The sequence below is a fragment of the Salinisphaera sp. T31B1 genome (genome assembly GCF_040361275.1).
Taxonomy (GTDB): Bacteria; Pseudomonadota; Gammaproteobacteria; order Nevskiales; family Salinisphaeraceae; genus Salinisphaera.
Genome location: NZ_APNH01000001.1, coordinates 682641 through 797983, shown reverse-complemented (window position 1 = coordinate 797983; position 115343 = coordinate 682641). Strand labels below are relative to the sequence as shown.

Below are 115343 nucleotides of genomic sequence, written 5' to 3'. Positions count from 1 at the left end.
CAGCGTGGAATCGACGCTATAGAAGCTGTTGCCGAAGATCAGCACGATCACGTTCGTGGCCACGATCAGCAGTCCGAACGAAGCCGCGAAAATAGTCAGGAACGACGCGTCCGTGCGCCGCATCGGCTGGTAGACCAGCCGCTCGACGCCGACCCCGAACACCACGGCGATCGCCAATGCCAGCCCAATGGCCAGGACCGCCGGCCACTGCCAGACGGCGATCGCCTGGTAGAAGCCGTACGCCGCCAGCAGCATGGTCGCACCATGGGCGAAATGGAAGGTACGCGTGGTGGCATAGATCAGCGCAAAACCCACCGCGGCCAGCGCGTACAGACTGCCCGCGGCCAGTCCTTCGATGAACAGCTGCAGCAACACGATCATGGCGTGTCCGTCATCGTTGCGACCGACCCGGCACTCATCAGTCGGCAAGCTCCACGGTCTTGAGCACCGTCGATTCGCCACCCTTGATCTGATTGATCTCGATCGGCATGCGCACGGTTCCGTCGGCGCGGAAAGTCACGTCACCGCCGACCACTTCGAACGTACCGATCTCGTGCAGTGCCGCCTTCAGATTCTCGCCGGTGACCTCGCGGTCCTGGCCCTGCAGGTGATCGATCAGCTGGGCATAGATCAGCACCGCGTTGTAGTAATTGATCTGGTAGTAGTTGGGTTTCTCGCCGTACTTGTCCTTGAAGTCGGTCAAGAATTCACGCGTCCGGTCGTTGGCGTCGTAGTCGATATGTTCGGCCGTGTAGATGGCGCCGTCGGCGGCGCCGAGCTTCTGCGTGGTCGGTATCCCGAACGCAGAGTAGCTGAGCAGTTGGGTACGAATGCCGCCATCGCGCAGCTGCTTGGCGATCACGTTCTGCTGTTGGCCGTAGGAGGCGATATAGATCGCATCCGCGCCCGACACGCGAAGCTTGACCACCTCCGACTGGAAACTCGTCGCCGACGGATCGACCGAAATATCCGAAACCACCGAGCAGCCCAGTTCTTCGCAGCGCTTCTTGATGACCTTGTTCACGCCGTTGCCGAACGGGTCGTTGACATGGATCACGGCGATCTTCTTCGCTCCCATCTCGTTGACGACATAAGGCCAGAGCGCGTTGACCTCGTCGTCGGACAGCGGGATATCGTTGAGAAAGTAATCGCCGATGGCCAGTTCCGGACTTACGCCGCCGCCGTTGACCATCAGCACATGGGCCCGATTGCCGATCGGCGCGATCGCCTGGCTCACCCCCGAGAATGCCGACAGCACGAACTTCACATCGTCCACGTTGACGAGTTTGTTCATGCCCACGACGGCGGGCTGGGGCAGCGCCTGGCTGTCGGCATAGACGATCTTCAGCCGGGCATCGAAGGCGTCGCTGGCGTTGACATGCTCGACCGCCAGATCCGCACCTTCGCTGAACAGCTTGCCGTAGACCGCGTTGGGTCCGGTCAGCGGAAACAGCGCGCCCAGCGCGTAGGTCGGCTCATCGGCCAGGGCCGGCCCGGCCAGGCCGACCAGAGCCACCGCGATGGTGAGCACGGCCACGCGCATCCGGCGGATGCCCAGCCGTCCGAGTCGGTCTTGTCTCATGTTCGATTCCTCTCGTACGCACACAGGTTGTTATCGAAGGGTTCGGGCCGAATCCTTCGTCAAGACGATCCGACCGTGTTCGGAAGCGCGCCCTGTCCTTCAAGCTACGTTTGTATACAGTACCCGGTCAACAAGACTTAGGTCGCAGGCTCGGCGCTTCGCCGGCCACTTCGAGTACCAGACGCCCCTCGGCGGCGTTGGCGTCCATGCGCTCGTGCAGCCTCGCGGCATCGGCCAGGGGAATCGCCTCGCCCACATCCACCGCAAGTTCGCCGGTTCGGATCAACGCCAGCGCGCGCGCGACCTCGTCGGCCGTACAGGATTTCGTGCCGACCAGGCTGATCTCCTTGAGGATGAAATGCGCCGGCCGAATCTCGGCCGGCAGGCCCTCGACGTTGCCGAGCATCACCACGCGCCCGCCGCTGCGCACCGCGTGTATGGAGGCCGAAAGCGTCGCCGCGCCAACGATTTCGATCACCGCATCGGCCCCGCGCCCGCCGGTGAGCGCCTTGACCTGACGGGCGAAGTCGCGCTCGGGCGCGACCACGACCTCGTCCGCCCCGGCGGCCACCAATCCGGCCCGGCGATGCTCGCTGGAGGTGATGGCGATCGTACGTGCACCCAGCAGACGAGCCAGCCGAAGCGCATGAATACCCACGCCGCCGCTGGCGCCGGTGAGTACCACCGTCTCTCCCGGCTGGATGGCGGCGCGGGTCACCAGCGCATGGTAGGCCGTGCCAACGGTACAGATGACCACCGAGGCCGCCTTGAGGCTGACCTCGTCCGGCACCGGCACGATGGTGTCCGCGCGCACCTTGACGTATTCGGCATAGCCGCCGTCGACATCCTCGCCCAGAAAACGCGGCCGCTCGTCCAGACACAGCGCCTGGTTGCCGTCGCCGCAGGCCGGACAGCCGCCGCAGCCGGTATAAATCATGCTCATCACGCGGTCGCCGATCGAACAATCCGCCACCGCCGCGCCCATGGCCACGATATGGCCGCTGACCTGATGGCCCAGGATCACCGGCAGATCGATACGCGGGAATGCGCCGGCCCGGGTGAGCAGGTCGTGCCGACAGACCCCGCAATAGGCCACCCGAATCAGCACATCGTCTTCGCCGACGCTCGGCACGTCGACGGTGGCGCGCTCGAGCACCTCGGGCCCGCCGAATCGGGCCATGGTGATCGCGGTCATGCGCGCAGGTACGGTGGTATTCATGCCGAATCCTCCATGGCATCGACGACCGCCTGGGCCTGTTCACGCAGACGGGTTTTCTGGATCTTCTCGCCGTTGGCGCTGCTGGTGGTCGGAAACGCATCCACACGCAACAGCCGGATCGGCACCTTGAACTTGGCCATGTCTGCCTGGCAGGCATCGATGATCGCGGCCTCGTCGATCACGGCGGCATCTCCGGCGGCGATCACGAACGCCACCGGCCGCGGCCCCCGATCGGTGTCGACCGCGACGACCTGGGCCAGCGCGATCGACTCGAATGCCTCCAGATAGGCTTCGATCTCGCGCGGATTAACCAAGAATCCGCCCAGCCGCAGCGTATCGCCCAGCCGTGCCAGATAGACGAAGCTGTCCGGGCCCTCGATATAACCCAGATCGCCCGTGCGGATATAGCCGTCAGCGGTCACCGTGCGCGCGGTGGCCTCGGGGTTGTTCATGTACTCGACCATGACGTTGGGTCCGGCGATCTCGAGTTCGCCGGCCTCGCCGTCGGGCAGCAGCTTTGCGGTCTCGGTGTCGCGCACCCGCACCCGGGTGGCATCCGAACTCGGCGTGCCGCCACCCAGCGCCCAGCGTGCGGGCCCGGAGCCGGCCGGCGCATGACTCATCAGCGCCTGGACCTCGGACGAGCCGAAGGTCTGGAACAGCTGCATGCCCCGGGCCTGGCCATCGGCCACCAGTGCCGCGGCATCGGCGCTAAAATTGGCGAACGCGCCCGATCGCAGGCTGGCGATACGCTCGGCCGGCGCGGCGGCCAGAATACGGCGGAACATCTCGTCCGAGCCGGAGGTATAGGTGACCCGGTGACGCTCGATCAGTTCGATGGCCCCGTCGGTATCGAACGACGGCTGCAGAACCACCGGTCGACCGGCCGCCAGTGCGCCCATGACCGTGTTGAATCCAAACACCCCGCAGAATGGCAGCATGGCGAGCACCACCGTGTCGGCCGCAGCGACGAAACCGAACCGTGACGCGATCGCCCGCGCCTGATGCGTGATCGCCGACTGGCGATGAACCACGAGCTTGGGCGCCGAGGTGGTACCGGACGACGTGAATACGTTGCACGCCGCATCGCTGCGTGCACCGTCGTCGGCCGGGGCGTGCTGGTATAAATCGTCATAGGCAAGACTCGGCCGGCCGGCGACTTCGCCACTCGCCGTGCGCTCGCCGACGGTGATCACCGTGTCCAGTGTGCGCAGCCGGTCGGGCTCGAACTGCTCGACCAGCGCGAGATAATCCACCCCGTCGGCGCCGCCCGGCAGCACCAGCAACCGTGCCGCGGCGCGCTCGAGAATATCCTCGACCTCGTGCTTGCGGAACTTGGTGTTGATCGCCACCGCGACCGCGCCCAGACGTGCGAGCGCGAACTCCAGCTCGACCCAGGCGAACCGATTGGGCAGCCAGACCGCGACCCGGTCGCCAGGGCCGACCCCGCAGGCGGCCAGCCCGGCGGCCACGCGTGCCGCACGATCGGCCAGCTCGGCAAAACTCAGGCTCGCGTGCGCGTCGATGAGCGCCGTGGCATCCGGCGTCCGCTCGACCTGGCTGGCCAACAGTTGGCTGAGCGTTTCGCCACGCTCGTCGGCTTGTGACATGGACTCCTCCGTCAATGCCGCGTGATCGTGTCGCCCCGCTATGGTTGTATTGATGATCGGGGCAACGGCCGGACCGTCCGGTCCGGCCGTGCGTATGGCCTGCCGCTCAGACCGGGTCCCAGGAAAAGACTTCGCCCGAGACTTCCAGATCGTAGAACTGGCTCTTGAGCGCGGGGATCGCCTCGGCGGCGATGCTGTCCGGGTTCCAGCCTTCACCGCGATGGATGCCGCGCAGCGGCCGGCTCTGGCTCATCAGGAAGATCTCGTTGCCGCGGACGGCGAAGATCTGTCCGGACACACCCTCGGCGCGATCGCTGGCCAGATAGGTCGCCATCACCGCAATCTTGTCGGGCGTCATGGATTTGAGCTTGTCGACACGCGCCTGCTGCTCGGGCGTATCAGTGGGGATCGAGCCGATCATGCGGCTCCAGGCGAACGGGCTGATGCAGTTCGAGCGCACGTTGAAGGCCGCCATGTCGAGCGCGATCGATTTCGACAGCGCCGCAATACCGAGCTTGGCCGCCGAATAATTGGACTGGCCCCGGTTGCCGATCAGCCCCGAGGTCGAGGTCATATGGACATAGGCGCCGTATTCCTGCTGCCGGAAGATCGGCGCGGCCGCACGCGAGACGTTGAAGGTGCCGTGCAGATGCACGTCGATCACCGCCTTCCATTCGTCCGGATCCATCTTGTGGAACATGCGGTCGCGCAGGATGCCGGCGTTGTTGATCACCGCATCCACGCGGCCGTAGGTATCCATGGCCGTGGCGATGATATTGGACGCGCCGGCGTATTCGGCCACGCTGTCGGTGTTGGCCACGGCGTTGCCGCCGGCGGCCTTGATCTCGTCGACCACTGCCTGGGCGGCCGACTGGTCGGTCCCGTCGCCCGACACGCTGGTGCCCAGGTCATTGACTACCACGGCTGCGCCGTCGGCCGCCATTTCCAGGGCGATCGCCTTGCCGATACCGCCGCCGGCGCCGGTGACGATCGCCACCCGCTGTTCGGACGCTTCACTCATGCCTGTCTCCTTGTCGTCGAATGGTTTGCTCTAGGGCGCTCAGCCGGGCAGGCGCAGCACCTGCTTGGCCAGAATGTTGCGCTGGATCTCGTTGGAGCCGCCGTAGATGGTGGTCGGCAGACAGTTGAAATACAGCGTGAGGGTGTCGACATGGTCGTCGCCGGCGTCCTGGCCGTCGACCAACGCCGCCTCGCTGTCGGCGGCCTGCACGGCCAGTTCGGCGATACGACCGAAGGTCTCGGTGCCCCAGATCTTGAGCCAGGAAATATCCGCGCCGAGCGTTTCGCCGCGCCGAACCTGGTCGGCGAAGGCCTCGAAGGCCTCGGACAGATCGGCCACATCCAGCGCCAGTCGCGTATAGGCATCCGAGAAGGCCGGATCGTCGTGCAACCCGCGCGCCCGGGCGAACACGTCGAGCCGGCTCAGCGCGTTGCGCGACTGTTTCGGGCTACCCAGGAAAAGCCGCTCGAAGCCAAGCAGCGCCTTGGCCATGGTCCAGCCGTCGTTGGGCTCGCCGACCAGGCTGTCACGCGGCACGCGCACATCGTCGAAAAAGACTTCGCAGAATTCTTCGTGCCCGGCGATGTTCTCGATCGGCCGGATGGTGATGCCCGGCGTCTCCAGATCGACCAGCAGGAAGCTGATGCCCTGCTGCTTCTTGGGCGCCTCGGGATCGGTGCGCGCCAGCAAGAAGATATGCGTAGCGTCCTGAGCCAACGTGGTCCAGGTCTTCTGGCCGTTGACCACGTATTCCTCGCCGTCGGCGACCGCGGCGGTGCGCAGGCTGGCCAGGTCCGAGCCCGAATTCGGCTCGGAGTAACCCTGACACCAGATATGCTCCCAGCTGAGGATCTTCGGCAGATACTTCTGCTGCTGCTCAGGCGTACCGTAGCGAATCAGCAGCGGGCCAACCATGACCACGCCCTGATCGGGTGCGCGCGCCACACCGATGCGTTCCTGTTCCTCGGTATGGATCAGCTGCTTGGCCGGCGACAGTCCGACGCCGCCGTGCTCGACCGGCCAACCGGTGGCCGTCCAGCCCGCCGCCGCGCGTTTGAGATACCAGTCGCGCACCTCGGCCCAACGCGGTCGGCGCGGCATATGGCGCAGCTCGGCCGGATACTCGGCCTCCAGATACTGCCGAACCTCGGCACGGAATTCATCGTCGGACAGCGCATTCCAGTCGGTCATGTTCGAATCCTCAATCGCGGCACAGGCGCGCGTATTCACGGCGCTGGGCGGTGGCGTTGCCAAGCCAGGCAGACAGGCTCAGGACACGGCGCAGATAGACGCCGACATCGGCCTCCTCGGTATAACCGATCGCACCGTGCAGCTGGACCGCTTCGCGGCCGATACGCAGGGCCGCGTCCGAACAGCGCGATTTCGCGCGCGCGGCGGCCCGCTCGAGCTCGATCAGCGGCACGTCCCGGTCGATCGCCCGTACCGCCTGGGCCAGCGCATGCCCCATGAGCTCGCCCTGGATATACAGATCCACCGCGCGATGGCGCAGTACCTGGAAACTCGACAGCTGCTGGCCGAACTGCTTGCGTGACGCCAGATAGTCGCTGGTGAGCCTGAACAGCCGATCGGCCAGCCCGCGCAGTTCGGCACTGGCCACGATACGGGCGACACACAGCCCGCGTCGCAACGCCTGCTCGCCGCACCGCCCGGCGGCCAGCCGATCGCCATCGCTCAACTCGACACCGTCGAGATCGAGCGTGACCATGGTGCTACCGTCGACTTGCCGGCGTGCGGTCGTCGCTACCCCGGGCATCTTGCGGGGCACCTGATAAAGGGCAATGCCGTCATCATCGCGAACCGCCACTACGAACACATCGGCCTCGGCCGGCTGCACCAGATGCCGGCGGGCGCTCAACCGCCCGTCGACGACACGATCGACGATGGCAGAAAGATCGAGCGTCTCCGCGCCGGGCTGCCAGGCGATCGCGAGTGTCGAGGCGGCTTCCACACTGGGGGCCAGCAGCGCCTCGACCTGCTTCGTGTTGTCACAGGCTGCGATCACCGTCTGGGCGAACACGGCGGCTACGAACGGCTCGGGCGCCGCATCGTCACCCAGCCCGCGAGCCACCACGGCCAGCTCTCCGGCCCCGAGGCCCAGCCCGCCGGCGGCCTCCGGTACGGCGATACCCAGCCAGCCCAATTCGGCCATGGCCTGCCAGGCCGCAGTATCGACATGGCCATCGCCATTTTTCAGTGCACGGGCACGACTGACGCCGTCGCCGTGCGGCGCCTGGCGCGCAAAACCCTGGACCGCGTCGGCCAGCATCCGGCGCTCATCGATATTGGATTCGGACAGCACTGCGCTCATCGCAACCCCTGTTGAAAACCGATCGGCCGGGACGACCGATCGTCATTTTTGAATCGTATACAGTGTACTGACAATTCAGCCTATCCCGGCATGAAACGCTGTGCCTGCTCCAGGGTCATCGATGCTTCGGCCAGCAGATGCGGCAGCAGATCGATATCGACCGATTCGCCTGCGAGCGGATCGCGCGGCAGTACGCGGTGACAGAGCACGAGATAGGCCAGCGCCAATCGCCGCCAATCGTCGCCGATACGGCGGGCCTCCCAGGCCATGAACACCGCCGAGCTCACGCTGTACAACGCGCTGGCCACGGCGCGGGTGTCGATGGTGGCGCGCGAATCCGCCGTGACCGCCGCGACTGCAGATTCGACTCGGCTCAGCGCCGTTTCGAACAGCGCACGCCCGGCCGTCGGCAACGCTGCCTGATCCAGGCATTCCCGCAGATAGGGCATGAGTGTCGCCAGCGTATCCTCACGTTTGATCGAGCGGATAACGTCCAACGCCACGATATTGCTGGTGCCTTCCCAGATCGAACCGAGATGTGCGTCGCGCAGCACGCGCGCATCGGAGAACTCTTCGATATAACCGCAACCGCCACGCACTTCCATGGCGTCGCCGGCGACCTTGCGCGCGTCACGCGTGGTACGGAACTTGATGAGCGGGGTCAGAATACGCAGCAGCTTGGCGGCACGCTCGTCGCCAGCGTCGGCTCGCTTGAGCACGTCGGCGGTATGAAACACCATGCTGCGGCCCTGTTCGGCCGGCGTCATCAGCTTGACCAGCGTCCGCCACATCAATGGCAGGTCGACGAGCTTGTGCCCGAACGCCTCGCGATGGCGCGAAAAGAACAGCGCCTCGTTGACACAGCGACGCATCATCCCGGCCGAGCGCACGCCGTTGGACAGGCGCGACATGTTGATCATGTCGGTCATCTGCTTGAAGCCGCTGCCGGGCTCACCCACGACATAGGCCTCGGCGCCGTCGAGCGTGATCTCGCCGCTAGCCATGGAGCGCGTGCCAAGCTTGTCCTTGAGCCGCACGAGGCGGTAGTCGTTGAGCTCGCCGTCCGCCTTGTGACGCGGCAGTAGAAACAGAGTCAACCCGCGCGTGCCGTCACCGCCGCCGGACGGACGGGCCAGCACCATGGCCAGACCGGCATCGGCGTTGGAACAGAACCACTTGTCGCCATACAGCTTCCAGACGCCGTCTTCCTCGCGTGCCTCGGTCGATATGCGACCCACATCCGAGCCGGCATCTTGCTCTGTCATGAACATTGCGCCCTGGCAGAGCGCGTCGAAATCCTGGGTGGTGAGATCGTCGAAGAAGCGCTCGACCAAGGCTCTGTCGCCGAACTTCGCCAGCGTGCGCGTCAGGGCATCGGTCATGCTCAACGGGCAGCACAGTCCGAACTCGGCCTGCACGAACAGGTAGGTCAGGCCGTACTTGATGATCGGCGGCCATTTCTCCGGCCAATCGAACACGCCCGGCCGGTGGGACATCGCCGCCAGCCCGAAACGGGAAAAGGCATACCGCTCGAGTTCGATATAGGCCGGATGCTTGTCGATGCCGTTGCGCGGCGATGCGTTGCGATGGCGTACGGCCAGCGTCGGCTTGTTCTTGTCCGCGGTCAGGGCGAGCTGCTCGAGTTCGTCGCCGACCAGCGCACCGAGTTCGTCGAAGCGCGGCTCGACGTGGGCGACTTCGGCCTCGGTCGCATACAAGCGCAGCAACTGGGCGAAACCGGGATCGGCGCGATAGGCGTTCTCGCCGGCACTGTCCGGAATATTGCGATAGATCGTGGCGGCCATCGGACCCTCGAAGATGTACCAAAACAACGCTCTGCACCGCTCCGGCCCGAATGCCGGATTCGCCGGGCCATGCGGATGCACGTGCCATTGCCAACGGTTTTGTATACGGTACACTGTGTTCATATTACGGGCAACGGAAACCGGCGTTACGTCCGCTGTTTTGCCCTTTCTCCGGCGCGTACCTCCATAGGTGCGCGTGATCTGTTTATCGACCGACGGTAACCGCGATGGCATCCAACCCGACCGCACAGGACCCGACCGCCTGGCTCGGCAACACCGCCCGCTGCGAAGACCGGCTCGCCCCGGTACTGGTCGACCGGATCGCGGCCACTTTCGGGCAAACCCCGCTACCGGCCGGCGCGGCCCTGCCGCTGCTCTGGCACTGGGCGTTCTTCCAGGAGCCGGTGGTCGCCGAAGGCATCGGCGAGGACGGCCATCCGGCCCGCGGCGGTTTCCTGCCGCCGGCCGACAATCGCAATCGTATGTGGGCCGGCAGCCGTCTGCGCTTCGTCGAGCCGCTGCGGGTGGACACGCCCGCGGTGCGCGAGTCCGAGATTATCGCGATCAAGGAAAAGCAGGGCCGGACCGGCAGCCTGCTGTTCGTGACCGTCGCCCATCGTTATCACCAGGACGGCCGGCTCGCGATCGACGAAGAACAGGACATCGTCTACCGCGAGCCCAGTCCGCCGAAACTGTCGCTGGATCGCGCGGTCTCGCAGAGCCAGTGGCACGAGACGATCACGCCGGATCCGGTGTTTCTGTTCCGATATTCAGCAGTGACGTTCAACGCGCATCGTATCCACTACGACTGGCCGTACGTGACCGAGGCCGAGGGCTACCCCGGCCTGGTCGTCCACGGCCCGCTGGTCGCGACCCTGCTGATCCGCGCCTTCTGCAACGCGCATCCGAACGCGCGCGTCGACACGTTCTCTTTCCGCGGCCTGCGACCCCTGGTCGCGCCCAAGCCATTCGACGTCTGCGGACGTATCGAGTCCACCGGCTCTGCCCGCCTGTGGGCCCATAACGACGACGGCCCGGCCCAGGAGGCCGAGCTGACCTTCACGGAGATCTAGTACCCATGCTCGACAACGAATCGCTCGATGCCATCCGCGACGGCGTGCGCGGCCTGTGTGCCGACTACGACGATGCCTACTGGCGCGGCGTGGACGAACGCCGCGAATTTCCCGAGGCCTTCGTCAAGGCGCTCACCGAGGCCGGCTGGCTGGCCGCGATGATCCCCGAGGAATACGATGGCTCGGGCCTGGGCCTGGCCGAAGCCTCTGTGATCCTTGAGGAGGTCAACCACTGCGGTGGCAACGCCGGCTTCGTGCACGGCCAGATGTACAACATGTTCACCCTGCTGCGCCACGGCTCGGAAGAACAGAAGCGCTATTACCTGCCCAAGATCGCTGCCGGCGAACTACGCCTGCAGGCCATGGGCGTGACCGAACCGACCACCGGCACCGATACCACCAAACTCAAGACCACGGCCGTGAAGAAGGGCGACAAATACGTCGTCAACGGCCAGAAGGTCTGGATCTCGCGGGTACAGCACTCCGACCTGATGATCCTGCTCGCCCGTACCACGCCGATCGATCAGGTGGAGAAGAAGTCGCGCGGCATGTCGATCTTCCTGGTCGATCTGCACGAGGCCATCGGCAACGGGCTGACCGTCAAACCGATCTCCAACATGGTCAACCACGAGACCAACGAGCTGTTCTTCGACGATCTGGAGATACCCGCCGAGAACCTCATCGGCGAAGAAAGTGAAGGCTTCAAGTACATCCTCGATGGGCTCAACGCCGAGCGCACGCTGATCGCGGCCGAGTGTATCGGCGACGGTCGCTGGTTCATCGAACGCGCCACCGCCTATGCCAACGAGCGCAAGGTCTTCGACCGGCCGATCGGTCAGAACCAGGGGGTGTCGTTTCCGATCGCCGAGGCCCATATCGAGGTCGAGGCGGCCGATCTGATGCGCTGGCGCGCCTGCGAGGAATACGACGCCGGCAAGCCGGCCGGTGCCTCGGCGAATATGGCCAAGTATCTGGCGGCCAAGGCGTCCTGGGAGGCCGCCAACGCCTGTCTGCAGACCCACGGCGGCTTCGGCTTCGCCACCGAGTACGACATCGAACGCAAGTTCCGTGAGACACGGCTGTATCAGGTCGCCCCCATCTCGACCAACCTGATTCTGTCGTACGTATCCCAGCATCTGCTGGGCATGCCGCGCTCGTTCTGAGACAGCCGGCCATGCAGATCGACCGGCTCGACCACCTGGTGCTCACCGTCGCCGATATCCCGGCGACCTGCGCATTCTATTGTGGCGTGCTGGGCATGCGGCAGGTGACGTTCGGCTCGGGGCGTACGGCACTGGCGTTCGGCTCGCAGAAGATCAATCTGCATCCGGCCGCGCGGCCGTTCGAGCCGAAGGCCGGCCGCCCTACACCGGGATCGGCCGATCTGTGTTTCATCACCGCGACGCCGCTGGACAGCGTGATCGCGGACCTCGCGGCCGCGGACGTGGCCGTGACCGAAGGGCCGGTCGAGCGCACGGGCGCGACCGGGCCGCTCCTATCCGTCTATATACGCGACCCGGACGGCAATCTGATCGAGATTTCCAATCCGTCGCCCGGCGCCTGTGAGGACACCACCGCATGACCGATTCCCACGACCACGGCCCGACCTGGCAACTGGCCGATTTCTGCGCGACGCTACGCTACGACGATATCCCCGACGCGGTCGTTGCCCGCTGCGAGGATCTGTTCCTGGACTGGCTGGCCTCGGCACTGGGCGGTGCCAGCCAGCATCCGATACCGGTGTTCGAGCGCCATGCCCAGGCCATGGGCCCGGCCAGCGGCCCCAGCGAGATCGTGACCAACGCGACCACCAGCTCGCCCTACTACGCGGCTTTCGTGAACGCGGCGGCCTCGCACGTGATCGAGCAGGACGACCTGCACAACAGTTCCGTGCTGCATCCAGCCACGGTCGTGTTTCCCGCCGCTCTGGCCGCCGCTCAGGACGTCGGCGCGAGCGGGCAAGAGTTGATCGCGGCCAGCGTAGCTGGCTACGAAGCCGGGATTCGGGTCGGTGAGTTCCTCGGCCGGTCGCATTACCGCGTGTTTCATACCACCGGCACGGCCGGCACGCTGGCCGCCGCCGTGGCCACCGCCCGGATACTGAATGTCGATACCCAGACCATGATCCACACGCTCGGCAATGCAGGCACCCAGGCGGCCGGGCTGTGGGCGTTTCTGCGCGATGGCGCAGACTCAAAGCAGCTGCACACGGCCAAGGCGGCGGGCAACGGTCTGCTGGCCGCCTACATGGCCCGAGACGGGCTCACCGGCGCACAGGACATCTTCGGCGGCAGCCAGGGCATGGCGGCCGGCATGTCGAGCGATGCCGATATCCAGCGCCTGGCCGCCAAGCTGGGCAGTCGTTGGGCGCTGGCCGAGACGTCCTTCAAGTTCCATGCCTCCTGTCGGCATACGCACCCGGCCGCCGATGCGCTGGCCGCGGCTATGGCCGAACACGATCTCGCCGCCGACGATATCGAGCGTGTCACCACCCGTGTCCACCAGGGCGCGATCGACGTGCTCGGCGCGGTGGACGTCCCGCGTACCATCCACCAGGCCAAGTTCTCGATGGGCACGGTGCTCGGCCTGATCGCGGTCCACGACGCCGCCGGACTGACCGAGTTCGACACGCTCGCGCTGACCGACGATGCGGTCGCGGCCTTTCGCGACAAGGTCTCCATGCGCCTCGACGACGAAGTCGATACGGCCTATCCGAACCGCTGGCTGGGCCGGGTCGAGATCGAAACCACCGACGGCCGTCATCTCGAAGGGTCGATCGACGAACCCAAGGGCGACCCGGGCAACACGCTCTCGCGCGCCGAGCTGGAAGACAAGTTCATGCGGCTGGCCGCTTTCGGCGGTCGAACGGACGAAAACGCCGCCCGCACGATGATCGACACGGTCTGGGGCCTGCGCGAGCTGTCGCGCGTGCCGACCCTGCGCCCGCACTGACGACGAAAAGGAACGACCGATGAGCACTGAGCAAAGCCGCCCGCTCGACGGCATCACCGTGGTGAGCTTCGAGCATGCAATCGCCGCGCCCTTCTGTACCCGTCAGCTGGCCGATCTCGGCGCCCGGGTGATCAAGATCGAACGCCCCGGCGTCGGCGACTTTGCGCGCGGCTACGACACCCGTGTGCGCGGGTTGTCGTCGCATTTCGTCTGGACCAACCGCTCGAAAGAGAGTCTCACCCTCAATATCAAGCACGAGGAGGCCATGACGATCCTCGACAAGCTGCTGGTCGAGGCCGATGTGCTGGTACAGAACCTGGCACCGGGTGCGGCCGCCCGTCTGGGACTGTCCTTCGACGATCTGCACGAGCGCTTCCCGGGACTGATCGTCTGCAACATCTCCGGCTACGGCGAGACCGGCCCGTATACCGACAAGAAAGCCTACGATCTGCTCATCCAGAGCGAGGGCGGTGTGCTGTCGACCACCGGCGGGCCCGAAGACGAGGACATGGCCAAGGTCGGCTGCTCGATCGCCGACATCTCGGCGGGCATGTATGCCCAGAACAGCATCATGGCCGCACTCATCCAGCGCGGTAAAACCGGTCGCGGCACCTCGATCGATGTGTCCATGCTCGAGACCATCGTCGAGTGGATGGGCTATCCCATGTACTACGCCTTCGACGGCCAGCCCCAGCCGCCACGGGCCGGCGCCTCGCACAGCACGATCTATCCCTACGGCCCGTTCGCTACCGGCGACGGCCAGAGCGTGATGCTGGGTCTTCAGAACGAGCGCGAATGGGGCGCCTTCTGCGAAATCGTTCTGCAGCAACCCGAGCTGGCCACCGATGTCCGTTTTGCCACCAACAGCGACCGCTCAGCCAACCGCGGCGAACTGCGCACGCTCATTCACGAGGCCTTCGCCGCGCTGACCGCCGATCAGGCCATCGAGCGACTGGATCGGGCCAGCATCGCCAATGCTCATGTCAACGACATGGCCGGCGTCTGGGCGCACCCGCAGCTGGCCGCCCGTGATCGCTGGCGGCGTGTGGGCAGTCCGGTCGGAGAACTGCCGGCCCTATTGCCGCCGGCGGCGAATCGCGCATTCGAAGCACGCATGGACTCGATTCCGGACCTGGGCGAACACACCGACGCGATCCTGGCCGAGCTCGACTACGACGCCACCGATATCGCCCGCCTGCATGATGCAGGCGCGGTCTGACCCACCCCTCGACAGAGACGCGCACCATGACCGCTGCGATTCAATGCCCGTTGTTCGTGCCCGCCACGCGCGCGAATCTCATCCCCAAGGCGCTGGCCAGTGGGGCCGATGCCGTGATCGTCGACCTGGAAGACGCCGTCGCCGTCGATCGCAAGGACGAAGCACGCGCCGCACTGGCTAGCTTTCTCGGCGAGCACCCGGACGCCCGTGTCCACGTGCGTATCAACACGCCGACCAGCGGCGAGCTCGATGCCGACCTGGAAGTGTGCCGAGGGCATGCAGGCATCGCCGGAATCGTCGCGCCCAAGGCCGAGTCGCGCGGTGCGCTCGAACGGATCGCCTCACTCGGCAAGCCGGTCTGGCCGCTGCTGGAAACCCCGGCGGGCATCCTGGCGCTGGCCGAGCTGACCCGCGTCCGCGGCGTCGAGCGCTACAGCTTCGGCGCCCTCGACTTCGCCTTTGAAGCCGGCGTGACGCCCGACAGCGACGGCGGCCGGGCCGTGCTCGACCACGCCCGCTACCAGCTGCTGATCCACTCCCATGCCGCCGGGCTGATCCCACCGCTGGAAAGCGTGTTTCCCGACTTCCAGAACGTCGACCGTCTGCACGCCATCGCGCGTCGCGCCAGCGATATGGGCTTCGGCGGCATGCTCTGTATTCATCCGGCCCAGATTGCCACCGTAAAGAAGGCGTTCTCCCCGACCGAGGACGAACTCAGCTGGGCTCAGCGTGTCATGGAAGCCAGCCGTACCAACGAGGCCGCGTTTCAGGTCGACGGACAGATGGTGGATGCGCCGGTACTGGCTCGTGCCCGGCGGATTCTGGCGCTCAACTGAGGCCGTCTGCAGCGCTTGTCATCCGGACTCATAATTGTTATGTTATTTTATAACTAACAATGATGAGGCGGAGCCCGGCGAGCGGCCGGCGCGCCGCTGCGGTTGAACGCCATGGGGGCTCGAAACAAACGCGGGTTGTGGATCGCAGTCATGCTGATCTGCGCACAGTGGCTCGTGTTTGCCCACGGCTTCGACCACCCCGTCGGCCAGCCGCATGCCAACCACGACTGCCCGAGCTGCAGTCATGGCCATCTCGGCGCCGGGCCGGCGCCCGCCACCGTAGCTCAGGTTGCACCGCCGGCGTCGTCGGCTCCGGTACCGGTCTGTCCCGTGTCTCGCCCGGTGGCCGATACCCGGGCTGGCTATCGCGTGCGTGCCCCGCCCGTCCGATTCGTCTGAACCGAATTGCCCTGTGCCGCCGGCGCGCTCGCGCCGGCCGTTTTCGTTACTAGACGAGTCATACCCTCATGTTCATCTCAAGATTTGTTGCCTGGGCTGGTGGCGCCTGCGCGCTCGGACTGGCCCTGACCGCCTTCGGCCAGGACGACACCCTCATGGCCCCGATTTCTGTCGAAGCGCTGGCCTTCGACGACCAGGATCCGAGCCAGGCGATCGAACCGGCCACGGTCGTCACCGGCCCGGCACTCATTCGCAAGCGTGGCCAGACACTGGGCGCCACGCTGGCCGATACGCCCGGCATCAGCTCGGCAGACTTCGGCCAGGGCGTCGGCCGGCCGGTGATCCGTGGCCAGGCCGGCGCGCGTGTACGCGTCCAGGAAAACGGCTTGGCGTCCGCCGACGTCTCGACGCTCAGTCAGGACCACGCGGTGAGTATCGACCCTTATTCGGCGCGCCAGGTGGAGGTTCTCAAGGGCCCCTCGACGCTGCTCTACGGTTCGGGTGCGATCGGCGGCGTGGTGAATGTCGTCACCGACCGCATTCCCCAGAGCGCGCCGGACGGGCTCACCGGCGAAGCCGATCTGGTACGCGGCGACAGCACGCTCGGCGAGCGGCTGCAGCGGCTGGATATCACCGGCGGCATGGGAGATTTCGCGCTCAACGTTCAGGGCATGAAACGCCTGACCGACGACTACCAGGCCAACGACAACCGCCGGATCGACAACAGCTCGACCGATACCGATACCTACAGCGCCGGCACTTCCTATTCGGGCGACTGGGGCTATGTAGGCGGTGCAGTCAGCCATTTCGGCCGCGAATACGGTATCCCCGGCGAACAGTCGCAGATCCGCCTGACCCAGGATCGCTACGATCTTAAGGGCGAGGTCTACGATCCCACACCCGGCTTGAACCGCATCGAGTTCTCTGGCGCGTATACGGATTATCTCCATACCGAAGGCGAGCAGAACAATCCGGAAGCGTTCTTCGACAATCAGGAGACCGAATTCCGTCTGGCCGCCGAACACGCGCCACTGGCCGGTTTTACCGGCATCTTCGGACTGCAGGGCTTCGATCGCGACTTCAAGGCCTACGGCGAGGAAGAGTCGTTCGTGCCGGCCACGCAGACCCGCTCTCTGGCCGCCTTTCTGGTCGAGCAGCGGCCGATCGGCGAGCTGTGGACGATTCAGGGCGGGCTGCGTGTGGAATACCAGGACGAGGACACCAGCGGCGGCCGGCGCGACGTCGACCATACGCCGCTGAGTGTCTCGCTGGGCGCCAAGCGCGCCATTGGCGAGCACTATCTGCTGACCGCCACGGCGGGCCACTATGAACGCGCGCCGGCCACCGAAGAGCTATACAGCTTCGGCCCGCACGAAGCGACACTGACCTACGAGCGCGGCGACAACGGCTTCGACGAGGAAGCCTCCAACAGCTTCGACCTGGGCCTGCGGCGTATCAAGGGCCGCCTTCGCTTCGACACCAGTCTGTTCTATACCCGGTACAGCAAATACATCTACCAGCAGTCGGTAGACGCCGGCCTGAACGCCGACGGCTCGGGCGTCGGCGTGGCCGATGGGATCGCCGACCGGGTGGACGAGGACGGGACGTTCGACCCCGATGGTGAATTCCTGCTCGTCGACTATGCCGCTCGCGATGCCACCTTCTATGGCGGCGAAGGTGAGGTTGGCTACGACCTGCTCCAGGGCGCACATCGGCTGACCGCTCGCGTCCTGGGCGACTATGTCCGTGCCGAACTCGACGACCATACCAACCTGCCCCGGATCACGCCGGGCCGTTACGGCGCCGGCCTCGACTACGACAGCGATACCTGGCTGGGCACGGTGGAAGCGATCCGTTCGACCCGGCAGAACCACGAAGGGCCTCTGGAGGATGAAACCGCGGGCTTCACCGACCTCACGGCCTTCATCGGCTATCGCCTGAGCGGGTTCGATGCCAGTCAGGCATTGGTCTATCTGCGGGGCGACAACCTGCTCGACGAGGAAATCGTACGCAGCACCTCGTTCCTGCGCGTACCCCAACCGGGCCGTAGCCTGACCGCGGGAATCAACGTGAAGTTCTGAGTCATCCGGACACGAGGCCAGGCCCCCGGCGCCTGGTCTCGTACCGGCGTGTCAGTCGCGATACCAGACGGCGAGGCTGATGCCGCATACGACAAGCGCGCCGATGGTGCCGTACAGCCAGATGGTGAGCATTTCGTTGACCCACATGGTTCAGCCCTCCTGGTTGGTCAGATGATGGCGAGTGGCATAGCCGACGACCAGCATGACGGCCAGTCCGATCAGCACGCCCACGGAACCGGCCGCCATGGTGCTCTTGATCGCGCCGGTGAGCAGAATCAGCAGGTAGGCGACGAGGCCGGCCACCAGCGAGCATGAGGCCGCTGTACGCGTGGCCAGCGCCGGGACGAACAGGCTGGCCAGTAGCGGGCCGAGCGTTCCCGAGGCCACCCCGGAGATGCCGATCCAGATGAACATGCCGATCGACTCGGGCGGGTTGAACACGATCAGTGACGCAACCACGCCGACCACGATGACCGACCAGCGCGACAGCCATAGTGCGGTGTGCTCGGCCTCCGCCTGCGTCTTCTTGATATAGCCGCGACGCACCAGGAATTTCAGATAGATATCGTTGGCCACGATCGTGGACATGACCACGAAAATGCCGTCGGTCGTCGACATCGCCGCGGCGATGATCACCAGGCCAAGAAACGCCGAGATGATCGGCGGAAACGCGATGGTGACGTACTGCAGCAGGCTCTGATCGAGATTGTCCACGTTGACGGTGACCGCTGCATACAGACCGCCGAAGATCACCAGCAGAAAACACAGCGCCGAAGCGATATAGACCAGAATCATGCGGCGCATGTCCTTCGGATCCTTGAGCGCCAGCACCTTGTTGAACAGCTGCGGCTGGGCGGCGAAGGCGAACTGGATGATGAACGCACCGATGATGGCCGGGACCGAGTAAAACACGATCGAGTCGGGGTTGATCGCGGCCACCAGGTTGGGGTCGCGTGCGGCCAGGGTCTCGGAGATCTGGGTCAGTGAGCTGGTCAGGCCGCCGTCGAACATCCAGAAGATCGACACGAACACGAGCACACCCATGATCATCATCAGCAGCGCCTGGGCGGCATCGGTATAGATATCGGCATAGGATCCGCCGCCGAACACATAGGCGACCACGATGACGGCGATGAACACCACGCCCACGTCGTAAGGCAAGCCCAGGAGGGTGTTGAAAATCCACGCGCCAGCGGCGAACTGGGCCGCGATATAGAAAATGTTGAACAGACAGATCAGCGCGGCGCCGACCCGCACGAAGTCACTGTCGTAGCGATCGCCCAGCCAATCCGGCAGCGACAGCGAGTTCTGCGTGATGTTCATGGCCCGAGCACGCTTGGCGATCACGATCAGCCCCAGCGGCGAGGCCGCGATCAGCGTCAGGAATATCCAGAGCGAGGAGAATCCCCATTCATAGGCCCATCCGGTATAGCCGACGAACGTGGAGGCGCTGAAGAAGGTCGCGGCATAGGCCAGGCCCAACACGCCCGGGCCAAGCGAAGCCCCAGCAATGGAGAAATCGGCGATGGTGGTCGTCTTCTTCGAGCCGATATAGCCAAGCACGGCGATCAGCGCGAGGAAGATCACCAAGCCCACCCACATCATGATGCGTATTTCTGTCACGTTCTATTCCCCCGAAATGCCCTTGATACGAAAGATTACAGCAGCCGATCGGTCAGGAACCGGTAGCTGGTACGCGCCGCGACCATGTCGTTGACGGCCAACTCGGCGCGGATGATTTCCTCGTCGCAGTCGCCGGCGGCGGCCAGCACCTCACCGGTGGGCGCAACGATCTGGCTCAGCCCCAACCGCTCCCAGGTGCCCGCCTGGTCGCCCATATCCAGACGGCCACAGGCGTTGCAGGCGACCACGAACGCCTGGTTCTGGATCGCGGTGACCATCGGCAGCGCCGACCAGTAGTCGCGTTTGACCCCTTCCAGGCCCACGCCGCCCTTGGCGCCGCCGCGCCAGGTCGACGAACAGAACACGATGATCTCGGCGCCCTGATCGGACAGTGCCCGGAAGTATTCCGGGAACATGACGTCGTAACAGATCGCGATCCCGATACGACCGAACGGGCTGTCGATGACGTCGATGGAATCCGACGGCGTGTAGTACATCTTCTCTAGCCCCGGCAGATGAACCTTGCGGGTCACGCCGAGGATGCCCGCCGGACCGACCAGTGCGGCACTGTTGTAGATAACGCCCGTGCTAGCCGATCGCTCGGCAAAGCCGACCACGGCATGGACGTCGGCCGCCGCCGCTGCCTCGATGATCCGCGCCAGTTCCGGGCCGTCGAGTTCGATGGTGGCCTCGCGCCAATAGCGCTCGTATCCGCCCGGCTCGTGGCGAAAGAAGCTGGTGATTCCCATTTCGGGAAACACCACCAGTCGGCTGCCGCGGGCCGCCTCGGCTGCGAGACTGGCCACGATGTAGTCGATATTGGTCTCGCTCTGGCCCATCTCGCGTGGCGCGTGCTGGACGACCGAGACAGCGGTATCGGATTGCATGGCGGATGATCGGGTGATTCGAAACGTGGCTCGAATCTAGCCGCTGGGCTCGTGCGACGGAATACAAAATATCTTTCAGCGCATGTCATAATTTTTAGAACGCGCGAATCGATACCCTGTCATGTCGGATGAAGCCCAGCTCCTGGCCACCAACTGGAACGATCTCAAGTTCTTCCTGGCGGTGGCTCGCCACGGCCGTCTCAGCCATGCCGCCCGCGTACTGGATACCTCGCATGTCACCGTCGGCAATCGGGTTCGCGCCCTGGAATCGGCGCTGGCGGCACAGCTGTTCGTACAGACCGGCCAGGGCTTCGAACTGACCCATGCCGGCGATCGTCTGTTCCGACACGCCGAAAGTCTCGAACGGAATCTGCGCCTGGGGCTGGAAGTGCTGGGCACGCCGGGGGCGACGCGCTCACGGGTGCGTATCGGCGTGACCGAAGGCCTGGGCGATAACTATTTGTCCCGGCGCATCGCCCAATGGATGCCCGAACAGCGTATCGAGATCGATTTCATTTCACTGCCGAAATCGACCACTGTGGCCAGCCGCGAGGCGGATATCAGCATCACGCTCGAGCAGCCGACCGGCGAATTCGTCATCCGCCGCCTGCTCACCGATTACACGCTCGGTATCTATGCAAGCCAGGAGTATCTGGCCCGGCACGGGCCGATCCGAGAGCGTCGAGAGCTCGTCGAGCATGCCTGGATCGGCTATATCGAGAGCATGATGTTCACCGACGAGCTCAAGTATCACTACGAGATCTCGCCGAGTTTGAACTTCGTGTTCCAGAGCACGACGATCGGCGCCCAGCGGGAAGCCGCTGCGGCCGGCGTGGGGCTGTCCATCCTGCCGGACTACATGGGACGCGACGATCCGCGACTGGTTCGGGTATTGGCCGACGCGCAATTCGTACGCCACTACTGGATATCGACCAACCGCGATCTGCACCGTTTTGCCGCGGTCAATCGCACCTGGCATTTCATCATCGAGCGCTGCCGGGCCGACCGATCGCTGCTATACGCCGGCGCGCAATAAAAAAGCCCGGGCGAACGCATTCACCCGGGCCGGTTCCATCAGCAGGGGCTGAGCTACCCGAGCAGGCGGCGATACTCCTTGAGCATGCAGCGGCCCATGACTACGTCGATCCCCGCATTGGCGGCCTTCTGCGCCGCCTCGGCATGCACGACGCCTTCCTGCAACCAAAGGACATGGACATGGCGCTCGATACAGGCGTCCACGATCTGCGGCACGTGCTCGGGCGCACGGAACACGTCGACCATGTCGATCATGCCGGTGACATGGCGCAGATCAGGGAAGGCGTTTTCACCGAGGACTACATCCTCGTTCGGGTTGACCGGGACGATCTGGTAACCCTCGGCCTGCATGGCCTTGGCCACACCATATGAAGGACGCTCGGACTTGGACGACAGTCCGAGCACGGCGATACGCCGCACCCGCGCCAGGATCTCTCGGACATCGGTGTCGTTCTCGATCATCGGCATGGTCTAGGCGCCCTGGTTGTAGATGGTCGGCACCTGATCGCCGGCGGCGGCCAGTGCGTCGATGATCGCCTTCTCGACGGCCTGATTTGTCCATACCATGTCCGGCTGGCTCTGCAGATCGGCATAATCCTGCAGCGTCGCGTCGTCGACATCGCGGTACACATACAGCAGCATCAACGGCACGCGCTCATCGAGCTTGCCCCGAATACCGTCACGCGTATTCGACAACATCCGCTCGATCTGCGGCTCGTCCACCTGACGGTCGCTGTCGACCACCGCATTGCGGCCCCGGATCATCGCCTCGAGCAGGGTCACGTTGAATGCGGTCTGCAACTGCACGATCTGCATATCGTCGGACAGCGAATCGATGATCCGCAGACGGCGCTTGCGCGCATCGGTGGCCGGCTGTTCGACAAACGCGGAAAAGCCCTGGGCGAAGCCGTCGTCTCCGGTGGCCGATTCCAGGCTGATCATGCGCTGTGCCAGCGGCGAAGCAAGCTCGTCGGCGGCAGACGCCAGGGCCCGCTCGCGGCCGTCCGTCTTGGCCTGTTCACGCAGACGCTGGGTGACATCGGCAGCCAGCGCGTCAGGCGCATAGGCGGCATACACCGCGTCACGCAGACGCTGGCGTTCGGCAGTCGGCACATCGTCGGGCAGGTTCTTGTCCAACGACTGCGACACCGCCGGCGCTGCCTGGGCCAGCAGATCGGGCACGTCGTAGGCTTCCAGCACACGATTGGCGGCGCTGGTCTGTGCCGGTTCGCTGGTCGGCCCGGTCGCGCAGCCGGCGAGCATGAGCGCGCCGAGGCAGGCCACGATCAGATAAGATTTGATTTGCGGTTTCACATTTCACCTGTGCTTTGAGCAATTTGCATACTGTACGTCAATCGGAGACGACCCTGCCCGCCGAGCCGGCCGTCATGACCGTGGCCGACCTGGGCATCGATCGCTTGCGCACCTTGTTGAACCGATTCGAGCTCGGCGTGGAGCGAGTCGCCGACGACCAATCGATTCCCGGCAGCTTCTGGGGCGACGCCGAAGCCGGCTTGCGCGGCCATACACTGTACGTGCGTGCCGATACGCCGGTGCATTCGGCGCTTCACGAGGCCGGCCATTTCGTGTGCATGGACGACGCCCGGCGACGCGGGCTGGACACCAACGCCGGAGGGGACTACGACGAGGAGAACGCAGTCTGCTACTGGCAGATTCTGGCCGCCGATCTGCTCGCCGGACACGATCGTGCGCGCATGTGCGCCGAGATGGACGCCTGGGGATATACCTTCCGGCTGGGCAGCGCGGCCGCCTGGTTTGCCGAGGACGCCGAGGACGCACGGACATGGCTGGCCGAAGCCGGCCTGATCGAGCCGGCCGGCACACGCCTGCGCTACGCGTTGCGTCGCTGACACGCTGGCCCGCGCTGGCGCCTCAGGCGCCGCTCTTGGCCTGGTTGGCCACCGCCTGAGCGGCCGCTTCGGCGGCCTCGGCATCGCCCAGATAGCGCGAGTCGATCACGTTCAATTCGTCGTCGAGCCGATAGAGCTGGGGAATGCCGGTCGGGATATTCACGCCGGTGATCACATCGTCGGCGATATCGTCCAGGTACTTCACCAACGCACGCAGGCTATTGCCGTGCGCGGTCACCAGCACGGTCTTGCCGGCCTTCAGATCGGGCGCGATTGCGTCGTGCCAGAAGGGCAGCACCCGTTCGAGCGTGAGCGCCAGCGATTCGGTGGCCGGCAGCACGCGCGCATCCAGATGACGATAGCGGGCATCGAAGCGCGGATGGCCAGGGTCGTCGTCGGCCATGGGCGGCGGCGGAATATCGTAGCTGCGACGCCAGACATGCACCTGATCCTCACCGTGCTTGGCCGATGTCTCCGCCTTGTCCAGACCCTGCAAGCCCCCGTAGTGGCGTTCATTGAGGCGCCAGTGGCGAGTCACGTCAACCCAGGGCTGGTCCATCTCGTCGAGGGCGAGCCACATCGTCTTGATCGCTCGCTGCAGCAGCGATGTGTAGGCAACATCGAAGCGCAGACCTTCCTCGGCGAGGAGCCGACCGGCGGCACGCCCTTCGGCTCGGCCCTGCTCGGTCAGATCGACATCGACCCAACCTGTGAAGCGATTCTCGAGGTTCCACTGGCTCTGGCCGTGGCGTAGCAATACGAGCTGGCCGGGCATGGCGGCTCCCTGAATGGATTGAACAGCACTGGAACGAGCCGATCGACGGCACGGGCCGGTATTATGCCGCAGCCCGGCACAGCGTTCATCCGCCGGCCGACGACTGGCCGCTTACTCGGCCGGATCGGCCCAGGAAATCTGGATGTCTTTCTGGATGCCCCACTGGCGCGCGGCCGCCACATCCTTACCCATGTAGATGTCGATCTTCTTGCGCCAGCGGCTGTTCATCTTGTCGCGTACGACATACACCCCGGGCAGACCTTCGATCTTGACCCGGGTGCCGTGCGTGAGCCCCTGATCGATCAGATCGCGCGAGACCGCGATTGCCCGCATGCCGGGCTTGAGTTCGTCACCCCAGGCAGCGATCGACGGCTTGTTCTTGGTCGTCTGCCAAGCGACTGAGTTATAAGCAGAAGCCGAGACACTAAGCTCTTTCCATTCGACCAGTTCTGCCTGGGCGGGAAGGGCCATAGCGCACAGTAGTATGAGCACGCTGATCGTCATTGCCAGAAAACGATGCATGTCGGAGATACCGCTTGAACAAGCGCCCGACGATACACGACCAACCTTAACGCTGGCTGTCTGTGCTTACTTGTTTGACGAAATCCGCGAAGTCATCCAGCTCGCTGCCGGTCATCCGAAGCGGTGCAGCAAGGGGCGCGATGAGCCCGATATGGCCGACGCCCGGATAGATTTCCAATATGGCCGATCCGCCCGAATCATTAACCTTTTGGGCCAGATTCCGACTGTTTTTCGGATAGACGGTCTTGTCCGCGGATCCGTGCATCAAAAGCATCGGCGGCTCGTCGCCGTCCACGAAATGGATCGGCTGAGAACTCGGCCAGGCCGATTCCGGGGCGAATATCGGCTTGAGCGCCGGGTCGGTGATCGGCAGGAAATCGTAAGGGCCAGCCATGCCGACGAACCCGGCCAGATCCCGGATCGACAGACCCGTGTCGGCCAGATAATGCCCGTCGGTGGCCAGCAGGGCCGCAATATGCGCGCCGGCCGAATGGCCGGCCACGAACAACTTCGCGGAATCACCGCCGTAGTCGGCCGCATGCCGATAGGCCCAGGCGGTTGCAAGCGCGCCGTCCTCGACAAAGCCCGGAAACGTGGTGGGCGGATAGAGCCGGTAGTCGGGTATGACCGCGATCAGTCCGCGTGAGGCCAGCGCCTGACCGACGAAGCGGTAGCCTTGACGGCTACCCGTCTGCCAGCTGCCGCCGTAGAAGAACACCACGACAGGTGCATCGGCGACCTTGTCGTGGGGGACATAGACATCCAGGCGCTGGCGATCGAGCGGTCCGTAGGCGATATCGGCATGCCGATCATAGCCCCACGGCGGGGTCAGCGTATTGGCCCAGAACTGGCCGGAGCAGGCACTGGCCAGCACCGTCAGTAGACTCACGCCGCCTATGCCAAGCAGACGTTGTACACCACGCCCGATCACGTCATGGTGACGAATTCTTCCGCGCTGGTCGGATGAATCGCAACGGTATCGTCGAAATCGGTCTTGGTCGCGCCCATCTTCACCGCGACCGCAAAACCCTGGAGCATCTCGTCGGCGCCGTCGCCGATGACATGGGCGCCCACAATGCGCTCGTCGTCACCCACGCATACGAGCTTCATATCCGAGCCCACCTTGTGCTCGAGCACGCCGTGGTAAAGGGCTACGTAATGGCTGGTGTAGATCTTCACCGCCGCGTCGCCGTATTGCTCGCGTGCCTGTGCCTCGCTCAGACCGACCGTGCCGATCGGCGGATGGGTGAAGACCACCGTGGGGATGTTGTGGTAATCCAGCCGCCGATCCGGTCGTCCGCCGAACAGTCGGTCCGACAGACGCCGTCCGGCCGCGATCGCCACCGGCGTGAGCTCGACCGCGCCGGTCACGTCGCCCAGCGCATGGACGCCTTCGACCGAGGTGTCCTGCCATTCGTCGACCGGGATCGTGCCGTCGGCCGCCACGCTCAGACCGGTGGCCTCCAGACTCAGCCCATCGGTATTGGGCAGACGGCCGATGGCCCAGATCAGACGATCGACATGCGCCGGTTCACCGCCGCCGACCCAGTCGATGCACACGCCGTCGCCGGCTTCGGACAGTTCGGCGACCGAGCGATTCATCTGTACGTCAATACCCGCATCGCGCATGCGCTCTATGAGCGTATCGCTCAGCATGTCGTCGAACGCCTTGAGCACGTGCTCGCGCCGTAACAGCAGCGACACCCGGGCGCCCAGCCCGTTGAGCACGCCTGCCAGCTCGCAGGCGATATAACCGCTGCCTACAATCGCCACGCGCGCCGGGCGCTCGCGCCACTGGAAGAAGCCGTCGGAGTCGGTGCCCAGCGCCGCGCCCGGCACATCCGGCCAGCTCGGTTTGCCGCCGGTGGCGATGACCACATGATCGGCAACCAGTTCGCGCTCGCCGACGGCCACCGTGCGCACGCCCACGAAACGCGCATCGCCGGCGAGGTACTCGACGTCGTCCTTGTCCAGATTGCGTTCGTAAATGCCGTTGAGACGCTCGATATAGGTCTCGCGATTAGCCACCAGGCGCGCCCAGTCGTGCTCGACAGAGCCCAGATCGAAACCGTAGCCGTGCGCCTGGGCGGCGCGTTCGGCGAAGTCGGCGGCGTGCCACATCACCTTCTTGGGAACACAGCCCACGTTCACGCAGGTCCCGCCCAGACGTCCGCGCTCGATCAGCGCGACCCGCTTGCCGTAAGCCGCGGCACGGCGCGCGGTGGCCATGCCACCGCTGCCGCCGCCGATAACAATCAAATCGAATTGTTCGCTCATGTCCGCTCGCTTGCCACAGGAGGGCAGCATTGTATGGGTCTGCACGGGCGCTGTCAGGCCGAGGCACCGACCGCTTGATTCGTCTGCCCCCGGCCCGCACATACACTGCCTTACGTATCCATTGATCGTTTTCGGGAACACGTCATGAGCCAAGCCGCCACCGGATCCAATCCGCTACTCGAGATGCTGGACACCCGGCAGCTGCCGGATTTCCAGGCTATCGCCCCCGAGCATGCAGAGCCGGCGGTCGATGCCCTGATCGCCGACGCGCGCAAGGCGGTCGATAAGGCCATCGCCCGCAGTGCCGACCGGCCCAGCTGGGGCACGCTGATCGAGCCGATCGATGCGGCCGGCGATCGGCTGGAGCGCGGCTTTTCACCGGTTTCGCACCTGCATTCGGTGATGGATTCACCGGCCTGGCGCAAGGCCTTCCAGGCTTGTCTGCCCAAGCTCACCGCGTTCTCGTCTGAAATGGGCCAGAACACGCGTCTGTATGAGGCCGTACAGCGCCTTCACGACGACAGCGACGCCTACCAACAGCTCGACGCCGCGCAACAGCGCGTCGTGGACGACATGCTGCGCGACTTCAAGCTGTCCGGCGTTGCACTGGACGATGATGCCAAGGTGCGTCATGCCGAGATCCAGCAGCGGCTCTCCGAGCTGTCCACCACCTTCCAGCAGAACCTGCTGGATGCCACTCAGGCATGGAGCAAACACGTCACCGACGAAACCCTGCTCGCCGGGTTGCCCGAATCGGCCCGGGCGTTGCTCGCCCAGAATGCGGCCAATAAGGACATGCAGGGCTGGTTGATCACCCTCGATGCACCCAGCTTCATCGCGGTGCTTACACACGCCGACGATCGCAGCCTGCGGGAAACCGTGTATCACGCCTTTTCCACGCGTGCCTCCGATACCGGGCCCAACGGCGGCGAGTACGACAACAGCGCGCTCATGGACGAAATTCTCGCGCTGCGCCACGAGGCGGCTCAGCTACTCGGTTTTGCCAACTACGCCGACAAGTCGCTGGCCAAGAAGATGGCCGACAGCCCCGCCCAGATCGAGAGCTTCCTACTCGACCTGGCCGAGCGTACGCAGGGCCGGGCAGCCGACGAGCTCGCCGAGATCGCGGCCCTGGCTGCCGAGGACGGCATCGAAGAGATCGCAGCCTGGGACATCGGTTACTACGGCGAAAAACTCAAGCAGGCCCGCTACGATTACTCCGATGAGGATCTGCGGCCCTACTTCCCGGCGCCCGCCGTCATTGATGGCTTGTTCCGCGTGGTCCAGCGCCTGTACGGAGTGCACATCGTAGCGGTCGACAATGTCCCCGTCTGGCACCGGGACGTGACCGTCTACGAAATCCGCGACGACGACGAGAGTGTGCGGGGCGTGTTCTATCTCGATCCGTACGCACGCGAAGGCAAGCGCGGCGGCGCCTGGATGGACGGCTTCCAGAGCCGGCGCGTACACGCCGACGGCGTCCAGCTGCCGGTGGCGTTCCTGACCTGCAACTTCTCGCCGCCCATCGGCGACGCGCCGGCGCTGCTGACCCACGACGAAGTCACTACGCTGTTCCACGAGTTCGGCCACGGGTTGCACCACATGCTCACCCGGGTCGACTATGCCCCCATTGCCGGGATCGCCGGCGTGGAATGGGATGCAGTCGAACTGCCCAGCCAGTTCATGGAAAACTGGTGCTGGGAGCGCGAATCGCTGGACCTGTTCGCTGCGCACTACCAGACCGGCGAGAAGCTGCCGAGCGAGCTGTTCGACAAGCTGGCTGCCTCGCGCAACCACATGGCCGGCTGGCAAATGCTGCGGCAGGTGGAATTCTCACTGTTCGATCTTCGCCTGCACCGCGATTTCGACCCGGCCACCGAGACCGGCGTGCTCGATACGCTGGCCGGCGTACGCGCCGAAGTCGCGGTCATGCAGCCGCCGGCGTTCAACCGCTTCCCGCACAGCTTCGCGCATATTTTCGCCGGCGGTTATGCCGCTGGCTACTACAGTTACAAATGGGCGGAAGTCCTGTCGGCCGATGCCTTCGCTGCGTTCGAGGAAACATCGCTGTTCGACGCGGCCACCGGCCAGCGTTTTCTTACTGAAGTGCTCGAACGCGGCGCCACCCGCGATGCGCTGGACAACTTTGTCGCCTTCCGAGGCCGCGAGCCGTCCATCGACGCCCTGTTGCGCCACAGCGGCCTGAGTGAGGAGCGCGCCGCCTGATCGTCAGCAGGCCGCAGACAACCCTGGATCCGGCGGACGAACGGCCGCCGGGGTCGGTTTCACGGCTGCGCCAGAGCCTGCTTGAACTGGTCGCGCAGTGTCTCCACACGCCGACGGTTCACACCGAAATCGTAATAGCCCACGCGCGACGAGGATTTCACGTCGATGATGTGGTCATGCGGCTGGATCAGAAACGTCGCGTCATCGACAAAACCCAGCGTGGAGCGGAAGGTGGCGTGCACGAAGCGTCGGTCGGCTCGCTCGACGGTTGCATTGTTGTGTTTGTCGATGGCGGTCAGCAGCGCGCGGCGTGCGCCGTCGGCCGTACCGGCAAAGGCATAGGGCTCGACATAGCGGGCGCTGGCCTTGTCGGCCTGGGAGGAGACGCAGTGGGGCGCGTTCGCACAAGGCGTGAAATCGTCTGCGGTACGGGTGAAATGGCTCGGCGGACTGCTCGCACAACCGAGCAGCCCCGTTGCCATTACAATGGCGGCGGTCACCGGCCGCAGCAGTATCCGGATCATCATCGAAACCTTTTGGCGCGAGTGGAAGACCCACTGTAGCGTGCCCTGCGTCCCGACGCCGTCTCGACCTGGAGCCCACTCATGCAGATCGCCACCTGGAACGTCAATTCGCTCAATGTCCGCCTCGAGCATGTGCTGGCCTGGCTGGACAAGAATCCGGTCGATGCGCTCGCGCTGCAGGAAACCAAGCTGGTCGACGACAAGTTCCCGATCGATGCAATCCGCGATGCCGGCTACGAATGCGTTTTTACCGGCCAGAAGACCTATAACGGCGTGGCTCTGCTATCGAAAACGCCGGCCCGGGATGTGGTCACCGCCCTGCCGGACTTCGAGGACGACCACAAGCGCGTGATCGCCGCGACCGTCGACGATGTGCGCGTGATCGGTGTCTACTGCCCGAACGGGCAGGATCTGGATTCACCCAAGTTCGAGTACAAGCTGGCCTGGTTCGACGCCCTGCGCGCTTGGATCGCCGACGAGCTGGCCCGGCACGACAAGCTCGTGCTCACCGGCGACTTCAATATCGCGCCGCGCCCGGAAGACACCTACGACGCCGAAAAATGGGAAGGTCGGATCCTGTGCTCACCGCCTGAGCGTGCCGCCCTGGAGCGCCTGCTGGAGGCCGGGCTCGCCGACTGCTGGCGTCTGTTTGACGAGCGCGAAGGCCGGCATCGCTTCACCTGGTGGGACTATCGCAACGGCGGCTGGGCGCGTAACGCCGGTCTGCGTATCGACCATGTCCTGGCCACGCCGGCGCTGGTCGAGCACTGCCGCGACTGCAAAGCGCATGTCGGCGAGCGGGGGCGCAAGCGACCCTCCGACCACGTGCCGGTGGTGGCAGATTTCGCGATCTGAGCGGCCGACGCGGCCGGCCGCGTCGGCGATTCGATACAGGCGCGTTCGACGGGAGATACCACGGGCCACGCATGGCGACTGGTAAAACGAAACCGGCCCGCGGCCCCGTTCTGTGCAACCGATCAACCGTCTCGCCCGGCGCTGGACCGATGTCATCCGCCGGATTCCGACAGGCTCGCAGACCCGACGGCGGTCGGCCGGAGCGGCCGCGCGTATCGTGCCGAGCGGGTCTGCGCCCGCCTCAATAGGCCGGCTGAAAACGGCTGGATTCGGCGACCGCGGTATTAATGCGTTCGAGCGTCTCCACCACCGCCAACGCGCTGGCGCCGTCGGAGCGGGCCGGCTCGCGGTCGGCGACGCGGTCGAGGAAATGCTGCAGCTCCAGCCGTAGCGGCTGACCGTCGCCACGGTGGACCACCTCACTGCCTTCGTCGTGGTTCTGGAGTTCGTCGTCGATCCATTTGCGATGGTGGGTCACGGTCTGAGCGACCTCGTCGTAGACCAGCATGCCGCGCGATCCCCGTACGATCGTTCGCCGATTGGTTTCGGGCCACAGCCACGACGTGTGCAGATTCCCGCGCACCCCGTTGGCGAACTCCAGATGGACATGCACTTCGTCCTCGACGCTCAGACCGAGCATACGATGACCCGTTCCGCGTACCCGTTCCGGTGCCTGGCCCACCAGATACAGCATGATCGCCATGTCATGCACGCCGATGTCCCAGATCACGTTCTCCGCGCTCCGGGCTCGGCCGAGATTGAGCCGCTCGTGACGAATTGAGAACAGCTCGCCGATCTGGCCGGCCGCGATATAGTCCTTGATCCAAGCGATCGCGGGTTGATACAGCAACAGGTGGCCGACCATGAGCACCGCGCCGCGGTGTTCGGCCGCGTCCACGAGCTGGCGCGCCTGCGCGGAACTGTGTGTCAGCGGCTTTTCGACGAACACGTCTTTACCGGCCTCCAGCGCAGCCATCGCAATCTCGTAGTGCGACGGCGTAGGCGTGGCGATAGCCACCGCGACACAGTCGGACTCCAGTGCCGCACGCCAGTCCTCGAACAGCGATACGCCGGGGTACTGTTCGGCGTATTCGTTCAGACGCTCGCCGTTGCCCTCGACGATGCCGCCGAGCGCATCGAGCTCGTGCAGGTTGCGGATGATGTTCTTGCCCCAGGCGCCGGCGCCGATGGCCACTACTCGCATCGAGAATCGTCCCAGTCACTATTTCGTAACGGACCGTAGTGTAACCGCTGGCAATCGGAAGGCGACTCGACCGCGCTGGCCGGCCGTCGGGCCGCAAGCACCGAGCGAGGCGGCACTCGTCGCTAGCCGGTGCTAGGCGACACCGTCTCGCCGCCCGAAATACTGGCCTGGACCTCTTCGGCGAAATGGCAGGCCGCCGAGTGCCGCGGTGCCATGCTCAACAGGCGCGGTTCGGCCTGCTGGCAGCGGTCGACGCCGCGGGGGCAGCGGCCATAGAAGCGGCACACATTCGGGTTCGGATTGATCGGGCTGCGCGGATCGCCCGGCAGGTGAATCCGTTCGACCGGACTTTCCTCGATCGTGCGCGGGATCGCCGAAATCAGCGCCCGCGTGTAGGGGTGGGCGGCCTGGTCGAAGACCTGCTCGGCGGTGCCGGTTTCCACGATACGGCCCAGATACATCACGATCACGCGGTCGCAGAGCAGCCGCACCACGTTGAGATCGTGGGATACGAACAGATAGCTGATGCCCAGGCGCGTACGCAGGTCGTCCAACAGCTTGAGGATCACCGCCTGTACCGACACATCGAGCGCCGAGGTGGGTTCATCGAGTACCAGCAGGCGCGGTTCGGGCGCCAGTGCCCGGGCGATATTCACGCGCGCTTTCTGGCCGCCGGAGAGCTGGTGCGGCAGCCGATCCAGCAGTTCTTCGGGCAGGCCGACATCACGGGCCAGTTCGGCCACCCGCGCCCGGCATTCGGCGGTCGACATTTTCTGCAAGCGCCGCAGCGGTTCGGCAATCGCATCGAAGGCGCTGTGGCGCGGGTTGAGGCTGTCGTGCGGGTCCTGAAAGACGACCTGAATCGCGCCGCGATGGGGCGAGCGCGCGAACGCGCGGGTATTGATGGCGGCAATATCCTCGCCTTCGAACAGGATGGCGCCGGTGGTGGGTTCGATCAGCCGCGTGATCAGGCTCACCAGCGTCGATTTGCCACAGCCGGACTCGCCCACCAAGCCAACGCTTTCGCCCGCGCCGATGGTGAAACTCACATCATCGACCGCATGCAGCTTCGGCGCCGGGCGCGGCTGATGTCGCGCCCAGCCGCGCAGGGCACGCATGGGCGCCGACTCGCCGTCGGACACCGGATACAGCTTGGACAAGCCCTGGATGTCGAGCAACGGTTTTATAGCGGCCTCCGACAAGCGAAATAATGATCGGGTGCCTGCGCTTCGGCGTCGAAGCGCGGGCCGGGGTCGTCGCACTCGGCCACCCGACGCGGGCAGCGCTCAGCAAAACGACAGACGGGCAGATCGGCATTGAGCGCCGGGATACGCCCGGGCACCGATTCCAGCGCAGCGAGTGCGGTGGTGCGGGTCGGTGTCGCCCCCATCAAGCCGGCGGTATACGGATGGCGCGGCGCGGCGAACAGCGATGCGGTCGGCGCGGTTTCGACAACCTGACCGGCATGCATGACCGCGATACGGTCGGCGTACTGCGAAGCCAGCGCCAGATCGTGGGTGATCAGCAGCGTCGCCAGCCCGGTCTCGCGCCCGAGCTCGGCCAGCAGATCCATGATCGTCGCCTGGGTGGTCACATCCAGGCCGGTGGTCGGCTCGTCCGCGATCAACAGACGCGGCTTGCAACACAGCGCGATGGCGATCATCACGCGCTGGCACAGCCCGCCCGACAGTTCGAACGGATACGCGTCGTAACGGCGTGCAGGATCCGGAATACGCACCTGCTCGAGGGCTTCGATGGCGCGCCGTTTCGCATCCCCCCGGGCGACCGGGCCATGTCGACGCAGCACGTCTTCGATCTGGTGGCCGACCTTGCGAATCGGGTTGAGCGCGGTACGCGGGCTTTGAAAGATCATCGCCATTTCGCGCCCGCGCACTTCGTCCAGGTCGCGGCGCTTGGCCTTGAGCAGGTCCATGCCACCGAACTGCACCTGACCGTTCGGTATCCGCGCGGCCTCGTCGAGAATGCCCATGATGGAAAACGCGGCCACCGACTTGCCGGAGCCGCTTTCGCCCACCACGGCCAGGGTTTCGCCGCGGGCCACCGACAGCGCGATACGATCGAGCACATGCACCGTGCCCGCCCGGCTGCGAAATTCCACGCTCAGATCGGAGACGTCCAGCAACGCGCTCATGTGCGTCGCCTCGGGTCGATGAGATCGCGCAGCCCGTCGCCCATCATGTTGAAGCAGAACACCGCAATCATCAGCGATACGCCGGGGAATACCGCCAGCCACCATTCGCCAGACACGATGAACTGCGCGCCTTCGGCGACCATGATGCCCCACTCCGGCGTGGGCGGGCGCACGCCCAGACCGATGAACGACAGGCCGGCCGCGTTCAATATCGCCCAGCCCATGTTCAACGACAGCTGCACCATCATCGCCGGCAGGATATTCGGATAGAGATGGCGTGCGAGCACGCCGATATTGCCGTTGCCGGCGACCTTGGCAGCGGCCGCGAAACCGGAGTCGCGGCGTACGCCGATTTCGGCCCGGGCCACGCGCGCATAAAACGGCAGGTTGATCACCGCCGTGGCATAAACGATGTTCTCCACGCTGTTACCCAGCACCGCGACGATGCCCATCGCCAGCACGAACAACGGAAAGGCCATGACCGTATCGATGACGCGCCCGATCACACGGTCGGTCCAGCCGCCGTAGTAGCCGGCCAGACTGCCCAGCACGCTGCCGCCGAAAAACGCGAGCGCCACGGCCGAGAGCGCGATCATCAGATCGAGCCGGGTGGCTACGATCACGCGGCTGAGCACATCCCGGCCCAGATGATCGGTGCCGAACCAGTGCTCGGCGGACGGCGCCATGAGCTTGATCGCGGTATCGCTGGCCAACGGGTCGTAGGGCGCAATCCACGGCCCGAAGGCCGCCAGCAGCACCAGCAGGAAAAACAGTGCAAAGGAGACGACCGTGAGCGGATTCTCGCCGAGCACATAGCGGGCATGGGTGAAGGTCGAAGTCGCCGCCATCAGGATGCGGCCCGTATTCTGGGGTCGATCACCGCATACAGCAGATCGATGATCAGATTCAGGGTGACGAACAACAACGCCATCGCCAGCACGAAGCCCTGGACCGCCGCATAGTCCGATGCCACCAGCGCATCGATCGCGAACGAGCCGATCCCCGGCCAGGAAAACACCTTTTCGACCAGCACGTTCGCGCCCAGCAGAAAGGAAAACACCATGCCCAGCGTGGTGAGCACCGACAGCAGCGCGTTACGCAACGCATAGGTGAACAACACGGTGCGCGTGGCCAGACCGCTGGCACGGGCGGTACGGATATAGTCGCTCGACAACACATCCAGCATGGCCGCCCGGGTCATGCGGGCGATCGGGGCGAGCGCAAAGATGCCCAGCGTCAGCGCGGGCAGGAAGATATGCGCAAGGCTGGCCCGAAAAACCTCGAAATCGCCGGCAATGAGGCTATCGACCAGATAGAGCCCGGTGACCCGATCCGGCGCGATATGCATGAAATCCAGTCGGCCGAGCGGTGCGGGCGCCCAGCCGAGCAGGTAATAGAAGACATAGACCAACAGCAGACCGGTAAAGAACACCGGCATCGACACGCCCGTGGTGACGATGATTCGACAGATATGGTCGATGGGTTTGTTCGGTCGCGTCGCAGCAAGTACGCCCAGTGGTATCGCAATCACGATAGCGATCAGCAACCCGAGCAGGGTCAATTCGAGCGACGCCGGCAGGCGCCGGCCCAGCTCTTCGGTGACATCGCGGCCGGTACTGAGCGACACGCCCCAATCGCCCGCCGCCAGGCCCTTAACATAGCTTGCGAACTGCAGCGGCAGACTGCGATCCAGCCCCATGGCATGCCGGACCTGGGCAATGGATTCGGCGTCCGCCGCCGGGCCGGCGTAATACACCGCCGGATCGCCCGGCAGTGCCCGGGTAAGCAGAAACGTCACCAGAATCACGCCGAACAGGGTCGGCAACGCCTCGAGCAGGCGCTTGGCAATCGTCGCCAGGCCGGACATGGATCAGACTTTCTTCAGCGGCCGGCAATCGAGCTGGCGATGGAACCAGTACTGGTAACCCTGCACGTTGTTCTGCATGGCCACATCCAGGTTCGGCTGCCAGAGCGGTATCAACGGCACGTCCTCGAAGGCGATCGCGATCATCTTCTTGATGTTCGGCACATAGGCCGGGTCGTCGACCGGAATATGCAGCGTTTCGTCGACCAGCGTGTCGATGGTCGGATTGCTGTAATTCATCGAGTTGAACAGATGGCCTTTCACATAGGCCCAGAAGAAGTAGTAGTCGGGATAATTGAGCCAGCCGCCGAAGTTCTTCAGGTGCATGGCCAGGCTTTTCTCGACCAGCGCCTGCGTCCGCCAGTTCGCGCCCGGAATCTTGTCGATCGGCGTACGGATGCCGATCTTGCCGAGGCTTTCCTGGATCAGCAGCGCGGTCGGCTCGGTCCATTGCGCCAGACCCAGATTGATCGACAGCGGCACTTCGAAACCGTTGCCGTGGCCGGCTTCTTCGAGCAGCGCGCGGGCCTTGTCGAGATCGGTGTCGTAGGGGAACGGCTGCGGCCAGTCCGCCGAGGCCGGCGTAAACGACTGGCCGCCGTGCATCATGCGTCCACGCTGGTAGGCGGCTGCATCGAAGATCTTTTTGTAGGGCAGCGCATAGGCAATCGCCTGGCGCACGCGTTTGTCGTCGAAGGGCGCCATCTCCACGTTCAGGCCCAGCGCGTTGATGCAGTTCTCGATCGGCACGCCGGCCACGTTGATCTTGTCGCTGGCATGCAGATCGGCGGCTTCCTTGGGCGGCAGATCGAGCGAGATATCGGTATCGCCGCGTTCGATGAGCGCACGGCGTGTGGATGCCGACGGCACTTCGCGGATGATCACCCGCTTGAGCGCCGGCACCTCGCCGTTGCGCCAGTCGTCATAGCGTTCGTAGACGGTCTGTTCGCCCGGGTCCCAACGCAGCAGCTTGTAGGCACCGCCGCCGGCCGGCGTGCGGTGCAGGTAATCCGTTGCCCAGGGGTCGTCATCGGTGGCATGCGCCTTGGCCACTTCCGCGTTGATGATGATCGGCACCGGTACGGCCAGATCCGGCAGCGTCAGCTTGCTCGGGCGCAGGAAATTGATCTTGAAGGTGTGCTCGTCGACCACTTCGAACTGCTCGGGTTTTTCCAGCGAGCCGGCTTTCATCTGCACCGTGGGAAAGCCGCCCACCGTCACCGCGCGGTCGAACGACCATTTCACATCGTTCGCGGTGACCGGCTTGCCGTCCCAGAAGGTGGCCGTCTTGCGCAGGTGGAATACGGCCGACATGTTGTCGTCGGCCACTTCCCAGCTTTCGGCCAGCTCGGGCACGAGCGTTTCGTAGTCGTAGGACACGGTGCCGTCATCCAGCGTCTTGGTACCGTAGCTGAGCAGCCGGTCGTAGAGATTGACCGCGATCGCATAGCTCGGCCGGTTCGTGCCCTCGCGATGGATATCCATGCTGTTCGGGCCGGCGCCGGTGACCACGATCAGCGTCTCGCGGTTGCCGGCCGCATGCGCGGGCATGAACTTGAACAACGGCAGGCTGCCGGCCGCGCCGGCGATCAACGCACTGTTCTTGAGAAAGGTTCTACGATCCATGGCTGCCTCGTGCCGATTGGCCGCTGCGTCCGGTTCGACGCAACGGATTGCAAGTCAGACAGGGGCTATCGCAATTTGTGTACCAGCTTGCATACAAGCTGGACGAGCGCTTATACGGATCGGCCCAACCGTTATTCAGGTAGCCGATACCGCGCCTGCACCGGCATATCGACGCTACGCACCCTTTCGGTGCGAAATACCCATACTGTGTGTCGCTGCCGAGTAGACGGCCGCGGGCATTCGAGCCCGCGACCGGCATGCGCGCCTATGGGCTATCGGTCTTGATCAACGCCTCGACCGGAATATCCCACTTCTTGGCGTTTTCGTCGGCGGTGCCCGAGCTCATGTACCAGGCCATGTCTTCACGGATGGCGTCGGCGAAGTCGCTGTCCTTGCGAATCGCGATGCCCACTTTCGTGGTGTTCGGGTCGCGAAAGGCGATCTCGAACTTGCCCTCGTTCTGGCTCTGGGCATAGGCCAGCGTGGTCAACGTCTCCAGAATTCCCGAAAGACGGCCGTTGGCCAGCTGCGGAATCTCCTGGGCGACCGACGGATAGGACTTCGGCTGGATCGCCGGCTTGCCCTGCGATTCGCAGTGCTTCTCGCTGGCCGCGGTCACCGCATCCATTTCCGGTGCGCTGCCGGTGAGGATGCCGATGTTCTTGCCGCACATCGCGTCATAGCCGGTGAGCGTGTCCGCATCCTCGGCGCGCACCATCACCGCAAAGCCGTTTTCGATGTAGTTGATGAAATCCACGCTCTTGCGCCGTTCAGCGGTGTTGTAGATATCGGATACCACCATATCCACGCGCCCGCTCTTGAGCGATGGCAGCAGGCCATTGAAGGCACTGGTCTTGAGCTCGTAGTCCCAGCCGCCGTGCTCGGACATGGCTTCGATCATGTCCATCTCGAAGCCGATAATCTTCGAGGTGTCTTCGGAATCGCGATAGCTCAGCGGCGGAAAATCGGCGGATGTGGCGATCACGTACGAATCGGCCGCGAATGCCGGGGCCGTGGTCACCGCGGCGGCCAACAGGGCCGACGCAGTCAGCAGTTTCTTGAAGGGTGTGGTCTCGGTCATGGCTTATACCTCTACGGTTTTGGAAGATTTACCTTCGGAACGTTGCTCGATGAGATTCACGAAATTCTTCGTGCGCGGGTTGTCCGGCGAGTTGAAGACCGCTTCCGGCGCGCCGTGCTGGACGATCTCGCCGTCTTCCATGAACACGACCTTGTCGGCCCAGTCGCGGGCGAACACGATCTCGTGGCTGACCACCACCATGGTCATGCCGGATTCGGCGAGCTTGCGCATGAGGTCGAGCACCTCGTTGACCAGCTCGGGGTCGAGCGCCGAGGTGGGTTCGTCGAACAACAGCAGCTTCGGCCGCGTGGCGACCGCACGGATGATGGCGATACGCTGCTGCTGGCCGCCGGACAGCTGATGCGGATAGTGGTTTTCGTATTCCGCCAGCCCGGCCCAGGCGAGCAGCTCGCGGGCTTCGGCACGGGCCTGTTCACGTTTCGCGCCGTGGACGCGTACCGGCGCTTCGATGACGTTTTCGAGCACGGTCAGGTGGTCGAACAGATTGAAATGCTGGAACACCATGCCCACGCCGACCTTGGCGCGAGAGCGCGCCGCGTCACGCATCGGCACCGGCCGGCCGGCGGATGCGCGATAGCCCACGAACTGTCCGCCCACGGTGATCTCGCCGTCGTCGACGGTTTCCAGCCGGTTGATCGTGCGCAGCAGCGTGGTCTTGCCGGAGCCGCTGGGCCCGATCAAAAACACCACCTCGCCCGGAAAGATGTTGAACGAGACATCGCGCAGCACGCGTTTGCCGTGAAAGGACTTGGATACCTTGTTGATCACCACATACGGCCGGCGCGGGCGGTCGGCTCGCCTGCCATCTTTCGTAGCGAGGTCACGGCCGGGATTGAGGAACTTCTGCAGGGCCGGCGCTTCGGCATCGATCGTGGCGGCGCCACCACCCGGGCCGGCACCGGCAGGCTGCGGTGCATCGACCACCGGATTGCCGCCGCGATCACGCCCGGCCTGGGCCGCGATCGCAATCGCATGCCCGCGCCGTTCGAGATCGAGATGGCGCTCGAGATAGTTCTGGGCCAGCGCGATCAGCGTGGTGGCGGCCAGATAGAGCACGCCGGCGGCCATGAAGACCTCGACATACTGGAAGTTGGTCGAGACCACCTGTTCGCTGCTGAGCGTGAGCTCCTGCACGGTGATCACCGAGGCCAGCGAGGTGTGCTTGACGATGACCATGCCTTCGTTGGCCATCGCCGGCGCGATCGAGCGCATTGCCTGCGGCATGATCACGCGATACATGATCTGCCACGAGGTCAGACCGAGCGCACTGGCCGCATCACGCTGGGTTTTCTTGATCGACTGCAGACCGCCGCGGATGATCTCCGACATGAAGGCGATCTCGTTGAGCATCAGCCCGAGTACCGCCGTCCAGAACGCGCTCAGCCCCAGGCCGACCAGCGGCAGCACGTTGTACCAGAACAGCAGCTGCAACAGGATCGGCGTGCCGCGCATGACCCAGATATACGGAATGGGCAACAGCCGCACGATCCTGTAGTGCGACATGCGCATCATCGCCATGCCCAGCGAGAACGGCAGTGCGGCCGCGAACGCGATCACGGCGATGATCATCGCGGTCTTGAGCCCTTCCCATAGCAACGGCAGGGTCAGGTAATGCAGAAATGCGCTGGCGTCCATCGGTCCCTCTTCTCGGTGACGCGACTCGCCGCGGCGCATGGACGCGCCCAGAGCGGATATCGCGACAAACGGTTGTCGTCTATTCGGGCGGACGGCATGTCCCGCCCGTCGGTGTCACTGTCTAAGCGCCGCCCGGTCTGCGGCGCCTCGATTACGATGCTGCGGCGCAACATCACGCGGTCGGACCCGGTGTTGCAGCGTCGGCTTCTAAAAAGCGCGACCACGCCGCCGGCGCGGCGCCGCCCCGCTACCCCCTGAACAACGCCATGGGCGGCGTATAGAATCCGCGGCCGGCCAGCCCACCCTCGGGCGCTGCGCTGACCAGGGCCAGATGCACCAGCGGCGACCGTCCGCTGGCCGCGATGCGATGGCGGCAGACCAGGCCGGTTTCGTCGTCGCTGACCGCATCGGCACGTTCCTGCCAGTCGGCCGGCAGCAGGGCCTCCCAGGCCTCGACCAGGGCCGGCGCAAAGGCGAGCGCCTGGCCGCCCAGGCCGCAGAAATCGATGACCGGGCTGTCGCCGACCGCGCCGAGCACCGGTAGCTGCTCGCCGCCGGCCAGCGCGACGCCGATCGGCGGCCGGGCATCGACCGTGCGCCAGTCCTGTTCGTCGTCGAAACGCACACCGAAGCGCTGGCCGTTGCCGCCGACCGCCGCGATCGAACCGCGGTGTCGACGTATGGCCCAGGCGCTGGCGGCCATGAGTATCGGCAGCACGAAGTTGGCGTTGGCCGCGATCGACTCGGCATAGTCTTCGGGCAGCTCGCCCAGCGCCGAGATCAGCCGGGCGTTGGCTACGCCGGTGCGGGCATGGCATTCGTCGCCTTCGACCAGCGCGGCATCGATCCAGTCGCGTATCGGCAGCGGCGCATCGGCCAACCGCGGCGCGAGCGCGCCGAACGCCCATTCCGCCTGTTGGCGCAGGCGGATTACGCAGGCCTCGTCGGCCGAACCAAAACGCAGCGCGGGCGGCGCGCTCTCGGCAATGGGCGCCGCCACTTCATGGCGCTCGTCCCCGACCCGAAACACCGGCATGGCATTCGATACCACCTGCGCCAGCGGCGTAACCACGCCGTGATCCTGGGCGGGTTCGAAACGGATGGCGTCGGTATCGATCGCGCGCGCCGCGTCGCCGGCCGGCCAGCCGGCATAAACGAGGGCGTGCACCGCGGCATTGCGTACCGGATACGGCAGCGCGTGCGTATCCAGTGGCGGGCCGGCGTGCAGCAGCACGTCGTCGCCCAGCTCGGGACGCATATCGGACAGGCGCGCAACGCCGCGCAAGCAGGCGCCCTCGAAAAGCGCGGCGGCCTGACCCCGCTTGGCATCGAGCCGCTCTGGCGCAACGACGCTCATGCCGGCGATTTACCCAGCAGCCGGCGCCACCAGCTCACGATCATCCGCCAGACCAGGCTCAACGCGTTCACCGAACTGGTATCCACCGACTTCAATCGTGGGCGGGAGCCGGCCGGCGTGCCGCCGCGTTCGGATGCAGGGCGCGTTTCGCCGGCCGGCACCGCGGCGTCGGCTGTCGCCTCGGGCTGCAACGCCTGCTGCAGGTTGTCGGCGAAATCGCGGGTGAGCTGATCGGCCAGGGCCTTGACGATGCCTTCGCGGCTGAACTGGGCCAGCTTGCCGGTGATCGAAAACGACACATTCAACTCGACCGCGGTTACAGCTCCTTCGTCGATGACCGCAAAGGCGGCCTCGCCTTTCACCCGGCTGTTGCTCTTGCGGTCGGTACCGCGGCCCTGCAGGCCGCCGGTATGCGCGGTGTCGTCGAGGCTCAAGTCGCCCTCGCCGGCAAACGCTGCCGAAATCGGGCCGAGCTTGACCTGAAACATGAGCTTGAGGTGGTTGTCGGCGACCGGTTCGGTCAGCGTCGCCCCCGGCAGACACTCGACCAGCAGGGCCGGGTCCTGAAAGGCCTGCCAGACATCGTCGGCCGGGGCGTCAATGGTGAAGCGTTGTTTAACGTCCATCGGAACTCTCGTGGGGATAGGTTTCGAGCACGCGCTGAATCGCCCGCACGATGCCGCGATAGCCCGTGCACCGGCACAGATTGCCGGCCAGTTCTTCGCGGATACGGGCCTCGTCGGCATGGGGCAGGCGCTGCACGATGTCGTGCGCGGTCATGAGCATGCCGGGCGTGCAATAGCCGCATTGCAGGGCATGTTCTTCGCTGAAGGCACGGCGCAGGGCCGCGCCGAGCGGGTCGTCTTCGAAGGCCTCGAGCGTACGAATCTCGCGGCCTTCGAAGCGTGTGGCGGACTGCAGACAGGAGCGCTGCGGCACGCCGTCGATCTCGACCGTGCAGGCTCCGCATACGCCCTGCTCGCAGCCCAGATGGGTCGCGGTCAGACCACAGTGCTCGCGCAGCACATCGGCCAGATGGGTCCGCGGCTCGGCGCTGATTTCACGTTCCTGGCCGTTCACAGTCAGACGAAACGTGACCGTGTTGCTTTGCGGAAATTGGAGAGGAGCGCTCATGCGATACCTCGCAGATCGGCCACCACGTCGGCGAGCAGGCCGGCATGCAGGGCGCGGCGGTGGCCGGTGAGTGACAACAGCTCGTCGTCGAGCAATGCGTCACGCGCGCTTGTCTCGGCGAGCTCTTCGAACAGGCCGGCGCGTTCGATCACGACCGGCGCGCCGTCGAGGGCGGAGAACACCAGCCGTTCGATGCCCGTCCGGGCGTCGGCCACGCCGCTGACGATGGCCAGCGCGAATTCACCGGTCTTGCGACAGAACTTGCGATAGGACCAGCGCGCGTCGTCGCCCAGCGCGGGCACACGGATGGCGCTGAGCACCTCGGCCTCGGCCAGAGCGGTCTCGAACGCCGAGGTCATGAATTCGCGGGCCGCGAGCCGGCGTGTACCGTCCGGGCCCTGGATTTCGAAAACCGCGCCCAGTGCCGCGGTCGCTGCGATCCAGTCGGCGGCCGGGTCGGCATGACAGAGGCTGCCGCCGATGGTGCCGCTGTTGCGCACAGCGCGGTAGGCAATGCCGCCCGCCACATGGGCGAGCATGCCGCCGGTCGCATCCTCGTAGCGCCCATCTTCGAGCGTGGCGTGGGTGACGAGCGGGCCGATGACCATGTCGTCGCCGTCGATATGCATGCCCTTGAGGGTGTCCAGCCCGGCCAGATCGATCACGCATTCGGGCTGGGCCAGACGCAGATTGAGCATGGCACCCAGCGATTGGCCGCCAGCGATGGGCTTGGCGAACGGATCGGCCTGCAGGGCGTCGATGACGCCCGCCAAGTCGGGCGCGCGTTCGATACGGTAATCAATGGCTTTCACGGGCTGCCTCCAGTGCCGCGATGACGCGCTCGGGCGAAATCGGCACGCTGTGAATCTCGGCGCCCAGTGCGGCCAACGCATCGTTGACCGCATTCGCGATCGCCGCGGGCGGCGCAATCGCCCCGCCTTCGCCGATGCCTTTCTGACCGAAGCGGCTGAACGGGCTCGGCGTTTCCATATGCTCGATGGTCAGAGGCGGCATTTCGGCCGCGCCCGGCACCATGTAGTCGGCCAGCGTCGAGGCCAACGGCTGGGCTTCATCGTCGAAGGGCATTTCCTCGTAGAGCGCGGTGCCGATGCCCTGGGCGAGGCCGCCGAGCAGCTGGCCTTCGACCACCATCGGATTGAGCAACACGCCGCCGTCTTCACAGATGGCGTAGTCGAGCAGCTTGACCGCGCCGGTGACGGTATCCACCTCGACCGCACAGGCATGGGTCGCATAGCTGAAGGTGCCCATGTCCGGCTTCATCTTGTAACCGGCGACCAGGCCGAGCCCGGCCGGGTCGACGTCGTCGGGCAACCGCTGCGGCGCGCGATACCAGGTATGCGCAATCTCGGCGAGCGTCATCGAGCGGCTGCGATCGCCGCTGACCACGCCGCCGTTTTCAAAGATCAGATCGTCCGGCGCGACGTCCATCAGATGGCTAGCCAGACGCCGCACGCGATCGGCGAGTTTTTCACAGGCGGCCGCGACTGCGCCGCCGGACATCACGGCATTGCGCGAGCCCCAGGTCCCGGTGGAGTAAGGCGAACCGCCGGTATCGCCGTGCATGATGCGCACCTGTGCCGGGTCGATACCCAGCACCGTGTTTGCCACCTGGGCCATGGTGGTTTCCATGCTCTGGCCGTGCGAATGCGCACCGATCTGCAGCTCGAGAATGCCATCGGTGGTCACGCGGGCATTGCACTGCTCGTAGCCGGGCACCATGGGGATGCCCCAGCCGTGGTACACCGAGGTGCCGTGGGCGCCCTGTTCACAGAACGTCGCCAGACCCAGGCCGATCCGTTTGCGGCCATTGGTTTCGGCCTGACGCGCGCGCCAGCCGGCCCAGTCGAGCGCTTCGACCGCGCGATGCATGCAGGCGATATAGTCGCCGGAGTCGAACAGCTTGTTCGTGATGTTCGTATAGGGCATGTCGTCAGCCCCGACGAGGCTGCGTTCGCGCAGTTCGAACGGCTCGATGCCGAGCTCGCGAGCAGCGATATCCAGCATCACTTCCAGCGCAAAGCACACGCCGGTACGGGCCACGCCTCGATACGGCAGGATCGGCGGCTTGTTGGTCGCCGCCGAGCGCGTATGACAGCTGTAGCTGTCCATCTTGTAAGGGCCCGGCAGGATCGAGCCGATCTGGGCGGCTTCCAGACAGGCCGAGAACGGGTACGAGGAATAGGCGCCGGAATCCACGATCGCATCGCAGTCGATGCCGGCCAGCCGGCCGCTGCGTTCGACGTGCACGCTGATGTCGTAGGCGTGTTCACGACAGTTGGCGTTGGCCGACAGATGCTCGCCCCGATCCTCGATCCACCGGATGGGGCGGTCGAGTTTCATCGCCAGCCACGCACAACAGATTTCTTCGGGCAGCAGGATGCCCTTGTAGCCGAAGCCGCCCCCCACGTCGGGCGAGACGACACGCACCTGGCCTTCATCCAGGCCCAGGCACTCGGCCAGGCCGGTACGGTTGATATGCGGCATCTGTGCCGCGCTGGTCATCTCCAGCCGGTTGAGCCGATGGTCCCACCAGCAGACAACGCCACGGCCTTCCAGCGGGACCTGACACTGGCGCGAGGTCGACAATTGCCGGCGCACGCTCACGACGTCGTCGGCCATGCCGACCTTGTTATCCACCTGGGTTTCCAGGAAGACGTTGGAATCCCAGTGTTCATGCAGCTTGCCTTCGGCGTTGCCGTTGGCAGCGGCATGCATGTCGGAGACGACCGGCAGGTCTTCGTAGTCGACGAACACCTGCTCGGCCAGATCCTCGGCGCGGGCGCGGCTGGGTGCCACACACATGGCCACCATCTCGCCAACGAAACGGACCTTGTCGCGGGCCAGCGGATACTGTTCGGATTTCTGAAAACCCGGCAGCTTGGAGGCCGCCACGATCGGCTTCACACCGGCCATGTCGGCCATGGTGTAGACCAGCGATTCCCAGCCTTCCGGTTTTTCGATCTCGACGATGCGGGCGTGGGCCACCGGCGCACGCACGAACGCCACGTCCAGCATGTCCGGGCGGCGGATGTCGGCCACGAACTCGCCGCGACCGCTCAGAAAACGGGCGTCTTCCTTGCGCGCGAGCCGGGCGCCGATGCCCTTGGCCTGCGTGTCGGGCACAGCGCCGGTCATGCCGAGGCTTGGGCCGGCGCGAACTGCGGCAGCGTGGGCGCATCGGCATCGAAGCGCTCGCCGGCGCGCAGACAGAATCGCGGCGTGAGCATGCGCTCGGCACTCACGCGATGGCCTTCGTTATCGCGCAGCGTCCACTGGCCGCGGTCGTCGTTGAGTACCGATACGTCCGCGACCGCGCCCGGCTTGAGATGGCCGATCTCGGCTTGCATGCCGAGCATTGCGGCCGCGTTGGACGTGACCATCGGCACGACCTGATCGAGCGTGAGCCCCAGCGCGAGCATGCTGGTCATCGTCGAGGTGAGCGAAAAGCGCACCGCGCCGGCAAACATGTGGTCGCCTTCTTCCGGGTCGGAATGGATATCCGGCGTGCCCGGCGGCGGCGCGATACGCGTGTTGTAGCCGTGCATGTCCGCGCCGAGCGTATTCGGCACGATGCCGGCATCCAGCACCTTGCGGGCGACATCGAAGCTGAAATGCGAGCCGTGGCCGACGTCGATCTTCACGCCCTTGTCGATCACGTCGCGAATGAGTCCATGCACCTGGCCATGCTTGTCCACGAACCCGCCGGGATGACGGGTGAATGGATGCGCGAGCACGTCGCCCGGCTTCACCAGTTCGAGCACGCTCGGAAAGATGGTGTCCGGATCGATATCCATCGGGTCTTCCGGCGACGGCCAGAGCTGGCCGAAGTGCAGATAGACCGGCATGCGCGACTGGCGCCCGATCTGGGCCGCCAGCTTGATCACATCCATGCCCCAGCGCTGGAAACCGCCCAGCTCGGCATGTGCCTTGATGCCCTTGACCAGATCGAGGTTGGCATCGACGGCCTTGGCGGTCGCATCAACGTTCAGACATTCCGGCTGGTAGAGCTGCGGGTAGTAATGCCCTTCCAGCCCGCCCACCAGATAGGCCGATATGAAGGCCAGCACCCGAGTCTTGGCCGGCTCGGCGATGAAATGGCGAAAGCCGGGCAGGGTCATGCAGCTCGGCCCGCCCTGGTCGACCAGCGTGGTCACGCCCGAACGCACGCCGCACATGTCCGGATCGAGGCCGAAACGCCCGGTCACATAGCGATAGACATGGGCATGGGTATCGATCATGCCGGGCAACACCAAATTGCCCGTGCAGTCGATGACCTCGGCGTCCGAGGCGTAGGGGGCATTCAAGCCGGTGACGATGCCGTTCTGTATGACCAGATCGGCCTGTTCATCGGTTCCCGTCGCCGGGTCCACGACCCGACCGCCTTTCAACACCGTTGTCGACATTCTGGCTCCTGCATGTCCTGTCTGCGATGACACGGATAGCGCAAGGGCTGTGCCAGGGCGACGTTAGGAAGCAGGCGCTTTATATTTAAAATACTGTTTATGAAAGGATAATTTATTTACTAATTGAGTGGTATACCCCATATCGCACTCGGCGAATGCGGCGGCGCGACTGCACACAGCCCTAGGCGATGCGCGAAAACAACGCGCCTGCACCAGGCTGGGGGAACTATGTGGTGCACCCCATATTTTTAGCAGATGATTGCTGTCAGCGAATCGACGCCCGCTACGCGAGCACGAGAATCTGCGACGAGCTGTCGGCACAGGCCACCCACGGGACGGGCCGCCCGGAGCGGCGACGACGGCGCGCGATCTAGCGCAGACGGAAAGGCACGGTGCCCATATCGTTGTTCGCCTCGACCAGGCGGCCGAGATACCAGATGAACAGGTCGCGATCGGGGCCGGCGAGTGCTTCGATCGTGCGCTCGTGGGCGCGCTGCACGGCGTCGGTCATCCGGCGCACGTGGTTGCGCCCCTTGCGGGTGACCCGGGTCAGGCGCACCCGGCCGTCTTCGCTGCTCGCGCGGCGCTCGACCAGCTCGCGCTGTTCGAGGCGGCGCAGCACATCGCCCACGCTGGTGCGCTCGAGTCCGATCTCGTGGGCCAGGGTCATCTGATCCATTTCGCCGTGCTCGGCCAGCGCGGTAAGCACGCTGTATTGCACCGGCGTGATATTGAATCCTTCGGTTTCCTTGGTGAACAGCGCGCTATGAATCTGGTGCAGCCGTCGGATGAGGAAACCCGGCCGCACCAACAGCGGCGAGCGGGCTTCGATACGGGCGAGTTCTTCAGCGACGTCGAAAGTATCGGGCATGAGAAATAGAGCACGCGTGGAGCACAGGGTCGTCGACACCGCGACGAACCAGACGCCTTGAATCGGGCCGACTGGTCGCGAGTGCGCAGGCGATCTGTCGGTTTCGCGTCCGCGACAGACTCGTCTTCCGGTTTTACACAGCCGTCAATTGTTTGGCAACGCGGATACGTGCGCCGACACAACCCGCCAACCCGTATCGAAGCGAACCCAGCACTGGCTCTGCCTGCCGATCGTCAGCCCGTCTTCGCCTTCGCGCTCGAATTCGATGCTGGCGGTGGCGAAATCCTCGCCGAAGGTCGTGATCGCAATCCGTCGTATGCGGCGGTCGAGATGGGCGGGACTGCGCGCCTTGCGAAAGGCGCGGATCTCGTCGTGGCCGTAGAGCATTTCGGTGGCGCCGTAGCGCACCGTATGTTCGCTGTTCCAGAACAACTCATCGAGCGTGGCGACATCGTTGCCGGTGAGCGCGGCCTCGTAGCGCATGAGTGCATCGGTGACTTCGGCGACGACGTCGCGCCGGTTGATGCCATCGGGCGACTGGCTCATGGGCGCACCGCATCGGGCGGTACCGGCGCCTGCGGGCAGACCTGCCCGGCCAGTTCGATCAGCCGCATGTCGCCGTTGCGGCGTGTCATGATCGACAGGCCCAGCGGCAGGCCATCCTTCATCGCCAGCGGCAGGTTCATCTGCGGCAGGCCCGCCAGACCCGCGCTGCACAGCAACGACATCGCCTGGAAGCGATACGTGGTTTCCAGCGCGTCATCGCCGCCCCCGCGCGGCGGCGCGGGGCGGGGCGTGGTGGGTAGGACCACCACATCGTCTTCGCCGATCAGCGTATCCAGCCGGGCCACGATTTCAGCCCGATGGGCCTGGGCGGCGCGCAGCTCGGCGGCGCCGATCTGCCCGGCCTGCTCGATCCGCTCGCGCACGCCGGGGCCGAGCGTGGGCCGGGTCCGGGTCACCCAGTCACCGAGCGCCGACCACACATCGGCCGCCTGAATGATGCGAAAGGTCTCGAAACAGCGATCCAGCCCGTCTTCCGACAGACGCACGTCATGCGTGGCACCGATCTGCGCGGAAAGCGTCTCCAGCGCTGGCGCGAATGCGTCGGCGATCGCTGTGTCCACGGCGGCGAAGGCATCGGTGGCGATCAACAATCGCCTGAATGCGCCCTGCTCGCGCGCTTCGGGCAACAGCACGCGGGCGACCCGTTCGAAGATCCCCGCATCACGTGCGAACCAGCCGATACAGTCGAACTCGCTGGCAAAGCGCAGCAGGCCGCGCGTGGGCACGCGCCCATGCGTCGTACGCAGGCCGAGCAGGCCGCAATAGCTCGACGGCACACGCACGGAGCCGCCGCAGTCGGTGCCGAGGGCAAAATCCACCAACCCCGCGCAGACCGCCGCGGCCGAACCGCTGGACGAACCGCCGCTGAGCCGATCAGCCCCCCAGCTGTTCCTGGGCGCGCCGTAGTGCGCGTTATCGCCTGTCAGCGAGTAGCACAACTCGTCGGATACGGTACGGCCGGCCAGCGCGGCCCCAGCAGCCAGCAGTCGCTCGATACAGTCGGCGTTGATCGACGCCGGCGGATGCGAGGCCAACCAATCAGGCTGGCCGAAGCCGGTACGGGTATCGGCGACCTCGAAAACATCCTTGGCTGCGAATCGCAGCCCCGACAGGACGCCGTGGCCGGTCGGCGCCTGTATGGCCGGATTGTCCAGACAGAAGGCGTGAACGGTATCCTCGATGACTGACATATCGACATCCCATGGGTAATCACGGTTTTCGAACCCATGTCGCTGCGACCGAGCGATCGCCCGTCGGCACGGGTATTGCAGGCTCGAACCAACGGCCGTCGGCGCGCCTGTTTATGCACGCGTCGTTGTATGCAACCGACGTGCCAGCTAGAGTCGTCGGCGAATGGGCCCAGCCCGGTGATCCAGGGGCGTGCCAGCCGATGGCGTTTGCCAGAACCGAAGAGGACATTCCATGCTGCAAAGCGCCAAGGGCCGTTACGGCTGTGTCACCGCACCCCATCTGTCGGCCGCCCTGGCGGGCCGGGACGTGCTTGCGGCCGGCGGTAGCGCGATCGAGGCCATGGTGGCCGCGGCGGCCACGATCGCCGTGGTCTACCCACATATGAATTCGATCGGCGGAGACGGTTTCTGGCTGATCCGAAAGCCCGGACAGGCCCCGATCGGCATTTCGGCCTGCGGTCGCGCCGCGGCGCTGGCCACACCGGACTGGTATGCCGGACATGGTCATCACCAACAGATTCCGGCCCGCGGCGCCCAGGCCGCGCTGACCACGCCGGCCACGATCGCCGGCTGGCAAACGGCCCTGAACCAGCTCGAACGCGAACCGATGGCGTTGGGCACCCTGCTCGCACCCGCGATCGCTCATGCCCGCGACGGTTTCGTGACCACCGGCAACCAAGCCGCCTGTACGGCCGCCAAAGCCGAGGAACTACGCCACGTCCCCGGCTTTGCGGATATCTTCCTGCCCGGCGGCAACGCGCCGCGCGAAGGCGATATCTTCTATCAGAACGCGCTCGCCCATACCCTGGAAACACTCGCGCGCGAAGGGCTGGACAGCTATTACAACGGCTCGCTGGCACAAACGCATGCTGCCTATCTGGAAGCGATGGGCTCGCCGCTGCGCGCCCGGGATCTCGCCCAGTGCGCGGCCGATATCGTCGCCCCGCTGTCCACGAAACTCTCGGTAGGCACGATCTACAACATGCCGCCGCCCACCCAGGGCGTGTCGTCGTTGATGATTCTGGCGTTGTTCGACCGTCTGAAGGTCGCCGACGCCGAAGGCTTCGACCATCTGCACGGCCTGATCGAGGCCACCAAGCAAGCCTTCATCCTCCGTAACGCGGAGCTGGGCGATCCCGATCACATGGCCCGCCCGGCCGAATCCTGGCTCGAGCCCGACCATCTGGACCGGCTGCGGGCCGCGATCGATCCGCGCCAGGCGCTCGCCTGGCCCTACGAGCCCAAGCAGGGCGATACCATCTGGATGGGCGCGACGGACCGCGACGGCACCATGGTGAGCTTCATCCAGAGCGTGTTCTGGGAGTTTGGCTCGGGGCTGACCTGCCCGGATACCGGCGTAGCCTTCCAGAACCGCGGCGCCGGGTTTTCGCTGGCCCCGGGGGCCAACCAGCTGGCCCCCGGCAAGCGCCCGTTCCATACGCTCAACCCGGCCATGGCCGAACTCGGCGACGGCCGCGTGATGGCTTACGGCACCATGGGCGGCGAAGGCCAGCCGCAGACCCAGGCGGCGGTATTCTCGCGCTATGCGATGTACGGCCAGGGCCTGCAACGCGCGGTGACCGCGCCGCGCTGGCTGCTCGGCAAGACCTGGGGCGATGCCACCACCAGCCTCAAGCTGGAGGATCGATTCGATAGCGCGCTGGTCGACGACCTGATCGCCAGCGGCCATCAGGTCGAAATGATCGATGCGTACTCCGATCTGGCCGGCCATGCCGGCGCCGTCGTACGTCACCCGCAGGGCTATTGTGAAGGCGCCAGCGACCCCCGGGCCGATGGCGGCGCGGTCACGCTCTAGGCGCGAGCCTTCTCGGATCCGCCTGGCAGCTCTCGCAGGACCAGCGGAGGCCTACCGTACCGGCAACTACGACTGTGCAGCCAGCAAGCATATGCCAGCGGCACGCGACGGCCGGTTGAGCAGGCAGCGGCCAACCACGACAAACGGGACCCTACGACACCCGGACGGTCGTACGGTCCCGTCATTGTCGGCCGGACGGCCGGCCAACCCTACTATTCGGTCCCGGTGACCTTCTTCCAGTTGTCCATGAGCTGGCGGCCCGCTTCGCCGTTGTCTTCGACATAGGAGTCGTAGATCGGCTGCATCTGCTCACGCAGCGCGGCCTTGTCTGCATCAGAGACTTCCACAACGTTCTTGGCCTGTTCGACGACCTTGTCGTGAAGCATCTTCTGCTCCGCGGCGAAGTTTTCGCGCGACCATTCCACGGTGTTGTTGACGGCATTGGTGATCGCATCGCGCTGCGCATCGCTCAAGGCGTCGTATTTGGCCTTGTTCATCAGCAACAGATACGGCGCACGCACCACGGTCGCCGCGAGATAGGTCGGCGCCACGTCGGCCAGGCCGTAGTTCACGTACGACGACCAAGTGGTTGAAATGCCGTCGACGGTGCCGGTCTGCAGGGCAAGGAACTGCTCGGCGGCGCTGAGCAGAACCACCGAAGCACCGAGCTTGCGCAATGCCACGTCGGACAGACCGCCGGCACCGCGCAGCTTGCGGCCACGGATATCGGATACGGACTTGGCCGGGTTGCGCAGGAACAGCTGTGCCGGCCCGGAAGAGTTGATCACGCCCAGATATTTCACCCCGAACTTGGCGAACGTCTTGTCCATCAGCGCGACGGTATCGGGATCCAGCGCGAGCTCGTACATCGCCTTGTCGTCATACGACGGCGGGGGGAACGGCAACGAGAAGATATTGATCAACGGCACCTGGCCGGAGAGATACCCGGCATATACCGAATAGATATCGACCACACCCTGGGAGGTCGCCTGCAGCGCCTCGCGACCCTTGACCAGCGATTCGTTCGGATAGACGTCGACCTGAAGGTCGTCGGTCTGTTCGTTGACCTGATCGGCGAAGTGCTGAGCGGTCTTGCCTCTGAAGTCCTCGGTGGCGAAATAGTGGCCCAGGCGCAGCGTCTGCTGTGCCCAGGCGGTACCGGCAAACACCGTGGCGGCAACGCCCAGCGCCATACACAACGTGGTCTTTCTGTTCATAAGCTCATCTCCTTTTATTGTCGTTTCAGTAAATCGCCAGTTCCGGGAAGAAACACAGCGCAATCAGCACGAGGACATACATCATCATGAGCGGTGCGGTACCGAGAATGACGTCGCGCAGCGACGTGTTCGGGGCACAGGACTTGACGACATACAGACACAGACCGACCGGGGGCGTGACCACGGCAAGGCTCATATTGGCCATGAGCACGATCGCGAACCACACCGGATCGAACTGCAGGGCGACGACCGTCGGAAAGATCACCGGCATCGTGATGAGAATGATGGAGGTGACTTCCAGGAACATGCCGAGGATGAAGAACGCCAGCATGATCATCGCGAAGATCACCCACCGCGAGACGTCCAGGTCGACGACCAGCGCGGTGAGTTCCTGCGGCATGCGAGTGATGCCCAGCAGGTAGCCGAACAGCATGGCGCCGACGAGTACGAATAGCAGCATCGCGCTCGTACGGGCCGATGCATAAAGCGAACTCACCACGCGCTCCCAGGTCAGCCGGCCTTGGATGCCGGCAATGACGAAGGCGCCGACCGCGCCCACGGCGGCGGCTTCCGTGGGGGTGGCGATACCGGCATAGATCGAGCCGATGACGAGCACGATCAGGATCACCACTGGCAGCGAGAGCTTGATCGAGTCGAATGCACTGCCGGCATCGACGGGCTCGCTGCGAATGCCCGAGCGGCGCACCATGAAACTGACGCAGATGCAGCACAGCACGGTGATGATCAGTCCCGGGACGATACCGGCCAGGAACAGATCGGCGATGGGGGTTTCGGTGACCACGCCATAGATGATCAACGGCAGGCTAGGCGGAATGATCATGCCCAGCGGGCTGCCGCCGGCCACGGCGCCGGTAGCGATACGCCTGGGGTAACCGCGCGAGAGCATCTCCGGTATCGCCACGCCGCCGATCACGGCCGCCACGCCGACCGCGGTGCCGCTCACGGCGCCGAAGATTGCACAGGCCACCACGGTCGCCACCGCCTGCCCGCCGCTGATGCGTCCCAGAAACCGTTCCACCGCGATGAATAGATCGCGGCCGATACCGGTGGCACCGATGATCTCGCTCATGAGGATGAACAGCGGTATGGCGGTGAGCACGAACTCGGAGGTGGTGCTCCAGGCGGTATTGGACATGGCCGAGACCGCGCCCCAGCCACCCATGGCGAACAGACCCAGCAGCGTGGTGCCGGCCAGAGACAGCGCGACCGGCACGCCCAGGAGAATCAGCAGCAACAGAACGCCGAGAAAAACAAAGCCTAGAAACACCGCACTACTCCTCGACGTACCGGGCGCCGGTCAGGGTGTCCCAAAGACCGATCAGCGATTGAATGAGCAATGCAAGCGAGCCCAGCGGGATGAGCGCCTGCGGCATCCACAGCGGGGTGGCGAGAATCGTCGAAGCGCGCCAGCCGAAGCTGTAGTTGGCCGAGGTCATGTGCCAGCCGCTCCAAAGCAAGGCCGCGGCGACAACCGCGGCGACCACGAACATCGCCAGATCGGAGACGCGGCGTCCTAGCCAGCCGCCCGTCTCGCCGAGCAGGTCCATACGGATATGACCGTCGATGCGCAATGTCCACGCCGCGCCGAGGAACGTCACCGCCACCAGCAGATAGCTGGAGACTTCGGTCACCCAGATCGTGGGCCGGCCGAAGAAGTACCGGCTGAGCACCTCGTAGGTGACCGATAGCGCCATGGCGACGATCACCAGCGCGCACAGGCCGAACAGCAGCCGGCTGAATGCTTCCAGGACAGTTCTCAAGGCTGTCATCGATCTCCCCTTCGTCGGCACGGGTCTAGGACGCCGCGCGACTCGTCTAGGTATTCTGTTTGCGTAAAAAGCTACACAAGGTTTTCCAAACTGTATACTGTTTTACGAGAATTGCACTCTCTCGCATGCGCATTCGATGCGTATGCGACGCAGACAACCTAGGCACGACCCATGCCCGAAGACGCACAACCCGCTGTTTCCCAATCCGAACTCGTGAGCCACGGATTAAGCCGAGACATCATGATCGGGCAACTGAAACCGGGCGATTTTTTATCCGAGACCCAGATCGCACAGCAGTACGGCGTTTCGCGAACGCCTGTCCGCGAAGCGATTCGTCATCTCGCTGCCGATGGTCTGGTGACGCTGCGCCCGCGCCAGCGAGCCGTCGTGAAAGGTCAGACCGCTGCCGAGATCCTCGATCAGTTCGAGGCCATGGCCGAACTGGAAGCCGCCTGCGCACGCTTGGCGGCGCGCCGTCGCAGCGGCGACGAACTCGCGCTGATGGAACATCACCAGGCCGACTGTCGCGCACGCTGCGTCGACGCGGACCCGGTCGACTACTACGAAGCCAACGTCCGGTTTCATGAGGCGATCTACGCGGCTTCCGGCAACCGCTATCTCTGGACCGAAACCCTTCGTCTTCGCGACCGCATGTGGTTTTTACGGATCACCCAGGGGCGCCTGCCCGGGCGTCTCGCGGAGTCGTCTTCCGAGCACGACGCGGTGCTGCGAGCCATCGGCGCTCAGGACGAGGACGGGGCCGCCCGCGCAATGCGCACGCATCTGATCCTCCAGGGCGAAAGCCTGCACACCATGCTGAAACACACCAACGCCGCGGGCGTGGTGCATATCTCCGAGATGCATTCGACCATCGCCGAACAGATGAGTCTGGAAACAGGAACCCACCGATGACTACGACCGACACGCCCCGTGTAACCTTGACCGTCGAACAGGGCATCGCCCGTGTGACGCTGTCGAACCCGGCGCGTCGCAACGCCATCACGCGGAGCATGTGGCTCGACCTGACGCGCATCGCCGACGAACTCAAGGCGCGCGAGGACCTGCGTGTGGTCCTGATCCGTGGCGAGGGAGACGTGGCGTTCGCCTCGGGCGCGGACATCAGCGAATTCGGCGAGTCTCGCCGCGACCCCGCACAGGCCGACCAGCACACCCATATCATTCAGACCGCCCTCGACGGTATCGAATCCATCCGTACGCCGGTGGTCGCCTTGGTTCACGGCTTCTGTATCGGCGCGGGTACGGCGATCGCACTGGCATGCGATCTGCGCTATCTGGATACCAATGCCCGCTTCGGCGTGCCTGCGGCTCGTCTGGGTATCGGCTACAGCCCTTACTGGATCAAGCGGCTGGTCGAAGTCGTAGGACGTGCGGTGACCGCCGAAATTCTCATGACCGGGCAGTTCTTCGATGCCGACAAGGCGCTGCGCTGCGGCTTTGCCAACGAGACGCTACCGCCGGAGTCACTGGATGCTTTCGTGGAGACCCAGCTGCAGACCATGGCAGGCAACGCCCCGCTGACACTGACCGCGGCCAAGATCAGTCTACGCGAGATCGCCGCCTTCGAATCCGAGCGCGACTGGTCTGCGCCCTTCGCCGCGGTCGAAGCCTGTGCCCGCAGCCAGGACTATCTCGGTGCACTGGCCGCGTTTGCAGACAAGCAGAAACCGGTCTTTAACGGCTACTGATCAACCGATGTTCAAGGTGACGCCATTGACTCCGACCCCGACTCTCTCGCACGCCCTGCGACACCAGGCGGCCTCGCGCCCGGATGCGCCGGCGCTGTGTTTCTACCCCGCACGCCAGGACACACACGAACCGTGGATCACATTCGCTCAGGCCGACGCACGCGTCAGCCGGGTCGCCGCCACACTTCGCCAGCACGGTGTTACGCGCGGCGACCGGGTCGCGGTGCGTCTGGGCAAATCGGCCGATGGCATTCTGCTGTTTCTCGGCGTCTTGAGGGCCGGTGCGATTTATGTGCCGGTCAATCCCGGTTTCACCGCGCGTGAAGCCGGCATACTGCTCGAGGATTCCACCCCGTCGCTGTTGATCGACAACGATGCCCAGGCGCTCAACCTGGCGGACGACACCCCATACAAGATCATCGCCTATGGCGACGGCTCGGCCGACGACCTGTTGAACACGGCGGAGCCGGCAGCTGATATCCAGGACGAGCCGCAGCCCGACGACTACGCGGCCATGCTGTTCACCTCCGGCACCACCGGACGGCCGAAGGGCGCACCGCTGACGCACGCGAACCTGATGTCCAATCTGGATGCGCTGGCCGAGGCCTGGCAGATCAGCCCCGACGATCGCGTGCTGCATGTACTGCCCGTATTCCATGCACACGGCTTGTTTGTCGCCGCGGCCATGCCGCTGTCGACAGGCGCAAGCCTCATGATCACCGAGACGTTCGATGCCGCCCAGGCCTGCCGTCTGTTGCCCGAGGCAACGGTGTTCATGGCCGTTCCGGCGATCTATACGCGCCTGCTCGCACAGCCCGGCTTCGACCGGCGGGCGTGCCGGAATCTACGGCTGGCGACCTCCGGCTCCGCGCCCTTGTCGCCCGAGATGTTCGCTGCCCTGCAACAAGCGATGGGCGTGACGGTGGTTGAACGCTACGGCCTGACCGAAACCAGCATCCTGACATCCAATCCGATCGACGGCAGCGCCCGGGTCGGCTCGGTCGGCAAGCCGCTGTCCATTGTCGACCTGCGTATCACCGACGCAGCCGGCGTGCCGGTCACCGACGGCGAAGTAGGCAGCCTGCAAGCCAGAAGCCCTGCCACGATCGGCCAGTACTGGAATCGGCCCGAGTTGACCGACGACTGGACCCAGGACGGTTTTTTCGACACCGGTGACATGGGCCGGTTCGATGCCGATGGATATGTCTGGCTGGTCGGTCGCAAGAAAGAACTGATCATATCCGGTGGCTACAACGTCTACCCGCGTGAAGTGGAGAACGTCCTCGAAACGGTACCCGGCGTCGAGGAAGCGGTGGTCCTGGGTGTACCGCATCCGGATTTCGGTGAAGGCGTGCTGGCGGCCATCCGCTGCCAGCCCGACGAGCGCGTGACCGAAGCGATGATCAACGAGCGTGCCATGAGCGATCTGGCCGCGTACAAGCGTCCGAAGGCGGTAGTGTTCGTCGACGAATTTCCGCGCAATGCCATGGGCAAGGTGATGAAGAAAACGCTACAGGCCACCTACGCCGAGCTGTTCGCTCAGCCTCGATAGCCGCCGGCAGCGTTGCCGGCGCACGACGGACGGCGCCCGATGGATGGTCCATCGCGCATCCGGCGGTAGTACCGGAGCGCGGGTTGGACGGGTTGCCGCCCGCAGCCCGACGCGGCCCGTTGCGCTGTCTTGCGCGTCCGGCGAGCGTGTTGGACAGCGCACCGACGCCTGACGCGGACCAGAGGCGGGCGCCGGCTCGTCCGGGCCCGGACGGGCCGGACAGGCGTGCTAACATGCGGAAAACGTCTGGCGCGAATGGCCCGGACGGCTCCAGCGCCGCCGGAACGCCTCATTGGCTCGTGCCAATACCCCAATCGTTGCGATTTCGGTGATATTGCCCGTCATGGACAAAACGCTCGTCAAAGGCCTGGTCATACTCGAAACCCTCGCACGAAGCGACGACCCACGCGGCGTGTCGGATATCGCACGCGAACTTGACCTGACGAAAAGCAATACGCACCGGTTGTTGCAGACGCTGGTCGCCAAGGACTACGTGTTCTCCACGGGCGGCAAGTACCGCCTGAGCTCGAAGATGTGGGTGCTGGGCGCCGATGCCATCTCCAAGCTGGATTTCAAGCGCGTCGCCCTGCCCGAGCTCGAGAAGCTGGCCGAGACCACGTCCGAGACCGTGCACCTGTCGATCTATGAAAAATCCGAGGTGATCTACGTCGAGAAGATCGACAGCCCGCAGCCGATCCGAGCCTATACCAAGGTCGGCGGGCGCGCACCGGCCCATTGCGTGGCCACCGGCAAGGTACTGCTCGCCTTTCAGAGCAGCGAGGTCATCGAGGAAGTGCTTGCCCACCTGGAGCCGATCACCGAATACACGATCACCGACCAGGCCAGGATGCGCGATGAACTGGACGCGATTCGCGGCCAGGGCTATGCAGTCAATCGCGGCGAATGGCGTTCCGAGATCGGTGGCATCGCCGCCCCCATCTTCGACAGCCAGTCCCGGCCGGTGGCCGCCCTGGGAATCTCCGGACCGAAGACACGCCTGTCCGACGAGCGGGTCCCCGAACTGGCGGCCCTGGTCAAGCAGGCCGCGGGCCGGATCTCCACCATGCTTGGCGCCACCCTCTAGCCGGCTGACCGAGGCCGGGTCGCGCACCGCCGGGCGGCCTCTTTCGGCCGATCCCGGCGGCTAGCGCAAACCGTCCTGCCGGCGTCAGCCGTGTTCCTGGGACCAGAGGTTAGGCAATCGGTCGTTGGCGTAGCCGGACACGAAGTCTTTCGCCTGGCCGGTGCCGATATCGAACACGTGTCGGCGCACCTTGCCGATATTGCCACCATAGACATGAATACTGATCGAGACACGGTCGTCGTAGGCATTGGCGACCGAATGGATATCGCCCACGCTGGGCGACACCGCATCGATCTGGCCCGGCTCGAGAATATCGCTGTCCTGTTCAACCAGCCGGTCGCCCTCGAAGGCGAACCGACGGCCGATCTCCTTGCCGCGCAACATGCCGACCAGCCCCCAGACGGTGTGGTCGTGTACGGGGGTGGTCTGGCCCGGCCCCCAGACGAAACTCACCACCGAAAAACGCTCCTCCGGATCACAGTGCAGCAGATACTGCTGGTAGTACTCCGGATGCGGCTGGGCACAGTAGTCCGGCAGCCAGTCGTCGTGCGCGATCAGCGCCGACAGGTGCTCCGTGCCACGCGCCAGGATGGCCGGTTCATCGGCCCCCGCGTCGCGCGTCAACACCGTCATCTGCCGAACGAACGTCGACAGACGCGACAGATTCGATTCTGTTGCTTGCATAGGCAGTACTCGATAGTTGAAAAAACGTCGAATCCGGCGGGGGCCGGCCGCTAGCCCGGCATCGTCTCGTTCAGGGCCGGCCGCGATGCGATCTCTTTGTACCACTGGCTGATCTGCGGCGCATTGGCGCGCCAGTCGAACTCCTTGAACCGGAAGTCGAGATAGCCGAGGGCGACCGCGAGGGCCAGATCACCGAGGTCCGGCGTACTCGGGTCGCCCACCGGCAGCTGGTCGAGCAAGGGCAGGCTGCGCTCGATCGCTGCATGCCGACGAGTGATGATCGCATCGTCGCTCAGATCGTTCTTGAACTTTCCGGCCGACGCGATGGCCACCGCCGCATCGATAAAGCCGAACGCAACGCCCAGCTTCTTGAACACTTTCGTGCGGTCGGCATCGTCGACCAACGACTTGCCGCCCGCCTGGCCATCGAGGTACTGAGAAATGAGCAGGCTTTCGGTCAGCACCTCGCCGTCGTCGAGCACCAGCGACGGGATCTTGGAGAACGTGTTCGCCTCGACCAGCGCCGGATCGGATTGCCAGGGGTCGGTCTTGTCCAGTTCGACCTGGTCGGTGAGACCCTTTTCGATGATCACTGCACGGCACAGACGCGCATAGGGAGAGGTCGGCGAAATGAATAGCTTCATGGTCGTTTCCTTGAAAAGTTGGCATGTCCTGTCTGCCGGGGCATTACGAAGTCGTGCGAGCCCTCGTCACGACGGGCTCGGCCGGCGCCGGGCCCGCACGGAACCTCGATGCGCCCTAACGGCCGGTGAATGTCGGCTTGCGTTTTTCACGAACGCTGGCAAAGCCTTCCTGGTAGTCCTCGCTGTCGAAGACGGTCTGCAGCACGCGCTGGGCGAACCCGGCGTGCTCGACCGGGCTCGGCGGCAGGCTGAAGTTGGCGAACTCCTTGAGCATGGCCATGACCAGCGGCGCATTCTCGGCCAGGCTGCGTGCCAGTCGATTGGCCTCGTCCATGACCTGGCCCTTGGGCACGATACGATTGGCAAAACCGACGTCGTACATGCGCTGACCGCTGACTTCCTCGCCCAGGAGCATGAGCTCCATTGCCACCTTGTGGGGGATACGCGCGGCCAGCGATGCGATCAGGCCGCCGGCGAAGCCGACCTTGGGCTCGGGATAGACGAACTTCGTGTTCTCGCTGACCACGCACAGGTCGCACATCTGGACCAGCGTGAGCGCGCCGCCGATACACCAGCCTTCAACCGCGGCGATGACCGGCTTGGTCAGCTTGACGCCGACGCCCGGGGTGAACCGCGTGAAGTTCGGCGGTGCGGAGGACTTGAGATCCTTGCCGGCCGAGAAGGCCTTGTCGCCCGCACCGGTCAGGATCGCTACGCGATCATCACCGGCTTCGAAACGCGCCCACGCGTCGGCCAGCTGGTCTTCGACCTCCTTGTTGATCGAGTTGAGCTTGTCCGGACGGTTGATCGTGATCGTGGCGATCGCGCCTTCGGATTCATAGGTTACGGCTGCTTCAGTCAAGTTCGAGTCTCCTGTTATGAATGGGTTAACAAATCAATGGTTCGAGTCGTACCAACACGCGGCGCTCAGTCGCTCGGCTTGCGCAGCTGATAACGTCCGCGTGCCATGACGATCTGGTCGTCAGCCGCACGGCGAACCTCGAAGCCGCCCTCGGCCGCCGCGGGGGCATCAAAAAAACGTTGAACGAGGGTTTCGTTCGGCCATACCGGTGCGGCGAAGGTGGCCTCGATGAACGACAGCGCGGCATGACCGGCCGGCGCGCCGTGGTGAAACAGAATCTGGCGCACACAGAATCCGAGCGTGCAGCGGCCATGCAGGATCGGCGCGTGGTAACCGACCAGGGCGGCCGACGCGGGATCGGAGTGCAGCGGATTGCGACCGGCCGACAGGCGGTACACCAAGGCCTGATTCTGCGGAATATGGAACTCGCGGCTGGCCACCACCGCCGGCTCGTCGTGCGCCCGGCTTCGATTGGTACGACGGTCGGCGGCCGACGCGGCACGGCGGTTCGTCTCGGGATCGCGCACGAGCAGCCGCGACCGTGTTTCGAACAATTGACTACCGTCGGCCTGGTCGAGCGCTTCGGCGGTCATCGTGACCACGCGCCCGGCATGATGGTCGTCGACGGCGATTACGCGCTTGACGATATCGACTGCCCCCTGGCTCGGCAGATCGCGCGCCAGGCGCAGTGATTCGGACATCAACAGCACGTTGTTCTCGGAAAGCCCGTAGCGGTCGAGCATTTCCTTTTCACCGCCGACCAGCACCAGACCGAAGGTCGGCAGCATCTTGAACGACACGTCCCGAGAATTCTCGGTCGTGAAGGCCAGCTCGGACTCGAAGTCCTGTGTGCCGGCGCCGATACCGACGCCGTACAGCAGGCCGTCGAACTCGCTCCACGTAGCCTGTTTACGTGCAAACACGCCGCATTCGATATCGGGCAGGGTCTCGTTCATGACTGTATCTCGATGGGATCGATCTGTTCGGAGCGCATGCTATTTCACCGATTCCGACAATTCCGGGGCCACGTATTCCTCCGGCGCATCAGCCCCGGCGCTGCGTACATAACGGATGCGGCGGACGATCGTCACGACCACGATGATCGCGGTCAGCGCATACATGACGATGCTCGTCGGGCTGGCATACAGCGCCGATACGTCGCCGCCGGATATCAACAGCGTTCGGCGAAGGTTGTCTTCGATCAGCGGCGAGAGCACGAAGCCGATGAGAAACGCCGGGGCCGGAATCCGCAGGCGCCGGAACAGCAGCCCCAGCACGCCGGCACCGATCAGCACGTACACGTTGTACATCGTGTTGGACAGCGCATACGAGCCGACGATCGCCAGCACGATGATCACCGGATAGAGATACTCGGCCCGGATACCGGCGATCAACGCGATCCGCCGGTAGGTTAGCTTGCCCACGACGAAGACCAGGAAACTGGAGATCAGCACCGCGATCAGCAGCGCATATACCAGCCCCATGTGGCTTTTGAACAGCAGCGGACCGGGCGCCAGGCCGTGATACTGGAATGCGCCCAGCAACACTGCGGTCACGATATCGCCGGGCACGCCCAGGGTGAGCAGGGGAATGAGCGTGGCGCCGCCGTTGGCACTGTTGGCCGACTCCGCGGCCGCGACGCCCGAAATTGCGCCTTTGCCGTACTCCGCCCGGTCCGGCGCATAGTTGCGGGAGATGCCGTAGGCCATGAAGGTGCTGATCGTCGCCCCCACGCCTGGCACGGCGCCGAGCACCATGCCCAGCAGCCCGCTGCGGCCGATGGTGGGCGCGATCATCCTCAGTTCGCCCTTTCTCATGCCGTCGTCGGTCATCGCGGCGACACGGCTGGAATCGTCAACGGCCTTGTCGGTCTTGAAATAGTGCAGAAAAATATCGGGTAGCGCGAACAGCCCCACCAGAATGGGGATGAACGCCAGGCCCTGATTCAGCTCGGGCTGGCCGAACGTCAGACGCGCGCTGCCATACACCAGATCCAATCCTACGGTGCCGGCAAGCAGTCCCAGACAACCGGCAATGATGCCCTTGACCACGCCTTCGGCCGAGATGGCGGCGATGATCGTGAGTGCGAGCAGCATGAGTGCGAAGAATTCCGGCGGCCCGAGGACACCGGCGACCCGTGCGATATAGGTGGCAGCGAACAGCAGCGCGACCGTGGACATCAGATCGCCGAGAAAGGACGACCACAACGCCGCATCGAGTGCGGCACTCGCGCGGCCGTTGCGCGCCATCGGCACGCCTTCGAGCATGGTACAGGCAGCCGCCGGCGTGCCCGGGCAACCCAGCAGAATCGCCGCGATCGAGCCACCGAACATCGCCCCTTTGAAGATGCCGATGAGCAGGATGAAGGCGGGCAACGGCGTGAGCGTGAACGTGAACGGCAGCAGCAGGCCGATCGTCATCGTCGCGGTCAGGCCCGGAATGGCGCCCACCACGATTCCGATCAGCACACCCAGCGGCAGGAACACCAGCAGATGCCAGTCCGTGAAGTAACCGATGATTTCCGGCATGTAGTTCATATGCGTATACCGCGAATGATGCGAACCGTCCGCAGCTCGCTGTTAAAGACCCAGTGCCGGAAAGCTCTCCGGCAGCGGTATCTGCAGGAGCGTGGAAAACAGGGCAACGATGATCAGCGTCACCGCCACCGAGACGCCGGCTGCCGGCAATACGCCAAGCGGCGACAGCAACCAGAGAAAACCGAACAGCACGATCACGGTCGTCACAGTAAAGCCGGCCCAGTGAAACAACAGCACGTACAGCGCGATCAGCCCGGCGATCAGCAGCGCTGTCTTCCAGTCGAGCCGGTAGGCGGGCGCGGTCTGGGCCACCGGCCGTGCAAGCATGTCAATGATCATCGACCCGATCCCGGATACGACCAGCGCCCACGCGAGAATCGTCGGGAAGGTGCGGGGCGTCGGCCCCGGCGTGAACTTGGCAGCCGGCGGCACACTGATGTACTCGGGTATCAGCCAGAAAATCAGCAGCAGGCCGATCACGGCCCCCCATAACCCGGCACTGATATGTAGCTTTCGGATCGTCATGACACCGGCCTCGGTCAGCTGGAAACAGGCAAGGACGTAGCGGCAACCGCCGCCAACCACCCCGATCGATGGTTGGCGGCCGTCGACTGCGTTACTGCGTCAGACCCAGGTCCTTGAGCGTGTCGCCGCGCGTGTCGAACTCTTCGTGGAGTTCTTTCTCGACTTCGGCAGAGGGCGAGAAATAGGGCTGGATGCCCATCGACGCGAAGCGTTTGGCCAGATCGGGATCATCCAGCGCCTGCTTGAAGGCATCGGTCAGTATCTGGAGACGATCATCCGGGGTGCCGGCCGGTGCCAGCGCCACGTACCAGTTGGTCACCGGAAACGCCTTGCCAGTGGCTTCCTTGTAGGTCGGCGTATCGGGGATTTCCTTCCAGCGCTCGGGCGTCAGGGTGACGATAGGCTTGAGGATGCCGCTCTGCATGGGGTTGATCAGCGCGGGATCGCACACGGCATCGATATGGCCGTTGATAACCGCGTTCATCGATGGACTCGAGCCTTTGAAGGGCACCTGAACCAGCTGCGTGCCCGTCTCCTTCTTGAGCGCTTCCACACACAGATGGGTCGTCGCACCGATGCCGGTGTTGCTCACCGTCACCCGATGCGTCTTTGCATACTCGACGAACTCCTTGAAGTTGGAGGCCGGGAAATCCGGGCGTACGGCAATGCCCAGATACGAGATCGCGACCCGTGCCACCGGCGCGAACGAATCGAGATCGTAGTTCACGGGCGTGAGATGCGGCGATGTAGTGATTGTCGCGCTGGCATTGATGCCGACCGTATAGCCGTCGGGCTTGGCATCAGCCAGAGCGGCCGTACCGACAGTGCCGGCACTACCCGACACGTTTTCAATGATCACCGTCTGGCCAAGCGCTTTCTCCAGCGGCTGCTGGATCGAACGCGCTACGTTATCGCTGGTTCCACCCGGCGGATACGGCACGATCAGGCGCACCGGCCGATCCGGAAACGTTGCGGCCAGCACGGTGGTCTGGACGATCAGGCCCGCTACCGCCAAACCGGCGGCGAGCAGTTTTCTAGCCGCCTTTCTGGTCTTTTTGTCAGTCATGTCGATGCTCCTCTGCACACGTTTTTATAGTGGTCAGCCCGGTCCCCGAGGGCAGCTGACTATTTCTTGAACAGCGCCCGGGCATCCACTGCCACGGCGCCGCGCCCCTCGTCGTCGACCAGCAACGGGTTGATATCCAGTTCCTGCAACGAGTCCTTGAAATCCTCGGCCAACCAACTCAGCCGCTCGATCTGTTCAGCCACCGCGTCGATATCCAGTGGCGCATTGCCACGCGCGCCGGCCAGCACCTTGTAAATACGCAGCCGCTCGAGCAGGGCACGCGCGGTGGCACGGGCGACCGGCGCACTGGCCACCGCCACGTCGGAGAGAATCTCGACCAGCGTGCCGCCGGCGCCGAACACGATCATCGGACCGAACTGTTCGTCGGTGTTCACACCGAGCACGAGTTCCATCTTTCCGGTGGCCTGCTCCTGCACGGAAAACCCTTCCAGTCGAAGACTGGAGTCGGCGGCGGTGATGCGAGCGGCCATGTCGCGGGCTGCCTGCTCGACGGCCTCTACGCTATCGAGATTGAGCGCTACGCCGCCCATATCGCTTTTGTGCACGATGTCCGGCGATACGATCTTCACGACCACCGGGAATTGCATGTTCGCGGCCGCCTCGCCTGCCTGTTCGGGAGTCGTACAGGTCACCCCCAGATTGGTCCGGATGCCATAGCGATCCAGCAGCGTCTTCGCCTGGGTCTCGTCCATCGCTCCGGAAGGTGCGGCGATCGTACCCGGTGCGGGCAGCCCCGCCGGACGCTCGCAGTCTGCGGGCTTGCGGGGCGCCGCCATCGTCTGTTTCCAGGCTCTGAGCGCACGGGCCAGGGCGTCGAAGCTATCGACAAAGGCAATGCCTCGGCGGCGAAGCTCCAGACGCGTGCTGTCGGCCAGAGCCGCCGGCTGCAAGACCACCAGATACGGCTTGTCGCCTGCGGCTTCGGCGCCTTCGATATACCACTGCGTCAGCGCGTGCACGTCCGGTGCGGTACTCAGTACCGGCAGGAAGATATCCACGCCCGGGTCTGATAGCAGGATCTCGGCGGTCGGCCGTGCGACCCGGCCCAGCGCACCCTGCGTGGCGACACCGATATCGACGGGGTTGGAAACCGACGCCGGATAGTGCTCGTGCAGTTTGTCGAGTGTTTCGCTCGACAGTTCGGCCAGTTTGATGCCTTCATCGGACAGCCGATCGGCACACAACGCCAGGCTGCCCCCCGAAGTCGACGACAGCGCCACGCGGTCCAGACGCTGACCGGGAAACTTCTCCAGGATCGCCGCCAGACACAGCAGCGATTCGACATCCTCGACCAGAATGATGCCGTTCTCGCGGCAGACGGTCTCGAAGGCCTGATAGCTGCCCGCCAGACTCGCGGTATGCGAATAGGCCGCTTCGGCGCCGGCCGCCGTGCGGCCGGACTTGAGCATGATCCAGGGCTTGTTCTGGGCGGCAGCGCGACGCGCCAGGCGCTGGAAGCGCTCCGCGTCTTTCAAGCCTTCGACATAGGTGCAGATGACCTGCGTGGCGTCGTCCTCGAGCAGATACTCGACGAAGTCACACAGCTCCAGATCGGCCTGGTTGCCCAGCGTGACGCAGTGGGAAAAGCCGATCCCCTGACGAAAACCGCAGTCCATCAGCGCCATGAGCACGGCGCCGCTCTGGCTGATGAACCCGACGCCGCCGGTCGGCACGCTGTCGATGGCCAGGATATTCGACGAACAGACGATGACGCCGGTCGCCGCGGACACGAAGCCCATACAGTTGGGCCCGACCAAGCGGAGGCCATGGCGTTGCGCCAGGGCTACGAGCACCTGTTCCTGTTGCCGACCTTCATCGCCCGCATCGGCAAAACCGTTGGAGACCACCACGGCCACGCCGACACCCAGCCGCCCGGCTGATTCGACGACGCCGTGCACATGCCGCTGCGGCACGCAGATGACGACCAGATCCGGGGTGCTCGGGAGGTCGTCCAGCGACGCATAGGCATCGAGCCCGCAGACTTGGTCGCGCGTGGCGTTGACAGGAAAGATCTGGCCGGCAAACCGGTGATGCAGGAGGTAGTGGAGGATACGACCGCCGAACTTGCCCATATCCTCCGACGCACCCACGACCGCGATGCTGCGCGGCTCGAAGGCGGCATGAACCGCGGAGCTCTCCTGACCGATCGCCAATGCCTGACTCATGCTCTCCTCCATGTGTAATCGCGGGGCGGGCCGTACGAGTCACGATGCCTCGGCGATTGTTTATTCTGCTATTCAGAACGTCTTAATACATTACGAAACGACACTAGCGCCTTGCGAATACCACTGTCAAGACAATTTGAAACCCGGCCCAAGCCGTCGACGCGCGGGCACACGACTAATATTTTTTATATTAATCAGATATTTATTTATTTTTCGATCACTTGCCGCCGTGCCGATCGGCTCCCGGCCGCGCGGCTTGTAATACCAACGTATGAATTCATTGCACTTCAGCCGGCGAGGCACGACGCCGATAGCCACGTCGCTTTGCGAGCCGCGATCCGGCCACTGGTAGTGAGCCGCTAACCGAACCGGACATCCGGCGGCCCGGCCGGGTCACCCCCGGGCCGCCGGGTCCCATTGGGCGGGCGTTCGTCAGCTCTTGCGTGGCTGCATGAGCCCGCCGCCACGCTTGGGTGGCCGGGCCCGAATCTCGCTTTCGACCGGTTCCGTGCCCCAGCCCGGCCGATCGGGCATGACGAGATGACCGTCTCGATATTCGGGCACATGGGTGAAGATCTCCGCATCCCACTCCAGCCGATCGATATCGGTTTCCATGATGCAGAAATTGGGCACTGCACAGGCCACGTGTGCGCTCATCATCGTGGCCAGATGGCCATAGAAGTTGTGGGGCGCGATATTGACTTCGTGCACATCGGCCAGATCGGCGATCTTCATCGACTGCCAGGCGCCGTTCCAGATGACGTCGACGATGGCCACATCCACCGCCTGTTGCTGGAAGAACGGCAGGAATTCGCGTCCGCCACACAAGGTTTCACACGAACTGATGGTCTGGCCCGCCTGGCGTCGTATATGGGCAAGCGCTTCAGGACGATAGGTGTCCAGTTCGACCCAGAACAGATCGACATCCGACAACGCCCGCAGCAGCTTCAGATAGCCGTCGGTCTTGGCGTGGAAATTGACATCGATGAGGATGTCCATGTCCGCACCGGCACCGGCCCGCAGCGCTTCGATGGTGTCGAGCATGTTGCGGATGACGGTGCGATCGATATTCAGCTCCGGGTAGAACGGCGCGGAGAAACCCGGGCGCCATGCGCGTGCGCTGCCCTGCTCGAACAGGAACAGATTCGTCTTGAGCGCATCGAAACCGCGTTCACGTGCCTCCCCGCCGATCGCCCGGACACCGTCCAGGTCGCTGATCTGCGGCCCGTAGTAACTCGGGTGATTGATTCGCCAGGCCGGGCAGTGCGACCAGTACACCCGCAAGCGATCCCGTACCTTGCCGCCCAGCAATTCATAGCAAGGCACGTTCAGCCGCTTTGCGTGCAGATCCAGCAGGGCGTTCTCGATCGCCGCGATCCCCTCGGCCACGACGCCGCCGGCCGCCGGACGGGTACGGGCATAGACATCGGCAAAGAACCGGTTGAGACCGGGCAACGGCTGGCCGATGAGCGTGCCCGCCAGCTGCTGTATGACCGTCCCGATGCCGGGCGAGCCGAAGCCTTCGTTGAACTCGCTCCAGCCGACCAGCCCCTCGTCGGTGCTGATCTTGACGAAAGAGTAGTTACGCCAGCCTGCGTCGCACTCCAGAATTTCCAGATCGGTGATCTTCATTGCTCATCCTCCGTTTTGATTTTTCGACACCGGGACTGGCCGGATGCGCCGTGCGTGTTGTCCACAGGAACGCGGCCGGGGCCACCGTGCTTCTAGAAGACCGGCCCGTCGAACCAGATTTCCTGAACTTCCGAATACTTGAGCGTCTCGCCGTAGGTCGGCTGGCCTGAGGCGATCTCCGAAAGCGCTTGCAGGATCCGGGCGCCAATGTCGGCGAGCGACTCATCGCCGACCAGTACCGCCGATGAATCGAAGTCCAGCCCCACCCGCATCTTGGCCACCAGCTCCGGGTTGCCCGACATATAAAAGTTGGGCGCGACCAAGCCTGGGTTGGTTGCAGCCAGCGGCGGGTCATCGGGCAGGTCCGAGCCGCCGCTCTGCAGCACGGTGATCTGGGCACCGGCCGCGGCCAGCGATATCGGCAGCGAATTCGAGGCCATCCAGCCGTCCATGAAGAACAGGCCACGGCGGTCGGGCGCCTGAGCATAGTCGAGCGCGCCGCACAGCGGTGTCGTGCCCCCCTTGGCGATCGCACCGAGCGACTTCTCCTCGAGCGTGGAAATGCCGGCCTTGATGTTCGAGGGGATCGGGTTGATGGTGCGGATATCCTCGCCGAGATCGCGGGCCTGGCGTTCGACACGCCGGGCCATGCAAACGATTCGCTCGGCGGTCTGCGCATCGGCCGCCCGCTCGGCCAGCACCTGCTCGGCGCCGATGATCTCGGTCGTCTCCGAGAAGATCACGGTGCCGTTCGCCGCGACCAGACGATCCATGGCAGCGCCCAGCGCCGGGTTGCCACTGATACCGGACGTGCCGTCGGATGTGCCGCACTTGATTCCGATCGACAGCTCACCCAGCGGCACGGGGCAACGCTGTTGCCGACCGATCTCGCGTAGCAGGTTGCGCGCCGCGATCTGTCCCTCGACTACCGTCCGGGCCGCGCCGCCCAGTTCGGACATGAACAGCGGCACGACCGGTTTCTCCAATGCGGCCAGCGCATCCAGCAGACGCTGCGCCCGAGTTTCGGGATAGTTGAATTCGCGGTTGACCGAAATCAGCACCACACCCGCCACGTTGGGATTGGCGGCCACACCCCGCATGATGCTGAACAGCCGCTCGCGGTCGCCCGCATGTCGCCCCATATCGCCCGGACAGGTAAACCGGGTCAGGCCCGCGACCGTTTGATCGATCTGCCAGGCCGCCTCGTTCGAATAGCGGTCGATCGGCAGCAGCAGTATCTTGTTGCGAATGCCCGCTCGGCCGACCGGCCGGGGAAAACCGTAGAACACCTGATTCACGACGTTTCTCCAGCTCGCCAAGGCGCCATGTCAGGCCGACACGCCACCCTGAAGATTGTGAACATGAACATGCGCTCCGCACTCGATCGCCGCCGCGGCGCGACCGATGGGGTGGCCGTACTTGATGACCGTCTCGCCGACGCCGATTGCACGGACCGACATCTTGTGCCCGAAGGCGATATCCCCCGCGGCCCGCACCGACTGCTTGCCGGAAGGAGTGGTGATCTCGCAAAGCGTGCCGGCCGACACAGGCGCGATGACCACGGCCACATCGTCGCCGTCATGCAACATGAGCGCCCGGGCGGTCGGCTCCTCGGCCGCTGACCGCGCCATCAACCGGCCCCACCCGTACCCGAGGCCTGCCGCTCACCGTTCACAGACGACGCGCCGCTCCATTCGGCGAGCACCTCATCGTTATGCTCACCGAGCTTGGGCGGTTGCCGGGCGATATCGAAGTCGAAGCCCGATATGGCGATAGGGAAACCGGTGGTATGGGTGCGCGCGCCGTTGGGCAGTGTCAGATCACGCACGATGCCCATACTCTGAACATGCGCATCATCGAAGACTTCCCGAAAGCTGTTGATCGGGCTGCACGGCACGCCCTCGGCCTCGAGTTCGCTCAGCCAGTGGGCGGCATTGCGGGTTTCGAACACAGGCTGAAGTTCGGCCGCCAGAGTTTCCTGGTTGGCTGCGCGCAGCGCCTGGGTCTCGAAACGAGCGTCCTCGGCCAGGGCCGGACGTTCGACGATTTGACATACCGAGCGCCACAGCTTGTCGTTACCGGCAGCGACCACGAAGTGCGTATCCCGGGCACGGAATGCCTGGTAAGGCGCATTTCGCGGATGCGCCGAGCCGAGCCGCTGCGCGGGTTGTCCGGTGCCGAAGAACTCGCTGGTCTGCAGCGCCGAAATCCCGAGCAGACTGCCGACCATGGAACAATCGATGAACGCACCTTCGCCGCTCTGTTCACGGCGGCGAAGCGCGGCAAGGATCGTATATCCGGCATACAGACCGGCACAGAAATCGCCGACCGGCACGCCGCACTTGACCGGTCCGCTGTCGGGTTCGCCGGTAACGCTCATGATCCCGCTCATCGCCTGGACCGTGACGTCGAACGCGCCTTTACCCGCCGACGGCCCGCGTTGTCCGTAGCCGCTGATCGAGCAGAAAACCAGGCGCGGGTTGAGTTCGGCCAACGTCTCGTGGCCCAAGCCCAGTCGTTCCATCACGCCCGGGCGATAATTCTCCAGCACCACGTCGGCCCGCTCGCACAGGCTACGGGCATGGGCTTGTCCGGCTTCACTCTTGAGATCCAGCGCAACACTGCGCTTGTTTCGGTTCAGCGAAGCGAAGTTCTCGCTGAACGCATCGCCCGCATCGTTTTCCGTCAGCGGCGGCCAGGCACGCATGCCGTCCCCGCCGTCGGCCCGTTCGATCTTGACCACATCCGCGCCCAGATCGGCCAACAGGGAGCCGGCAAATGGGCCGGCCGCGATCTGACCGAATTCGACCACGCGCAGGCCGTCCAGCAAACCTCTATCCACCACGCGAGATACCTCCTCTTGGCTCGCCGAGACGGGCGTTGTGCAGCGCCGACCGTGGCCTGATCATCGCTCATATCGTCGACGCATGTTCTTAATTATGGAATAACGTCCTGAATTAAGATACGCACGCGCCGCTTGAGCCGTCAACCTTTTTCAAGGAGATGATTCACGGCTTTGACTGGCCGTACCCGAGCCGTCCACGCGACCCGTTCAGAGTGCGCCGGCGAGTATCGACTGGCGGGCGCCTGATCGCCGCTGACCACGGGCGGTATGGGCATCTCGCCGACCCGTACGGCGCTGTTCGCATGATGTCGGGACCGCAGCGACGCCGGCCGCGTTGGCGCCGTCGATTCGAGCACGAAAATCCTGTTCCCGACGACGGGGGCCGAACACACCCGCCTGCCACCGCGGTGACAGGCCCTCGCGAGCAACCATTCTGTTTACATGGTTTCGAGACAAGCGGCCGAAGGCTCCGGCGGCGGCACGCGAATCATCCGACCGCACCGCTGCCGGGACCACGACCGTGAACGATAGGGACGTCGCAGCCGGCGTACAGGCTCGGATCGGCTGGACGGGTGCTATTCGGGCGCATCGCGGCAGGCAAGAGTCCGTTCACACGCGATCGGCGTCATGCCTCGCCCCGGCCCCGAGCCAAGCTCGTGGGCCCCGGATTTACGCGCCCCTCGGCTCGGTCAGGCATGCGCACACCACTGCGCACGGCCAGCCGATCGCGACACGTGGTTGATCCACGCCGGCTCGATCAGCCGGACGGCGGCTTTTGCCGCTCCGGCGCCGCCGGTTCAGTCGCCGTATTCGCTGGACAGGCGATCGAAGAGCGCCTTGTCGACCAGCCGCTGGCGCTCGGCGAACGGGGCGACCAGCGTCGGATCCTCATCCAGACGGCCGTCTTCACTGAGTTTGGACAACGCCCGCTGCATGCCGCATACCGCACTCTGGAGTGCCGCATTGGCATACAGGGTCAGCCCGTAGCCAAGCCCGGCCAACTCGGTCTGCGACAGGGTCGGCGTCTTGCCGCCGATGACCACGTTGATGAGCAGAGGAATTTCGAACAGCGCGGGCAGGCGCTCGATGTCCTCGCGGGTTTCGGTTGCCTCGATGAACAGCACGTCGGCCCCCGCCTCGGCATAGCGATGGGCCCGCTCGATCGCATCCTCGATGCCGTGAACGGCTGCCGCATCGGTACGCGCGATGATCTGGAAGTTCTCATCGCGGCGTGCATCGACGGCGGCCCGTATCTTGCCGACCATCTCGCCGGCCGGAATGACCTGCTTGCCTTCGAAATGGCCGCATTTCTTGGGCAGTATCTGGTCTTCCATCTGGATCGCGTCGGCACCGCTGCGTTCGAGCGTGTGCACGCTCTGACGCACGTTCAGCGCATTGCCGAAGCCGGTGTCGGCGTCGACTACCAGCGGCAACTCTACCGCCTCACGCACGCGCGCAGCATGCTCGGCCATGTCGCGTAGACTGACAAAACTCAGATCGGGCAGACCGAACGCCATATTCGTCACCCCGGCACCGGTCAGATACACCGCCTCGAAGCCGGTGTCCTCGATGATCCGGGCACTGAGCGCATTGTAGGCACCGGCAATGATCGGCGCCTTGCGCTCGGCCACGCGCGCACGAAAGGCGGCACGACGGGAAGCATCGGATTGGGTCATGTCTGGTCCTCGCGAAAAGATCGGTGTCAGCGCCGGTAACCGGCACGGCGTCATGTTCGGGGCAGCCGGCACGATACAAGCACTGTCTGTGTAGCGACCGCGTCAGCCGCTAGTAAGATCACCGATTGTAGACAATATTGGAATCATGTAAAGATAAAGCGATCATAGGACGAACTGATCGCACCCATTGTCGACAACCGATACCGAATCTGCCGTGCCGCTCGCCGCTGAGCCGCGTACGCTGGCCGATCGTGCCCTGGCTGCGCTGCAGGACGATATCGTGCGCGGGGTAATCGCCCCCGGCACCCGGCTGTCAGAATCCGAGCTCGCAATGCGCTACGGGGTCAGCCGAGGCCCGATGCGCGAGGTGATCCGGCGGCTGGAGTCGCGGAAGTTGCTGGAACGAAAGGTTCACGTGGGCACGCGCGTGTCCTCGCTCGATCCGGAGCGGCTGTCGCAGCTCTACTATGTACGCGAAGCCCTGGAAGGCATGGCTGCACGCATGGCCGCAACGGCGATGAGCGATACCGAGATTCGCGGGCTCTACGAACTGCTCGCCCGACACGAGCAGCAGCAGGATCTGCAGGAAGATATCGCCTACTTTCAGCGCGAAGGTGACCTGGATTTCCACTACCGCATCATCCAGGGCAGCCATAACACGGCATTGATCGATACGCTGATCGGCGAGCTCTACTACCTGATTCGCATGTCGCGGTATCAATTCAGCAGCGTGGCCAAACGCCCGCAGGCCGCATTGCTCGAGCACCGCCGAATCGTCGAAGCGCTCGAGGCACGCGATGGAGAGTTCGCCGAAATGCTCATGCGGCGGCACATCAGCCGTGCCCGCCGGAATATCGAAATCGAATGCCGACAGCCGAGTGCCGCGACCGACTGGTGAAGGCCTCTCGGAGGCCCGCCGCGCGGTCGACTTGTCGGGATACAGATTCAGGAAAACCAGTCTACTCGTGAAGGAGTTGTCATGACCGAAAACAAGACCAATACCGCCGGCCTGCGAGGCCAGGTCGCCGGCCGCACGTCGCTTTCCACAGTCGGCCAGAGCGGCTCCGGCCTGACCTATCGAGGCTACGATATCCAGGAGCTCGCCGATAAATGCGAGTTCGAGGCCGTGGCCTATCTGCTGCTCAAAGGCGAGCTGCCCAGCGCCGAAGAACTCGTCGACTACAAGGCCAAGCTCAAATCCCTGCGCGATCTGCCGGATACGCTCAAGGAAGTGCTCGAACGGATTCCGGCCGACGCCCATCCGATGGACGTGCTGCGTACTGGCTGCTCGACGCTGGGCAACCTCGAAGGCGAGGCGGATTTCAGCCAGCAGCAGGACGCGACCGATCGCATGATGTCGCTGTTCCCGGGCATGATCTGTTACTGGTATCGCTTCAGCCACCACGGTGAACGGATCGATACCGATACCAGCGCCGACTCGCTGGGCGCACATTTTCTGGAAATGCTGCATGGCAAGCCGGCGAGTGCGTTGCACGCCGCGGCCATGAACACGTCGCTGATTCTGTATGCGGAGCACGAATTCAACGCCTCGACGTTCAACGCTCGCGTGTGCGCCTCGACCCTCAGCGATATCCACAGCTGTATCACAGGCGCGATTGGCACCCTGCGCGGTCCCCTGCACGGCGGCGCCAACGAAGCCGCCATGGCCATGATCGAGCAGTTCACCGATCCGGACGATGCCGAGGCCAAGATGCTCGGCATGCTCGAGCGCAAGGAAAAGATCATGGGGTTCGGGCACGCCATCTATCGCGAGTCCGATCCGCGCAACGGCATCATCAAGCAGTGGGCCGAAAAACTCGCCGAGGATGTCGGCGACACGACGCTCTACCCGGTCTCGGTGCGCTGCGAACAAGTGATGTGGCGTGAAAAGAAGCTGTTCTGCAATGCCGACTTCTTCCATGCCTCGGCCTACCACTTCATGGATATTCCGACGAAGCTGTTCACGCCGATCTTCGTGATGAGCCGGTTGTCCGGGTGGGCCGCGCATGTGTTCGAACAGCGCGCCGACAATCGCATCATCCGGCCGAGCGCCGAATATGTGGGCCCGGCGCCGCGCGCCGTTCCTGACGCATAAGGCTCGGGACCTGGCCCCGCCTCGCCCCGCACGCCGGGGCGAGGCGGTGATGGCCGCCGCAACACTGGATGGGGCGAGCGGCCTGGCGCACTGAGCCCAGTCCGCTCCTGGGTGCGACCTGCTTGGGCGCCGCGCTCGCGCCTTCGATCAGTCGGCGGGCGGTACGGCGAGCGGGCCGGCCCGGCTATGTGCTCGACTGCTTCACCGCGCCCCGCGCATTCGCGCCGAAGACAAAGCCGTCTGCCGGCAGGCGCAGCGAAATCGCTGCGGCCAGCAGCAACAGCACGCCGGCACTGCCGAAGGCAACCCAATGGGTGCCGAAGTGCTGAAAACCCCAGCCGCCGAGCCAGGTACTGATCGTCGCGCCGATCTGATGGCCGACATAGGCCGTGCCGTACAGCACCCCGACCATACGCACCCCGTAGACGTCGGCCAGCATCGCCGAGGAGGTGGCGATGCTGCCGGCCCAGACCATGCCTCCGACCGCGGCCGAGGCATACAGCCCGAGCGGCGTGTAGACCATCAGCAAAGCAAAGAATCCCAGCCCGCGCACACCGTAGATCAAAGCCAACAGGTTGCGCCGCGGGACACGATCGGCCACCCGTCCGATCATCACCGTACCGAGTATGGCGACCAGGCCGATCAGCCCGATACCCAGCGAGCTCGTGGTCGAGTCGAATCCGTGATCCATGAGCATGGGCACGCCGTGGGTGCCGAGCAGGTTCATGCTGAAACCGCAGGCGAACAGCCCCAGGAATATTTTCAGGAACGGCGCAGACATGACGGCGACCACGAACGGGGCATCCGCCGGCGCCGGATCGCTGCCGCTCGGGTCCACCGCACCCGCATATGTCGGGTTGACCGCCTCGGCCGGCACCTCGTCACGGATCACCCAGAGAGCAGTCACCAGGGCCACGCCCATGAGGACCGCCGCAAAGCCGATCAATGTGGCCTGCCAGCCGAATGCCGCGATGGAGACGCTGAACAGCGGCGTCATTACCGCGATGCCGGCCATCGAACCGGTCGACAGGAAGAACAGGGCCTTGCCACGCTGGCGGGCGAACCAGCGGCAGATGACGGGGGTCAACACAACCGGACTGATGAAACCCAGCCCGACCGAAAGAAGGATGCCAAACGACAGGTATAGCGTGATCGGCGTACGTGCGATGACCGTCCATGCAACCGCAACCGCGACCATGACCGTACCGGCGATCAACACCGACCGCGTGCCGACGCGGCTGACCAGCCAGCCGGCCAGCGGCATGGCCAAGCCGTAGAAAAACATACCGACGCTGACGATCGAGCCGAGCTGGCTGCGGCTGAAGCCGAGATCTTCAGCCATCGGCAGGAAGAACGGGCCGGTGCCCAGGCGCATCCCGACCGTCAATAAGGTCAGCAGCGTGGCCGCCGCGACGATGCTCCAGCCCCCGTACCATCGGTGTCTTGTCATCAGGGTCCACCCGCTCGGCGCGCCCGGCATGAGGCGGCGGCCGTTTCGATCGAATACAGAGCTATTGTCGCCCACGCAGCACGCATGACGGCCCGAGAAAGCGGCGGCACAACGCCAGTATGGCGAGAACCGGCCGATGAATATCGAACCGCAGCTCTGGCTTGCCAGACTGTCGACCACCGCCGAGCACCACTCGGTTTGGCGACGGCCAAACGCTTCTTTGCATACAGTATACACTCGAGCGTATGCATACGCGGTCGGCTCGCGCATACGTCTCGAATCAGCCAGACGCCGGGCTCCTGCCAACGCATGCGCCGCCTTATCGGCCGCGCTGTCGCTCAGCGGTGCGGGCGGCCGTGTGTTCATCGATGGCGGCCAGGCGCTCAGACATACCGGCCACGGCCGACCGATTCGCAACCCTCAGCGCCGCGGCGTAGCGGCGTATGCCTCAATACCCCAGAAGTCTCGGCAAACCGGTGGTCAGGACCGGTACGTACGTGATCAGCGTCAGCACCAGCAGTTGCATGAGAATGAACGGCAGGATCTCGCGAACCAAGGCTTCGATACTCACCCGCCCGATCGCGGCGCCGATGAACAGCCCCGAGCCGACCGGCGGCGTGTTCATGCCCACGATGAGATTCACGCAGAACAGCACACCGAAATGGATCGGGTCGATGCCGTACTGCTGGGCAATCGGTGCAAAGATCGGCCCGAAGATCAGTATTGCCGGATACAGATCGATCACCAGCCCGATGAGCAGCAGGGTGATGTTCAGAATCAACAGGAACACCAGCGGACTATCGGTCAGCCCATCGAAGGCCCGGGCGATGTCTCCCGGAACGCCCTGGGTCGACAGCACGTAGGAGAACAGGCTGCTGGTCGCCAGCAGCAGGAACATGATCGAGCTGGTCTTCGAGGCGTTGAAGAACAGCCCCGGCAGGACGCGCAGCGTCAGCTTGCGCATCGCCAGACTCAGGACCAATGCATAGGCGGCGGCCACCGCCGCCGCTTCGGTCGCGGTATAGATACCCGTGATCACACCAAAGGCGATCAGGGCCGGCATGACCAGCACCACGAGACTCTTGCGCGTGATCGTGAATGCTTCGCCGGGGCTGTAACGATGTTCGCGTTTCGGATATCGCCGACGCGTACTGATTACGTGGTTCATGACCATCAGCGCCACGGCGGTCAGCAGCCCGGGGACCAGCCCGGCAACGAACAGACCGCCGATGGAGATATTGCCCACCGCCAGCGCATAGATCACGAACGTCAGGCTCGGCGGAATGATCGGCCCGATCGCGGACGAGGCCACGGTGATCGCGGTCGCATAGGCACGCCCGTACCCATTTTCGGACATCGCCGGGATCATCACCGAACCGATGGCCGTGGTATCGGCCGTCGCCGAACCGGTGATGCCCGAAAAGAACACGCTGCCACCGATATTGGTATGGCCCAGTCCGCCCCGCAGCCGCCCCACGAAGAGATCGGCGAAATCGGTCAGCGATTTGGTCATGCCCGAATGGAGCATCAGATCGCCGGCCAGTACGAACATCGGAATCGCAACCAGCAGATAGGAATTGACGCCGCCGAACATGTAATGGGCCGCCACCACCAGCGAATCTCCCGACAGGATGATCGCCAGCGTGGACGAGACCCCGATCGCGAATGCCACCGGCATGCCCATGAGCAACAGCACCACGAAGGCGACCAGCAAAACCGTGATGATCATCGACCCTGCTCCCGACGAAGGCGACGTACGACCAGCACGATCGCGAACAGGCCGTAGAGTGCAGCACTGATCGGTATCGCTCCGTAGGGAATGGCCTTGGAGATCCCGAGTGCACCGGTCTTGAAGCGCATGAGCATGGACATCTCCTGCCAGCCGCCGTAGATCAGACAGCCGAGAAACCCCAGGATCAGACCGTGTACCACCAGGCTGTTGGCGATCGCCGCCCGTCCTTTCAGCCGGCCGGCCAGAATCTGGATGCCCGTATGTTCGCCGTCGAGAAAGGCGAACGCCCCGCCCAGCATCAAGCCCCAGACCATCAGAAACCGGGCGGCCTCCTCCGGCCAGGACAGGGCGTCGTCAAGCACGAACCGGCAGAAGACCTGGACACACACGATGATCAGAATCGCGAGCATGCTCAGGGCGATCACGCTCTTGACGGCACGGCCCAGCCATAACGAGAGTCGGGCAGGCATGGCAGCCTCCAAGTAATACAGACGAAGCGCTTGTGCGGCCCCGGCCGCGCGCTCAATCGCCCAGCGGACGACAAGACGCGCGGCCGATCAGGCCCGGGAAAGATCAGTTCGACTCGATCTGCTCGACCGCATCGAATACCGCCTCGACGTTGTCGTCGCCGGAGGTCTTTTTCAGCCACGGCGTGACCCCGTCCTGCGCGGCCTTCTTGAACCGGGCACGTTCGTCGGCGGGCAATGCATAGATCTTGACGCCTTCGTCACTCAACGTTTCGAGCGCGGTGACGCGATTCCGGTAGCTGGCAATGCCGAACTCGACGTTCGCGGCCAGCTCTGCGCCCTGCTTGAGTACCGCCTGCAGATCGGCCGGCAGCGATTCGTAGAAGTTTTCGTTGACCAGATACATGTTGGCTACGCCCATGCTCTGGTCGAGCGTGACGTGCTTGGCCACCTCGTAGTATTTCTGGTCGACCATGATGCTCGGCGTATGACCCAAACCGTCGATCACGCCGGTCCGGATCGAGGTGTAGATCTCCGACCAGGCTACCGGCGTCGCCGACGCATCGAGCGCATCCCAGGTCTTGATGGTGATCTGACTGTTGGGCAACGTGCGCAGCTTCAGGCCCTTCATGTCCTCTAGGGTCTTGATATCACGCTTTTTATTGATGAAGTCGTAGAACCCGTAGGGTGCGACGGCCAGTGCGCGTACGCCCATGTCCTTGGCCATGTCGTCGTTCAGCTCGGCGAAGGTATCGCTTTCAAAGAAACGCTTCATCGACAATTCGTCGCGGAACAGATACGGGCTGAACCAAGCCATCATCGGCTTGTAGGCACTGGTGATGGTCTCGTCACCCTGGGCCATCTTGTGGATGCCCAGCTGCAGGCCCTCGAGCAGCTGCTGGGTGTCGCCGAGCTGGCCCGACGGCAGAATCTCGATGGCGATCCGGCCGTCGCTGGCCGCTTCCACATACTGTTCGAAGGTCTTCCAGCCGCGCGTGTTCGAGCCGGACGGCGATTCGATACAACCGATCTTGAGGTTGTATTGCGCCGCCACGGCGGCCGTCGGCACGCCGATGGCCAGTGCGGCCCCCACCGCGGTCGCGGCCAGGCGTTTGCCCAGACCGCCGGTCAACAGACAGGACATCAGGTCGTTCATCGTATTACCCCCTTCTAGGATTATCGTGCTCAGGTCTCGGGAATGTCGCCGTCGAGAATTCGATCGTGGGCCTGCGGGTATAGACGCAACGCGGCTGCCCGGGCATGGCCTTCCATGCCCTCGGACAGGCTCTGGCGCACAGCCTTGGGCGCCACCGTCTCGACGCCTGTGGTCTCCATCCACTGATGTGTGCAGACCTTGACGTAGGTGCCGACCCAAAGCCCGCCCGTATAGCGCGCCGCCGCCATGGTCGGCAGCGTATGGTTGGTTCCGCAGCACTTGTCCGAATAGACGACGCTGGCGTTCTCGCCGATGAACAGCGAGCCGTAGTTGTGAATCTCGCGGGCCATTTCGTGCGCATCCGTGGCATGAATCTGCAGATGCTCGGTCGCCATGAAGTTGGCATAGTCGATCAGCGTGGCCCGGTCCTCGCAGACCACGATCTGGCCCTGGCGCGCCCACGCCTCACCGGCCGTGTCGCGGGTCGACAGGGTTGCCAGCTGAGCGTCGATGGCGGCCAGCGTATCCTCGGCCAGCCGCGCGGATGTCGTCGCAAGGCCAACCCGGGTATGCACATCGTGTTCGGCCTGGGCGAGCAGGTCGGCGGCGATCACGCGCGCATCACCGCTGTCGTCGGCGATGGTGAAGATCTCGCTCGGCCCGGCGAGCTGGTCGATCCCGACCGCGCCAAACACCTGCCGCTTGGCTTCGTTGACGAACGCATTACCCGGGCCCACGATCTTGTCCGCTGCCGGCACCGATTCGGTGCCATAGGCCATGGCCGCGATGGCCTGCGCGCCACCGATCTTGAAGATGCGGTGGGCACCGGCGAGATGGCACAGCGCGAACATGGTTTCGTGCGTATTGGGCGGCAGACACGCCACAATCTCGCGGCAGCCGGCCACCACGGCCGGCACGATCGACATGATCGGCGCAGAGTAGAGCGGATAGCGCCCCCCCGGCACATAGCAGCCGACCGTTTCGATCGGAATGATCCGATGGCCCAGATGTACGCCCGGCAAGGTTTCGATCTCGAGAGGCTGCATGGTCTCGAGCTGGCGTTCGGCAAAGGCCGTGACCTGGGCGATCGCGAACTGGCTGTCCGCCAGCGACTGCGGATCGAACTGTGCATACGCGCGTTCGATCTCGGCCTCGGTGACTTCAAGCGCCTCCAGTTCGGCCCGATCGAACTTCTGGCTGAAACGACGCACGGCCGCGTCTCCTTCGGCGGCCACCTCGCGAAGAATGGTCGTCACGCTATCGGTGATCCCGCCCATTTCAGTGGCATCGGTTTCCTGCGGCGACTTGATGAAGCGCAACTTCTCCGGCTGCGTCCAACGACGTGCTGTACTCATGCGGCTGCTCGATCCTTGTTTGCGACTGAATAGACTCCGTGCCGGGTCGGCATATATATTTACCACTCGGGGCACGGATAGACTGGTATATATATTTACCACTTTAACGTGCCTGAGTTCATGCCGTTGCGCAAGGCCTGTCCGGCCGGCATCGCCTGGGTTCGCCCCATCTGCCGATTTAATTATTTGAATACAATATCTTCGAGTCGACGCAACCGGCCGAAGCGTGCAAAATCGTCAGCCGACCCGGGCCGGTCACCGCAGATTCGCCGACGTGTTTGGCCTATAATTCCAAGGCCGCGATCGCCATGCTGAGGAGCACTGTCTTGGGTAAGCCGGCCGAGCAAGTCACAGACCGAACCGAGCAGTTGGGCCCCCAAATCCGTTCGCTGCGACAGGCGCGTCAACTATCGATCCGTGAAGTCGCCAAGCGAAGCGGTCTGAGCCATCCATTCCTGTCGCTGGTCGAACGCAACGAGACCAGCCCGTCAGTGGGGTCGCTCAAGAAGATTCTGGCCGCCCTGGACACGACCTTGAGCGACTTCTTCTCGCCCAAGGACTCGCTCGAGCGCGTGGCCTTCTATAAAAGCCATGAGCTCGTCGAACTCGCCGACGGCGAGACACTCTCCTACCGCCAGGTCGGGGCGAATCTGAAAAACGCGCAGATGATGCTGCTGCACGAGCGCTACGCGCCCGGCGCAACCACCGGCGACGAAGGCTACAGCCATCAGGCGCAGGAAGGTGGCATCGTGATCCAGGGCTCGCTGGAGATCACGGTGGGCGACAAGACCGAGACGCTCGGCCCGGGCGATGCCTACTATTTCGACAGCACCCTGCCGCATCGTATGGAAAACACGTCCGACGAAGAGTGCATCGTCGTCAGCGCCGTCACGCCCAGAACCTTCTAGTCGCCGACCCGGCTGAGGACGACAGCCGAGCGCCAAACGGGCAGATGTAGAGACCCGGGCCGCGCGTACGAGGCCCGGGCAACGGCGCGCTGGTCAAGCACATCAGGCAAAGGCGCTTGAGAAATGGCCGACCGGTCGCAGCGCGGCCGCGCCGATTTGACGCGAACCACGCAGGTACCGGTTCGTGCAGAGCGCTACGGCGAGTATCGCTACATGGTCGGCACGCCATCGTCCGGTTTGCGCTCGGCTGATCCGGACGCGCCATTGGCGCGCTCGTCGCAGTGATCCATGCACGCTGTGTTGTGTACATCCGGACGGGGATCCGGGGATATGAAACCGTCCCTGTTGGGCATCACGATACCCGCCAGCGTATCTGCGTCGAGCGTGGTATCACGATCGATAATACCGTTGATATACAACACGTAGGCGGTCACCGCATAGGTATCGTCTGCCGACAGCGATTGGGGCGCGGTGAACGGCATCGCGCGATGAATATAGTCGTAGAGCGTGGTGGCGTACGGCCAGTAGCTGCCCACGGTCTTGACCGGCTTGTCGCTGGCCAGCGTTCCCTGCCCGCCCGACAGTCTCGGGTAGGCACCGTCTTTACCCTCCGGCCCGTGGCAGGCGGCGCACTGCGCGTTGTATACGGCCTCACCCTGCGCCGCGGTGCCCGAACCCGCCGGCAAGCCGGCACCGCTGGGCGGCACGTCGATGTCCCAGCCGGCGATTTCGGCCTCGCTGGCGGGGTCGCCAAGCCCGTATTCGCCCGCCTCGGGCTGGACCTCGGCCGTCGCCCCGACCGTCCATCCCAGGATCAGACTCAACAGCAGGATTCTAGACGTGGACATTGCTGACCTCCCCGCTCGACGAGACTTCCCAGGTTTGAATGGCATTCAGGTGGTAGACATAGTTCGTGCCGCGCACCGAAACCAGCTGCTCGCGCGTGGGCTGCACGTAGCCGGTGTCGTCAACGGCCCGGCTCTGAAGCAGCACGGAATCGCCCTTCCATCGCCAGGGTAATCGGAAGCGCGTCAGACATTTGGGCTGTACCGGGCCATCGAGTTCGGCCTGCTGCCAGTTGCGCCCGCCGTCCACCGATACATCCACCCGCTTGATTCGACCGCGGCCGGACCACGCCAGCCCGCGAATCTCGTAGAAACCCTTGCCGGCCAGATTCTGGCCGCCGGACGGCGCGGTGATGACCGACTTGGCATCCATGACAAACGTGAACTGGCGCGCCTTACCACTCGGCATGAGGTCGGTGTATTTCGAGGTTTCTTCTCGCGTCATGAATGGCGCGTCCCCGACCTCCAATCGACGCAGCCATTTGACCTGCATGTTGCCTTCGAAGCCGGGCAGGATCAGACGCAACGGGTAGCCCTGCTCGGGCCGCAGCGCTTCGCCGTTCTGGGCATAGACCACTAACGCATCGTCCAGCGCCTTGTCCATGGGAATGCTTCGCGTGAGCGCGGATGCATCGGCCCCTTCGGCAAGAATCCATTTGGCCTTGTCCTTCACGCCAGCCTCGCGCAGCAGCGTCGCCAGCGGCACGCCGGTCCATTCACAGCACGACAACAGGCCGTGGGTATCCTGCACCGTCTTACCGGTGGGTTTTTCCCACTCGGTGAGCGTATTGCCCGAGCACTCCAGGAAACGCTTGATCGATACTTGTGGAAATCGCCGGAGCTGCGCCATATCGAAGATCAGCGGCCGCTCGACTAGGCCATGCAGCATCAGCTGATGCTGCTCGGGATCGATCGTCGGCACGCCGCCGTGATGACGCTCGAACACCAGACCGTTCGGCGTGATGCTGCCTTCCAACGCCTGCAGGGGCGTAAAACTCCATGACGACGTCTTGGTCGTGGTGAGATCCGTGGGCGTGCGTACGACATCTTTCTCGAACGTCGACGGCACGCCATAGGCCGGAGACAATATCGGCTTGCCCTGGCTGCGCATCCACTCGGGCACGTTCGGCGCCTGATTGTCGCCGGCTTCGGCCGCGACCCCGCGTCCCGCAATGAGAGGCACGCCGAGCGCACCCACGGTACCAAGCGCCTGCTTGAGCAACCGACGGCGTTTAGCGTCGGGCGCAGCGCCTCGGCTGTCCGGCATATCGTCATTCACTGTTTCGACTCCCTGAAAGACAGACCCATCATGGTGTAGTCGCAGGCGCCGACGCACGCGTGCTCTTGGTTTCGCACGTGCCCAGACGCTGCATCGCAATCGTGCCGACCGCTGGGCCAATCGCCAGCACCCCGAACGCGGCCGCCCAACCGAAATGTTCGTGAACCACCGGGATCAGCCACAACGTCGGCACGGTGAGGATATAGCCGATCGCCAGTTGTATGGTCAGCGCGGTGCCGACATAACGCTGGTCCCCAAGTTCGGTAATCACCGTCGAGAACTGGGCCGAATCGGCCACGACCCAGAAACCCCAGACCAACCCCACGATGAGAATAAGCGGCCAGTAGTTATCCGGCAACCAGCCAATCAGCAATGCGCAGGCGCCGGACACGCACATGGCCAACGACGTCGCACGGCCGCGACCCCAGCGATCGCCGAGGATGCCGCCGATCCAGCATCCGATCGCACCGATGCCGATGACCGCGAATGTCGCCAGGGCGGCGGTGGCCAGCGGTGCATCGAAGGCCTGCCCGGCCAACACATCGCCATAGAAGACCGAAAACCAGGCCCACATCGCATAGAGCTCCCACATATGGCCGAAATAGCCGATCGAGGCGAGCCGCACGGGCCGATCCGAAAAGGCGCGCCAGCTCTGCCTTAGATCGAACGGCGCCCGAGGAAACGCAAACGGACCGTCGCTGCCCATGAACGCGGCGACCAGGCCGCCGATCACGGACAAGACCGATGTCGCCACGATGACGATTCGCCAGTCCAGCCCGCCGAGGCCGTTGACCAGATGGGGCATCGCCGAACCCAGGGTGAGCGCGCCCACCATGATCCCGAGCGCAGTACCGCGGTTGACCTTGAACCAGGTGGCCATCGCCTTCATGGCCGGCGGATAGACGCTGGCCAGGCCGAAGCCGGTGACCGCACGTAGACCGATCGCCAGTGCCACCGGTGGGGTCGCCAACAGACAGATGTTGGCGAACGCTGCGAGTATGGCCCCGTAGAGCATCAGCCGGCGAGGCGGCACCCGATCGGCAATATTGAACACTGCCGAGGTGAGTGCACCGGCGACAAAACCCAGCTGAACCGCGATGGTCATCCAAGCGGCCTCGCCTGGCGATAGCGCCCACAGCTCGCGCAGCTGCGGCACCACCGCAGTAGCCGAAAACCAGGTTGTCATGCCCAGCAGCATGGCGCTGGCTAGTATCGCCAGCGCCGCCCAGCGTCCGGGCGGGTCGTGGGCAGTAGTTGGGCTGTTCGGACTCATACCTGACAGATGGCCGGAGAAAGTCCTTTAATACCAACTATGAACGCACACGTATACGTCCGTGGGGCGCGGCCCGCCGTGTTCGAACAGGGCGGTACTGCCAGCAGACAATCCGGGTCAATGATCTCGGCCGTCATTCACTTCAGGCGACGCCTACGGTGAATACACCGTCGCATCGCAGCACCGATACCTATTCAAGGCGCGCCGATAACGAGTCCTGACAGGCGTCACACGACGGGGCGTCGCCCTGGGTCGCCGGCCGGGATCCGGCGGACTACGCGGCACTAGCGGCAGTCGCGGCGAGATCCCCGACAACGATAGACATCCGTGTATTGCCGCCAACCGGATAGGACGTGATCCGTGTGAACAGCCGATCGTCCGGCCCCGCGCTGGCGAGCCAAACCGAGGCGAGCCAGCCGAGCGGCCGGTGACCATTACGCCGCCTCGTTCGACTGTCGAGCATTGCGCCGGCGCCCGAATACCTAACCCACGGGCCGTCGGCCGATCACTCCACGGTCACCGACTTGGCCAGGTTTCGCGGTTGGTCGACGTCCGTGCCTTTGGCGACGGCCACATAGTAGGACAGCAACTGCAGCGGGATCGTGTAGGCGATCGGCGCTAACGTCTCGTCGACATGGGGCATGTCGAGCACGGTGATGCCGGGCCCGGTATCCAGGCCGGCGTCGGCGTCGGCGAATACGTAGAGCTTGCCGCCGCGGGCACGAACTTCCTGCAGATTGGATTTGACCTTTTCCAGCCAGTCGTTGCGTGGCGCGACGGCGATAACCGGCATGTTCTCGTCGACGAGCGCGAGTGGGCCGTGCTTGAGCTCACCGGCGGCATAGGCCTCGGCATGGAGATAGGAGATCTCCTTGAGCTTGAGCGCGCCTTCCATGGCGATCGGGTACATCGGGCCGCGGCCCAGGAACAACGCATGTTGCTTGTCGACGAATTCTTCAGCCAGATGGCGAATCGCGTCGTCGAGTTCGAGCACCTGGTTGACGGCCTGTTCAATCTTTCGAATATCGGCGGCCAGAGCGGCGCGGCGCAGTTTGTCGCGATCGAGCATGCCGGCCAAAAGCAGCAGGCACAGCAGCTGAGTGGTGAACGCCTTGGTCGAGGCGACACCGATTTCCGGGCCGGCACGGGTCATGAGCACCAGATCAGACTCACGCGTGAGCGAGGTCTCGGGCTTGTTGCAGATCGCGAGCGTGGCCAGATAGCCCTGCCCGTCACCAAGACCCTTGGCATAGCGCAGCGCTGCCAGTGTATCGGCCGTCTCGCCGGATTGGGACAGGGTCACGAACAGACAATTCCGGGGCACGACCGGATCACGATAGCGATATTCGCTGGCCAGTTCGACGTTGCAGGGGATCCGCGCCATGGCTTCGATCCAGTACCGCGCGACGAGCCCCGCATGGTGGCTCGTGCCGCAGGCGACAATATGGATCGCTTCGACCTGATCGAGCATTTCGGCGGCCTGCGGGCCGATACTGGAGGCCAGAATATCCTCGGCCGACATTCGCCCCTGCCAGGTTTCGGCGAGCGCGGCGGGTTGTTCGTGAATCTCCTTGAGCATGAAGTGGCGATAGCCGCCTTTCTCGGTGGCGGCAATCGACAGCTCGGATTCCTTGATCTCGCGGGTCACGGCGCTACCGTCGCCATCGGTGATGGCGAACGCCTCGGGCGTGAGCACGACCAGATCGCCCTCTTCGAGATACACGAAGCGCCGCGTGACCGGCAGCAACGCCGCCACATCCGATGCCACGAAGTGCTCGCCGATGCCCACACCGAGCACCAGCGGCGAGCCGCTGCGGGTGGCGACCAGCGTACTCGGATCGTCCCGGCTGACCACGGCCAGCGCATAGGCGCCGTGCAATTCGGCCACCGCCCGTCGGACCGCTTCGGCGAGATCGGCAGAATCGTCGAGATAGCTCTCGATCAGATGCGCGACGACTTCGGTATCGGTTTCGGAGGTGAACTCGTAGCCGGCATCGGTCAGCCGCCGCTTGAGGCCTTCGAAGTTCTCGATGATGCCATTATGGACAACCGCGACCCGATCGGTCGACACATGGGGATGCGCGTTGATCTCCGATACACCGCCATGGGTGGCCCAGCGGGTGTGGGCGATGCCGAGCGTGCCCGGTCTGGGCGCGTTCTCGAGCTTGTCGGCCAGGGCCTGAACCTTGCCGACCGCCCGAACGCGATCGAGCGAGCGGCCGTCGATGACGGCCATGCCGGCCGAGTCGTAGCCGCGATATTCCAGACGACGCAACCCTTCGAGAAGGATGGGCTCGACGTTTCGTTGCGCACTCGCGCCGACGATTCCACACATGGTTTTGGCTTGCTCTGATTAGAAGACGTTCGCTCGAACCGACCGGACTCAATCGTGGCCGGGCGTATGCTTGCGCGGGCGTTTCCAGTTTTCAATGGTGACTTGCTTGCCGCGAGTCAAGGTCAGCGCATCGGCCGGTGCAGTCTTGGTGATCGTCGAGCCGGCGCCAATCGTCGCGCCCCGCTCGACGGCCACGGGGGCCACCAACTGACAATCCGAGCCGATGAAGGCGTCGTCGCCGATCGTGGTCAGATGCTTGTTGGCCCCATCGTAGTTGCAGGTGATCACGCCCGCACCGATATTGACGTTGTCGCCGACGTGGGCATCCCCGACATAGCTCAGGTGATTGATCTTGCTGCCCTTGCCCAGCCGGATCTTCTTGGTTTCGACGAAATTCCCGATCTTGGCGCGATCGCCGAGTCGGGTGTCCGGCCGCAGCCGGGCGAACGGGCCGATCTGGCAGCGATCGCCGATCTCGGCGTGCTCGATGACGGTATGCGACAGCACCTGGGTCTGATCACCGATCGTACAGTTGCGCAGCACGCAGTGCGGGCCGATGCTCACACCATCGCCGAGTACGACCTCACCTTCGATCACAGCGTTGACGTCGATGATGCAATCCCGGCCGACACGCAGCGACCCACGCAGATCGAAACGATCGGGGTCGCGCAGAGTCAGACCCTGAGCCATCAGGGCCTCGGCCTGGCGCTTCTGCAGCTGTCGCTCGGCCACGGCCAGATCGCGTTTGTCGTTGATGCCCTGTGTCTCGGCGACGCTGCCCGCCTGGCCTGCGACGATCGAGATCCCGTCGCCGGCCGCCATGGCGATACAGTCGGTTAGATAGTACTCGCCCTGCGTATTTTCATTGGTCAGCCGCGACAGCCAGTCGCGAAGATGCCCGGCCTGGGCACACAGAAGGCCGGTGTTCACCTCGCGGATATACCGCTCGTCGGCGCTTGTGTCCTTCTCCTCGACGATGCCGACCACACGGTTGTCATCGTCGCGCTTGATACGCCCGTAGCCGCTGGGATCGTCGAGCACGACGGTCAACAGCGCCAGGGCGCTCTGGCCCGCGGCTTCGACCAGATGCGACAACGTGCCGGCCCGGATCAAAGGCACGTCGCCGTACAGCACCAGGACCTGGGCCCCGTCCGGCACATCGCCGATTGCCTGATCGACCGCGTGACCGGTACCCAGCTGCTGCTCCTGGAAGACCCAGTTCACATCCAGATAACCCAGAGCCGACTGCACCTGCTCGGCACCGTGACCATAGACGACGTGGATCGCTTCCGGATCCAACGCCTGCGCAGCTTCCACGACATGCTTGAGCAACGGTCGGTCGCCCAACGGTTGGAGCACCTTGGGCAGGGCGGAATGCATGCGCTTTCCCTTGCCCGCGGCGAGCACGACAATATGTAGACCCATGTTAGATGCTACCCGAGAACTGTAGGGCGACTATACAGACCCGGCCGGCGCTTGCGTAGACGCCTGCTCCAGGCGCACCTGCCAGGCCGCGGGCGCCTGTGTCCATACCGCTTCGTGGAGCCAGCGCATGCGTGCCGGATCGGCCAGCAAGGTCTTCTGTTCACCGGTGGTCAGCGACTGCGCGCCTTCAGCCAGCGCCCGGTCCGTCAGACTCTGGCGATAGTCGACGAGCTCGTCTGCAAACCGACGCGGCCGGCCCTGCAGGCCGATATGCAAGGCGTTGATCACCGGATCGACGACCGCATCGGCGAAGTCCGCCTCGGGACCAGCTGCCGCTTCCAGTTCCACCACGCGGGCCAGCTCCGCCGGCGGGTGCCGCTCTTCGGGAATCAGCTGCAGATCGTGGCGGCGCATCCAGACACCGAGATCGACTCGCGAGGTCAGCACGGTGACCGCCGGCGCAAGCAGCAACGGCACGAGGATGGGCGCCAGCCACGGCGCAAAACCGGGCGTGTACCAGACAAGCAGTCCGCCCCAAACCACGGCCAAAATCATACCGGGCAGATGAAAGCGGAGCGCACGCAACCAGGCAACCTGTACATCGGCCCGCTGCTGACTGTCCCACTTGACCTGCATGCCGAGCAGGGTCGTGAAAACGAAGCGGGTATGGGCAAGCATGCGGATGGGGGCGAGCAGCGACGTCAAGAAGATCTCGATGAGCGTGGAACCGACCAGACTGCCCACGCCGCCGAACTCCGCCTGACGCCCGCGCCAGATGATCATGGCCATCCCCAGAATCTTGGGAAGAAACAGCACCACGAGAGTGGCTACGAACAGGCTCACTGCCCATATCGGCTGCCAGACCGGCCACTGCGGAAACAGCGCACCGGCGACCGGGAAATAGTCGGGCGTGCGCAGCGCCTCCAGTATCGCCTCGCCGCTGGACAACAGCAGGAAGATGAACCAGATCGCCGCAGAGGTATAGGCCATCACCCCGTTGGCGAACAGGGCCCGGTGAGCCGGCGCCAGATTGTCCGAAAACAGCAGCCGGATATGCTGGATATTGCCCTGACACCAGCGCCGGTCGCGGCCGAGTTCGTCGAGCAGCGTGGGTGGGACTTCCTCATAGCTGCCCGCGAGGTCGTAGGCGATATATACACCCCACCCCGCGCGCCGCATCAACGCCGCCTCGACGAAATCGTGCGACAGGATCTCGCCGGACAGCGCGCCGCGGCCCGGCAGACGCGGGAGTGCGCAGTGCGCCATGAACGGGGCGATACGAATGATCGCGTTATGCCCCCAGTAGTGGGCGTTATCTAGGTGCCAGAAATGCAGCCCCGCCGCAAACATACGGCCGTAGACCCGGGTGGCGAACTGCTGCACGCGAGCGAGCATGCTGTCACGGTTGACCGCGGTCGGCGGCGTCTGAATCAATCCGGCACTGGGGTTGGCCTGCATGCGGTCGACCATCGCGGTCAGCGTCTTGCCGACCATGATCGAGTCGGCATCGAGCACGATCATGTAGCGGTAATGGCCGCCCCAACGGCGACAGAAATCGGCCAGATTGCCGCTCTTGCGCTTGACCCGCGCTCGCCGGCGTCGATAGAAGAAACGGCCGAACGCACCCAGCGCATCGCAGGTATCGGCCCATGCCTTCTGCTCGGCGACGACGGTATCCGGCTTGACTGAATCGCTGAGCACGAAGAAATCGAACTCGGCCAGACGTCCGGTCGCCTCCAGGGATTCGTAGATCGCCCTCAGCCCCGCGAACGTGCGGGACACGTCCTCTTCATAGATGGGCATGACGATGGCGGTACGCGCGCCGTCATCGGCGGCCGGATTCTGCTCGCCGCGGACCAGGTAGCGATCGCCGCGCGAGAGCACGAAGAACCCCGACAGCGCGGTCCAGAATCCCACCAGAATCCAGGCAAACAGCATGAACGCGGCGCCCAGGATGAATGTTTCCAGCAGCGTGGCGCCGCGGTGCGGCAATACCGTGCCCATATAGGCTGTCGCGCCGGCCGCGGGAATGGCCACCATGGTCGCCAGCAGACATTGCCGCCAGCGCACCACCGCCTTGAGCCGGCTCGGCACCGCCTTGGGCAGGGCGCGTCCTCCGCGGCGCAGCCAGGGCACCAGCGGCGACAACACACGCCAGGGCCTTCGATCGATATCGGCCGGCGACATCGGCCAGCGATTCAGACGCGGCATGGACGCACCGCGCAGCGCGCCGCTGGGCTGGTCGCTACCGTGCAGCCCGGGGTAGGCGGCCTGCACCCGCGCCACCAGCGCCTGCTCGTCGTCCTGTCCGCTGGCCAACTCGTCGGCGAGCGCGCCGAACGCGTGTGTCATGTCCGTAGGCTGGGTCGCGATCACGCTCGCGTACAGACTCTGACGACGCTCTGGCGTGAGCGGCAGACGCTTCAGGTAGGCGCTGAGTGTCCGCACGATGGCATCGTCGGGTCGGCTGTGATCTGGACTCACGGGGCGAGCGCGTATGTCCAGGTTTCGGTCAACGCCCCGCCCTTGCTATCGGCCAGATAGGCACGCAGTTCCAGCGGCGAATCCAGCGACGCGGTCGGCACGAGGAAGGTCAGGCGCCAGCCGCCGGTATGCGGGTTGCGCACCGCCTGAATGTTGTTGATGGTCGCATCGCGCATGGCGTTGACACGCGGCTGAACCGAATTGGCATCGACTAGATTGCCCAGCTCACCACCGGTGAACTCGATGGCCACACGGATCGAATCACGCGGCTGGCCCGGCACCACGGCCGCACGGCCAATACGCGAGGCAACCGCATGGCCCAGCGAATCCGGTGCGGCCTGGTCGGCGCTCCAGCGGATATCGTAGCCGTAGTGCAAACGCTGTCCGGCCGTGACCGGCTCCTTGGGCACCCAGTACAACGCGATGTTGTCGTTCACCTCGCTGTCCGAAGGAATCTGGACCAACTCCAGATGGCCCTCACCCCAGTCGCCGGCGGGCGTGATCCATGCATTCGGCCTTTTTTCGTATTCGTAGTCCAGATCCTGGTAGTGATCGAAATTACGATCGCGCTGCAGCAACCCGAACCCACGCACGTTGTTGGCCGAGAATTGGTTCATCCACAGTTTCTGCGGGTTGACCAAGGGCCGCCAGACCCATTCGCCGTTGGCCGACGAGATCAGCATACCGTCTGAATCATGTGCTTCAGGGCGGTAGTCGTCGAGCCGGGTCAGACTGTTTTCGCCCCAGGTGAACATGCTCGTCAGCGGTGCTACGCCCAGCTTGTCGATGCCCTTGCGGGTGAACAGGGTCATTTCGACATGGGTGACCGTGGCCGAACCGGGGGTGATCATGAATCGATAGGCACCCGATACGCTGGGCGAATCCAGCAGCGCATAGGCCGTGATGTCGTCGCCGTCCTTGGCCGGCTCGACCAGCCAGAACTCGACGAAGGAGGGAAACTCTTCGCCCTTGTCGCTGCCGGTATTGATCGCCAGGCCACGCGCCGACAGGCCGTAATGCTCGTCGGCACCCAGGCCGCGGAAATACGACGCCCCCAGGAACGACACCACTTCGTCCAGCTTGCCCGGTTTGTCGAGCTCATGCAGGAGTTTGAAGCCCGCATAGCCAAGATCATCCGGCACACGGTTTTTCAAGTCGTCGTTGGGGTAGGTGTAGCGATTCTTGTCGAAGGCGAACGGGGTGACACCGTTGGCGTTGACTAGATTCATCTTCACCGCATGGGTGTAGTAGGAGCCCGGGTGATAGAACATGGCCTCGAAGCCAAGCCCGGCATCGTGCCACAGCGCCTGATCGGCTCTGTACTGAATCTGGTCCAGCTGGGCGAAATCGAAATCCTGGAGGAATTTCGGAATTTGCGCGGGCGGCGTGTAACCCTTGGCGGCAAGCGCCTTGGCTTTTTCGACGACCTGGTCGTAGCCGAACGCCTGAGCCGGGCGCTCGTCGGGTGCTTGTGCGTTGTCCCGCGCACCGGCGCTCGCGTCGGCGCCGCCCTTGGCGTCCGCCGACGCGGCCGGATCGCTCCTGGGGGCCGACGTATCGGCCGCATCCGCGGCAAATGCGGGAACGAGCGGCGTGGCGAGCATCGCGCACACGACAAGCCCTCGAAGCAGGCCCAATGGGCAGTGCCTTTCCATTAATGACTCCAAATTACCCGGGCCCCATCGGTGCAGGTCATGGACAGTGCGACACGCGAACGAGTTCCGCCTGTCGTGCTACCAATTTAACAAATCCGCAGCAAAGCGGGCGAAAATAAACTTTGTGCACTCAATAACGGGGCTGCCACGGCAAACGAAGGCTTGATGCCATCGAGCGCAGACTCGGCATGATCGCCGATGTACTCTGAGTGAAATTGAGCGTCATCTGCAGGTCGCTGTCGCGCCCCTGTACCGGACTCCAACCCGCCGACAGATAGTCGACGTTCAGATCGATACTGTCGCTGAGCCGGGACAGCCCGAGGCTCAGACCGGTGCGCGTGCCCAAACCCAGATCGTCATACCGGCTTCCCCCCAGCGAGAAGCTTGGCGTGATCTCCGTATACAAACCGGCGATATTGAGTCCGCGGCTGGCCGACATCTGCCACATGCCACCTTGGACCGGCAACGCCAGCGGCGCGTCGAGCCCGGCGTCGTACCAGCCCAGCGTGTTGTTCACCCGCCAGGCGCGCCAGCGGGCTGTCTGTGCGCCGAGTTCGAGCGCCATCGGGGCCCGGCGCCCGGCGTCCGCCGCGACTGCCGGAGCCCCCAGCTGTGCGCTCACACGCCAGGGGGTTCCGACGTCGGTCAGGCGTGGGGCGCGCGAAAGCACAAACGTCTGCGCCAGCGCCGGATCGGCGCGCAGCTCGGTCGCCTGATGGAAACGCACATCGTGGGCCAGCCGCCAGTCGGCACCCAGGTCGTAGCTGCTCTCCAGCTCCATGCCGCGATCGCCGGCCGTCACGTTGCTGCCGAGCGCGTCGAACGACGGATCGGCCTGGTAGTAGCCGAGGTTTAGTGAAGCCGGCCCGAACTCCTGACTGACGCCGATACGTGCGGCACGCCCGCCCAACGCTGTGGCCTGGCTATCGCCGCTGTTGCTGACCTGGGCGATTTCGGTCGTCAGATCGGGCAGAAACCAGCGGCTGCCCAGGTCTAGACGATTTTCGGCCCGTACCAGCGTCTGGCCACCGCCCAGGCCATCGCCACGGCCCTCGGTCTGCAGCGCCGACACGTGCACCAGCGGCGCGTCGCTGGCGCCCGACCGCCATTCCAGACCACTGGTTAGATATTGCCGCTCGCGGGTACTGAGCGCATCCACGCCCACGAACGCATCGGCCTCGCCCAGACCCTGGGCGATATCGCTGAGATCGATGGAACGCTGATCGCCATGCACCGTCCGGCTGAACGACGATGACATGAACGGGGAGATCGACTTGGTCGGGCCCGCATATGCGCACACGGTAGCGCCGGACCACAGCGCAGCAACGAGAAGAAGTCGGATCGGCAAGCGTACGGCACGCATGGGAGCCACCGGGTTCGGCGAAGCGGATATCGCACCGCAACAATCTAAGCGAAGCCAGCACAAACCGCAAGTTACGGCATAAAGCTAAACTTGACGCTAAGTTCCTCGGATGTGTGCGCGAGTACCGGCCCCTGCCACGCGCAAAGCGGCGCGAGCGTGGCCGGTCGCCGATCAGTGGCCGCTACGCAGCTTCTTGACCATATTCAGACGCGCTGCCGCTTCGGCCAGCTCCGCCTGGGCCCGGGCCATATCCACCCGGTCCTCGGCGTTGGACATTGCCTCCTCGGCGCGCTGCTTGGCCTTCTCGGCAGCCGCCTCGTCGATATCGGCGGCGCGCTCGGCGGTGTCGGCCATGACCGTCACCAGATGGGGCTGGACCTCGAGAATCCCGCCCGAAACGAAGAAGGTCTCCTCGTCCTTGCCGTCCTGCTGGATCCGCACCTGCCCCGGACGAATCCGCGTCAACAGCGGGGCGTGGCGCGGGGCAATGCCGACTTCGCCCATTTCCGCTGCGACAAACACCATGGAAGCCGAGCCGGAGTAGATCTGGCCTTCGGCACTGACGACGTCGACGTGTAGTTTCATATCGCTGCTCTATGGTGTGCGGCCGTCTGTGCGACGGCCAACCCGGAACTGCCCGGCCAAGACGCCGACCTCAGGCCGCCTTCTTGCCCAGATCCTCGCCTTTCTTCACGGCCTCGTCGATGGTGCCGACCATGTAGAACGCCTGTTCAGGCAGGTGATCGTACTCGCCGTCGACAATACCGCGGAAGCCGCGGATCGTCTCGGCCAGCGGTACATATTTACCCGGCGAACCGGTGAATACCTCGGCCACGAAGAACGGCTGCGACAGGAAGCGTTCGATCTTGCGAGCGCGCGATACCGACAGCTTGTCCTCTTCGGAGAGCTCGTCCATGCCCAGAATGGCGATGATGTCCTTGAGCTCGCGATACCGCTGCAGTGTCTGCTGAACGTCACGTGCACATTGGTAGTGGTCGTTGCCAATGACGTTCGGATCCAGCTGACGCGACGTCGAGTCGAGCGGATCCACCGCCGGGTAGATACCGCGCTCGGCGATACCACGTGCCAGCACCACGGTCGCGTCCAGATGGGCGAACGTGGTAGCCGGCGAGGGGTCGGTCAGATCGTCCGCCGGCACGTAGACAGCCTGCACGGAGGTGATCGACCCGGTCTTGGTGGAGGTGATGCGCTCCTGCAACAGCCCCATTTCCTCGGCCAGCGTCGGCTGATAGCCCACCGCAGACGGCATGCGGCCCAGCAGCGCCGAGACTTCGGTACCGGCCAGCGTATAACGGTAGATGTTGTCGACAAACAGCAGCACGTCGCGCCCTTCGTCACGGAAGAACTCGGCCATCGTCAGGCCGGTCAGGGCCACGCGCAGACGGTTGCCCGGCGGCTCGTTCATCTGGCCGTAGACCAGCGCCACCTTGTCGATGACGTTCGACTCCTTCATCTCGTAGTAGAAGTCGTTGCCCTCACGCGTGCGCTCGCCGACACCGGCGAACACGGAGTAGCCCGAGTGCTCGGCCGCGATGTTGCGGATAAGCTCCATCATGTTGACGGTCTTGCCCACGCCGGCGCCGCCGAACAGGCCGACCTTGCCGCCCTTGGCGAACGGGCAAAGCAGGTCGATGACCTTGATGCCCGTCTCGAGCAACTCCTGACCGCCGGCCTGATCTTCGAACGAAGGGGCGGCACGGTGGATCGGCGCGCTCTCCTCGGCGCCGATCTCACCCTGGTTGTCGATGGGCCGGCCGAGCACATCCATGATACGACCAAGCGTCTTCTGACCCACCGGGACCGAAATCGCAGCACCCGTGTTCTCCACGGTGCCGCCGCGGGTCAAGCCCTCGGTGACGCCCATGGCAATACAACGCACGACGCCGTCGCCGATCTGTTGCTCGACTTCCAGCACCAGATCCTTTTCCTTGAGAATCAGCGCGTCGTGAATCTTGGGCAACGAATCACGATCGAACTCCACGTCCACGACGGGGCCGATGATCTGTACGATTTTACCGCTACTCATATCCGATTCCTCACCAGGGCGATCCGCGACCGCCGGACTGTCTGTTTCGATTGACTAGAAATACGATCCGCGCGTTACGAGACCGCTTCGGCACCGGCCACGATCTCGCCCAGCTCCTGGGTAATCGCTGCCTGACGCGCCTTGTTGTATTGCAGCTGCAGGTCGTCGATGATCTCACCGGCGTTGTCGGAGGCCGACTTCATCGCGACCATCCGCGCGGCCATTTCGCAGGCCACGTTCTCGACCACGCCCTGATAGACCTGCGCCTCGATATAACGCACAAGGATGTCTTCGAGCAGGTCACCGGCATCCGGTTCGTAGATGTAATCCCAGTAGTCGGGCAGCTCGTTGTCCTCGCTAGCCTGAACCGGCAGCAACTGCTGGACCTCGGGCTTCTGAGTCATCGTGTTCACGAACTGGTTGGACATCAGGTAGACGCGGTCGGCCTGGGCCTCCCGATAGTCGTCCAGCATGACCTTGATCGTGCCGATGAGATCCTCGAGATGGGGTGTATCCCCCAGATCGTGCACCTCGGCCTTGAGATCCTTGAAGCGGCGGAAGAAGCTGGCCGCCTTTCGGCCGACCACGACCATCTCGACCGGCACGTTCTGTTTTTCCCAGTGCCGCAGCTCACCCATCACCTTGCGGAACAGGTTGATGTTCAGACCGCCGCACAGCCCGCGGTCGGTCGAGATGACGATCATGCCCACGCGCTCGACTTCGCGCTCGACCATGAACGGATGTTCGAAATCCGGATTGGCCTGCGACAGATGTCCGATCGTGCGACGAATCTTCTCGGCATAGGGGCGTGCCGCCTCGACGCGCTCCTGTGCCTTGCGCATCTTCGACGCGGCCACCATTTCCATGGCCTTGGTGATCTTCTGCGTATTTTCTACGCTTTTGATCTTGCCTTTGACTTCCTTTGCGCCGGCCATCAGTGGACTCCAGTACGTGAGTTCGGAAACCGCGGCAACTGCCGCGCTGCGCTCGGGAGGGGGCCGGGTCGATCATCGACGGCGACCACCTCTCGGCGGACATGGCTTACCAGGTATGGGTTTCCTTGAATTCCTTCATCGCGGTATGCAGCTCCGACTGGATCTCGTCGCTGTAATCGCCGGTTTCGTTGATCTTGTCGACCAGCGCCTTCTGCTCGGATTCCATGTACTGATGCAGCGACGCTTCGAAATCGACGACCTTCTCGGCCTCGACGTCGTCCAGATAGCCTTTCTCGGCCGCGAACAAAGACGATGCCATCAGCGCCACCGACAACGGGGCGTACTGTTTCTGAATCATCAGCTGGGTGACACGCTCACCGTGCTCGAGCTGCTTGCGGGTCGCCTCGTCAAGATCGGAGGCGAACTGGGCGAACGCGGCCAGCTCACGATACTGGGCCAGTGCCAGACGCACACCGCCACCGAGCTTCTTGATGATCTTGGTCTGAGCCGAGCCGCCCACACGCGATACCGACAGACCGGCATTCACGGCCGGTCGTGTACCGGCGTTGAACATGTCGGTTTCCAGATAGATCTGGCCGTCGGTGATCGAGATCACGTTGGTTGGCACGAACGCGGACACGTCGCCGGCCTGTGTTTCGATGATCGGCAGCGCCGTCAGCGAACCGGTCTGGCCGGTGACCTTGCCGTCGGTCAGCTTCTCGACATAATCGGCGTTGATACGCGACGCGCGCTCGAGCAACCGGGAGTGGAGATAGAACACGTCGCCCGGATAGGCTTCACGGCCCGGCGGACGGCGCAACAGCAGGGAAATCTGGCGATAGGCCACCGCCTGCTTGGACAGATCGTCATAGACGATCAGCGCGTCTTCGCCCTTGTCGCGGAAGAACTCGCCCATCGAGCAGCCGGCATACGGCGCGATGTACTGCAGCGCCGGCGAGATCGCGGCACCGGCGGCCACGACGATGGTGTGATCCATCGCGCCCTGCTCTTCGAGCTTGCGCACGACGTTGGCGATCGAGCTGTTCTTCTGCCCGATGGCCACGTAGATGCATTTGATGCCGGTGTTCTTCTGATTGATGATCGCGTCGATCGCGATCGCGGTCTTGCCGATCTGGCGATCGCCGATGATCAGCTCACGCTGGCCACGACCGATGGGGATCATGGCGTCGATGGATTTCAGGCCGGTCTGTACCGGCTCGTCGACCGACTGACGCTCGATCACGCCCGGCGCGACCTTTTCGATCGGCGATGTCTGGGTGGCGCCCAGCTCGCCCTTGCCATCGATCGGGTTGCCCAGCGGATCGACCACGCGGCCGAGCAGCTCGTCGCCGACCGGCACCTCCAGGATACGACCGGTCGTCTTGACCTCGCAGCCCTCGGAGATATGCGTGTACTCGCCCATGAGCACCGCACCCACTGAATCCCGCTCGAGGTTGAGCGCGATACCGAAGGTGCCGCCCGGGAACTCGAGCATCTCGCCCTGCATGGCGTTGGCCAGACCGTGGATTTTGGCAATCCCGTCCGCCAGGCTCACCAGCGTGCCGACGTTGCGCGACTCGGTCACGGATTCGAAGTTATCGATCCGTTTCTTGATCAGGTCTGAGATTTCCGACGGATTGAGTTGCATTGACCTTTTTCCTCTATATCCATATCGCCGCGGCGATCTGCCGCCGGCGGTTGCTCGCCGATTAGCCGGGCTAGTGCGCGAGCGTGGTGCGCATGCGCTCGAGCTGGGCGCGCAGCGACCCATCGATCACCAGATCGCCGGCACGGATCACCGCGCCACCGATCACGTTTTCATCCTGCTCGAAGCTCAGACGCACCGTGCGCGACAGACGCTTCTCCAACGACTTGGCCAGTGCGGCCTGCTGCTCGTCGCTGAACGCGACCGCCGAGGTGACGCGCACATCGACGCGGCTCTCCGCTTCGGCCTTGCGCTGCTCGAACAATGCGGCGATGGACGGCGCCAGCCGTAGCCGGTCGTTCTCGATCAGCAGACGCACGAGATTCCGGGCGCCTTCGTTCAGGTCCTCGGCACCGACGCCGATGACGGCCTCTGCCAGCACCGTATCGCCGACGCCCGGGTTATCCATCAAGGCCGCCACGTCCTCGTTGTCGACGATCGCCGACAGCGCGGCCAGCGAGGTCGACCAGGCGTCGAGCTCACCCTTGGCCTCGGCCAGCTCGAACACCGCATCGGCGTACGGCCGGGCCAGCGTCTGCATCTCGGCCATGGCTAGCGAATCTCCGCGACGAGGTCGTCGATGATGTCGTTATGCGCCTTGGCATCGATCTCGCGCTTGAGTATGCGCTCGGCGCCGGCCACGGCCAGCGTACCGACCTCGCGGCGCAGATCTTCCTTGGCCGATGCCACGGCCTGGTCGATCTCCTCGCGGGCGGCGGTAACGATGCGATCGCCCTCGGCGCGCGCCTCGTCACGGGCCCGATCGAGGGTTTCGTTGGCCTGACGCTGGGCGTTGCTCAGGATTTCCTGGGCCTGCTCGCGCGCCTTGCCCACCATCTCCTCGGCCTTGGCCGTGGCTTCGTTGAGCTCGCGCACGCCGCGCTCGGCCGCTGCGAGGCCTTCGCTGATCCGCTTCTGGCGCTCGCGCATGGCCGTCATGATCGGCGGCCAAACGAACTTCATCGTGAACCAGACAAAGACCGCGAAGACGATCATCTGGGCCAGCAATGTGGCATTGATGCTCATGGGTTACCCCTGGCTTTACGTAACTCGACTCTAAGCGACCGGGCAGAATGCGCCGGTCGTTAGCCGCCTGCCGACTGGACCGCCGCCACGAAGGGGTTGGCGAACGTCAGGAACAGGGCGATACCCACGCCGATCATCGAGACCGCGTCAAGCAGACCGGCGATAAGGAACATGCGGCCGGTGAGCATCGGGGCCATTTCCGGCTGGCGGGCCAGACCTTCGAGAAACTTGCCGCCCAGCAGGCCAAAGCCAAGCGCGGTGCCGATGGCGCCGAAACCGATCAGGATTGCAACAGCAAGGGCGGTCATGCCCTGGACGTCGGCAATTGCTTGTTCCATTTTCTACTCTCCGTTTACGAGTCAGTGGGGTCAGTGGTCAGTTAGTGGTGCTCTTGGGCCATGCTCAGATAGACGATCGTCAGCATGCCGAAGATATATGCCTGCAGCGTGATCACCAGAATATGGAAGATCGCCCAGCCGACGCCGAGCAGGATCTGCAGTATGAACATGGGCACGGCGAGCAGGCTCGCGCCCGCGCCGAGCGTGAACACGGCGATCAGGATGAAGATCAGCTCACCGGCATACAGGTTGCCGAACAGTCGCAGCGACAGCGAAACCGGCTTGGCGACGGTCTCGACCACGAACAACGCGAAGTTGAACGGCGCCAGCCACGGCCCGAACGGGTGCGTAAGCATTTCCTTGAGAAAGCCCAGGCCACCCTTGATCTTTATGCTGTAGAAGATCATTAGCGCAAACACCGACAGCGACAGGCCGAAGGTGATGTTCAGATCGGTCGAGGGCACGACCTTGAGGTATTCGATGCCGCTGGCATGGGCGGCGACCGGCAGGGCGTCGACCGGGATCAGGTCCATGAAGTTCATCAGGAACACCCAGACGAAGATCGTCAGCGCCAGCGGCGCGATGAGCTTCGACTGACCATGGAAGATATCGCGCACCTGGGTGTCGGTGAAATCGACCACCATTTCCACGAAATTCTGCAGCCCGCCCGGCTCCGTCGCGGTCGCCTTCTTGGCCGCCAGACGGAAAAAGAACAGGAAGAACACGCCGAGCAAGATCGCAAAGAACAGGCTGTCGACGTTGAGCACCCAGAAACCACTGGCGTGTCCGTCGAACTGCATGCTGCCCAGATCGAACTTCAGGTTCGTCAGGTGATGCTGGATGTATTGGGTGGCGGTGCTGCTGCCGCCCTCTTCGGCACTGGCCATGCGATTTATCCTCGATCCAAGCCTATGTCGAACCCGCTGCCATTCCTGCCAGCTAGCGCGTCAGTATCAAGCCCAGCCAGTAACACACCAGACAGGCCACATATGTCACCAACAGCGGAAGAAACTGCTGGCCAAACAAAAGGGCTGCCGCAAAAAACAGCCCTACGGTCAATCCAAGTTTTCCCAACTCGCCGAAGTAGAAGGCCCGGGCCATCGCCGAAGCCCGAACTTCAGCCCGACGCGGCAGCATCCATAGCGCCATCCACAACCCCGGCAGGATCGCGACGATCGCGCCGAAGAATGCGGCCATTCCCGATCGCGTCCCGTCGAGCGCGCCGAACACGGCAGCGAAAACCAGGCCGGTCAGAAACTGCCCGCCCAATATGGCCCCTGCTAGGCGCATATTGCGCAGACGTGGCCGATTCACCACTACGGGAACCCCCCACCGCGGCACCCGGTTGACGCACATTCTCCTCGCGACAACCAAGGCGTTCGGCGGACTATAGACAAAGCAAAATCGAAGGTCAATGTTCTTGAGAACGCTTGTTATTTACATTGATTTCCAGAGTCGGCTATTTCAGCCGCTCCAGAAGCGCGTCGAGCTCGCCGGCGCTGGCATAGTCGATCACGACCCGGGCGCGACCGCCGCGCTGAGCGCGCACGGTGACCTTGGCGCCAAGGCTGTCTCCGAGCGCGCGCTCGAAGCGCACGAGCCGGTTGCTCTGCCGCGGCGCGGCCTGTTCTTCATGCTCGGCCATTGCCGATGCCACCAGCGCCTCGGTCTGGCGGACGGTCAACTGACGCGCCGCCACACGCGCGGCGAGATCAGCCTGAAGCGCAGCCGGGGCGCCGAGCAGTGCCCGCGCGTGCCCCATCTGGATATCGCCGGCCCGCAGCAGCGCCTGGGCTTCATGGACGAGCTCGGACAGGCGCAGCAGGTTGGAAACACTCGCGCGCGAGCGCCCGACGGCCTCGGCACAGGCGGCATGCGTAAGCCCGCATTCCTCGATCAGCCGCCTTAGCGCGGCCGACTCCTCCAGCGGGTTCAGATCCTCGCGCTGGATGTTCTCGATGAGGGCAACGGCCATGGCGGTTTCGTCGGCCAGCTCGCGCACCACCACGGGCACACTGGTCAATTCGGCGATCCGCGCGGCGCGCCAGCGCCGTTCGCCGGCCACGATCTCGTAGCCGTCGCCGGTCGCCCGTACGACCAGCGGCTGAATGATGCCTTGGGTACGGATCGACTGCGCCAGGGCCTCGAGCGCGTCGGCGTCCATGTCCCGCCGCGGCTGGTAGCGGCCCGGCCGGAGCGCATCGAGCTCGAGCTCGATCAGCTCGGAGGCGGCCGGCGTCGCGTCGTCGAAGTCCTTGCTCAGCAGGGACTCCAGACCGCGACCCAGCCCTCGTTTTTTCTGTGCCATAAGGTTCGTCGTCTGTTGAGCGCTAACCGGAACTGCGACGGCCGCGACGGCCGAACAGCGCCGAGACGGCCCGCCGGGCGCCGCCGGTGGGCGCTGCCACCACCTCGGCATCGTCGCGCCCCAGGATTTCGGCGGCCAGTGCGCGATAAGCGGCCGCACCCGAAGCGCCGTTATCGTACTGCATGATCGGCAGCCCGTGGCTGGGCGCCTCGGCCAGACGCACGTTACGCGGAATCACGGTCTTGTAGACGGCGTCGCCGAAGTAATCGTGCAGCTGGGCCGACACGTCGCCGGTCAGGCGGTTGCGCGGGTCGTGCATGGTCATGAGCACGCCTTCGATGATCAGCTGGGGATTCATCATCCGACGTACACTCTCGATAGTTTCCAGCAGCGCCGACAACCCCTCCAGGGCGTAGTACTCGCACTGCATCGGGATGATCACCCCGCGTGCCGCGGCTAGCGCATTGACGGTGAGCATGGACAACGCCGGCGGGCAGTCGATGATGACATAGTCGAAACTGCCCGAGATCTCGCCGAGCGCGTCCTTGAGCGCCAGCCGTCCATTCTTGCGATCACGCAGGCCGACTTCGGCGGCGGTCATGTCGCCGTTGGCGCCGAGCAGATACATGTCGCCGTCGAGCACGACCTGCAGCGCTTCGGCCACGCCCTTGTCGCCGAGCAGAAAATCGCAGACGGTCGCATTCAGCGCATTCTTGTCCACCCCCACACCCATGGTGGCGTTGCCCTGGGCGTCCATGTCCACGAGCAGCACGCGCTGCTCGGCCTCGGCGAGTGCGGCCGCAAGGTTGATGCTGGTCGTGGTCTTGCCGACGCCGCCTTTCTGATTGGCAATGGCGATGATATTGCTCATAGCCGACTATCCTAAAGCACCGCGGGCATCCTGCGCCGCCCCTGCACGGGCGCTGGCGTATTGATTCAGATCAGCCCCGGCTCGAGAACCGCCAGATGGCGCTGCTCGTCGAGACCCGGCACGGTCAACGCGATGGTATCGACATGCCGGAAATCCAGCGGCAAATCGGCCAGTTCCGTGGCCGGGTCGCGCCCCTTCATCAGTAGAAAACGCCCACCCGGAGCGATCAGGTGGCCAGCCAGCCGTGCGCACTCGCCGGCGGCGGCGAACGCCCGGCAGATCACGCAATCGAAGCGTATTGCGGGCGTCCAGCGCTCGACACGCGCCTGCACGACTTCGACGTTGGTCAGGCCAAGACGTCGGCGCGCGTGGCGCAGGAACGCGGCCTTCTTGCCGTTGGTTTCGACCAGGGTGACGGCGAGATCGGTGCGTGCAATGGCCAGCACCAGGCCCGGCAGCCCCGGGCCGCTGCCCACGTCGACCAGCCGACGGCCAGTCACGAAGTCCAGCACGACCAGGCTGTCGAGCAGGTGCCGGGTGACCATGACCAGCGGATCGCGTACGGCGGTGAGGTTGTAGGTGCCGTTCCAGGCGACCAGTTCCTTGAGATAGGCAATCAGCTGAGCCTGGGCGTGCGCATCCACATCGGCCTGCAGGGCCTGAACGCCCGCTTCCAGCCGCTGTTCGCAGGCGCTCCAGTCGGTCATCGCCATGGTCTGACTCCCCGGGCCCGTGTCAGGCGCGGTCTGCGTCGATCTTGCCCCAGGTATCGCGCAGCGCGACGACCCGGTTGAACACTGGCGCACCCGGCGCGTGATCGTAGCGGTCAGTCACGAAATAGCCGATGCGCTCGAACTGCACCCGTGTTTCGGGCGTCACGTCCGCCAGCCCCGGCTCGATCCAGCATCCCCGATGGACGGTCAGCGAAGCCGGGTTCAGGTCGTCGAGGAAATCGCCTGCTCCACGGCCGGGATGGGGCGCGGCGAACAGCCGGTCATATTCCCGCACCAGTGCCTGCTTGCCGTGGCTGGCCGACACCCAGTGGATCACGCCTTTGGGCTTGATGCCGTCGGCCGGGTTGTCGCCGAGCGTGTCGGGATCGTAGGTGCAATGAACTTCGATGATCTCCCCGGCATCGTCGGTCACGATGTCGTTTGCCGTGATCACGTACGCATTGCGCAGGCGTACTTTCTTGCCCAGCACGAGGCGCTTGTACTTCTTGTTGGCCTGTTCGCGGAAGTCCTCGCGCTCGATATAGATCTCGCGGGTGAACGGCAGATGCCGCTCCGGCAGGTCGTCGCGGTTGGGATGACCCGGCGCCGACAGCTGCTCGACGGTGTCGGCATCGACATTGGTGAGGACCAGCTTGAGCGGGTCCATCACGCACATCGCCCGCGCGGCTGCGTGGTTGAGATCGTCGCGCACCGCGGCTTCCAGCACGCTGGCATCGATCACGCCGTCCGAACGCGACACGCCAATGGTCTGGCAGAAACCGCGGATCGCCGCCGGCGTATAGCCGCGACGGCGAATACCGCTGATCGTGGGCATACGCGGATCGTCCCAGCCATCGACGATCCGTTCATCGACCAGACGCTTGAGTTTGCGCTTGCTGGTGATCGTGTAGTTCAGATTGAGCCGGCCGAACTCGGTCTGGACCGGGCGGGCCGGCACGGGCAGATGATCCAGAAACCAGTCGTAGAGCGGGCGGTGATCCTCGAACTCGAGCGTGCAGATCGAATGGGTGACGCCCTCGATGGCATCCGACTGGCCGTGTGCGAAATCGTAGGACGGATAGATACACCACGCATCGCCGGTCTGATGATGCGACGCATGCCGGATCCGATAGATGATCGGGTCCCGCAGATTCATGTTGCCGCTGGCCATGTCGATCTTGGCGCGCAGGGCGGCTTGTCCTTCGGCGAACGCCCCGGTGCGCATCTTCTCGAACGCGGCCAGGTTCTCTGCAACGCTGCGATCACGGTAGGGGCTGTTCTTACCCGGCGTATTCCAGTCGCCCCGGTACGCCCGGGCCTGTTCGGAACTCAGTTCGTCGACATAGGCGTCGCCATTTTCGATCAGGTGCAGCGCATAGTCGTAGAGCGTATCGAAATAGTCGGAGGTAAACCGCACCGCACCGTCCCATTCGAAACCCAGCCAGCGCACATCCGCCTGTATGGCATCGATATATTCCTGATTCTCCTTTTCGGGATTGGTATCGTCGAAACGCAGTCGACAGCGGCCGCCAAAACGCTCGGCCAGGCCGAAATTCAGGCAGATCGACTTGGCATGACCGATATGCAGATAGCCGTTGGGCTCGGGTGGGAACCGGGTTATCACCTCGCCGGCATGCTCGCCGGTCCGGATCTGCTCGGCGATCATTTGGGCGACGAAGTTGGGGCCGGCGTGAGGCGATGAGGCGTGGTCGGTCATACGAGAAGGCTACCGGCGCCGACCCGGAGGTCGAACGCTTGAAGACAAATGAACTGCGCCGGATTATAACGGCTCGGGAGCCTGTGTTTCGGCAAAACCCCCCGGCCGGTGTCAGACCACCCGCCCGGCAATCGGCTCGTTCGCGCCGAGCGCGGCGACGCTGGCCAGCCCCTGGGCGACCATCTCGTCGAAGGCCTGGCTCGACAGACCGCCCGTATGCGGGGTGAACACCACGTTGTCCAGTTCGTGCCAGCCCTCGGGCAGGCCCGGCTCGCCTTCGATCACATCCAGTGCCGCTCCGGCGATCGTGCCCTCGTGCAGCGCCGTCCACAGCGCCGGGGTGTCGACGACGCTGCCCCGCGCCACGTTGATCAGCACGCCCTCACCGCCCAGCGCCGCAAGGACCGTTGCATCGACGATATGGTGCGTCGCCGGCCCACCCGGACAACACAGCACGAGCACGTCGCAGGCGGCGGCCAGCGCACGGGGCGAGTCGGCATAGCAGGCCTGACTGTCCGCGACCTGCCGCCGGGCGTGGTAATGCACCTCGCAGTCGAAGCCGGCCGCGCGACGCGCAATCAGACGCCCGATCTGGCCGAAACCCAGGATACCCACCCGGCGACCGGTCAGCAGCGGATCGAGCCGGCGTACCTCGAGCCAGTGGCCGTCGCGCACGTTGCGATCGTAGACCGGTATCCGGCGTAATAATGCGAGGGTAAGTGCGAGTGCGTGGTCAGCCACGGTCGAGCTGTTCACCCCGCGACCCGCAGCCACCGCGATCCCCCGGCGCTGCGCGGCCTCGGTATCCACGCCGTCATAGCCCACCCCCTGACAGACGATCAGGGCCAGCGATGGCAACGCAGCCATCGCCGCGTCGCTCAGGCCGACCATTCCGTTGGTCCAGACCACGTCAGCGCGCTGACAGACCGGGTCCTCCGCCTGGATTTCATCCGCCTTTCGGACCACCAGTTCGTGACGCTCGGCGATCCGCTGCCGGTAACGCTCGGGAAGATCCACAATTAGCACGATCAACGACATGCGACGGTTCCACACGAAGGCCAGCGGCGAAATTAGCACAGCCGTGCCGTCTCGCCACCACCAGTGACCATTCATTTCGTTCAGTAATTAATTAACGGTTCAGATTGACAACTGCATGCTGCAGTGGTCGCGCGAGGTCTGGACTCGCGCATTCCCTGACGCAGGAGAACCCACATGAACCCGAATGCCTATAGCTCCAAGCCATCAACCAGGCGTATCCGGCAGCGCCTGGGTCTCACCCTGGCGGGCCTTGCGTTGCTGTGTGGCGGCGCCGGTGCCCAGGCGGCCATGAACGTGGAGCTGCCCCATCACGATCGCCATACTGAGCACCGCGCCTACGGACGTCATACCCATTCCGATCGCCACGACCGAGCCCACTACCGCGATCGCCACCACGGCCGTCATGACCGCGACGCCCGACACGACGATCGTCGCGATCCGCGGCATCACGACTGGCGGAACAACCGCGATGGCCGTCATGGCTGGCGCAACCGGGAGGCCCGGCACCAGGATCGGCGTGATCGTCGATACGGCGCATACGAGGCGCGCCGCCACGCCCCGCGCTATACCGGCCACCGGCCGCACGAGGGTGGGCTGTTCGGCCGTTGGTGAGCCGGCCCGGACGTCGCCGGGCCGCTCAGGCGGCGTTCTGCTCGCCGGTCGCCACGCCCGGCTCGTCGAAGCGGAGCACGCCGTCTTCGATCGGTGATTCGACGAGCATCTTACGATCGCGGCGATAGTGATTGAGCACGCGCCAGGGCAGACGATCGCCCTGGCGCGGCAACTTCGCGCTGGCCCGCTTCACATAACCGGCGTTCAGAGAATCCATCACCGAACGATCTTCCGCGATGGCGTCGATAGCGCGCGGGGTCGCACTACGATAGCCGCGCGAGTCCATATGACGAATCAGCCGACACATGTAGGCGGCGGCGATATCGGCCTTGAGCGTCCAGGATGCGTTGGTATAGCCGAAGATGGCGGCCAGATTGGGCAGCCCCTCGACCAGTACACCCTTGTAGGTCATATGTTCGTTCGGGTTCTGCCGCTCGCCGTCCTTGACCAGCTCGATACCCCCGAGCATTTCCATGTTCAGCCCAGTGGCCGACACGATGATATCGGCCTCGATCAGCGTCCCCGATTTCAGCCGGATACCGTTTTCGGTCAGGCAGTCGATCTCGTCGGTGACGATCGACGCCCGGTCCGAGCGCAGGGTCTTGAACAGATCACCGTTGGGCACGACGCACAACCGCTGATCCCAGGGATTGTAGTCGGGGGAAAAGTGGCGCATGTCGACATCCCGGCCGACCTGGGCGCGAACGCTGGCCAGCAGCAGCTTGCGCATGAGTCGCGGGTAGCGCCGACAGACGATATAGATCAGGCGCTGTAGTCCGATGTTGCGCTCACGCGCCATTCGAAACACCCACGACTTGGGCAGAATGCGCTGGAGCTGACTGGATATCGTATCCACCGCCGGCAGCGACAGGATATAGGTCGGCGAACGCTGAAGCATGGTGACATGGGCTGCGTCTTCGGCCATGGCCGGCACCAGCGTAATGGCGGTGGCCCCGCTGCCGATCACCACCACCTTCTTGCCGGAGTAGTCGAGATCCTCCGGCCACTGCTGAGGATGCACGAAACGCCCCTTGAACTCGGCGCGACCCGGAAATTCAGGCGTGAAGCCCTCGTCGTAGCGGTAATAACCGGTGCCGAGCACGAGATACCGACACTGCCAACGCTCGCGCTCACCGTTGGTCTCGGACTCGGTCGTCACAGTCCAGCAGGCCTGGTCGGAGGACCACTGGGCCCGCGTGGTCTTCCGGCCGAAATGGATATGCCGCTCGACGTCGAACTCACGCGCGGTCTCGGCCAGATACTCGCGGATCGACCCGCCGTCCGACAGAATCCGCGGTTCCTGCCACGGCCGGAACCGGTAACCGAAGCTGAACATGTCGGAATCCGAACGGATACCCGGATACCGGAACAGATCCCAGGTACCGCCCAGCGAAGCACGTCGCTCGACGAGAGCGAACGTCTTGTCGGGGCAGGATTCGCGCAGGTGACAGGCCATGCCGATGCCGGAGATTCCGGCCCCGACGATGAGTACGTCCAGCATCTTGGTATCAGCCATGTCTGCAACATTGTCATTGAACAATGGCAGGATTATGCATCACCCGAGCGCATCACGCCAGCCGCCCGGCCGGCAGCTAGCGCCTGCGCGTTCAAAAAAGGTCAGACGGCATGTCCACGCACTGCCAAGACACGCAAGGATGCCGGCGACCCGATATCCGTTCAGCCGGACTTGCGGCGTCGTGCGGTCGACTTGCGGGCCGTATCCGAGGCGGGCCGGCTACTCGGCTCGTCACGGGGTTCACCGTACAAGGCGCGCAGCTCATCGAGCGATTCACCGGCAAACACCGCCAGCCGCTGCAGCGACGGCAGCGTCTCCCGACAGCCCATGAACCCGAAACCCAGCGTATCGGCATAGCCGTGCACAGTGATATTGAGCGCCTGGCCATGGGTGACCAGAGAGGTCGGGTAGAAGGCTTCCATCTCTGCGCCGTGGATGAACAGCGGACCTTCCGGGCCGGGCAGGTTCGACACCGTCACGTTGAACACAGGCCGCGTGCGACCGGCCATGCCACTGACCAGCGACAGGACATAGGGCGCCATCAATGCGACCGTGTACTGCGTGATCGCCGCCGCCGACAGTTTGCCCAGGTTGTACTTGGCATGCCGGGTGGATTGAGCGATCGCGGCCAGCCGTTCTGCCGGATCGTCGATATCGGTCGCCAGGTTGGCCACGATGAAGGTCAGCGCATTGCCGGAAGCCTCGTCGTCGTCGGCCGGACGCACCGACACCGGAATGCCGGCGGTCAGGGGCTTGGCCGGCAGCTCACCGATATCCTTCAGATAACGTCGCAGCCCGCCGCCACAGACCGCAAGCACGATATCGTTGACCGTGACATGCGCGCTCTTGGCCAGCGCACGGAACTCCGACAGCGAATACAGCTGGGTGGCATAACGGCGCTGGGCCTCGATCCGGCCGTTGAGGATCGACGAGGCCGAGGAGAACGGCAGGCCGACGGACCCGCCCTTGCGTCGGGCGGCGTTGAGCATGTCCCGCACGATGCCGCCGAATCCGGGCAACGAGCTGACCTGGTCACGGGCATCGCCCACCAGCTCGGCCACGGCTCGATACAGCCCGGGCCGGACTTCGCTGGGCGGACGTCGACGCCGACGCCGCGGCTCGATCGCCCAGAACGGGGGCCGTGTCGTGTCGCCGGCGTCGTCGCTGAGCGCTCGCGCCAGCAGCTTCATGCCGGCGACACCGTCGATCAGCGAATGATGGACCTTCAGGTACATCGCAAAGCGGTTGTCCTCGAGGCCCTCGATCAGATACGCCTCCCACGGCGGGCGCCGGAAATCCAGCGGATGGCTGTGCAGGCGCGAGGCAAGTTCGCCGAGTTCGCGTTCGCCGCCCGGCGCCGGCAGCGCCGAATGACGAAAATGATATTCGACATCGATCTCGTCGAGCAGCTCCCATTCGGGGGTGACGTTGCTCAGCCGTCCGCCGCTTCTGAGCCGGTGATTCCAGGGCGAGTATGCGCGGGTGAACGAATGATAGTGCTCGACGATGCGACGCGGCAGATCGGCGGGCGCATCGGCCGGCATACGAAAGGTGAGCAGACCGCCGACGTGCATGGGCGCGCGATCGGTTTCCACGTTCAGCCAGGCCGTATCGACCAGATTCAGGCGTTTGGTTTCCATGACCGCAGACTCCTCATCACGTCGCGCCGTCGAACAGCCAGTCTACGCGTTCGCAGGATTATGAAAATGCCTCTTTTATCCGACCCCGCGCACGGTCCGTCAAGAGCGCGTATTCGCGCTGGCCTCGACTGTGACTCGACGCACGACGCACGACGCACGACCGGAGCCCACCGGCGCGAGACACCGCCGGCAGGCGAAAACAGGCCGGATGCGCTAGCCGATGGCGGCGACGATGAACAGCAGCACGGTGCACAGGGTCGCTGCTCCCCAGACCAGACTGCGCGCGGTGGCGCGGTCGCTGATATAGCACCAGCCGTAGACGATGCGGAGGATCACGAACAGCACCGCCAGCAGATTGATCGCGCCGATCGCGCCGCCCGAGATCACGGCGATGATCACGCCGGCGGCGAACGGCGGAAACGCCTCGAACGAATTCAGCTGGGCCCAGTAGGCACGCTGCTGGGCACCTTCGGTCTGCTCGAGCCAGCGACGTGGATAACGATTGGTTTCGAAATCCATCTTCTTGTCGCCACCGAAGAACTTCGCATAGGCGACGAACGCCACCGGCATGAACGCAGCGATCAGTACGCACCAGTAAGCCAGAATCATCTGCATCTCCCCTGCCCGGCCTACAGGCCGTTGTGTTTGTTATGTCACCGATCATAGCGCCTGTTCGGCCCGGCGGCGCAATCGCGGCCGATCAGCGGCCGCGCTGCTCGATCGGCCGGAAGTCGCGCACCGCCGGACCGACATATTCTGCGTTGGGACGGATGAGACGGTTGTCGGCGCGCTGTTCGAAGATGTGCGCACCCCAGCCGGTCAAGCGCGAGATCACGAAGATCGGCGTGAACAGCATCGTCGGGATGCCCAGGAAGTGATACGCCGTGGCATGGTAGAAATCCGCGTTGGGAAACATGCCCTTTTCATCCTGCATGACCTGCTCCAGGCGCTCGGAGATCGCATACAGATTGCGCTTGTACGGGTCGTCGCCGGCAAGCTTTTCCGACCATTCCTTGATGATGGCGTTGCGCGGGTCCCCGGTCTTGTAGACGCGATGCCCGAAGCCCATGATCTTTTCCTTGTCGGCCAGCATCCTCTTCAGACCCGCCTCGGCGTCGTCGGGGTCCTTGAAGGTCTGGATCAGCTCCATGGCCTTCTCATTGGCCCCGCCGTGCAGCGGGCCGCGCAGCGCGCCGATGGCCCCCACTACAGCCGAATAAAAGTCACTCAGCGTTGCCGTGATCACCCGCGCGGTGAACGTCGAGGCATTGAACTCGTGCTCGGCGTAGAGGATCAGCGAGGTGGACATGCAGCGCACTGCGTCCTCGGAGGGCACTTCTCCGTGGAGCAGATGCAGAAAATGCGCGCCGACCTTGTCGTCGTCGGTGTCGACCTCGATCCGCTTGCCGGATTCAACGAAGTGATACCAGTAAAGCAGCATCGAGGGGAACGCCGCCAGCAGCCGATCGGCGACCTCGTGCTGGCGACTCGGATCGTTCTCCTGCTCGATGGTACCGAGCACCGAGGCGCCGGTACGCATCACATCCATCGGGTGAGTGTTCGCAGGCAACAACTCGAGTGCGGTCCTGACCGCGTCGGGCAGGCCCCGCATGCCGGCCAAGCGCTGCTTGTAGTCGTCGAGCTGCCCGGCTGTGGGCAGCTCACCGTAGAGCATCAGATAGGCGACTTCCTCGAACTCGGCCTTGGCGGCCAGATCCTGAATCAGATAGCCGCGATAGGTCAGGCCGACGCCCTGCTTTCCGACGGTGCAGATCGCCGTCTTGCCGGCGGTCACACCGGCCAGGCCGGCGCTGTTCTCGGTCTTGCTCATCGTATCGCTCCTCGAAAACGTGCTGCGGTCGACCTCGACGACCGGTGCGGGTTTGCTCAGGCGTTGATATCGACGACCGTACGGCCGGTGTTCTCGCCGGCCATGATCTTGTCACACACACCGAAGACCTCGGCCAGACCCACGGTTTCGGCGGCGATGGTCTGTAGATGGGCAGGCTTGTGCTCACCGGCCAGCTGGGCCCAGATCTGCTCGCGCCACGCCTGCGGGCACTCCACCGAATGAACGCCAAGCAGCGAGACGCCGCGCAGAATGAACGGCATCACCGTCGTGGACAGTTTCGGCCCGCCGGCCAGCCCGATCGCGGCAACGTTGCCATAGGGCTGGATCTGGGCACAGATGTTGGCCAGCAGATCGGCACCGACCGAGTCGATGGCGCCGGCGTAGACCGGCTTGCCCAGCGGCTTGCCCTCCAGATCGAGCGCATCGGGCGTGATGACGTTGGTCGCGCCCAGCTTCTTGAGGAAATCGCCTTCGGCGTCGGCCTTGCGGGAGACGGCGGTCACTTCATAGCCGCGCCGTGCCAGCAGGTCGACAGCGAACATGCCCACACCGCCGGTTGCACCGGTGACCAGGACCGGCCCGTCGGCGGGCGTCTGGAAATTGTCTTCCATGCGCTTGATCGCCATGCCGGCAGTAAAGCCCGCCGTGCCCAGCGCCATGGTTTCCCACAGGCTCAGCCCGTCCGGGCGCTTGATCACCAGATCACCCGGCACGCGCACATATTCGGCCAGACCGCCGTCGCGGGTCTCGCTCAAGAACCAGCCGGTCACCACGACTTCGTCGCCCGGCGCGAAGCGATCGTCATCGCTTTCCTCGACCACACCGGCCACGTCGATGCCGGCGTTGAGCGGCCGTTTGCGGGCAATCTTGCCCTTGCCCGTGATCGCCAGCGCATCCTTGAAGTTGAGCGAGGAGTACTGCGACCGAATGACGACATTGCCGTCGGACAGGTCTGCGATCTCCATGTCGGTGATATCGGCGGAGGTGCCGTTGTCGGTGTCAACAATCCGGATGGCTTTCATTATTGCGGTTTCCACGTTCGAGTGTGAGTGCCGCGTTGTACCATAACGAACGCCTGTTCGGCAGCCGCTTGAGCCGTTCGGCCGGCCGGCGTAGGCTCTTGCCGACTCTTTCTCAACCTTTTTTGGAAACACAATGAGCGACAATGTGTACAAGTCGGTCGAGCTGACCGGTTCTTCGGAAACCAGCCAGGAAGACGCCGTACGCAAGGCCATCTCCGAGGCCTCGAAGACCATCAAGCAGATGCGCTGGTTTCAGGTCACCGGCACCCGCGGTCATATCGAAAACGGCGAGATCGCGCACTGGCAGGTCACGGTCAAGGTCGGGTTCACGCTCGAAGACTGATGGCCGACCAGCCAAGCGCATGGCAGGGTACGCTGGATCGCGCCGATCTGGTCGAGTCACGCGTGCCCGCCGACCCGCTGGCGTTGTTCGCCGACTGGTACGACCATGCCCGGAACTCGGGCATGGTCGAGCCCACCGCGATGACGCTGGCCACGGTGGACGCCGACGG

General features: G+C 64.3%; 105 protein-coding genes (2 of these 105 cut by a window edge). 22 read left to right on the top strand and 83 right to left on the bottom strand.

The genetic code is table 11. The features are described 5' to 3' along the window. The 8 genes from T31B1_RS03655 to T31B1_RS03620 all read right to left on the bottom strand — a co-directional run. A protein-coding gene (locus T31B1_RS03655; RefSeq protein WP_353248100.1) for a branched-chain amino acid ABC transporter permease crosses the window boundary here: on the bottom strand, positions 1-381 show its start. It extends 495 nt beyond the left edge of the window; 381 of the gene's 876 nt are visible here — the first part of the coding sequence; it begins with the start codon at positions 379-381; its stop codon lies off the left edge, out of view. A gap of 37 nt (positions 382-418) precedes the next feature. Next, complete coding sequence (locus T31B1_RS03650; protein ID WP_353248099.1) at positions 419-1582, bottom strand: ABC transporter substrate-binding protein; 1164 nt, start codon at positions 1580-1582, stop codon at positions 419-421. Between the two features lie 127 nt (positions 1583-1709). Further along, entirely contained in the window at positions 1710-2801 is a 1092-nt protein-coding gene (locus tag T31B1_RS03645; RefSeq protein ID WP_353248098.1) for an alcohol dehydrogenase catalytic domain-containing protein, read from the bottom strand. After that, the gene (locus T31B1_RS03640) at positions 2798-4411 is read right to left on the bottom strand and encodes an AMP-binding protein (RefSeq protein ID WP_353248097.1); all 1614 of its coding nucleotides are present in this window, start codon (positions 4409-4411) and stop codon (positions 2798-2800) included. The genes T31B1_RS03645 and T31B1_RS03640 overlap by 4 nt, the downstream gene beginning before the upstream one ends. A 106-nt stretch (positions 4412-4517) precedes the next feature. Continuing rightward, positions 4518-5432 carry an SDR family NAD(P)-dependent oxidoreductase gene (locus tag T31B1_RS03635; RefSeq protein WP_353248096.1) on the bottom strand — a complete coding sequence of 305 codons (915 nt, stop codon included), beginning with the start codon at positions 5430-5432 and terminating at the stop codon, positions 4518-4520. A gap of 39 nt (positions 5433-5471) precedes the next feature. After that, the gene (locus T31B1_RS03630) at positions 5472-6623 is read right to left on the bottom strand and encodes an acyl-CoA dehydrogenase family protein (RefSeq protein WP_353248095.1); all 1152 of its coding nucleotides are present in this window, start codon (positions 6621-6623) and stop codon (positions 5472-5474) included. Between the two features lie 10 nt (positions 6624-6633). After that, positions 6634-7761, bottom strand: a complete 1128-nt coding sequence (locus tag T31B1_RS03625) for an acyl-CoA dehydrogenase family protein (protein WP_353248094.1) — start codon at positions 7759-7761, stop codon at positions 6634-6636. Between the two features lie 80 nt (positions 7762-7841). Continuing rightward, on the bottom strand, positions 7842-9566 hold the full coding sequence (locus T31B1_RS03620) for an acyl-CoA dehydrogenase family protein (RefSeq protein ID WP_353248093.1): 1725 nt from the start codon (positions 9564-9566) through the stop codon (positions 7842-7844). A gap of 227 nt (positions 9567-9793) precedes the next feature. Between T31B1_RS03620 and T31B1_RS03615 the strand changes: the two genes are divergently transcribed. From T31B1_RS03615 to T31B1_RS03580, 8 genes are all read left to right on the top strand, one after another. Next, entirely contained in the window at positions 9794-10639 is an 846-nt protein-coding gene (locus T31B1_RS03615) for an HTD2 family dehydratase (RefSeq protein ID WP_353248092.1), read from the top strand. 5 nt (positions 10640-10644) lie between these two features. Continuing rightward, positions 10645-11802 carry an acyl-CoA dehydrogenase family protein gene (locus tag T31B1_RS03610; protein ID WP_353248091.1) on the top strand — a complete coding sequence of 386 codons (1158 nt, stop codon included), beginning with the start codon at positions 10645-10647 and terminating at the stop codon, positions 11800-11802. 11 nt (positions 11803-11813) lie between these two features. Beyond that, a complete protein-coding gene (locus T31B1_RS03605) occupies positions 11814-12221 on the top strand; it encodes a VOC family protein (RefSeq protein ID WP_353248090.1) in 408 nt (135 codons plus the stop codon). Continuing rightward, entirely contained in the window at positions 12218-13591 is a 1374-nt protein-coding gene (locus T31B1_RS03600; protein ID WP_353248089.1) for an MmgE/PrpD family protein, read from the top strand. The genes T31B1_RS03605 and T31B1_RS03600 overlap by 4 nt, the downstream gene beginning before the upstream one ends. A 19-nt stretch (positions 13592-13610) precedes the next feature. Continuing rightward, the gene (locus T31B1_RS03595; RefSeq protein WP_353248088.1) at positions 13611-14810 is read left to right on the top strand and encodes a CaiB/BaiF CoA transferase family protein; all 1200 of its coding nucleotides are present in this window, start codon (positions 13611-13613) and stop codon (positions 14808-14810) included. Positions 14811-14836: 26 nt separating this feature from the next. After that, positions 14837-15646 carry an HpcH/HpaI aldolase/citrate lyase family protein gene (locus tag T31B1_RS03590; RefSeq protein ID WP_353248087.1) on the top strand — a complete coding sequence of 270 codons (810 nt, stop codon included), beginning with the start codon at positions 14837-14839 and terminating at the stop codon, positions 15644-15646. A gap of 150 nt (positions 15647-15796) precedes the next feature. After that, entirely contained in the window at positions 15797-16045 is a 249-nt protein-coding gene (locus T31B1_RS03585) for a hypothetical protein (protein WP_353248086.1), read from the top strand. Between the two features lie 68 nt (positions 16046-16113). Further along, the gene (locus T31B1_RS03580) at positions 16114-18126 is read left to right on the top strand and encodes a TonB-dependent receptor (RefSeq protein WP_353248085.1); all 2013 of its coding nucleotides are present in this window, start codon (positions 16114-16116) and stop codon (positions 18124-18126) included. A 150-nt stretch (positions 18127-18276) separates the two neighbouring features. On the opposite strand, the gene T31B1_RS03575 is transcribed toward T31B1_RS03580, so the two are convergent. Both T31B1_RS03575 and T31B1_RS03570 read right to left on the bottom strand, forming a co-directional pair. After that, positions 18277-19749 (bottom strand): sodium:solute symporter family transporter, encoded by a 1473-nt coding sequence (locus T31B1_RS03575; protein ID WP_353248084.1) that lies wholly within the window; start codon positions 19747-19749, stop codon positions 18277-18279. A gap of 35 nt (positions 19750-19784) precedes the next feature. Next, on the bottom strand, positions 19785-20636 hold the full coding sequence (locus tag T31B1_RS03570) for a carbon-nitrogen hydrolase family protein (protein WP_353248083.1): 852 nt from the start codon (positions 20634-20636) through the stop codon (positions 19785-19787). Between the two features lie 121 nt (positions 20637-20757). Between T31B1_RS03570 and T31B1_RS03565 the strand changes: the two genes are divergently transcribed. Then, positions 20758-21672, top strand: a complete 915-nt coding sequence (locus T31B1_RS03565) for a LysR family transcriptional regulator (protein WP_353248082.1) — start codon at positions 20758-20760, stop codon at positions 21670-21672. A gap of 53 nt (positions 21673-21725) precedes the next feature. Here T31B1_RS03565 and T31B1_RS03560 read toward each other — a convergent pair whose 3' ends face one another. Together T31B1_RS03560 and T31B1_RS03555 are read right to left on the bottom strand one after the other, a co-directional pair. Continuing rightward, complete coding sequence (locus tag T31B1_RS03560) at positions 21726-22139, bottom strand: CoA-binding protein (protein WP_353248081.1); 414 nt, start codon at positions 22137-22139, stop codon at positions 21726-21728. A 3-nt stretch (positions 22140-22142) separates the two neighbouring features. After that, positions 22143-22985 (bottom strand): hypothetical protein, encoded by an 843-nt coding sequence (locus T31B1_RS03555; protein ID WP_353248080.1) that lies wholly within the window; start codon positions 22983-22985, stop codon positions 22143-22145. A 74-nt stretch (positions 22986-23059) separates the two neighbouring features. On the opposite strand from T31B1_RS03555, the gene T31B1_RS03550 reads away from it, so the two are divergent. After that, positions 23060-23542, top strand: a complete 483-nt coding sequence (locus tag T31B1_RS03550) for a hypothetical protein (RefSeq protein ID WP_353248079.1) — start codon at positions 23060-23062, stop codon at positions 23540-23542. Positions 23543-23564: 22 nt separating this feature from the next. Here the strand turns inward: T31B1_RS03550 and gpmA are convergent, their stop codons facing one another. The 4 genes from gpmA to gorA form a co-directional block, all read right to left on the bottom strand. Next, positions 23565-24317, bottom strand: coding sequence for a 2,3-diphosphoglycerate-dependent phosphoglycerate mutase (gene gpmA / locus T31B1_RS03545; RefSeq protein WP_353248078.1), 753 nt, complete (start codon positions 24315-24317; stop codon positions 23565-23567). Between the two features lie 111 nt (positions 24318-24428). Then, entirely contained in the window at positions 24429-24788 is a 360-nt protein-coding gene (locus T31B1_RS03540) for a 3D domain-containing protein (protein ID WP_353248737.1), read from the bottom strand. A gap of 97 nt (positions 24789-24885) precedes the next feature. Beyond that, positions 24886-25728, bottom strand: coding sequence for an alpha/beta hydrolase (locus T31B1_RS03535; protein WP_353248077.1), 843 nt, complete (start codon positions 25726-25728; stop codon positions 24886-24888). 38 nt (positions 25729-25766) lie between these two features. Further along, the gene (gene gorA / locus T31B1_RS03530; protein WP_353248076.1) at positions 25767-27116 is read right to left on the bottom strand and encodes a glutathione-disulfide reductase; all 1350 of its coding nucleotides are present in this window, start codon (positions 27114-27116) and stop codon (positions 25767-25769) included. 144 nt (positions 27117-27260) lie between these two features. Between gorA and T31B1_RS03525 the strand changes: the two genes are divergently transcribed. Further along, the gene (locus T31B1_RS03525) at positions 27261-29342 is read left to right on the top strand and encodes a M3 family metallopeptidase (RefSeq protein ID WP_353248075.1); all 2082 of its coding nucleotides are present in this window, start codon (positions 27261-27263) and stop codon (positions 29340-29342) included. 59 nt (positions 29343-29401) lie between these two features. On the opposite strand, the gene T31B1_RS03520 is transcribed toward T31B1_RS03525, so the two are convergent. Beyond that, positions 29402-29998 (bottom strand): DUF1499 domain-containing protein, encoded by a 597-nt coding sequence (locus tag T31B1_RS03520; protein WP_353248074.1) that lies wholly within the window; start codon positions 29996-29998, stop codon positions 29402-29404. Between T31B1_RS03520 and xth the strand changes: the two genes are divergently transcribed. Beyond that, the gene (gene xth, locus T31B1_RS03515) at positions 29948-30721 is read left to right on the top strand and encodes an exodeoxyribonuclease III (RefSeq protein WP_353248073.1); all 774 of its coding nucleotides are present in this window, start codon (positions 29948-29950) and stop codon (positions 30719-30721) included. The genes T31B1_RS03520 and xth overlap by 51 nt on opposite strands. A 241-nt stretch (positions 30722-30962) precedes the next feature. On the opposite strand, the gene T31B1_RS03510 is transcribed toward xth, so the two are convergent. From T31B1_RS03510 to T31B1_RS03430, 17 genes are all read right to left on the bottom strand, one after another. Next, positions 30963-31925, bottom strand: a complete 963-nt coding sequence (locus T31B1_RS03510) for a Gfo/Idh/MocA family protein (RefSeq protein WP_353248072.1) — start codon at positions 31923-31925, stop codon at positions 30963-30965. Between the two features lie 122 nt (positions 31926-32047). Beyond that, a complete protein-coding gene (locus tag T31B1_RS03505) occupies positions 32048-33103 on the bottom strand; it encodes an ABC transporter ATP-binding protein (RefSeq protein WP_353248736.1) in 1056 nt (351 codons plus the stop codon). 5 nt (positions 33104-33108) lie between these two features. Further along, positions 33109-34077 carry an ABC transporter ATP-binding protein gene (locus T31B1_RS03500; protein WP_353248071.1) on the bottom strand — a complete coding sequence of 323 codons (969 nt, stop codon included), beginning with the start codon at positions 34075-34077 and terminating at the stop codon, positions 33109-33111. Beyond that, the gene (locus T31B1_RS03495; RefSeq protein WP_353248070.1) at positions 34074-34925 is read right to left on the bottom strand and encodes an ABC transporter permease; all 852 of its coding nucleotides are present in this window, start codon (positions 34923-34925) and stop codon (positions 34074-34076) included. Before T31B1_RS03495 ends, T31B1_RS03500 begins: the two co-directional genes overlap by 4 nt. After that, positions 34925-35944 (bottom strand): ABC transporter permease, encoded by a 1020-nt coding sequence (locus tag T31B1_RS03490; protein ID WP_353248069.1) that lies wholly within the window; start codon positions 35942-35944, stop codon positions 34925-34927. The genes T31B1_RS03495 and T31B1_RS03490 overlap by 1 nt, the downstream gene beginning before the upstream one ends. A gap of 3 nt (positions 35945-35947) precedes the next feature. After that, positions 35948-37567 carry an ABC transporter substrate-binding protein gene (locus T31B1_RS03485; RefSeq protein ID WP_353248068.1) on the bottom strand — a complete coding sequence of 540 codons (1620 nt, stop codon included), beginning with the start codon at positions 37565-37567 and terminating at the stop codon, positions 35948-35950. Between the two features lie 265 nt (positions 37568-37832). Further along, complete coding sequence (locus tag T31B1_RS03480; RefSeq protein ID WP_353248067.1) at positions 37833-38648, bottom strand: ABC transporter substrate-binding protein; 816 nt, start codon at positions 38646-38648, stop codon at positions 37833-37835. A gap of 3 nt (positions 38649-38651) precedes the next feature. After that, positions 38652-40304 carry an amino acid ABC transporter permease/ATP-binding protein gene (locus tag T31B1_RS03475; protein WP_353248066.1) on the bottom strand — a complete coding sequence of 551 codons (1653 nt, stop codon included), beginning with the start codon at positions 40302-40304 and terminating at the stop codon, positions 38652-38654. A 247-nt stretch (positions 40305-40551) separates the two neighbouring features. Continuing rightward, positions 40552-41661: an oxamate carbamoyltransferase subunit AllG family protein gene (locus T31B1_RS03470; protein ID WP_353248065.1), complete on the bottom strand. Its 1110-nt coding sequence runs from the start codon at positions 41659-41661 to the stop codon at positions 40552-40554. Beyond that, the gene (locus T31B1_RS03465) at positions 41658-42287 is read right to left on the bottom strand and encodes an SRPBCC family protein (RefSeq protein ID WP_353248064.1); all 630 of its coding nucleotides are present in this window, start codon (positions 42285-42287) and stop codon (positions 41658-41660) included. Before T31B1_RS03465 ends, T31B1_RS03470 begins: the two co-directional genes overlap by 4 nt. Further along, entirely contained in the window at positions 42277-42795 is a 519-nt protein-coding gene (locus T31B1_RS03460; RefSeq protein ID WP_353248063.1) for a (2Fe-2S)-binding protein, read from the bottom strand. The genes T31B1_RS03465 and T31B1_RS03460 overlap by 11 nt, the downstream gene beginning before the upstream one ends. Further along, entirely contained in the window at positions 42792-43607 is an 816-nt protein-coding gene (locus T31B1_RS03455; protein ID WP_353248062.1) for an FAD binding domain-containing protein, read from the bottom strand. The genes T31B1_RS03460 and T31B1_RS03455 overlap by 4 nt, the downstream gene beginning before the upstream one ends. Beyond that, positions 43594-45951 carry a xanthine dehydrogenase family protein molybdopterin-binding subunit gene (locus T31B1_RS03450; RefSeq protein ID WP_353248061.1) on the bottom strand — a complete coding sequence of 786 codons (2358 nt, stop codon included), beginning with the start codon at positions 45949-45951 and terminating at the stop codon, positions 43594-43596. The genes T31B1_RS03455 and T31B1_RS03450 overlap by 14 nt, the downstream gene beginning before the upstream one ends. Further along, a complete protein-coding gene (locus tag T31B1_RS03445) occupies positions 45948-47219 on the bottom strand; it encodes an amidohydrolase/deacetylase family metallohydrolase (RefSeq protein WP_353248060.1) in 1272 nt (423 codons plus the stop codon). Before T31B1_RS03445 ends, T31B1_RS03450 begins: the two co-directional genes overlap by 4 nt. Before the next feature lie 370 nt (positions 47220-47589). Further along, the gene (locus T31B1_RS03440; RefSeq protein WP_353248059.1) at positions 47590-48090 is read right to left on the bottom strand and encodes a MarR family winged helix-turn-helix transcriptional regulator; all 501 of its coding nucleotides are present in this window, start codon (positions 48088-48090) and stop codon (positions 47590-47592) included. A gap of 144 nt (positions 48091-48234) precedes the next feature. After that, entirely contained in the window at positions 48235-48636 is a 402-nt protein-coding gene (hpxZ, locus tag T31B1_RS03435) for an oxalurate catabolism protein HpxZ (RefSeq protein WP_353248058.1), read from the bottom strand. Then, on the bottom strand, positions 48633-49847 hold the full coding sequence (locus tag T31B1_RS03430) for an amidase (RefSeq protein WP_353248057.1): 1215 nt from the start codon (positions 49845-49847) through the stop codon (positions 48633-48635). Before T31B1_RS03430 ends, hpxZ begins: the two co-directional genes overlap by 4 nt. Positions 49848-50079: 232 nt before the next feature. Here T31B1_RS03430 and T31B1_RS03425 point away from each other — a divergent pair, with 232 nt between their 5' ends. Then, positions 50080-51663 (top strand): gamma-glutamyltransferase family protein, encoded by a 1584-nt coding sequence (locus tag T31B1_RS03425; RefSeq protein WP_353248056.1) that lies wholly within the window; start codon positions 50080-50082, stop codon positions 51661-51663. Between the two features lie 212 nt (positions 51664-51875). Here T31B1_RS03425 and T31B1_RS03420 read toward each other — a convergent pair whose 3' ends face one another. Genes T31B1_RS03420 through T31B1_RS03410 form a run of 3 tightly spaced genes read right to left on the bottom strand, consistent with a single transcriptional unit; the run spans position 51876 to position 54670 of the window. Further along, positions 51876-52880, bottom strand: a complete 1005-nt coding sequence (locus T31B1_RS03420) for a TRAP transporter substrate-binding protein (protein WP_353248055.1) — start codon at positions 52878-52880, stop codon at positions 51876-51878. 25 nt (positions 52881-52905) lie between these two features. Next, positions 52906-54168, bottom strand: coding sequence for a TRAP transporter large permease (locus T31B1_RS03415; RefSeq protein WP_353248054.1), 1263 nt, complete (start codon positions 54166-54168; stop codon positions 52906-52908). Between the two features lie 4 nt (positions 54169-54172). Then, on the bottom strand, positions 54173-54670 hold the full coding sequence (locus T31B1_RS03410) for a TRAP transporter small permease subunit (protein WP_353248053.1): 498 nt from the start codon (positions 54668-54670) through the stop codon (positions 54173-54175). A 171-nt stretch (positions 54671-54841) separates the two neighbouring features. Between T31B1_RS03410 and T31B1_RS03405 the strand changes: the two genes are divergently transcribed. From T31B1_RS03405 to T31B1_RS03390, 4 genes are all read left to right on the top strand, one after another. Then, the gene (locus tag T31B1_RS03405) at positions 54842-55582 is read left to right on the top strand and encodes a GntR family transcriptional regulator (RefSeq protein ID WP_353248052.1); all 741 of its coding nucleotides are present in this window, start codon (positions 54842-54844) and stop codon (positions 55580-55582) included. Next, positions 55579-56376: an enoyl-CoA hydratase-related protein gene (locus T31B1_RS03400; RefSeq protein WP_353248051.1), complete on the top strand. Its 798-nt coding sequence runs from the start codon at positions 55579-55581 to the stop codon at positions 56374-56376. Before T31B1_RS03405 ends, T31B1_RS03400 begins: the two co-directional genes overlap by 4 nt. 25 nt (positions 56377-56401) lie before the next feature. After that, positions 56402-57928, top strand: a complete 1527-nt coding sequence (locus tag T31B1_RS03395; protein ID WP_353248050.1) for an AMP-binding protein — start codon at positions 56402-56404, stop codon at positions 57926-57928. Between the two features lie 343 nt (positions 57929-58271). Further along, the gene (locus tag T31B1_RS03390; protein WP_353248049.1) at positions 58272-59012 is read left to right on the top strand and encodes an IclR family transcriptional regulator; all 741 of its coding nucleotides are present in this window, start codon (positions 58272-58274) and stop codon (positions 59010-59012) included. 84 nt (positions 59013-59096) lie between these two features. Here the strand turns inward: T31B1_RS03390 and T31B1_RS03385 are convergent, their stop codons facing one another. The 13 genes from T31B1_RS03385 to T31B1_RS03325 all read right to left on the bottom strand — a co-directional run bounded on the left by T31B1_RS03385 (position 59097) and on the right by T31B1_RS03325 (position 73669). After that, the gene (locus T31B1_RS03385; RefSeq protein WP_502950909.1) at positions 59097-59696 is read right to left on the bottom strand and encodes a cysteine dioxygenase family protein; all 600 of its coding nucleotides are present in this window, start codon (positions 59694-59696) and stop codon (positions 59097-59099) included. A 50-nt stretch (positions 59697-59746) separates the two neighbouring features. Beyond that, complete coding sequence (locus T31B1_RS03380; protein WP_353248048.1) at positions 59747-60340, bottom strand: glutathione S-transferase family protein; 594 nt, start codon at positions 60338-60340, stop codon at positions 59747-59749. Between the two features lie 115 nt (positions 60341-60455). Then, positions 60456-61202 (bottom strand): enoyl-CoA hydratase/isomerase family protein, encoded by a 747-nt coding sequence (locus T31B1_RS03375; RefSeq protein WP_353248047.1) that lies wholly within the window; start codon positions 61200-61202, stop codon positions 60456-60458. Positions 61203-61267: 65 nt separating this feature from the next. Next, positions 61268-62158, bottom strand: coding sequence for a MaoC/PaaZ C-terminal domain-containing protein (locus T31B1_RS03370; protein ID WP_353248046.1), 891 nt, complete (start codon positions 62156-62158; stop codon positions 61268-61270). Positions 62159-62197: 39 nt separating this feature from the next. Next, the gene (locus T31B1_RS03365; protein ID WP_353248045.1) at positions 62198-63739 is read right to left on the bottom strand and encodes a tripartite tricarboxylate transporter permease; all 1542 of its coding nucleotides are present in this window, start codon (positions 63737-63739) and stop codon (positions 62198-62200) included. A gap of 42 nt (positions 63740-63781) precedes the next feature. Beyond that, positions 63782-64264 carry a tripartite tricarboxylate transporter TctB family protein gene (locus T31B1_RS03360; RefSeq protein WP_353248044.1) on the bottom strand — a complete coding sequence of 161 codons (483 nt, stop codon included), beginning with the start codon at positions 64262-64264 and terminating at the stop codon, positions 63782-63784. A gap of 91 nt (positions 64265-64355) precedes the next feature. After that, complete coding sequence (locus T31B1_RS03355) at positions 64356-65330, bottom strand: Bug family tripartite tricarboxylate transporter substrate binding protein (protein ID WP_353248043.1); 975 nt, start codon at positions 65328-65330, stop codon at positions 64356-64358. A gap of 59 nt (positions 65331-65389) precedes the next feature. Beyond that, on the bottom strand, positions 65390-67516 hold the full coding sequence (locus T31B1_RS03350) for an acetate--CoA ligase family protein (protein ID WP_353248042.1): 2127 nt from the start codon (positions 67514-67516) through the stop codon (positions 65390-65392). A 432-nt stretch (positions 67517-67948) separates the two neighbouring features. Continuing rightward, positions 67949-69148 (bottom strand): mandelate racemase/muconate lactonizing enzyme family protein, encoded by a 1200-nt coding sequence (locus tag T31B1_RS03345; protein ID WP_353248041.1) that lies wholly within the window; start codon positions 69146-69148, stop codon positions 67949-67951. A 92-nt stretch (positions 69149-69240) separates the two neighbouring features. Next, complete coding sequence (locus tag T31B1_RS03340) at positions 69241-70446, bottom strand: UxaA family hydrolase (RefSeq protein ID WP_353248040.1); 1206 nt, start codon at positions 70444-70446, stop codon at positions 69241-69243. Between the two features lie 30 nt (positions 70447-70476). Continuing rightward, complete coding sequence (locus tag T31B1_RS03335) at positions 70477-70737, bottom strand: UxaA family hydrolase (protein ID WP_502950927.1); 261 nt, start codon at positions 70735-70737, stop codon at positions 70477-70479. 41 nt (positions 70738-70778) lie between these two features. Further along, the gene (locus T31B1_RS03330; protein WP_353248038.1) at positions 70779-71993 is read right to left on the bottom strand and encodes a CaiB/BaiF CoA transferase family protein; all 1215 of its coding nucleotides are present in this window, start codon (positions 71991-71993) and stop codon (positions 70779-70781) included. A gap of 797 nt (positions 71994-72790) precedes the next feature. Continuing rightward, positions 72791-73669 carry an isocitrate lyase/PEP mutase family protein gene (locus T31B1_RS03325; RefSeq protein WP_353248037.1) on the bottom strand — a complete coding sequence of 293 codons (879 nt, stop codon included), beginning with the start codon at positions 73667-73669 and terminating at the stop codon, positions 72791-72793. Between the two features lie 214 nt (positions 73670-73883). Between T31B1_RS03325 and T31B1_RS03320 the strand changes: the two genes are divergently transcribed. Next, the gene (locus T31B1_RS03320) at positions 73884-74567 is read left to right on the top strand and encodes a GntR family transcriptional regulator (protein WP_353248036.1); all 684 of its coding nucleotides are present in this window, start codon (positions 73884-73886) and stop codon (positions 74565-74567) included. A gap of 81 nt (positions 74568-74648) precedes the next feature. Continuing rightward, positions 74649-75764 carry a bifunctional 2-methylcitrate synthase/citrate synthase gene (gene prpC, locus T31B1_RS03315; RefSeq protein WP_353248035.1) on the top strand — a complete coding sequence of 372 codons (1116 nt, stop codon included), beginning with the start codon at positions 74649-74651 and terminating at the stop codon, positions 75762-75764. Between the two features lie 184 nt (positions 75765-75948). Here the strand turns inward: prpC (T31B1_RS03315) and T31B1_RS03310 are convergent, their stop codons facing one another. The 5 genes from T31B1_RS03310 to hisD all read right to left on the bottom strand — a co-directional run bounded on the left by T31B1_RS03310 (position 75949) and on the right by hisD (position 81924). After that, positions 75949-77214, bottom strand: a complete 1266-nt coding sequence (locus T31B1_RS03310) for an MFS transporter (RefSeq protein WP_353248034.1) — start codon at positions 77212-77214, stop codon at positions 75949-75951. 448 nt (positions 77215-77662) lie between these two features. After that, positions 77663-78943 (bottom strand): TRAP transporter large permease, encoded by a 1281-nt coding sequence (locus T31B1_RS03305; RefSeq protein ID WP_353248033.1) that lies wholly within the window; start codon positions 78941-78943, stop codon positions 77663-77665. Further along, entirely contained in the window at positions 78940-79416 is a 477-nt protein-coding gene (locus T31B1_RS03300) for a TRAP transporter small permease (RefSeq protein ID WP_353248032.1), read from the bottom strand. The genes T31B1_RS03305 and T31B1_RS03300 overlap by 4 nt, the downstream gene beginning before the upstream one ends. Before the next feature lie 103 nt (positions 79417-79519). Continuing rightward, positions 79520-80569 (bottom strand): TRAP transporter substrate-binding protein, encoded by a 1050-nt coding sequence (locus T31B1_RS03295; protein WP_353248031.1) that lies wholly within the window; start codon positions 80567-80569, stop codon positions 79520-79522. 29 nt (positions 80570-80598) lie between these two features. After that, on the bottom strand, positions 80599-81924 hold the full coding sequence (gene hisD, locus T31B1_RS03290; protein WP_502950908.1) for a histidinol dehydrogenase: 1326 nt from the start codon (positions 81922-81924) through the stop codon (positions 80599-80601). Positions 81925-82250: 326 nt separating this feature from the next. Here hisD and T31B1_RS03285 point away from each other — a divergent pair, with 326 nt between their 5' ends. Next, the gene (locus T31B1_RS03285) at positions 82251-82832 is read left to right on the top strand and encodes a cupin domain-containing protein (RefSeq protein ID WP_353248030.1); all 582 of its coding nucleotides are present in this window, start codon (positions 82251-82253) and stop codon (positions 82830-82832) included. Positions 82833-83041: 209 nt separating this feature from the next. On the opposite strand, the gene T31B1_RS03280 is transcribed toward T31B1_RS03285, so the two are convergent. The 28 genes from T31B1_RS03280 to T31B1_RS03145 form a co-directional block, all read right to left on the bottom strand. Next, complete coding sequence (locus T31B1_RS03280) at positions 83042-83680, bottom strand: c-type cytochrome (RefSeq protein WP_353248029.1); 639 nt, start codon at positions 83678-83680, stop codon at positions 83042-83044. Beyond that, positions 83667-84944: a sulfite dehydrogenase gene (gene soxC, locus T31B1_RS03275; protein WP_502950926.1), complete on the bottom strand. Its 1278-nt coding sequence runs from the start codon at positions 84942-84944 to the stop codon at positions 83667-83669. The genes T31B1_RS03280 and soxC overlap by 14 nt, the downstream gene beginning before the upstream one ends. 40 nt (positions 84945-84984) lie before the next feature. Next, positions 84985-86229, bottom strand: coding sequence for an MFS transporter (locus tag T31B1_RS03270; protein WP_353248027.1), 1245 nt, complete (start codon positions 86227-86229; stop codon positions 84985-84987). Between the two features lie 505 nt (positions 86230-86734). Then, positions 86735-88564 carry a glutamine--fructose-6-phosphate transaminase (isomerizing) gene (gene glmS, locus T31B1_RS03265; protein ID WP_353248026.1) on the bottom strand — a complete coding sequence of 610 codons (1830 nt, stop codon included), beginning with the start codon at positions 88562-88564 and terminating at the stop codon, positions 86735-86737. 48 nt (positions 88565-88612) lie between these two features. Continuing rightward, entirely contained in the window at positions 88613-89989 is a 1377-nt protein-coding gene (glmU, locus tag T31B1_RS03260) for a bifunctional UDP-N-acetylglucosamine diphosphorylase/glucosamine-1-phosphate N-acetyltransferase GlmU (protein WP_353248025.1), read from the bottom strand. Positions 89990-90019: 30 nt separating this feature from the next. Next, the gene (gene mdoH / locus T31B1_RS03255; protein WP_353248024.1) at positions 90020-92473 is read right to left on the bottom strand and encodes a glucans biosynthesis glucosyltransferase MdoH; all 2454 of its coding nucleotides are present in this window, start codon (positions 92471-92473) and stop codon (positions 90020-90022) included. Continuing rightward, the gene (locus tag T31B1_RS03250; RefSeq protein ID WP_353248023.1) at positions 92470-94128 is read right to left on the bottom strand and encodes an OpgD/OpgG family glucan biosynthesis protein; all 1659 of its coding nucleotides are present in this window, start codon (positions 94126-94128) and stop codon (positions 92470-92472) included. The genes mdoH and T31B1_RS03250 overlap by 4 nt, the downstream gene beginning before the upstream one ends. A 130-nt stretch (positions 94129-94258) precedes the next feature. Next, positions 94259-95386, bottom strand: coding sequence for a hypothetical protein (locus T31B1_RS03245; protein ID WP_353248022.1), 1128 nt, complete (start codon positions 95384-95386; stop codon positions 94259-94261). Positions 95387-95662: 276 nt separating this feature from the next. Next, positions 95663-96076: a F0F1 ATP synthase subunit epsilon gene (locus T31B1_RS03240; RefSeq protein ID WP_353248021.1), complete on the bottom strand. Its 414-nt coding sequence runs from the start codon at positions 96074-96076 to the stop codon at positions 95663-95665. A gap of 70 nt (positions 96077-96146) precedes the next feature. After that, positions 96147-97538 carry a F0F1 ATP synthase subunit beta gene (gene atpD, locus T31B1_RS03235; RefSeq protein ID WP_353248020.1) on the bottom strand — a complete coding sequence of 464 codons (1392 nt, stop codon included), beginning with the start codon at positions 97536-97538 and terminating at the stop codon, positions 96147-96149. A 74-nt stretch (positions 97539-97612) separates the two neighbouring features. Next, positions 97613-98473, bottom strand: coding sequence for a F0F1 ATP synthase subunit gamma (gene atpG / locus T31B1_RS03230; RefSeq protein WP_353248019.1), 861 nt, complete (start codon positions 98471-98473; stop codon positions 97613-97615). A gap of 106 nt (positions 98474-98579) precedes the next feature. Next, positions 98580-100121, bottom strand: a complete 1542-nt coding sequence (gene atpA / locus T31B1_RS03225) for a F0F1 ATP synthase subunit alpha (RefSeq protein ID WP_353248018.1) — start codon at positions 100119-100121, stop codon at positions 98580-98582. Between the two features lie 70 nt (positions 100122-100191). After that, positions 100192-100728 (bottom strand): F0F1 ATP synthase subunit delta, encoded by a 537-nt coding sequence (locus T31B1_RS03220; RefSeq protein WP_353248017.1) that lies wholly within the window; start codon positions 100726-100728, stop codon positions 100192-100194. A gap of 2 nt (positions 100729-100730) precedes the next feature. After that, positions 100731-101204 carry a F0F1 ATP synthase subunit B gene (locus T31B1_RS03215; RefSeq protein ID WP_353248016.1) on the bottom strand — a complete coding sequence of 158 codons (474 nt, stop codon included), beginning with the start codon at positions 101202-101204 and terminating at the stop codon, positions 100731-100733. A 59-nt stretch (positions 101205-101263) separates the two neighbouring features. Continuing rightward, on the bottom strand, positions 101264-101542 hold the full coding sequence (atpE, locus tag T31B1_RS03210) for a F0F1 ATP synthase subunit C (RefSeq protein ID WP_353248015.1): 279 nt from the start codon (positions 101540-101542) through the stop codon (positions 101264-101266). Positions 101543-101583: 41 nt separating this feature from the next. Next, positions 101584-102429, bottom strand: coding sequence for a F0F1 ATP synthase subunit A (atpB, locus tag T31B1_RS03205; protein WP_353248014.1), 846 nt, complete (start codon positions 102427-102429; stop codon positions 101584-101586). 52 nt (positions 102430-102481) lie between these two features. Further along, a complete protein-coding gene (locus T31B1_RS03200) occupies positions 102482-102832 on the bottom strand; it encodes an ATP synthase subunit I (RefSeq protein ID WP_353248733.1) in 351 nt (116 codons plus the stop codon). A 169-nt stretch (positions 102833-103001) separates the two neighbouring features. After that, on the bottom strand, positions 103002-103850 hold the full coding sequence (locus T31B1_RS03195) for a ParB/RepB/Spo0J family partition protein (protein WP_353248013.1): 849 nt from the start codon (positions 103848-103850) through the stop codon (positions 103002-103004). A 22-nt stretch (positions 103851-103872) separates the two neighbouring features. Then, positions 103873-104721 carry a ParA family protein gene (locus T31B1_RS03190; protein ID WP_353248012.1) on the bottom strand — a complete coding sequence of 283 codons (849 nt, stop codon included), beginning with the start codon at positions 104719-104721 and terminating at the stop codon, positions 103873-103875. A gap of 65 nt (positions 104722-104786) precedes the next feature. Next, positions 104787-105434 (bottom strand): 16S rRNA (guanine(527)-N(7))-methyltransferase RsmG, encoded by a 648-nt coding sequence (rsmG, locus tag T31B1_RS03185; RefSeq protein WP_353248011.1) that lies wholly within the window; start codon positions 105432-105434, stop codon positions 104787-104789. A 22-nt stretch (positions 105435-105456) separates the two neighbouring features. Next, a complete protein-coding gene (locus tag T31B1_RS03180; protein WP_353248010.1) occupies positions 105457-107151 on the bottom strand; it encodes a glutamine--tRNA ligase/YqeY domain fusion protein in 1695 nt (564 codons plus the stop codon). A gap of 111 nt (positions 107152-107262) precedes the next feature. After that, entirely contained in the window at positions 107263-108189 is a 927-nt protein-coding gene (locus tag T31B1_RS03175; RefSeq protein WP_353248009.1) for an NAD(P)-dependent oxidoreductase, read from the bottom strand. Between the two features lie 204 nt (positions 108190-108393). Further along, positions 108394-108744, bottom strand: coding sequence for a hypothetical protein (locus T31B1_RS03170; protein WP_353248008.1), 351 nt, complete (start codon positions 108742-108744; stop codon positions 108394-108396). An 82-nt stretch (positions 108745-108826) separates the two neighbouring features. Then, positions 108827-110317, bottom strand: coding sequence for a flavin-containing monooxygenase (locus T31B1_RS03165; protein ID WP_353248007.1), 1491 nt, complete (start codon positions 110315-110317; stop codon positions 108827-108829). A gap of 161 nt (positions 110318-110478) precedes the next feature. Further along, entirely contained in the window at positions 110479-111957 is a 1479-nt protein-coding gene (locus T31B1_RS03160; RefSeq protein ID WP_353248006.1) for a WS/DGAT/MGAT family O-acyltransferase, read from the bottom strand. 213 nt (positions 111958-112170) lie between these two features. Next, positions 112171-112566, bottom strand: coding sequence for an MAPEG family protein (locus tag T31B1_RS03155; RefSeq protein WP_353248005.1), 396 nt, complete (start codon positions 112564-112566; stop codon positions 112171-112173). Positions 112567-112657: 91 nt separating this feature from the next. Beyond that, positions 112658-113788: a bifunctional 2-methylcitrate synthase/citrate synthase gene (prpC, locus tag T31B1_RS03150; RefSeq protein ID WP_353248004.1), complete on the bottom strand. Its 1131-nt coding sequence runs from the start codon at positions 113786-113788 to the stop codon at positions 112658-112660. Between the two features lie 56 nt (positions 113789-113844). After that, positions 113845-114831, bottom strand: a complete 987-nt coding sequence (locus T31B1_RS03145; protein ID WP_353248003.1) for a YhdH/YhfP family quinone oxidoreductase — start codon at positions 114829-114831, stop codon at positions 113845-113847. 133 nt (positions 114832-114964) lie between these two features. Here T31B1_RS03145 and T31B1_RS03140 point away from each other — a divergent pair, with 133 nt between their 5' ends. Both T31B1_RS03140 and pdxH read left to right on the top strand, forming a co-directional pair. Beyond that, positions 114965-115174, top strand: coding sequence for a dodecin (locus T31B1_RS03140; RefSeq protein WP_353248002.1), 210 nt, complete (start codon positions 114965-114967; stop codon positions 115172-115174). After that, positions 115174-115343, top strand: the start of a protein-coding gene (gene pdxH, locus T31B1_RS03135) for a pyridoxamine 5'-phosphate oxidase (protein WP_353248001.1). Its footprint extends 478 nt past the window's final position; 170 of the gene's 648 nt are visible here — the first part of the coding sequence; the start codon lies at positions 115174-115176; its stop codon lies off the right edge, out of view. The genes T31B1_RS03140 and pdxH overlap by 1 nt, the downstream gene beginning before the upstream one ends.

What these genes read in the sequence shown, in the direction of transcription:
- T31B1_RS03605 (WP_353248090.1), top strand. Translation starts at nt 11,814, where the DNA reads ATGCAGATCGACCGGCTCGACCACCTGGTGCTCACCGTCGCCGATATC.
- T31B1_RS03470 (WP_353248065.1), bottom strand. Translation starts at nt 41,661, where the DNA reads ATGAGCGTCGTTGCGCCAGAGCGGCTCGATGCCAAGCGGGGTCAGGCC.
- T31B1_RS03410 (WP_353248053.1), bottom strand. Translation starts at nt 54,670, where the DNA reads ATGACAGCCTTGAGAACTGTCCTGGAAGCATTCAGCCGGCTGCTGTTC.
- T31B1_RS03420 (WP_353248055.1), bottom strand. Translation starts at nt 52,880, where the DNA reads ATGAACAGAAAGACCACGTTGTGTATGGCGCTGGGCGTTGCCGCCACG.
- T31B1_RS03325 (WP_353248037.1), bottom strand. Translation starts at nt 73,669, where the DNA reads ATGACCCAATCCGATGCTTCCCGTCGTGCCGCCTTTCGTGCGCGCGTG.
- atpB (WP_353248014.1), bottom strand. Translation starts at nt 102,429, where the DNA reads ATGGCCAGTGCCGAAGAGGGCGGCAGCAGCACCGCCACCCAATACATC.
- T31B1_RS03190 (WP_353248012.1), bottom strand. Translation starts at nt 104,721, where the DNA reads ATGAGCAATATCATCGCCATTGCCAATCAGAAAGGCGGCGTCGGCAAG.
- T31B1_RS03165 (WP_353248007.1), bottom strand. Translation starts at nt 110,317, where the DNA reads ATGGCTGATACCAAGATGCTGGACGTACTCATCGTCGGGGCCGGAATC.
- T31B1_RS03385 (WP_502950909.1), bottom strand. Translation starts at nt 59,696, where the DNA reads ATGCAAGCAACAGAATCGAATCTGTCGCGTCTGTCGACGTTCGTTCGG.
- T31B1_RS03405 (WP_353248052.1), top strand. Translation starts at nt 54,842, where the DNA reads ATGCCCGAAGACGCACAACCCGCTGTTTCCCAATCCGAACTCGTGAGC.
- T31B1_RS03335 (WP_502950927.1), bottom strand. Translation starts at nt 70,737, where the DNA reads ATGTTGCATGACGGCGACGATGTGGCCGTGGTCATCGCGCCTGTGTCG.
- atpE (WP_353248015.1), bottom strand. Translation starts at nt 101,542, where the DNA reads ATGGAACAAGCAATTGCCGACGTCCAGGGCATGACCGCCCTTGCTGTT.
- T31B1_RS03200 (WP_353248733.1), bottom strand. Translation starts at nt 102,832, where the DNA reads ATGCGCCTAGCAGGGGCCATATTGGGCGGGCAGTTTCTGACCGGCCTG.
- atpG (WP_353248019.1), bottom strand. Translation starts at nt 98,473, where the DNA reads ATGGCCGGCGCAAAGGAAGTCAAAGGCAAGATCAAAAGCGTAGAAAAT.
- T31B1_RS03390 (WP_353248049.1), top strand. Translation starts at nt 58,272, where the DNA reads ATGGACAAAACGCTCGTCAAAGGCCTGGTCATACTCGAAACCCTCGCA.
- rsmG (WP_353248011.1), bottom strand. Translation starts at nt 105,434, where the DNA reads ATGGCGATGACCGACTGGAGCGCCTGCGAACAGCGGCTGGAAGCGGGC.
- T31B1_RS03610 (WP_353248091.1), top strand. Translation starts at nt 10,645, where the DNA reads ATGCTCGACAACGAATCGCTCGATGCCATCCGCGACGGCGTGCGCGGC.
- prpC (WP_353248004.1), bottom strand. Translation starts at nt 113,788, where the DNA reads ATGAGCAAGACCGAGAACAGCGCCGGCCTGGCCGGTGTGACCGCCGGC.
- T31B1_RS03460 (WP_353248063.1), bottom strand. Translation starts at nt 42,795, where the DNA reads ATGAGCGCTCCTCTCCAATTTCCGCAAAGCAACACGGTCACGTTTCGT.
- T31B1_RS03310 (WP_353248034.1), bottom strand. Translation starts at nt 77,214, where the DNA reads ATGACAAGACACCGATGGTACGGGGGCTGGAGCATCGTCGCGGCGGCC.
- T31B1_RS03365 (WP_353248045.1), bottom strand. Translation starts at nt 63,739, where the DNA reads ATGAACTACATGCCGGAAATCATCGGTTACTTCACGGACTGGCATCTG.
- T31B1_RS03380 (WP_353248048.1), bottom strand. Translation starts at nt 60,340, where the DNA reads ATGAAGCTATTCATTTCGCCGACCTCTCCCTATGCGCGTCTGTGCCGT.
- T31B1_RS03245 (WP_353248022.1), bottom strand. Translation starts at nt 95,386, where the DNA reads ATGTCATCGTCGTTCAGCCGGACGGTGCATGGCGATCAGCGTTCCATC.
- T31B1_RS03550 (WP_353248079.1), top strand. Translation starts at nt 23,060, where the DNA reads ATGACCGTGGCCGACCTGGGCATCGATCGCTTGCGCACCTTGTTGAAC.
- glmU (WP_353248025.1), bottom strand. Translation starts at nt 89,989, where the DNA reads ATGGGTCTACATATTGTCGTGCTCGCCGCGGGCAAGGGAAAGCGCATG.
- T31B1_RS03540 (WP_353248737.1), bottom strand. Translation starts at nt 24,788, where the DNA reads ATGGCCCTTCCCGCCCAGGCAGAACTGGTCGAATGGAAAGAGCTTAGT.
- glmS (WP_353248026.1), bottom strand. Translation starts at nt 88,564, where the DNA reads ATGTGTGGAATCGTCGGCGCGAGTGCGCAACGAAACGTCGAGCCCATC.
- T31B1_RS03430 (WP_353248057.1), bottom strand. Translation starts at nt 49,847, where the DNA reads ATGTCAGTCATCGAGGATACCGTTCACGCCTTCTGTCTGGACAATCCG.
- hisD (WP_502950908.1), bottom strand. Translation starts at nt 81,924, where the DNA reads ATGAGTACAGCACGTCGTTGGACGCAGCCGGAGAAGTTGCGCTTCATC.
- T31B1_RS03520 (WP_353248074.1), bottom strand. Translation starts at nt 29,998, where the DNA reads ATGCTCGAGGCGGACATTGAGCGAATTGACGTTCCAGGTGGCGATCTG.
- atpD (WP_353248020.1), bottom strand. Translation starts at nt 97,538, where the DNA reads ATGAGTAGCGGTAAAATCGTACAGATCATCGGCCCCGTCGTGGACGTG.
- T31B1_RS03425 (WP_353248056.1), top strand. Translation starts at nt 50,080, where the DNA reads ATGCTGCAAAGCGCCAAGGGCCGTTACGGCTGTGTCACCGCACCCCAT.
- T31B1_RS03195 (WP_353248013.1), bottom strand. Translation starts at nt 103,850, where the DNA reads ATGGCACAGAAAAAACGAGGGCTGGGTCGCGGTCTGGAGTCCCTGCTG.
- T31B1_RS03175 (WP_353248009.1), bottom strand. Translation starts at nt 108,189, where the DNA reads ATGTCGTTGATCGTGCTAATTGTGGATCTTCCCGAGCGTTACCGGCAG.
- xth (WP_353248073.1), top strand. Translation starts at nt 29,948, where the DNA reads ATGCAGATCGCCACCTGGAACGTCAATTCGCTCAATGTCCGCCTCGAG.
- atpA (WP_353248018.1), bottom strand. Translation starts at nt 100,121, where the DNA reads ATGCAACTCAATCCGTCGGAAATCTCAGACCTGATCAAGAAACGGATC.
- T31B1_RS03465 (WP_353248064.1), bottom strand. Translation starts at nt 42,287, where the DNA reads ATGGACGTTAAACAACGCTTCACCATTGACGCCCCGGCCGACGATGTC.
- T31B1_RS03350 (WP_353248042.1), bottom strand. Translation starts at nt 67,516, where the DNA reads ATGAGTCAGGCATTGGCGATCGGTCAGGAGAGCTCCGCGGTTCATGCC.
- T31B1_RS03510 (WP_353248072.1), bottom strand. Translation starts at nt 31,925, where the DNA reads ATGCGAGTAGTGGCCATCGGCGCCGGCGCCTGGGGCAAGAACATCATC.
- T31B1_RS03595 (WP_353248088.1), top strand. Translation starts at nt 13,611, where the DNA reads ATGAGCACTGAGCAAAGCCGCCCGCTCGACGGCATCACCGTGGTGAGC.
- hpxZ (WP_353248058.1), bottom strand. Translation starts at nt 48,636, where the DNA reads ATGAGCCAGTCGCCCGATGGCATCAACCGGCGCGACGTCGTCGCCGAA.
- T31B1_RS03615 (WP_353248092.1), top strand. Translation starts at nt 9,794, where the DNA reads ATGGCATCCAACCCGACCGCACAGGACCCGACCGCCTGGCTCGGCAAC.
- T31B1_RS03145 (WP_353248003.1), bottom strand. Translation starts at nt 114,831, where the DNA reads ATGAAAGCCATCCGGATTGTTGACACCGACAACGGCACCTCCGCCGAT.
- T31B1_RS03445 (WP_353248060.1), bottom strand. Translation starts at nt 47,219, where the DNA reads ATGTCGACAACGGTGTTGAAAGGCGGTCGGGTCGTGGACCCGGCGACG.
- T31B1_RS03485 (WP_353248068.1), bottom strand. Translation starts at nt 37,567, where the DNA reads ATGGATCGTAGAACCTTTCTCAAGAACAGTGCGTTGATCGCCGGCGCG.
- T31B1_RS03585 (WP_353248086.1), top strand. Translation starts at nt 15,797, where the DNA reads ATGCTGATCTGCGCACAGTGGCTCGTGTTTGCCCACGGCTTCGACCAC.
- T31B1_RS03250 (WP_353248023.1), bottom strand. Translation starts at nt 94,128, where the DNA reads ATGGAAAGGCACTGCCCATTGGGCCTGCTTCGAGGGCTTGTCGTGTGC.
- T31B1_RS03600 (WP_353248089.1), top strand. Translation starts at nt 12,218, where the DNA reads ATGACCGATTCCCACGACCACGGCCCGACCTGGCAACTGGCCGATTTC.
- T31B1_RS03360 (WP_353248044.1), bottom strand. Translation starts at nt 64,264, where the DNA reads ATGACGATCCGAAAGCTACATATCAGTGCCGGGTTATGGGGGGCCGTG.
- T31B1_RS03140 (WP_353248002.1), top strand. Translation starts at nt 114,965, where the DNA reads ATGAGCGACAATGTGTACAAGTCGGTCGAGCTGACCGGTTCTTCGGAA.
- T31B1_RS03570 (WP_353248083.1), bottom strand. Translation starts at nt 20,636, where the DNA reads ATGCAATCCGATACCGCTGTCTCGGTCGTCCAGCACGCGCCACGCGAG.
- T31B1_RS03270 (WP_353248027.1), bottom strand. Translation starts at nt 86,229, where the DNA reads ATGAGTCCGAACAGCCCAACTACTGCCCACGACCCGCCCGGACGCTGG.
- T31B1_RS03345 (WP_353248041.1), bottom strand. Translation starts at nt 69,148, where the DNA reads ATGAAGATCACCGATCTGGAAATTCTGGAGTGCGACGCAGGCTGGCGT.
- gorA (WP_353248076.1), bottom strand. Translation starts at nt 27,116, where the DNA reads ATGAGCGAACAATTCGATTTGATTGTTATCGGCGGCGGCAGCGGTGGC.
- T31B1_RS03160 (WP_353248006.1), bottom strand. Translation starts at nt 111,957, where the DNA reads ATGGAAACCAAACGCCTGAATCTGGTCGATACGGCCTGGCTGAACGTG.
- T31B1_RS03440 (WP_353248059.1), bottom strand. Translation starts at nt 48,090, where the DNA reads ATGCCCGATACTTTCGACGTCGCTGAAGAACTCGCCCGTATCGAAGCC.
- T31B1_RS03620 (WP_353248093.1), bottom strand. Translation starts at nt 9,566, where the DNA reads ATGGCCGCCACGATCTATCGCAATATTCCGGACAGTGCCGGCGAGAAC.
- T31B1_RS03450 (WP_353248061.1), bottom strand. Translation starts at nt 45,951, where the DNA reads ATGACCGGCGCTGTGCCCGACACGCAGGCCAAGGGCATCGGCGCCCGG.
- T31B1_RS03180 (WP_353248010.1), bottom strand. Translation starts at nt 107,151, where the DNA reads ATGACCGACCACGCCTCATCGCCTCACGCCGGCCCCAACTTCGTCGCC.
- T31B1_RS03295 (WP_353248031.1), bottom strand. Translation starts at nt 80,569, where the DNA reads ATGAACGACCTGATGTCCTGTCTGTTGACCGGCGGTCTGGGCAAACGC.
- T31B1_RS03480 (WP_353248067.1), bottom strand. Translation starts at nt 38,648, where the DNA reads ATGACCGAGACCACACCCTTCAAGAAACTGCTGACTGCGTCGGCCCTG.
- T31B1_RS03280 (WP_353248029.1), bottom strand. Translation starts at nt 83,680, where the DNA reads ATGTCCACGTCTAGAATCCTGCTGTTGAGTCTGATCCTGGGATGGACG.
- T31B1_RS03625 (WP_353248094.1), bottom strand. Translation starts at nt 7,761, where the DNA reads ATGAGCGCAGTGCTGTCCGAATCCAATATCGATGAGCGCCGGATGCTG.
- T31B1_RS03215 (WP_353248016.1), bottom strand. Translation starts at nt 101,204, where the DNA reads ATGAGCATCAATGCCACATTGCTGGCCCAGATGATCGTCTTCGCGGTC.
- T31B1_RS03355 (WP_353248043.1), bottom strand. Translation starts at nt 65,330, where the DNA reads ATGACTGACAAAAAGACCAGAAAGGCGGCTAGAAAACTGCTCGCCGCC.
- T31B1_RS03580 (WP_353248085.1), top strand. Translation starts at nt 16,114, where the DNA reads ATGTTCATCTCAAGATTTGTTGCCTGGGCTGGTGGCGCCTGCGCGCTC.
- T31B1_RS03240 (WP_353248021.1), bottom strand. Translation starts at nt 96,076, where the DNA reads ATGAAACTACACGTCGACGTCGTCAGTGCCGAAGGCCAGATCTACTCC.
- gpmA (WP_353248078.1), bottom strand. Translation starts at nt 24,317, where the DNA reads ATGCCCGGCCAGCTCGTATTGCTACGCCACGGCCAGAGCCAGTGGAAC.
- T31B1_RS03220 (WP_353248017.1), bottom strand. Translation starts at nt 100,728, where the DNA reads ATGGCCGAGATGCAGACGCTGGCCCGGCCGTACGCCGATGCGGTGTTC.
- T31B1_RS03475 (WP_353248066.1), bottom strand. Translation starts at nt 40,304, where the DNA reads ATGGACGCCAGCGCATTTCTGCATTACCTGACCCTGCCGTTGCTATGG.
- T31B1_RS03525 (WP_353248075.1), top strand. Translation starts at nt 27,261, where the DNA reads ATGAGCCAAGCCGCCACCGGATCCAATCCGCTACTCGAGATGCTGGAC.
- T31B1_RS03500 (WP_353248071.1), bottom strand. Translation starts at nt 34,077, where the DNA reads ATGAGCGCGTTGCTGGACGTCTCCGATCTGAGCGTGGAATTTCGCAGC.
- soxC (WP_502950926.1), bottom strand. Translation starts at nt 84,944, where the DNA reads ATGCCGGACAGCCGAGGCGCTGCGCCCGACGCTAAACGCCGTCGGTTG.
- prpC (WP_353248035.1), top strand. Translation starts at nt 74,649, where the DNA reads ATGACCGAAAACAAGACCAATACCGCCGGCCTGCGAGGCCAGGTCGCC.
- T31B1_RS03640 (WP_353248097.1), bottom strand. Translation starts at nt 4,411, where the DNA reads ATGTCACAAGCCGACGAGCGTGGCGAAACGCTCAGCCAACTGTTGGCC.
- T31B1_RS03635 (WP_353248096.1), bottom strand. Translation starts at nt 5,432, where the DNA reads ATGAGTGAAGCGTCCGAACAGCGGGTGGCGATCGTCACCGGCGCCGGC.
- T31B1_RS03650 (WP_353248099.1), bottom strand. Translation starts at nt 1,582, where the DNA reads ATGAGACAAGACCGACTCGGACGGCTGGGCATCCGCCGGATGCGCGTG.
- T31B1_RS03370 (WP_353248046.1), bottom strand. Translation starts at nt 62,158, where the DNA reads ATGAACGAGACCCTGCCCGATATCGAATGCGGCGTGTTTGCACGTAAA.
- T31B1_RS03565 (WP_353248082.1), top strand. Translation starts at nt 20,758, where the DNA reads ATGTCGGATGAAGCCCAGCTCCTGGCCACCAACTGGAACGATCTCAAG.
- T31B1_RS03645 (WP_353248098.1), bottom strand. Translation starts at nt 2,801, where the DNA reads ATGAATACCACCGTACCTGCGCGCATGACCGCGATCACCATGGCCCGA.
- T31B1_RS03305 (WP_353248033.1), bottom strand. Translation starts at nt 78,943, where the DNA reads ATGATCATCACGGTTTTGCTGGTCGCCTTCGTGGTGCTGTTGCTCATG.
- T31B1_RS03400 (WP_353248051.1), top strand. Translation starts at nt 55,579, where the DNA reads ATGACTACGACCGACACGCCCCGTGTAACCTTGACCGTCGAACAGGGC.
- T31B1_RS03560 (WP_353248081.1), bottom strand. Translation starts at nt 22,139, where the DNA reads ATGCCGATGATCGAGAACGACACCGATGTCCGAGAGATCCTGGCGCGG.
- T31B1_RS03590 (WP_353248087.1), top strand. Translation starts at nt 14,837, where the DNA reads ATGACCGCTGCGATTCAATGCCCGTTGTTCGTGCCCGCCACGCGCGCG.
- T31B1_RS03495 (WP_353248070.1), bottom strand. Translation starts at nt 34,925, where the DNA reads ATGGCGGCGACTTCGACCTTCACCCATGCCCGCTATGTGCTCGGCGAG.
- T31B1_RS03155 (WP_353248005.1), bottom strand. Translation starts at nt 112,566, where the DNA reads ATGATTCTGGCTTACTGGTGCGTACTGATCGCTGCGTTCATGCCGGTG.
- T31B1_RS03630 (WP_353248095.1), bottom strand. Translation starts at nt 6,623, where the DNA reads ATGACCGACTGGAATGCGCTGTCCGACGATGAATTCCGTGCCGAGGTT.
- T31B1_RS03300 (WP_353248032.1), bottom strand. Translation starts at nt 79,416, where the DNA reads ATGCCTGCCCGACTCTCGTTATGGCTGGGCCGTGCCGTCAAGAGCGTG.
- T31B1_RS03490 (WP_353248069.1), bottom strand. Translation starts at nt 35,944, where the DNA reads ATGTCCGGCCTGGCGACGATTGCCAAGCGCCTGCTCGAGGCGTTGCCG.